Raw genomic sequence first — 113,236 nt, forward strand, 5'->3', positions numbered from 1 at the left:
AAACCCGGCTGGCGCGCAAGACGCGGCTGCTGCGCCTGCTGTACGAATACACCTACGGCGAGAAGGTCGGTTGCTCGGCATGCAGCAGATATTGCTGTCGCTGCTCGAACGCCGCTTCGGTCCATTGCCCCAGGCCGCCCGCGAGCGCGTGCAGACCGCGTCGGCCGACACCTTCCAGGCCTGGCTGCTGCGCGTGCTGGATGCGACGGTGCTGGACGACGTATTCGAGGACTGATCGAGCCGCCGCGGCACGAGCCGACCTGCCCGTGCTGCGGCTTCTTGCTCGGGCCCCCCGCCCCAGCACCTGCACCCTACAAGCCGGATCCGCTGAGCCCTGGATCGCATCGCCGCAGTGTCATCCGTCGGGATGGCGTGCAGCGCTGAAAAGAAGCCCCCCACGCCCACTGCGTTCGCGGCCCCCCAAGGAACTCCAACCTCCTTCGGGCGGCCGAGCAGAGCCTGAACCCGCGCCTGGCGTCCGGGCCGGCTAGCGTTCGAACTTCTGGGTGAACGCGCGATCGTCCTCGATGCGCCGCTTGGTCTCGGCGATCCGTGCATCGAGCACCGATTGCTCATGGAACTCATGGGTCGCCGCGCGCGCCTGCTGCAACTGGATCAGCGAAGCGGGCAAGGCGCCCACCAGGGCGTAGTACTCGGCCATGTAGCGCTTCTCGCGCACGGGGTCGCCCAGACGGGCCAGGCTCTCAGCCGCCATGCGGTACAGCACGGGCTCGTCGCTGCCCCACTGCTCCAGGCGCGGCTCGAGTTTCTGCACGGCCTCGGCGTCGCGCCCGGCGCGCTGCAGCATGCGCGCCTCGGTGATGGCGAGTGCGCGATCCTGCGGCCAGCGTGCGGCGCCAGCCTGGGCATGCTGGGTGGCGGCCGCGACGTTGTTCTCCGCCAGATCGAGCTCGGCACCGAGTTGATCCAGCATGGGATGCTGCACGCCTTCGGCGACAGCCTGCTGCCAGGCGGCGCGCGCGCCGGCCGGATCGCGCCGCTGTAACAGCCCGTAGGCCACGCCGTAATGGGCGGCGGCCGCCCGCGCCCCGCTGTGCGAGGATGCCTCGGCGCGCAGCATGCCGACCGGGTCGGCGGCGCGGCTGTAGCCCGACTGCAGCACTGCGAGCTTGGCGCGAACGAACCAGTACGTATCTGACTGGCGCGGCGCCTGCACGGCCGAGGCACGCGACAGGTTCTGCATGTCGGACATGCGCTCGATGCTCATGGGGTGCGTGCTGGCATAGCTCGGGCCGGCGCCGGTGTTGAAGCGCCCGCTTTGCGCCATGCGGCCGAACATGCTGCTCATGCCGGCCGGATCGAAACCGGCCGCGGTCATCATCTGCAGGCCGACCCGGTCGGCTTCGCGCTCGGCATCGCGCGAGAACGATAGCTGGGAATTGACCGCGGCCGCCTGGCCGAACACCGCCGCGCCCTGCGCCAGGTCGCCGGCCCCCGCCGCCGCCGCCGCCAGCGCCGCGGCCATCATGCCCAGCAGCAGCATCGAACTCTGGTTCTGCTGGGCCATGCGCCGCGCGACGTGGCGCTGGCCGACGTGGCCGATTTCGTGGGCCACCACGCCGGCCAGTTCCGACTCGTTCTGCGTGGAGAGCACGAGGCCGGAATGAATGCCGATGTAGCCGCCGGGCATGGCGAACGCGTTGATGCTGGGATCGCGAATGGCGAAGACCTCGACCGAGGCGACGCCGCTGCCGCGCGCCGCGAGATCGCGGCCCAGGGTGGTCAGGTACTGGCGGATGGCGGGGTCGTCGACATAGGTCGGATCGCGCCGGCCGTCGGCCATGATCGCCTCGCCCAGGCGCTGCTCCAGCCGCGGCGAAAGCTCCACGGCCGCCGTGTCGCCCAGATCGGGCAGGCCAGCCGGCTGGGCACGGGCCGGTGCGGCGCCAACCAGCAGCGCGGGAACGAGCAGCGCGACGACGCATCGACGCAGACGGGTGATGACAGGGGCACGCATGGGCATGGGACACATGATAGCCGCCCGACGTTCCCGCAAACAGAGCCGGCGCGGGGGGACGCCACCGCCCCCTGCTCGCCGATTGGTGTCCGGCCAGCGGGTGGCGAGCCGGCGGACGGCGGCGGGTGCCATCGACGACAAAGGGCGCCCCGCGGGGCGCCCTTTGTCGTTGGGCGACAGGCTGCGTCGCGCTCAGCGCGCGCGGCTCAGCGCGGCCGAGAGGTACTGGTCATAGGCGCCTTCGGCGGCACGGAACCAGGGCACCGAGGAGTCGCGGAAGGACATGTAGTTGTCGTACATGGCCTTGAACTTCGGATCGCGGTCGCTGAACTCCTTGTACACGGCGTTGGCTGCATCCCAGGATGCATCCATCACTTCGCGCGGGAAGGCGCGCAACTGGGCGCCGTTGGCGATCAAACGGCGCAGCGCGGGGGCGTTCCAGGCATCGTAGCGCGACAGCGTCTCGACCAGCGCCAGGCGCGAAGCCGTCTCGATGACCGCCTGGTAGCTCTTGGGCAGGGCTTCCCAGGACTTCTCGTTGACGTACAGCGAGATCTGCGGACCGCCTTCCCACCAGCCCGGATAGTAGTAGTTGCGCGCAACCTTGTTGAAGCCGAGCTTCTCATCGTCGTAGGGGCCGACGAACTCGACGGCATCCAGCGTGCCCTTCTCGAGCGCCGGATAGACGTCGCCGCCGGCCAGTTGCTGCGGCACCACGCCCATGCGCGAGAGCACCTCGCCGGCGAAGCCGGCGGTGCGCATCTTCAGGCCCTTGAGGTCTTCGACGGACTTGATCTCGTTGCGGAACCAGCCACCCATCTGCACCCCGGTGTTGCCCATCGGGAAGTTGACGATGTTGTAGGCCTTGAACATCTCGCGGGTGAGCTTCATGCCGTCACCCTGGAACATCCAGGCGTTCATCTGGCGGGCGTTGAGGCCGAACGGCACCGCGGCGTCGAAGCACAGCGTGGGGTCCTTGCCGTAGTAGTAGTACGACACGGTCTGGCCGCATTCGACGGTACCGTTCTGCACGGAATCGAGCACCTGCAGGGCGGGCACGATCTCGCCGCCCGGGAAGGGCCGGATGTTGAACTTGCCGCCGGTGGCCTCGCCGATGTAACGGCACATCAGTTCGCCCACCCCATACAGCGCCTCGAGGCTGCGCGGGAAGCTGGTCGGCATGCGCCAGTTGAGCGTGGGGGCGTCCTGCGCGAAGACGGGTGCCGCGACGGCCGCGGAACCCGCGACGGCGCCCAGACTCGCCTTCTTGAGGAAGGAACGACGTTGCATGATGGGAGTCTCCGGAACAAATTGGAACATATCGAAAGCGTGCGGCGCATACTAGCACCCGCGGCCGCTTTGGACCATTGGCACCGGCCCGTAGCAGGGCCCTCGCGCGGTCGATCCATCCCCCGCGCGGCTTGCCAAAGCGGTTCGAATGTGGGTAAATAGCGGCTATCGTTCCCATTGGCCCCGCCAACTCCACACCGTCAACCGGGCATCGTCCAAGCCGCACCATGAACCGCCTTTGCGTCCAACCCCATAATGCTGCCGCGCCCCATGCGCCCGGCCGGGTTGGCTCGTCGGTTCGCTGCGCCGCGCCCGGTCCTGCCTCCTCGCGGCTTTCCGCCCGCTTCCTGCTACACCTACCGATCGGCTGCTGAGCCTCGCGCTCGTGGCAGTTCGGCAGCCGCATTCCGTCGCCACATTCGCACGCACCCGCCAGCCGGTGCGCGATCGACCGTTTTCGAATGCCGCAACGCAGGAGTCACCCATGTTGAAGAACCCCGCAACCAAATACGTCCCGTTCGTCCCGTTCACGCGCGATTACGCCGAGCGCACCTGGCCGAGCCGCCGCATCACCCAGGCCCCGATCTGGATGAGCACCGACCTGCGCGACGGCAACCAGTCGCTGATCGAGCCGATGAGCGTCGAGCGCAAGCTCCGCTTCTTCGAGCAGCTCGTGAAGATCGGCTTCAAGGAAATCGAAGTCGGGTTCCCTTCCGCCTCGCAGACGGATTTCGATTTCGTGCGCAAGCTCATCGACGAGAAGCGCATCCCCGAGGACGTCACCATCGAGGTGCTGACCCAGTCGCGCGACGATCTCATCGAGCGCAGCGTCCTGTCGGCGGTGGGCGCCCGGCGCGTGATCGTGCATCTTTACAACGCGGTGGCGCCGGCGTTTCGCCGCATCGTGTTCGGCATGGCCAAGGACGAGATCAAGCAGATCGCGGTCGACGGCGCCAAGACGATCAAGCGCCTCACCGAGCAGCACCCCGAGACGGAGTGGGTCTACCAGTATTCGCCCGAGGTGTTCAGCACCACCGAGCCCGAGTTCGCCAAGGACGTTTCCGAGGCCGTGGCCAGCGTGTGGCAGCCCACGCCCGAGCGCAAGATGATCCTCAACCTGCCGGCCACCATCGAGGCGACCACGCCCAACATGTACGCCGACCAGGTCGAGTGGATGCATCGCAACCTCGCCAATCGCGAATCCATCATCCTCAGCGTGCACCCGCACAATGATCGCGGCACGGCCGTCGCCGCCGCGGAGTTCGCCGTGATGGCGGGCGCGGACCGCATCGAAGGCTGCCTGTTCGGCAGCGGCGAGCGTACCGGCAACGTCGATCTCGTCACCCTCGCACTGAACCTCTACACCCAGGGCGTGCATCCCGGCCTGGACTTCTCCGACATCGACGAAGTCCGCCGCTGTGCCGAATATTGCAACCAGTTGCCCGTCCATCCGCGCCATCCGTACGCCGGCGACCTCGTGTTCACCGCATTCTCCGGCTCGCACCAGGATGCCATCAAGAAAGGCTTTGCCCAGCAGAAGGCCGACGGCGTGTGGGAAGTCCCCTACCTCCCGATCGACCCGGCCGATCTCGGCCGCACCTACGACGCCGTCATCCGCGTCAACAGCCAGTCGGGCAAAGGCGGCGTCTCCTATCTGCTCCTCAGCGAGCACGGCCTGGATCTCCCGCGCCGCCTGCAGATCGAATTCAGCCGCGCCGTGCAGCGCGTCACCGACGAGACCGGCCGCGAAGTCACGGCCGAGGACGTGTACACGCTGTTCTCCAGCGAATATCTGGAGCAGCGGGCGCCATGGCGCCTCATCCGCCACCAGATCGCCGGTGACGAGGACGGCGGCGTCGCGGGCCATCAGTTCCGCGTCGAAGCCGAAATCGAGGTCGACGGCGAACGCCGCATCGTCAAGGGCGAAGGCGACGGCGCCATCTCGGCCTTCGTCGATGCGCTCGGCCTGCCGGTACGCATCATGGACTACCACGAACATGCCATCGGCACCGGGACCGACACCAAGGCCGCCAGCTACATCGAGCTGCGCCTGGGGGACTCGCCCACCGGCTTCGGCGTGGGCGTGCACCGCGACATCGTGACGGCGTCCTTTCACGCCGTCCTGACCGCCGTCAACCGCCATCTGAAATCGGACGTGACGGCGGACGAAGAGGCGCGCGAAGCCGCCTGACGCCCCCGCGGGGCCGCCTGCGCGGGGCCCCGCCCGCCTCAAGCGTTGTAATTCAGCCTCAGGCCCGGCCTCGGCCAGCGCGTCTTGTACAGCCTGCCGGTACCGGACGCGGTGATCCATGCATCCCGCATGTCGGGGCCGCCGAAGCACAGGTTGGTGCACAACATGTCGGGCACGGCCAGATGCTCGGTGCCGCCGGTATGCGGGTCGAAGATGGTGAGGCCGCCATTGACCAGCGTAGCCACGCACACGTTGCCTTCGGCCTCCACCGCGAGGCTGTCCAGGTACTGGACGCCCTGCAGGTTGGCCACCACACGGCCGGGCTCTACCGCCGACACCGGCCGTACGACGCCGGGCTCCACGATGTCGAACGCCCACAGCCTGCCCAGGTAGGTATCGGCCACATAGACCGTCTTCTCGTCGGGAGACAGACCCACGCCATTGGGCGCCAGCAGGTGCGGGGTGGCGGCGACGATGCGGCTGCCGTCGGGCAGCGCGTAATACAGCCGCCCGAACCTGCGCTCCGCGTGGCTGCCCGAGCCATGATCGGTAAACCAGAAACCGCCCTGCCTGTCGAACACCAGGTCGTTCGGGCCGATCAGGCGATGGCCGTCGCATTCGGTGTAGAGCGTACGCACCTTGCCGGTATCCAGGTCGAGGCGCTGGATGGCGCCGCCCTCATGGGTGGACGGGGCGGGCCCGGGAATGGTCAGCCCGTCCTGGTCGATCCAGTCGAACGAGCCGCCGTTGTTGGTCACGTAGAGTGCGCCGTCCGGGCCGATGGCCAGGCCATTGGGTCCGCCCCCCAGTTCCGCCACGACTTCCCGTTCCCGTCCGGGGCGCACGCGCGAGACCGTACCGCCGCGTATCTCGGTGAACAATACCGATCCATCGGCCATCGCAACCGGCCCTTCGGGAAACTGCAGGCCTTCGGCGACCAATTCCAACGTCAGTTCCACATGCCCCTCCTTGTCGTTATTGTCGGAACCCTCGGCAAGCGTCGTGGACGGCGCTCACCGATGGTTTCATTCTCTCACGCAAGGGGATTACGTACGCGCCCCGCCGATGCACGCACCGTCATCGTCCGGGCCACGATCCGCACGCAGGCGGACATATCCGGCGGTTCGACATACAAAAAGAAACCCCCGGGGCTGGCATGCCAACCTCGGGGGTTTTTCAGGTACGGGCGAAGGCAGAGCCGACGCCCGTCAACCTGGGTACATCGTCATGCAGCGTAGAGGCGCAGGCGCGTCGCGAAGTCTTCGAGCTGCTTGATCCCGCTTTGCTGGGCGCGCGCGCACCAGTCCTGAAGATCGTGCAGCAGCTTCTCGCTGGAAGCGCTCGAGCTTTCCCAGATGCGCGACAGCTCGTTGCGCATCTGCACCAGGGTGGCGAGCACGCCATGCTGGGCGACGATGCTGTCGATCTCGGCGCGGTGATCGTCGTCCTTCAGGACGCCGTCGCCGCGACGCAGACTCGACTGCAGCTTGCGCAGCGGATGCCAGCCCTTGTCGTGGGGCGCCGTCTTCTTGAGGCGGGAGATCTCCTCGCGGCAAGCCTGCTTGAGCATGTCGGCGTACCCGGCCATGATCTCGTAGCGGTGGGTGATCACCGCCTGCAGGGTCTGCAGGTCGGCCGCCGGCTTGGCGGCGTCGAGCTTCTGGGGACGCGGCGCAACGCGACGCACCTTGGCCAGCCCGACGGACTGCATCATGCGGATGTACATCCAGCCGATGTCGAACTCGTACCACTTGGCCGAGAAGCGCGCCGAGGTGGCATGGGCGTGGTGGTTGTTGTGCAGTTCCTCGCCGCCGATGATGATGCCCCAGGGCGACACGTTGGTGCTGGTGTCCGGGCTGGCGTAGTTGCGATAGCCCCAGAAGTGGCCGATGCCATTGACCACGCCGGCGGCCCAGAACGGGATCCACGCCATCTGCACGGCCCAGACCGTCAGGCCGAGCACGCCGAAGAGCGCGAGATCGATGGCGAGCATGCTGAAGATGCCCAGCGTGGTGTAGCGCGAATACACGTTGCGCTCCATCCAGTCGTCCGGCGTGCCGTGGCCGAACTTGGCCATGGTTTCGCGGTTCTGGGCTTCGATGCGGTAGAGCTCGGCGCCGGTGAACAGCACGCGGTTGATGCCGTACACCATGGGCGAGTGCGGATCGCCTTCGCGCTCGCAGCGCGCATGGTGCTTGCGGTGGATGGCTACCCACTGCTTGGTGACCATGCCGGTGGTCATCCACAGCCAGAAGCGGAAGAAATGGGACGCGATGGGATGCAGATCCAGCCCACGATGCGCCTGGCTGCGATGCAGGAACACGGTGACCGCCACGATCGTGATGTGCGTGACGACGAGCGTGAACAGCACGATCTGCCACCACGAAGCGCCGGTCAGGCCATCGGTGAGAAAGGAAAGCACAGATTCCATATAACCTCTCGAACGGTGCGGCAACTCCCATCCGGGTCGGACGGGGACGCACCGCGCTGCGACAATACCCTTTTTGTCACGGGGTATCAAGGAGCCAGATGGCCCCAACTTGACTTGGGTCACTGGCCGGTGTAGCTAGCCTAGCGCATACGGGGCGGCCCGGGTCGGGACTGTGGCGTGCACGCATCATGAGCCGGAAGAAAAATCCGTCGGCCCATGACTAAGACCGCGCCAGGCTCAGGAAGTTCGCTCGAACACTGCGGCGAAGAAGCCATCGGTGCCGTGGCGATCCGGGCGCAACTTCAAATGGGGCCCGTCGAGCGGAACACCAGTGCGCCCGGCCAGTATCTCGCCCGCCGGCACCGCCCGGAAGCCCGGATGCGCAGCGAGAAAGGCCTCTGCCTGCCGCTCGTTTTCTTCCGGCAACAGGCTGCAGGTGGCATAGACCAGCCGACCGCCCGGGGCGACGCAGCGCGCGGCCGAGGCCAGGATGCTCGCCTGCAGTGCATGGAGCGATTCGAGCGCGGCGGGGTTCTGCCGCCACTTGATGTCCGGATTGCGGCGCAGCGTGCCCGTTCCCGTGCACGGCGCGTCGACCAGTACGCGCTGCGCCTTGCCGGCCAGACGCTTGACGCGCGCGTCATTCTCGTTGGCAATGACCACCGGCTCCACGTTGGAGAGCCCCGAACGGGCCAGCCGCGGGGTCAGCCGCGCCAGGCGCGCCGCCGAGACATCGAAGGCATACAGGCGGCCGCTCGAGCGCATGAGAGCGCCCAGCAGCAGCGTCTTGCCGCCGGCGCCGGCACAGAAGTCGATGACCATCTCGCCCCGCTTGGGGCCGACCAGCAGGGCCAGCAACTGGCTGCCCTCGTCCTGCACTTCCACCGTGCCGTCGAGAAAGCGCTCCCAGCGCTGCAGGGGCGTGCCCGCCGGCAGGCGGATACCCCAGGGCGACCAGGGCATGGGCTCGCCGGCCGGAATGCGGCTGCCCGGCTGGCCCGCCTCGGCGCGCAGGGCCTCGAGCACGGCGTCGCGATCGGCCTTCAAGGGGTTCGCGCGGATGTCGAGCGCGGCCGGCTGGTTCAGCGCGGCCATCAGCGCCTCGGGCTCGTCCAGGCGGCCCAGCGCGTCGTCCAGCCAGTCGGGCAGGCTGTGGCGCACGGCGCGCGGCAAAGATTGCGCATCCAGACGGCCGACGTGCGCGAGCCACTCGGCCTCGGCCCCGGTCAGCGCGCTGCGCCAGGCGCCTTCGCCCAGGGTATCGGCCAGCCCGAGGACGGCCAGGCGCCGCGACGCCGGGCCGCTGCCGCTCTCGGCGTAGCGCCGATAGCGCCGCAGATGGCGCAGCGTCTGGTACACCGCTTCGGCGATCTCGCCGCGATCGCGCGCGCCGAGCTTGGGATGCGCGCGCAGCCAGCGCGACAGCACGCCGTCGGCCGGGCCGCTCCATTGCAGGATTTCGCCCAGCACCTGGGCGACCTGATCGACGCGCGTGGTCCGCGGCGCCGGCTTGCCGTTTGCGCTGCGGCCGGAGCGCGGCGGGTTGCCGCGGGCGGGGGGACGCTTAGCCGGCATGGCTGGCCTCCTGGATGAACAGGCGCGCCGGCGCGCCATCGACCTGCACCACACCCTGCGCGAGGCGCACGCGACCCTCGGCCAGCCAGCGCGCGGCCGCCGGATAGACCTTGTGCTCGACCTCGAGCACGCGCCGGGCGAGCGTATCGGCGGTATCGCCCGCCAGCACCGGCACGACGCCCTGGGCAATGATCGGCCCGTGATCCAGCACCGGCGTCACGTAGTGCACGGTGCAGCCGTGCGCCTGCACGCCGACGGCCAGCGCCTGGGCGTGCGTGTGCAGCCCCGGGAAGGCCGGCAGCAGCGAGGGGTGGATGTTGACCAGGCGCCCCTCGTAGCGCGCCACGAAGCCGGGCGTCAGCACGCGCATGAAGCCGGCGAGCAGCACCAGGTCGGGCCGGTGCGCGTCCACGCGCTCGGCCAGGGCCGCGTCGAAGGCCTCGCGGCTGGAAAATTCGCGATGCGCCACCACCTCGGTATGCAGGCCCTGCTCGGCGGCCCACGCGAGGCCGGCGGCGTCGGGCTTGTTGGCGATCACGGCGGCCACGCGCGCGGGCCAGCCTTCGGCCACGCAGGCCTCGACGATGGAGCGCATGTTGCTGCCGCGCCCGGAGATGAGGATGACGATGCGGCGCGCGGAATCGGCGCCGGGAGCGTTCTGGGATGACAAAATGGGCAGGATCGACAACGACCGGTGAATGGCCTGCGCGCAACCGCGTTTTTTTGCGGCCGGCGGGCACGGGATAACGCTAAATTGTAAACTCCTGGGCGTGAACTCTTCCGCAACCTCCCTGCGCGTCTTTCGCGGCATGCCGCCTGCGGGCGCCACCGCGCCGCGCGCACTCACCATCGGCAACTTCGACGGCGTCCATCTGGGCCATCAGGCCATGCTCGCGCGCGTGTGCACCGCCGCCGAGCAGCGCGGGCTGGTGCCGACGGTCATGACCTTCGAGCCGCACCCGCGCGAGTTCTTCGCCCACACCTTCGACAAGCCCGAGCTGGCGCCGGCGCGCATCAGCGGCTTGCGCGACAAGCTCGCCGCGCTCGCGGCCTGCGGCATCCAGCAGGTGGTGGTGGAGCGCTTCGACGCGCGGCTGGCCGCCATGCCGCCCGAGACCTTCATCGAGCGCCTGCTCGTGGCCGGGCTGGACGTGCGCTGGCTGCTGGTGGGCGACGACTTTCGCTTCGGCGCCAAGCGCACGGGCGACGTGCAGCTCTTGCGCGCGCATGGTGGCTTCGAGGTCGATTCGATGGATTCGATCACCGACCGCGACGGCGTGCGCATTTCCAGCACCGACGTGCGCGCCGCGCTGGCCGCGGGCGACCTCGAGCGCGTCGCCGACCTGCTGGGCCGCAACTACCACATGAGCGGGCACGTCGTGCACGGCCTGAAGCTCGGCCGCCAGTTGGGCTTTCCCACGCTCAACATCAACGTCGCGCCGCAGATCACCGGGCTGTCGGGCATCTTCGCGGTACGCGTGCACGGCATCGGTGCGCGGCCCAAGGCAGGCGTGGCGAGCCTGGGCGTGCGGCCCACGGTCACCAACAGCGGTCGCGTGCTGCTCGAAGTGCACCTGTTCGACTTCACCGGCGACGCCTACGGTAAACTGGCGCGCGTGGAATTCCTGAAGAAACTCCGCGAGGAGGCCAAGTTCGCCGACCTCGCCACCCTGACCGCGGCCATCGCGCAAGACGTACGTCAGGCGCGTGCGTATTTCGCCTCGGGGCACCCCGCGCTCTCCGATCTCGCCACCTCCGCCACCGACCGAATTTGACGCGGCACGCAGGCGTGTGCGCGGCGCCCGGCGCCGCCACGCCGCCGTCCGTCATGCGCCCAGCGGCCGGACTCCGTCGCGCCGCGCGCGCCCCTCTTTACGCGAAATCATCGACGCCATGGACTACAAGAAGACCCTCAATCTGCCCGACACGCCCTTTCCCATGCGGGGCGATCTGGCCAAGCGCGAGCCCGGCTGGGTCGCGCAGTGGCAGGAAACCGGCGTGTACCAGGCCATCCGCCAGGCCAGCGCCGGCCGTCCGCGCTTCGTGCTGCACGACGGCCCGCCCTACGCCAACGGCGACATCCACATCGGGCATGCGGTCAACAAGGTCCTGAAGGACATCATCGTCAAGAGCCGCAACATGGCGGGCTATGACGCGCCCTACGTGCCCGGCTGGGATTGCCACGGCATGCCGATCGAGATCCAGATCGAGAAGCAGTACGGCAAGCAGTTGTCGGTACAGGAAGTGCAGTCCAAGGCGCGCGCCTACGCCACCGAGCAGATCGGCCGCCAGCGGGAAGGCTTCAAGCGCCTGGGCGTGCTGGGCGACTGGGACAACCCCTACCTCACGATGAACTACGGCAACGAAGCCGACGAACTGCGCGTGCTCGGCCGCATCATGCAGGACGGCTTCGTGTACCGTGGCTTGAAGCCCGTGAACTGGTGTTTCGACTGCGGCTCGGCGCTGGCCGAGGCCGAGGTGGAATACGCCGACCGGGTCGACCCGGCGATCGACGTGGCCTTTCCGTTCGCCCAAAAGGATGCCCTGGCCCGGGCCTTCGGCCTGGACAGCCTGGAAGAGGACGGCGCCATCGTGATCTGGACCACGACGCCATGGACCATCCCCGCCAACCAGGCGCTCAACCTGCACCCGGAAATCGACTACGCCCTGGTGCGCGTGGCGCCGCCTCTGGCCACCGGGCCGCTGCTGATACTCGCGCGCGATCGCGTCGACGCCTGCCTGAAGCAATGGGGCCTGACCGGCGTCGTACTCGCCACCTGCCAGGGCGCCGCGCTCGAGCACATCGCCTTCCATCACCCGCTCGCCAAGCTGGACGCGGCCTACGACCGCCTCTCGCCCGTCTACCTGGGCGACTACGTCACTCTGGACACCGGCACCGGCGTGGTCCATTCCGCGCCCGCCTACGGCATCGAGGATTTCCAGTCGTGCAAGGCGCACGGCATGGCCGATGACGACATCATCAGCCCGGTGATGGGCGATGGCCGCTACGCGTCCAGCCTGCCGGCGTTCGGCGGGCTGTCGATCTGGGAGGCCAATCCGCAGATCGTCGATGCCCTGCGCGACATGGGCACGCTGCTGCGCATGGAGAAGCATCCGCACAGCTACATGCATTGCTGGCGCCACAAGACGCCCGTGATCTATCGCGCCACCACCCAGTGGTTCGCCGGCATGGACATCGCGCCCAACGAGGGCCTGCCGCTGCGCGACCGTGCCCTCGCCGGCATCGAAGCCACCCAGTTCTTCCCCGCCTGGGGCAAGGCGCGCCTGCACGCCATGATCGCCAACCGGCCCGACTGGACGCTGTCGCGCCAGCGCCAGTGGGGCGTGCCGATGGCCTTCTTCGTGCACAAGGAAACCGGCGCCCTGCATCCGCGCACGCCCGAGCTGATCGAGGAAGTCGCCCAGCGCATCGAGCGCGGCGGCATCGAAGCCTGGCAGAGCCTGGATGCGCGCGAGCTGCTCGGCGACGAGGCCGACCAGTACGAAAAGAACAAGGACACCCTGGACGTCTGGTTCGACTCGGGCTCCACGCACACCACCGTGCTGGGCGGCGCGCCGGGGCAAGGCGTGGGCGATGGCCACGGCTCGCACGGCGAGTCGCTCGCCTGGCCGGCCGACCTGTACCTGGAAGGCTCCGACCAGCACCGCGGCTGGTTCCATTCCTCGCTGCTCACGAGCTGCATGATGTACGGCCGCGCGCCCTACAAGGCGCTGCTCACGCACGGCTTCGTGGTCGATGGCCAGGGCCGCAAGATGAGCAAGTCGGTGGGCAACGTGATCGCGCCGCAGAAGGTGTCCGATACGCTGGGCGCCGAGATCCTGCGCCTGTGGGTGGCGAGCACCGACTACTCGGGCGAACTGTCGATCTCCGACGAGATCCTCAAACGCGTGGTCGAGAGCTATCGGCGCATCCGCAACACTCTGCGCTTTCTGCTGGCCAATGTCAGCGACTTCGATCTCGCCGCCAATGGCGTGGCCGTCGACGAGCTCCTGGAGATCGACCGCTACGCGCTGGCCATGACGGCGCAGATGCAAGCCGAGGTGCTGCCGCTCTACGAGCGCTACGAGTTCCACCCCGCGGTCGCCCGCCTGCAGACCTTCTGCTCGGAAGACCTGGGCTCGTTCTACCTCGACATCCTGAAGGATCGCCTCTACACGAGCGCGCCGGACAGCCACGCCCGCCGCTCGGCGCAGACCGCGCTGTGGCACGTCACGCAGACGCTGCTGCGCCTGATGGCGCCCATCCTCTCGTTCACGGCCGAGGAAGCCTGGGCCTTGCTGCCGCACGGCGACGACGCCCTCGCCGCGCGCAGCATCTTCACGCAGATCTATCACGACAACCCGCAGGCGGCCGACGCGGCCGTGCTCCACGCCAAGTGGACGCGCCTGCGCACACTGCGCGCCCAGGTGCTGCGCGAACTCGAGCAATCGCGCAGCGCGGGCGAGATCGGCGCGTCGCTGCAGGCCGAGCTGGACCTCTACGCCGGCGGCGACGACCTCGCCCTGCTGCGCAGCCTGGGCGACGATCTGCGCTTCGTGCTGATCGTCTCGCGCGCCACCGTGCATCCGGGCGAGAGCGAGGAGCTGGTGGTCCGCGTCACCCCGTCCGCCGACGAGAAGTGCGACCGCTGCTGGCACTATCGTGCCGACGTCGGCAAGGACGAGGCGCACGGCCACATCTGCGGGCGCTGCGTGGACAACCTCTTCGGCGCGGGCGAGTCGCGCACGGCGGCCTGATGCAGGCCCCCCCTTACGCGCTGACGCGCGCCCCCCAGGGGGCGGTGCTGGCGGACCGGCAAAGCCGGATCCGCGGCACCCCGGATGGCGCTGCGTGCTTTCACGCGTCGTGCAAGGCGCGCAGCGCCATGGAGCAACCGATATGACGGCCCCCGCCCCGGCTTCCGCTGCCCGCCGGCCCATCGCGGGCTGGCTGGCGATCGCGCTGGCGATCATCGTGCTCGACCAGATCACCAAGATCGTTTTCGACAACCTGCTCGGCTACGGCGAACGCCTGGCGATCCTGCCGTTCTTCGACTTCACCCTGCTGTACAACCGCGGCGCGGCGTTCAGCTTCCTCGCCCAGCACGACGGCTGGCAGCGCTGGTTCTTCACCGGGCTCGGGCTGCTCGCCTCGGCCTTCATCGTCTGGCTGATGCGCCGGCATGCCGAACAGCGCGGTTTCTGCATGGCGCTCACGCTGATCCTCGGCGGCGCGCTCGGCAACGTCATCGACCGCCTGGCCTACGGCCACGTGGTCGATTTCCTGCTCTTTCACTGGAACGAGCGGTACTTCCCGGCGTTCAACCTGGCCGACACCGCCATCACCTGCGGCGCCATCCTGCTCATCCTCGATGAGCTGAGGCGCGCCCGGGCCGAACGGCGTGCGCAGCCCACGGGGAGCGACTGACATGAGACGCCCCCCGACACTCACTACATTCACCGCGCCCCGCGAGGGCCTCGGGCGCCTTCGGGCGGCCGGGCGGAGGCTGACATGATGGATCTTGCCGACAAACGCATCGTCATCGTGATGACCGGCGGCGTGGCGGGCTACAAGGTGGCCGAACTGGTGCGCCGCATGCAGGACCACGGCGCGACCATCGACGTGGTCATGACCGAGGCCGCCACGCACTTCATGACGCCGGTGACCATGCAGGCCCTGTCCGGGCGGCACGTGTACGTCGACGCCTGGGACCCGCGCCCGGCGAACAACATGGCGCACATCAATCTCACGCGCGGCGCCGACGCGATCCTGGTCGCGCCGGCGAGCGCGGACTTCATGGCCAAGCTCGCGCACGGGCTGGCCGACGACCTGGCCAGCACACTGTGCCTGGCCCGCGAATGCCCGCTGCTGGTGGCGCCGGCGATGAACCGGCAGATGTGGCAGGCCGCCCCCACCCAGCGCAACGTGGCGCAGTTGCACGCGGACGGCGTGGCGGTTCTGGGCCCGGGCAGCGGCTCGCAGGCCTGTGGCGAGACGGGCGACGGGCGCATGCTCGAACCCGACGAGCTGCTTGCCGAGATGCTCGCCTTCTTCCAGCCCAAAGTGCTCGCCGGCCGCCGGGTGCTGATCACTGCCGGACCCACCTCCGAGCCCATCGACCCGGTGCGGGTACTGACCAACCTCTCGTCGGGCAAGATGGGCTACGCCATCGCCCGCGCCGCGGCCCAGGCCGGGGCCGACGTGTGCCTGGTGTCCGGGCCGACCGCCCTGCCCGCGCCCTACGGCGTGACGCGGGTGAACGTGCAGAGTGCGCGCGACATGCTGCGCGCGGTCGAGGCCGAAGTCGCGCGGGCGGATGTCTTCGTTGCCGTGGCCGCGGTGGCCGACTGGCGCGTGAAGACTACCAGCACGTCCAAGCTGAAGAAGGTCGAGGGCGGCGGCCTGCCCCGGCTCGAACTCGAGACCAACCCCGATATCCTCGCCACCGTGGCGGCCCTGCCCGATGCGCCCTATTGCGTGGGCTTCGCCGCCGAGTCGGAAAACCTGGACGAATACGCCGAGAACAAGCGCAGGCGCAAGAAGCTGCCGCTGCTGGTGGGCAACATCGCCCAGGACGCACTGGGCGCCGACGACACGGTGCTGGTGCTGTACGACGACGCCGGCAGGCAGCCCCTGCCGCGGCTGCCGAAGCAGGAGGCTGCGCGCCGGCTGGTGGGCGAGATTGCCCGGCGCCTGCCGCTGGGCTGAGCCGGCACGGGCGTCCTCCCCCCGATCACGACTGAACGGCCCTCTCCTTCAGATGCCGTTTCATCGATGTACTCGCGGAACTTCCCCGATGGTTGCGCGCAGGATTGCTGCGCACCTTCCGCGGCCGGTACGCTAGTCGATCTGGATGCGGGCGGCCTGCACGAGCTTTTCCCATCGCACGGTTTCGCTGTCGAGAAACGCCTGCGCCTGGTCGGGCCCGCCATTGATCAGGTTCACGCCGATGCCCTGCAGTCTGTCGCGCAGGTCGGGCTGGCGCAGAGCCTGGTCGAATTTCTCGGCCAGCGTCGCCATGACGTCCTGGGACAGCCCGGCCGGGCCGAGCAGCATGTACCAGGTGGTCGAGGCGTAGCCCTGGACGCCGGTCTCCTCAATCGTCGGGATGTCCGGCGCAATCGATGAGCGCTCGCGCCCGGTCTGCCCCAGCGCGACCAGACTGCCGTTGCGGATGAAAGGCAGGCTTTCGGAAATGGGCTGTACCGTGATGTCCAACTGCTGTCCCACGACGTCGGTCATGGCCGCCCCGCCGCCCCGGTAGGGCACGTGCAGGTACTGCAGCCCGGTCATCGTGCGCAGCACCTCGGCGGCCAGGTGCGAGGAACTGCCATTGCCCGAACTGGCGAAGCGGATCGCGTCCGGGCTCGCCTGGCTGCTCTTGACCAGCTCGTCCACCGACGTCACGCCCAGCGACGGGCGGGCCAGCAGCACCAGCGGCGCTTCGCCGACCAGGGAAATGGCCTTGAAATCGCCGATTTTGTAAGAGACTTTGCTGTAGAGGCTGGGGTTGATCGCGATGCCCGGCGTGCTGAACAGCACGGTGTAGCCATCGGGCGCCGCCGAGGCGACCGCGTCGAAGGCGAGGTTGCCACCCGCACCGGGACGGTTTTCGACGACGAAGTTGTAGCCCGACATCTCCGATACTTTCTGGGTGACGAGGCGCCCGACGATGTCGGCGCTGCCTCCCGCGGGGAATGCGACCACCACGCGGATCGGCCGGCGGGGATAGTCCGCGTCGGCCGACACGGCAGGGGGTGCGGCCGCGGCCAGCAGCAGCCCGGCGCACAGGAACTTGCTTACGGTGTTCATCATGGTCTCCTCTCTTGTATAGATGAGTCGCGCCCGCGCGACGTCCGGGACCCGGACGCGCTCAGGCGGCTCGCTCAGGTACCCGCGACGGCGCATGGAAGGGGTCCGGCTGATCCATGCAGAGCGCGGCCATCCATCCGTCGCGTATCGCGGCCAGGAAATCCCCGGGCACACTGCAGTCGCCCACCCGGGTATGGGGAATGCCGCTCGCCTGGACGGCGTCCAACACGTCCAGCGCGGGGCGCGGGCCGGTGGCGAACACCAGCCACTCGCCGATGGGCAGGCGCATCGCGGGCTGCTCCCCCTGCCCGACCTCGATCTCGCCGCCCTGCACCCGCTCGATCCGGCAGTTCGTCAGCAGGGCTACGCCGTCGGCGGCCAGGCGCTCGACCAGCTCGAAGCGGTTGTTGCGCGCCATGCCCGTGGCGATGGCCGGCAGGCGCTCCAGCACCGTCACGCGCACGCCCCGCACCCGCAGCGCGTCGGCCGTCTCGGCGCCCACCATGCCGCCGCCCACGATGGTCACGCGCAGGCCGGGATGCGCCTCGTCCAGCGCGGCCAGCACGTCCCAGGCATGCAGCACCCGGATGCCGGCATCGAGCCCGGTCAGATCGAGCGGCGGCGGCGCCGGCCGGGAACCCGTGGCGACGATGACGTGATCGGGCGCGTAGGCGCGGATGCGCGCGGCATCGGCCTGCACGCCCAGGCGCACCGGCACGCCCAGGGCGCGCACGGTCTGCCAGCGGTAGTCCCAGACCGGTTCGACCTCGGTTTTGTCGGGCGAGGCGACGGCCAGGGGCACCTGGCCGCCGGGACGGTCGCGCTTTTCCCAGACCTCGACCTCGTGGCCGCGCCCTTTCAGCACGCGGGCCGCCTCGATGCCGGCCACGCCCGCACCCAGCACCAGCACGCGCCGGCGGCCTTCGCGGGGCGGCGCGAAGAGCTGCGGTTCGGCGTGCTCCAATGCCTCGAACTCGGTGCCTATCATCGGGTTCTGCACACAGGAGACGTCCTTCTCCTGGGTCAGGCGCTCGAAGCAGACGTTGCACGCGATGCACTGCCGGATGGGCGCCCGCACCTTGCCGAAGGCCTTCAGGCACCAGTGCGGGTCGGCGTACAGGGCGCGGCCGATCGACACGAAGTCGGCGCTGCCGGAGGCCAGCATGTGTTCGGCATCCGCCGGTTCGACCATCCGGCCGGCCGCGAACACGGGGATGCCCAGTGCCTGCTTGAACGGCCTGGCGTGCTCGGCCAGGCAGGCGCGCGCAAACGACGGCGGCTGGATGCAGAACTTGGAGAGCTGCGGACTTTCGTTGCTGCCGCCCGAAAGATCGATGGCATCGGCGCCGGCGCGTTCCACCGCCTGGGCCAGCGCGATGATTTCCTCCCGGCTGTAGCCGCCTTCGGCGAACTCGCTGGCGCTCAGGCGCACCACCAGGCACAACTGCGGCAGGGCATCGCGCATGCGCTCGACGGTTTCGCGCAGAAAGCGCATGCGGTTCTCCAGCGTCCCGCCATAGGCGTCGGTGCGCTGGTTGATGCGCGGGCTGAAGAATTGTTGGAACAAATAACCGTTGGCGGCGTGGATCTCCACCCCGTCGTAGCCTGCCAGCAGGAGCCGGCGGGCGCTGGCGACGAAGAGCTTCTGTATCTGCGTGATCTCGTCGGCCGCCAGCGCCCGCACCTGGTCGCCGGTGTTCGGATTGACCCAGGGCGAAGGCCCCACCGGCTCCATGTCGAGCACCGAGCGGCGCAGCAGCGCGCCGCGGTGGTTGAGCTGGCCGAAGACGTGGCAGTCGTGCCGCTTGATCGCTTCGACGATGCTGGCCAGGCCGGGAATGAAGCGGTCGTGATAACAGCACAGCGAATTGTGGTGCGGCCGGGCATGCTCGGTGACGACCATGGCCTCGGTCATGATCATGCCCACGCCGCCCTTGGCGCGCTCTTCGTAATAGCGCTTGTCGCGCTCGGTGGAAAGGCCGTCGGTCGTGCTGTAGTTGGTGCCCATCGGCGCCATCACGACACGGTTCTTCAGGCGCACACGGCCCAGGGTACCCGGTTGTTCAAGCAGCATTGGCGTCTTCCACGTCAGTTGTCGGCCGTCGCGCCCGACGCCTTGGCCACCGCGCCCCAGCGCACCGACTCGGCGCGCATGAACGCATCGAAGGCTTCGGGCGAAGACTGGGTGAAGGGCTCGATGCCCAGTTGGCCCAGCCTGGCCTTGACCTCGGGCACGTTGACCGCCTTCACCAGTGCGGCGTGCAGCGTGTCGATGATGGGCTTGGGCGTGCCGGCCGGCGCCATCACGGCGAACCAATTGAGCGCCAGCACCGACGGCAGGCCGCCCTCTGCCGACGTCGGCACGTCGGGCAGCATGGCCGCGCGGTGATCGTTGGTCACGGCAATGGCGCGCAGCTTGCCCTGGGTAATCATGGAGTGCAGCACGGGCAGGTCCATGATGATGCCGTCGACGTGGCCGCCCACGGCATCGGTCATGCCGGGGCCACCGCCTTTGTACGGAATATGGACGATCCGGCCGCCGGACTCCGACTTCAGCAGTTCGATTGCCAGGTGCGGCAGCCCGCCGTTGCCGGCCGAGGCCAGCGTAATGTCGCGGGTCTTGGCCAGGGCCACCAGCTCGGGCAGTGTCCTGGCCGGCACGCCGGGGTTGATCGCCAGCACCTCCGGCGTGGCCGCCACGGTGGTGATGCCGGCAAGATCCTTCAGCGGGTCGTAGGGCAGGCGGGGATAGGTATGCGGGCTGATGGCGAGCGGGCTGGCGCTGCCCAGCGTGATGGTGTAGCCGTCCGGCGCCGCACGCGCCGTGTATTCCGTGCCGATCGTCGCATTGGCGCCGGCGCGGTTCTCGACCACCACGGATACGCCCAGGATCTCGCCCAGGGCAGGCGCCACGACGCGCGCCACGATATCGTTCGAGCCTCCCGGAGGAAAGCCCACCACCAGGTGTATCGGCTTGGACGGATAGCGCTCTTCGGCCCCCGCGGGGCCGGCCCAGGCGGCGACCAGCGCCACCGCCAGCGCCCCGAGCGCACGGCGGCGTGCGCGGGACAGGGTGGAACGCGATGACGGACTCTTGCGCAGCAACATGTTCTTCCTCCTGTATTTCGTTATGTGGCGCCGGCGCGCACGGACACCGGCGCGGGGATGCTGCGCGCGGCTCAGCCGGCCGGCGAGAGCAGCCGCATCAGTTGTCCGACGTCGCGGCACTGTTCGATGTCGGCCACCAGCGCGGCCGCTTCGGCGGCACGGGACGCGCCGATCACCGGCACGGCCAGACTGTCGAACTTGGCGCGCAGCTCGGCGTCCGACATCGGGTTCTGGATCGAGCCCTTCGGATAATCGACCTGCGACACGTACTGCGCCCCGTCGTCCATCTCCAGCGTCATGCGGCACGACACGCCGCGCGGCAGGCTCTCGTCCACGCTGATCTCCACCAGCTCGGACAGGCGGCGCAGCAGCGGCTCCTGAAGCCGCGCGTCGTTGTACTGCGCAAATAGCGCCTGGCCGTCGGTGAGCGCCACCGCCACCGAATACGGCAGGCTGACCTGCGCTTCGTGGTAGGTGGCGGGGCGGGCGTTCTGGTGGTACAGCACCCAGTCCGGGTGCCGTGCCATGCCGATGCGCCGCACGCGCGCCGGGTCGGGCGCGTGTTCGCGGCGGATTTCCAGCGCGCAGTCGATGGCGTTGTGGATCGGCCGCGCGCACGAGTAGGGTTTGAACTCGATGTCCAGGCGGTAGGGCTGCCCCAGATCGGCCACCAGCCTGCCCGGGTCGTTCTCGTCGGTGAACGCCGCGAGAAAGCCGCGCTCGCCCTCGAAGATGGTTGCCGCGCCGGTAAAGCCCAGTTGGGCCATGCCCGCCGCGGTCACGCCGTTGCGCGACGCCGGGCCGGGGTTGAAACGCTTCTGCATCGATGGGCCGTACATTTCCATCAGCCCGCCGGCCTGCGCGCCGGCCAGCCCCAGCGACGATACGATCTGCTCCTGCGACAGGCCCAGCAGACGGCCGGCGGCGATGGTGGCGCCGAAGGTGCCGCAGGTGGGCGTGGTGTGGTAGCCGCGATTGCGCAGGGAGTTGTTGGCGGCCTTGCTCAGGCGCTCCATCATCTCGCAGCCCGCGGCCAGCGCGGCCAGCAGCGCGCGGCCGTCGGCGCCGACCTGCTCGGCCGTGGCGAGCGCGGCCGAATACACCGGCGGGCTGAAATGGAACAACGCCAGCACGTCGATGTCGTCCAGTTCCACGCTGTGCGAGGAGATGGCGTTGGCGAAGGCGGCCTGCACGGCCGGCACGCGCGCGCCGTCGCCGATCAGCGTGGCCTGCCCGTGCCCGCCGGTGGATGCGGCGTAGGCGCGTGCCACCTTGCCGCTGCCGGTCTGGCTGCCGGCCACCGCCACGCCCAGGTAGTCGAGCAGCAGCCGCTTGACGGCGGCGCGGTTCCCGGCGGTCAGCGCGTCGTCATCGTATGCGCCGAAATGCGCGGCCAGTTGTTCGGCGAGGGTTCTTGCCATCATGGAATCAGTCCGGAAAAAGGGGAAAAAGTCAGGTGCGCGGCGCACCCAGGATGCAAATCAGTTCGCCCAGATCGTCGAGCCGCTCGAGCTGCGCGGACAGCCGGACCACCCGCTCGACGTCGGCTGCGCCCAGGCAGGAGTCCACCACGTTGCGGAACTTGTATTGCACGTCCGCGGCCGAGATCGGGTTCTCCGGGCTGCCGCGACGCTCCAGGACCCGATGCGTGAAACGGCGGCCGTCGCCGGTGTGCACGGTGACGACGGCGGCGTGGCGGAACGCCGGCCCCATGGCCTCGATCTCCGGGTCCACGCGCGCCTCGATGCGGCCGATGAAATCCAGCAGCGCCGGGTCGGCCAGCCGGTCCGGGCGGTATTGCTCGACGAACGCCACGCCGTCGTGCGCGATGACCGCCAGGCCGTAGTACAGGTTCATCTGTGCGGCGGTCACGCCCTGCGCCTTGTATTCCCAGGCGCAATGCACGTGCGTCATGCGGCTGACGCCCACCGCCAGGCGGGCCACGTCGCCGGGGCGCAGCGCGTGCTCGCGCATCAGGTGGGCGAGCGCGTCCAGCGCGGCATGGATGCTGGTCACGCTCGCATGCGGCTTGTAGCCGACCTTGGCGGTCTCCCACTCGCTGCCCAATCCGTCGGTCAGGCGCGCGGCGTCGGGCGCATCGGAATAGGCGCTCAGATAGCCCCCGTAGCCCGCTTCCAGCACGTCGACGATGCCGGTGAAATCCCGCCGCGCCAGTTCGGCGGAATACACCCCGCTCTGCGCCGCCCGGCCCGCGTGAAAGCGCTTGACCATCGCGCCCTCCTGCGCGGCCATCAGCCCGCCGGCCTGCGAACCGGCGATGCCCAGCGCATGCTGCATGCGGGCGGCGTCCAGCCCCAGGCATTTGCCCGCCGATGCCGCCGCGACGAACACGCCGGAAGTGCCTTGCGGATGAAAGCCGCGATAGAACAGGCTCATGGTCGCGGCGTTGCCCACCCGGGTGCCGATCTCGTAGCCCGCCACCATCGCTGTGATCAGGTCGCGGCCCGACCAGCCGGCATCCCGTTCGGCGTAGGCCAGGGCCACCGGCACAGCCAGGGAGCCGGCGTGCACGATGGACTCTTTGTGGATGTCATCCAGTTCGAAGGCATGGCCGGCCGTGCCGTTGACCAGCGCGGCATTGGCCACCGAGGTCTTGAGCCCGGCGCCGAACAGCGAGGCTGCGGGAGCCGCCTGCTCGGCCTCGACCATGGCCTGCACGTGGCGGGTCCAGGGCAGCGTGGCGCCGTACAGGCAGCAGCCGATGCTGTCGAGCAGGCTGGTCTTCATGCGTTCGACGACGTCGGCCGGAATATCCTCGTAGCGCATCTGCGCGGCGAAGCGGGCCAAGTCCCGGGTGGCATCGGCCAGCAAGGGGGGGTTGGAACTGCTCACGAAAACCTCTGCATATGAGTGAATGGGGTGGGATTGCGATCAGGCAGTCGGTTCGGCGTCCAGGCGCGCGACGATGCCCTCCAGTTCGGGCGCAGCGGGCGGATAGCGCCGCATGACCAGCGGATCGTGGCCGGGCACGATGTGCCCGGGACTGTCGGCCAGGCGCTGCAGCGTGGCGTAGCCCTCGACGGCCTCGCCGACGTGGAACATGGTGGTGAAGACGCGGCGCTGCTCGAAATGCTCGTAGAAGTGGCTAGTATCCGAAGCCAGCACGACCCAGCCGCGCCGCGTGTGCACGCGCACGCACTGCAGGCCATGGGTGTGGCCGCCGATGCGATGCACCGACAGGCCCGGCGCCAGCCCGGCCTCGCCGCGGTGGAACACCACGCGGTCCTTGTAGACCATGCGCACCATGCCCACGACTTCGTCGACCTCGTAGCCGTGGTTGAACTGCCGGTGGCGCATGTGCCTGCCGGTGGCATAGGCCATCTCGTCGTCCTGCAGGTGAAAGCGCGCGGCAGCGAAATCCTCGAATGTGCCGACATGGTCGTAGTGCAGATGGGTGACGATCACCTCGCGCACCTGCGCCGCATCCACGCCCATCAGCGCCAGGCCTTCGGCCGGGGTGCGCAGCAGCGTGCGGCCGCGCTTTTGCGCGACCTGCGCGCCAAACCCGGTGTCCACCACGAATTCACGCCCCGCACCGCGCACCAGCCACAGGTAATAGTCCATGGGCATGGGCCCGTCGTGCGGGTCCCCGCCGATGAAGTGGTTGCGGCGCATGCCATCCCGGGTGGCGTAGCGGATGGCATAGACCTCGTAGGTCGGCAGGGTGTCGGTCATGGCTGTGGGAGCTGATGAATGGAAATTCGCGAAAAGGCGTTCCGGCCGGACGTCCGTCGCGGCCGAACCGCGCGCCGTGCGGGCAAGACCGGTGCAATGGCCTCGATGCTGGTCTCCGGCCGACGCGCCTCGATAGGGGCGCGCCGTGTTCTGGTTGATGTAGGCAGTCTAATTACGGTATAAAAAACGATCAATTAGCAGAAATTCAAAATACTGCTGACTTGAATTCATCAAATAAAGACGACGCAATGACGCCAGGCCGCGCCGTGCCGCGGCCTCGAAGGAAGCTCTGTGGAAAATCTCAATGCCTTGCGCGTGTTCGTGCGCGTGGCCGAAACGCGCAGCTTCACCGAAGCGGCCAAGCGCCTGGGCCTGACGTCCTCGGCCATCAGCAAGGCCATCACGCGGCTGGAGCACGAACTGGGCGTGCGCCTGCTGCAGCGGACCACCCGCTCCGTCGGGCTCACCAACGATGGCGCCAGTTTCTTCGAGCACTGTCAGCAGATCCTCGCGCAGATCGAGGATGCGGAGAACATGCTCAACCGCGCCACGTCCAGCCCGCACGGGCGGCTGCGCGTGCACATGCCGGTGGGTTTCGGCCGGCGCGTCATCGTCCCCGCGCTCAGCCGCTTCATCGAGCAGCACCCCCACCTGGTGCTCGACGCCGAGCTGAGCGACCGCAACGTCGATCTGGCCTACGAGGGCATCGATGCCGCCGTGCACATCGGCGAGCCCGCCGACGCGCGGCTGATTGCGCGCAAGCTGTGCAACCTGCGCTTCGTGGCCTGCGCCTCGCCGGAATACCTGGCACGCCACGGCGAGCCGACAACCCCGGACGAACTGGACCGGCACCACTGCCTGGCCTACGTGCTGATGCACACCGGCCGCTATCGCGACTGGCAGTTCGTGAAGGACGGCAAGGCCTACCCCAAGACAGTGTCGGGCCGGCTCAACATGAACAACGCCGAATCGCTGCTGGAGGCCGCCTGCTCCGGCCTGGGCATCGCGATGATCAGCAACTTCATCGCGGGCGACGCCATCCGCGACGGCCGGCTGCGCTGCATCCTGACCGACTACGTCGGCATCGGCCCGGCCGTCTCGGTGGTGTACCTGCCCAGCCGAAACCTCTCGCCCAAAGTGCGCGCCTTCGTCAACTTCCTGGCCGAGTTGATCCCCGGCGATCCCGACTGGGACAAGATCACGCCGCAGTAGCGCAATCGGCGACGCAGGACGCGGCGCCGGCCACGCGGGCCCCGGCCAGCAGGTCGGCCAGAGGCAGCGCCGAATCCGCATCGAACAGACGCCTGGCGGCCGCGAGCACCTCGGCGGCCCGCTCGGCGCCGACGGCGGCCGACGCCAGCGACATGAACTTGCGGTCGATCTCCTCGCCCGACATGGGGTTCTCCGGCATGCCGCGCGAATAATCGACCTTGCGCGTCAGCGTGCGGCCCTGCCGCGTCACCAGCGTCACCCGGCCGCCATAGATCTCCGGATAGGCGCGGTCGATCTCGGTATCGATCTCGACTTCCACCCGGCGCGCCAGCGCCACCACCGCCGGCTCGACGATGCGCTGCGGCGTGAACTGCTCGAGATAGGCCTGGCCATCGAACATGGCGACGGCGATGTTGTAGCGCAGGCTCATCTGCGCGTTCAGCACGGAGTCGGCCCGGTACTCGAAACCCGTCTGGGTATCGACCACGCCGGCCACACCCGCCACGATGCGCGCCACGTCCCCGGGCGACAGGCGATGCTCGCGCATCAGGTCCAGTACCGCATCGATGCAGGCATGGTTGCTGCCGCAGCACGCATGCGGCTTGAAGCAGGTTTCGTCCGCGTGCCAGCGGCGTCCCAATCCTTCGACCAGCAGGGCCGGACGCGGCGCATCGGACATGCCGAACAGCAGCCCGCCGTCTTCGGCTTCGAGGATGTAGCGCGGCCCGGCGAAGCCGCGCTGCGCCAGCAGCGCGGCCATCACCCCCGCCTGCGCCGAGCGGCCGGGATGCATGCGCTTGCTCATGCCGCCGTCGGCCGTGAAGGCCCAGGTGCCGGCCGACTGCGTGCCGGCCAGCCCCAGCGCACTGGCCGTGGTGTCGGCGTCCAGCCCCAGCATTACGCTGGCCGCGGCCGCCGCGGCGAACGTCCCCGCGGTACCCGTCAAGTGCCAGCCGCGCATGCGCGCGCGGCCGGGATTGGCGGCCTGGCTGACCCGGTTCATGGCCTCGTAGCCGGCCGCCATCGCCGCCAGCATGACGGCGCCGTCCGCACGCTGGCGCTCGCCCAGCGCCAGCACCACCGGCACGACCAGGGCGCCGGGATGGATCTTGGCGCGGCTGTGGTCGTCGAAATCGAAGCTGTGGATCGCCGTGCCGCCCGCGAGCACGCTGTTGAGCACACTGATGCGCTCGCCGCCGCCCCACAGAGCGGCCTCCGCCGGCCCTTGCTGCGCCTGCGCGAACTCGGCCATGATCCGCCCCCAGGGTGTCGTGAGCCCGTACAGGCCGCAGCCCAGCGCATCGACCACGGCATCGGCCAGGATGCGCCGCGTCCTGTCGGGCACCTGGTCCGCGCTCAGGTCCGCGACGAACGCCGCGAGCTGCCCCGTCATGCCGCGATGCTCGCGAGCCAACGCCTTCCATGCCTGCAGATCGTCCACGCTTGCCGCTCCTTTTCGTCGTCCGGTATTGCCGCGGGCCGCCCGGACAAGGGGCCGCGCGGATACTGCCGATGATAGGAAGGGCTTGCCCACCGATCTACCGGCCTGGGCTCAGAACAGAAGTGAATGCGAGTCAACAGCGATGCCAACGACCGCAAGGGAGGGCGCAACGGGACCATCCGCACCGGCTCTGGGGGACGAGGCTGCCCGGCGCCCGAACACGCCTCAGAAGCGGTAGCCCACCGCGGCGGTGAACACCCACGGGTCCACGCGCGCCTTGCCGATGTCTTCGCCGTTGAGCCTGACCTTGGACGAGATGTCGATGTAGCGCACGTCGGCGCTCAGCATCCAGCGCTCGTCCAGTTTCACGTCGACGCCCACCTGCCCGGCCACGCCCCAGGAGTCGCGCAGGCTGAGATCCTGGCCGGCGAGCGCGCCGCTGGCCCGGGTGCTGAAGAAGGTGGTGTAGTTCAAGCCGACGCCCACGTAGGGCTGGATGCGGCTGTCGGGCAGGAAATGCCACTGCAGGCTCAAGGTCGGCGGCAGGTGCCGGGTGCTGCCGATGGTGCCCAGCCCGCTGCCGCGGATGTCGTGGCGGAACGGCATGGCGGCGAGCAGCTCGACGCCGACATGGTGCGTGGCCATGTAGGTGAGCGTCACGGAAGGACGGGCATTGTTGTTCACGTCGAGGCCGACCGTACCGTCCAGCACGCTGCCGTTGCCCGACTTGGGCTTGACCAGGCTCACGCCGCCCTTGACGATCCAGTCGCCGGCTTCATGGGCCTGCGCCGCCGGTGTGCCCAGCACTCCGGCAAACACCAGGGCGGCAGCCCCGACGGCAGCGGCCCGGCCGCGTCCCGCAATACACGAAATCATGATGCACTCCAGACATAGGGTCTTGTGCCTACATGTTGCGGACGCAACTTCTTTCTGGCCTTGACCCACGTCAAGCGAGACGTCCCCGGGGTTTGACGTGCATCAAGGCGGCGGTTGCCCGGCTTGCCGGGCAACCATGGCGGTCTTACTGCAGGCGGATGTCGGCGTCCTCGGCGGTTTGCGCCCACTGCAGGCGATCGGCCTCGAGGTAGTCCTCGAACTGGGCCGGCGTCATGCCCGTGACGGGCTGCGAGCCCAGCGTGGCCATGCGCTCGATCACGTCCTCGCGCACCAGCACGTCCTGCAGCGCGGCGTAGTACGCGTCGCGGATCTCGGGCGCCAACCCGGCCGGCGCGAACACGCCCTGCCAGGTCGGCATGTCGAAGCCGGTCAGGCCCTGCTCGGCCAGCGTGGGCACTTCGGGCAGTTGGGGAGCGCGTTCCGCGCTGGTGACCGCCAGCGCCTTGACCTTGCCCTCGCGCGCCAGCGCGGCGGCAGTCGAGATGTTGTCCACCGTCATGGCGATGTGGCCGCCCAGCAGGTCGACGATGACCGGGGAGGCGCCGCGATAGGCGGCATGCTCGACCTTGACGCCCATGCGATGCAGCATGGTCTCGGCGATCAGGTGGTTCGAGATGCCGATGCCGGCCGTGCCATAGGTTGCCTGGGGATTCTGTTCGAAATAGGTCTTCAGTTCGGCGATGTTGCTTGCCGGCACGTCGTTGTTGACGATGACCACGTTGGGCTGCACCGCGGCCAGCGTGATCGGCGTGAAATCGGCCGCCTTGTAGGGCGTGCCTTCGGCGTTGAGCACATGGGTGATCGCCATCGAGCCGGCGGCGGCGATGCCCAGGGTGTAGCCGTCGGGCGCGGCGTTGGCCAGGCGCGAGGCCATGATGTTGCCGCCCGCGCCGGCGATGTTCTCGACCACGATGGGCACGCCGAAATGCTGGCCCAGAGGCTCGGAGAGCAGGCGTGCCAGCGTGTCGGCCGAGCCACCGGGAGCGAAGCCCACGAGCAGGCGGACCGGCTTTTCAGGCTTCCAGGATTCGGCAGCGTGGACGGTGGGCGCGGCCAGCGCCGCGATGGAAACGAGGGCGGCCAGGGCACGCCGGCTGAATTGACTGAACATGATGTGTGTGTTCCTTGGTGGTGAACGGGACTGTCTCTCTCCCCCTGCTCCCCCGTTCGGTATCACGCACGCGCGAGCAACTGCGCGAGCGCGTCGGCCACGATACGGTTCGACAGCAGCGTCGGCCGGCCCGACGCACGCTGCACCTCGGCATGCATCCAGGCTGCATAGCCCATGCAATGCATGACGACGACATCGCAGTCGGCCAGCGCGGCGCCTGCCTGTCGGAAGGCCTCGCGGGCACGCGCCCGATCGCTCTCGTAGGGCGAGGCATGGGCGAGGCTGACCTCGCAGGCGAGCGGCACCGCCAGGTGAAAGCCCTCGAGCTGCTCGCGCAGGGGCAGCATCAGACCGATGCGTCGCGCATGGACCGACAGCGCGGCGAGCAGGTGATCGACCACCTGCTGCGGCTCGAGCACCAGCGTGGCGAGGCGCGGAATGGCGGTGCCGGTGCACAGGGGCACCAGCACGTCGTAGCCGCGCCCGTCGATGCGTTGCATCAAGGCGGCCAGGCGCGCTTCGGTCGCCACCTTGTCCAGTTCGATCTGGCGGCCGTCGCGCAGGCGGGTCGCAAAGCGATAGGCGCCGTCGGTGCGCGGCGCCAGGGCGGCCAGTTCGGCGTCGGTCGCCTCGTCCAGCACGCCGAACTCGTCCACCGTCACGTCCGCGCCCAGCACCTCGGCCATTTCCGGCACCACGTCGCTGCGCGGGGCCTGGCCTATGGTGAGGAAGGCAACGCGCGGCGGGGCGGACGGCCGAACGCTGGTCGAGGCTGCCTGCAGCGGATCGCCGGCGGGAGGAATCGCGCCGCCTTCGGGCGGCCGGGCGGTGGCAGTCATGCACCCTCCCCTTCCCGACCCACGGTCTGCAGGTGCCGCATCGAGCCGTAGCGGCGCTGCAGTGCAGCCCACTCCGTCGCGTCGACGAAGGAGAACGCGCGCTGGCCGAAGAGCTTGGCGGTCTCGATGCAGAAACGCGTGGCGACATCGGCGTCCACGGCGTTGGTGACGCCGGTGGCGCAGCCCGGCACGGTGCTCTGCGCGGTGAGCGCCACGCCCACCACCGGTGCATCGGTGGCGATGGCCGGCTGCATCAGCGAATTCACGTGCCACAGCCCGTTCTCGTAGGGCGTGATGTCCTGCGTGGTGAGCGGCAGCGTGACCGGCAGCTCGCCGCTCACCCAGCCTATGATGTCGAGCAGGGTCTCGGGGATGCGCAGCAGCCAGCCCTGGCAGGCGACCGGGGTCAGCGCCACGCCCTTGCGGTTGACCAGGCGGTTGCCGCGCGTGGTGTCGACCGACAGAATCGCCTGCATCGCCGGATCGACCTCGTGCGCCATCATCTCGCGCATGGGAAAGGGCGAGCGCATCATCGGCACGGGATGATGCGGGCGCGTGCCGGCGCGCGGGCAGATGTGCGTGCGGATGCGCACCGTGCCGGCGAGCACGTCGCCCTGGCGCTGCATGGCCAGCAACTGGAACGCGCTGGCCAGGGCCACGACCGCGCCGTCCGAATCCGACACCAGGCCGGTGACGGCCGGGCGCGCGCCGATGCCGCCCAGGCGGCCGACGATGCCGAGCTGCGGCGCATCGGCGTCCAGGCCGGGGATCACGATGGAGAGGAACTCCGTCGCCGCGCCGTCGCGGGCCAGCGCAGTGACGGTAACGTCGCAGTCGCCGGCGGCGCGCAGGGCTTGCGCCACCGTCTCGCCCGTGACGTGGGCGGACGACAGCATCTCGATGACATCGATGACGTGTTTCATACGGGCAACTCCAGACGCCCTGGCGGCAGGGCTTGCGGCGCGGACTGGCCGCGGAACAGGTAGGCGTCGGCATGGCCCAGCAGGCTCGCGGCCGCGCCCTCGATGCGCAGGCCGGTGCCTTCGGGCAGGCCGAGCACGGGGGTATCGGGATTCACCTGGCAGAACTCGGCCAGCCGCTGCCGGCGCGTCTCGCCCCGATGCCCGGGTGGATGGGCATCGGTGTAGTGCGCGTTGATCTGCCAGGGCACGAGGCCGAGGGCATCGAACCCGGCCGGGTCGATGATCGGCATGTCGTTGGTCGTGCGGATCGTCGGGCAGGCGAGGTTGGCCCCGGCGCTCCAGCCCAGGTAGGGCAGCCCGTGGTCGCGCACGCGCGCGCGCAGCGGTTCGAGCAGGCCCAGGCGCCGCACGTGATGAAGGAGGTTGAAGGTATTGCCGCCGCCCACGATCACCAGCGCGGCCCGCGCGAGTTCCGCGCGCGCATCTGCCGCGCGATGCAGCGAACGCAGCTCGCAGCCGAGCGGCGCCATGGCCTGCGCGACCAGCGCCTCATAGGCGTCCCAGGTCCGCGTCACACCGGCGAACGGAACGAACACCGCCGGACCGGCGGCGGGCGCCGGCACCAGCGGGCGGATCCAGTCGAGCGCGTGCACGAGATAGCCGGCATCGCTGCTGGAGTTGCTCAACAACAAGAGATTCATGGTCTGGAAGAGAAAAGAAACCGCAGGGCCCTGCCTCGATGTGCGCCGCCCGTAAGGCGGCGCAAACTAGCCGGCGCCCAGCCAGAAGGGATCGTTGAGCCGACGGCCCAGCGCACCCACCTCGTCGGCGACCAGGCTGCGCCAGGTGGCCAGTTGCGCGGGCCGCACGCCATACGACATGAAGGAGATGCACAGGCCGCGCAGCTCCTGCGTCTGCGGATCGCGCACCGCGGCGGCAATCGCGCCGATACCGGGCATCGCCTCGTGGATGGCGACGGCCAGCCGGTCTGCACGCGCCTGCTCGGCGCGCGCGCGCAGTTCGCCGACGGTGGCCGGCCCGCCCTGCCCTTCGGGCGGCAAGACCTGGGCCGGATCGCTGCCATACAGCAACTCGAACTCGGCGCCGGACAGGCGTGAGAGCAGCGCGCGCCCCATGGCCGTACCGGATGCCGCACGCCGCGAGCCCGGCGAGGACAGCACCTGCACCGGATGCAAACCGTTCAAGCGCTGCAGCACCACGGTTTCCCGATCGTTCAGGGTGGACAGGTAGGCCGTGAGGCCGCTGCGCTCGGACAGCGCCGCCAGCACCGCACGGCACGCGTCGTCCAGCGGCGTCGCGGCCGCCCCGACCTGCACCGCCTGCTGCAGGAGCAGCCCCGGTCGGTAGCGGCGCGTGACGAGATCCTGCTCGAGCAAGCCGTAGAGCTGCATCTGGTTAAGCAGGCGCGAGGCCGAACTGCGCGGCATGTCGAGCCGCGCGGCGACTTCGGTGAAGCTCAACTCGCTGCTGCCGCCTGCATACAGGCCCAGGACCTTCTGCACGCCATCGAGAATACTCATAAGATAGTTCCGAAATATAGAACTTAAGTTCACTAATTCGGAACCAATGTAGACGGACGCAAGAGATCCGTCAAGGCCGTCGCCCGGCGCCGCCCCGCCGGTTAACATGCGGCCCAAGCCAACAGCGCCCTTTCCCCATCGTCAAAAGTACCGTCATGAAATCCATCGCCTTGAAAGTCCTCGACGCACGCATGCGCGAGCACGTCCCTGCCTATGCCACCTCGGGCTCGGCCGGCCTGGACCTGCGCGCCTGCCTGGATGCACCGATCACCCTCGCGCCGGGCGATACCGCCCTGGTTCCGACCGGCCTTGCCATCCACATCGGCGACCCGGGCTACGCGGCGCTGATCCTGCCCCGCTCGGGCCTGGGCCACAAGCACGGCATCGTGCTGGGCAACCTGGTCGGGCTGATCGATTCGGATTACCAGGGGCAGTTGATGGTCTCGACCTGGAATCGCGGCCAGACCACGTTCACGCTGGAGCCGTTCGAGCGGCTGGCGCAACTGGTCATCGTGCCCGTCGCCCAGGTGGGTTTCGAACGGGTCGAGGACTTCGCCGCCAGCGAGCGCGGCGCGGGGGGATTCGGCAGCACGGGACGGGGATAGGCGGCGGGAGCCGGCCGCGAGCCGCGGCCAGCCCCCGGGGCGTGGCGTCAATCCGCCTCGTACAGCCAGCGCACCTGTTCCCGGTCCCACGTCGGCCCGAACTTGCGCCGGTCGCGCAGTTCCGTCTTGCGGACCTTGCCGGTGTTGGTGCGCGGCAGGTCCGCCATGGTCTCGAAGAAGCGCGGCAGATAGCTCTTGGGCAGCCGTTCAGCCAGAAATGCGGCCAGTGCGTCGAAGGCCTCGCGTTCGTCGGGAGGGGCGCTGTTCCACAGGATGCAGGCATGGATCTCCTGCTCGCCGGTGTGCGCCGGCACGGCGATGACGCCGCAGTCCTGTACAGCCGGGTGCTTGCGCAGCTCGGCTTCGATCTGCTCGGACGAGATGTTGACGCCCCGGCGCCGGATGGTGTCGCCCAGCCGCCCGGCGAAACAAAGCTCTCCCGTTTCGTTGAAATAGCCGCCGTCGCCGGTGTGGAACCAGAGGTTGCGAAAGGCGCGCATGGTCGCGGGCAGGTCGTTGTGGTAGGCCAGCATGACGCGATGAGGCTGCCGCGGCCGGATGACGATTTCTCCCACGACACCCTGAGTCACTGGCTGGTCCAGCGGGTCCACAATGCGCACTTCCATCTCCGGCAGCGGCCTGCCGGCCCCTGCACCACCCTGCTCGCCGCCGCGCTTGTATGAAACCACCCCGACTTCGCCCAGGGCGTATATCTGCACGTAGCGCGTGTTGAAGCGCTCCTCGAACGCCTGGTCGGGACGACCCGCCCAGACGTAGCGAACCTTGTGGTTGCGATCGTCGTTCGAGGGCGGTTGTGCGCTGACCAGCGGGGCAATGGACTGCAGCAGGTGGGCCAGCGTCGCGCCGCATTCGCGCGCCTCGCGCCAGAAACCGCTGGCCGAGAACTTGGCGACCGACACCATGGTTCCGCCCGCCTGCAGTGTGCCGATCAGGCCATTGATGCTGGCCAGATTGTGGTGCAACGGAAACGGCGTGTACAGCACGTCGTCGGGTCCGAATTCGAAGACGGTGTTGTGCACCGCGGATTTGGCCAGCACGTGCAGATGGCTCTGCAGAATGCCCTTGGCGGGGCCGGTGGTGCCGGAGGTGAAGCGGATCAGGGCGGGTGCCGTGGACTCCAGGCGGGTCCAGATTTCGTCCTGCGGGCCTTCGGCCGTCAGCGCACGCAGTTCGACGACCGGAGGGCATGCGGGCACGTTGGCCAACAGCCGGTCGACCGTTGTACGGTCGTAGTCTCCGGACAGGACCAGCACCTTGAGTTGCGCCAGATAGGAGCGGACCTCCGGGTCGACCAGGCGTTCGACGCCGGCCCCGTCCGTGAACACGGCGCGCGCTTGCGTGGTGGTCAGGCCGAACAGCAGGCTGGTCTTGCGGAACTCGTGATTGATCGGCGCGTCGACCACGCCGGCGAACAGGCACGAGAACCAGGCCTTGACGTAGTCCGCGCTGTTAGCGAGATGGATGGCAGCCATGTCGCCCGGGCGCAGACCGTGCTCGTGATGCAGGCGCGCGGCGCCGGCCCTGGCGTAAACCAGCAGGCCCTCGTAGCTCAGGGATTCGCGCTCGCGCGGAAACTGGATCAAGGGCTTGGCGCCATAGCGCTGCGCCTGGCGCACCAATACGCTCGGAACCGTATTGTGAATGTCGATCTCGGTTGCCGGCGCCGCTTGGGTACTGGGCAAGGCCGCGAGGACTGCCCGGCTCATCGTGCCACCTCGTTGGCAAGGCGGCCGGTGATGAGCTGGCCGGCGGCGGCGAGCTGGCCCGCGCCCGCCAACGAAGACAGTTTCAGCGCGCCGATCTGCTGGTAGACCAACTGGTTCATCTGGTACTTGTTCTGCGCCATCGTTCCTGCCTTGCGATCGGAGAATTCCGCGGCGAGTTGTTCGAGCTGTGCTTCCCACTGGTCGGCAGAGATGACTTCGTTGCAGAAACCCAATTCCTCGGCCCGCCGGGCCGACACCTTGCCGCCGCGCAGCACCAAGGCCTTCGCCCGCTTCAGGCCGATCATCATGGGCAGCACCAGCGCCCCCATCTGTAGGCTCGGGATGCCCTTGGTCGCACCGGTGAAGTGGAAATTGGCGTCCTCCCGGGCAAGGCACAGGTCGCTGCAGATAGCGATGTGATTGCCGAGCCCGGCCGTCGCGCCGTTCACCGCGGCGACGACGATCTTGGGCATCGAGACGATGCGCAGCATCAGTTCGGTGGCCGCTTCGCCACCTTCCGAGCGCTGCTCCGGCGTGCGCTGGTTCATCTGCTTGAGGTCGGCACCCGCGCAGAAGGCATCGCCCGTGCCGGTGAGCAGAACGACCTTGACTGCCGGATCGTGGTGGCAGTCGAACAGGTGCTTGCTCAACAGCAAGATATCGCGCGGCCCGAGCGCATTCTTCACTTCCGGCCGGTTGATGCGCAGCATGACTGCGCCGGGTATGCCGGGCAGGTCCGTGCGCACCACGGTGTCTTCGGGTGGGGATTCGGTCATCATGGCTTTAAGTCTCTGAATCGGTATCGGCCCTGGTCGCCAGACCCGCGGGGCCCTACAGGAACGCGTCTCCGTCGGAAATGTAATTATATTATGATGTCATGTCAATGCAGCCACAGGCCTCCTACCGACGGCCTCCCTCGCGGGCATAGCGCGGGCGCCATGTGTCTTCTGTCCGATCAATTTGACGTAATATAGTAATGTAATTACAATTCGATCATGACCTCTACCGCACTCTCACGTGGCCCCATCCCCCTGCATCACCAACTCTCCGCACTCCTGCGCGAGAGGATCGTGTCGGGCGAGCTGGAGGCCGGCGCGCTGATGCCGACAGAGCTGGCGCTGACGCAGACGTATGGCGTCAGCCGGACTGTCGTGCGTCAAGCCATGCAGCTTCTGGAAACGCAGGGACTCATCACGCGCATAGCCGGAAAGGGAACGTTCGTTCGGGATACTCGCGAGCAACCCTTCGAAGGCTGGTCGATCAACTCCACCGAGGATCTTCAGCAGTACGGCAAGGCGACCCGACTCGACATCCTTGAGCGGCTCGAAGTGCCTGCCCCTGACGACGTGGCCCGCGCGCTGGAGATTCCCCTCGGAACCGTGGTGTCCGAGATTCGCTCCCTGCGCTCGGCCAGCGCAGGCCCCTTTGCCTATCAGCGCAACTTCGCCCTGCTCGACATAGGGCGGAAGGTGGCAGCCCAGCAGAGCATTTCGTCGATGCTTCTGGCTTTGCAGGAGCACGCGAACATCAAGCCGCTGCACATGATGCAGGCAATCAGCGCCGTCGCCGCAGAGGACGACGTGGCGCGGGCGCTGCAAATCGCCCCTGCCTCACCGGTACTGCAATTCGAATGGCAGTTGGTCGCCACCGACGGACGCAAGGTCACGTTCTCTCGCACGCGATATCGATCGGACAGGTACAAGCACGTCACCCGTCTGCTGCCGGGGGGAGGCTGATGGTCTACCCGCTGATCGGCGCGCTCGCATCGTTGGCGAGCGCGGGCCACCTCGCATTGCCTGGAAACCTCGTCACGAGGGGTGTGTCGCCGGAGATGGCAAGATGAACGGCATGGTTCATGGAACGGGGCCTGATGCGCTGCCCGCGCCGGTCACGGCGATAGAGATCGGAAACACCATTCCCCGGGTGCTGGTTCGCCAAGCGCAACGATTCGGCGCAAAGCCGTTGATAGCGTTTCCCCGGCAGCGGCAGTCGCTGAGTTACGACGGTTTGCTCGCCTTTTCCAAAGCCGGCGCGTATCGCCTGCAGCGGGTTCATGGCCTCGCGCCAGGAACGATTGCGGCGATATATCTGCAAAACAGCGCCGACTATGTGAAGTCGTGGTTTTCGTGCCTTTTTGCCGGGGTCGTCGATGCGCCCATCAACCGCGAGTTTCGCAAGTCGAGCCTGTTCTTCGGCTTGACGACCGCGGCGGCCGAGGCCGTCTTCACGGACGGCCAGGGAGTCGAGCACCTGGTGGATCCGGAAGTTCGCGGATACCTCGGAAATCTCAGGGTTCTGGTTCTGGCCGGAGACTACGACCGTGCAACGGTCGACCGGTTATTGTCTGCCCTTCCCACGCCGGTTCCCGTGGTCGAGCTTGACGCACTGACAGCGCCCGGGCCCGACGAAGACCTCTGGGCAACGCTGAAGTCGAACGAACCCGCGTTGATTCGCTTCACCTCCGGCACCACCGGCCCCGCCAAGGGCATTCTCCAAAGCCATCTGCACGTGCTGGCCAAGTCGGCCGTGCACAACGAGGTATTGGAATATGGGCCGGACGACGTGCTGTACACGCCGTTTCCGCTGCACCACAACCTGGCCAGCATCAATGGCCTGATCGGCACGCTGCAGGCGGGTGGAACCATGGTGTCGGTCGCCAAGTTCTCGGCCAGCGGTTTCTGGCGCGAGGCGCGCGAATGCGGCGCAACGCTGGCCCACCTGCTGCAGTCCATTGCCCCGCTGGTCAGCGCACAACCACCGTCTCCCGACGACCGGAACCATAGGGTTCGATACCTATGGTCCGGCCGTCCCGACCCAGTGTTCGAGGAACGCTTCAACGTACGCCGCGTCCAGTTGTACGCGCTGGGAGAAGTCGGTGTGGTTTCGTACAAGCGCGGTGGAGAGGAGGCCGGGGCGGGCATGGGCAGGCCACTGCCGCAGATGGAGGTCCGTATCATCGACCCGCTCGATCGGCCGGTCCCGTCCGGCACGGTGGGCGAGATTACGGTCCGGCCCCGGCAGCCCCACCGCGTCATGCTGGCCTACCACAACAACCTGCCAGCAACCATGCGCGCCTTTCGCAACCTCTGGTTCCACACCGGCGACGGCGGCTATTTCAACGAAACGGGAGAACTGTGCTTTGCCGGCCGCATGGGCGACACCATCCGGCGCCGCGGCGTGAACATTTCTTCCGAGCAGATCGATGCGGAGATCCGTCGCTACGCGGCGATAGAAGACTGCGGCGTCATCGCCGTGCCATCGGAAACCGGCGAGCAGGAGATCCATGCCTGCCTGGTCTGGAAAGCCGATCCTGGCGATGGGGAAAAAGCCTTCGATTTGCTCTCGGCGTTTTTGGCGGAACGGCTGCCCAAAAGCTATTTGCCGCGCTTCTACGAAAGCATGCAGGAACTGCCGCGAACGAATACGGGGAAGGTCCGGAAAGCCGCACTGCGCGAGAGGCCGCGTTACGGCCCTACGTGGGACAGAGAAAAATCATGCTGGATACAGCGATCAAGTTGACAGCTTGTGCACGGATACCACATCCGGCTGCAAAGATTTTCCATGGGAGACACCAAATGAGCGCGTTATTCAAGCGCATTGCACTGAGCGTCGCAATGCTTTTCATGCCATTCGCGGCCACCCCGGGGCACGCGGCCACGTACCCCGACAGGGCGGTAAAGATCATCGTGCCGTTCGCGCCGGGCGGCGCCACCGACTACATCGCGCGAGTGATCGCCGAAAAACTCGGGGCGCGTCTGGGGCAGCCGTTCGTCGTGGAGAATCGCGCGGGCGCCGGCGGCGTCGTCGGGACGGAGGCGGCCCTGCGCTCGCCTGCCGATGGCTACACCCTGCTCATAGCCTCCAGAAGCTATACGGCCAATCCCGCCATCATCAAGGTCAAGTTCGATCCCGTGCGCGACGTCGTGCCGATCGTCAATATGGTCATCGCCCCGAGTGTCTTTCTCGTGAGCAAGGACACGCCGGCCAACTCGCTGGGGGAACTCGTGGCATATGCCAAGGGGAACCCTGGCAAGCTGTTCTACGCCAGCCAGGGCACCGGCAGCATTACCCACATCAGTACGGAGGCGTTTCTCGCCAGCACGGGCATCAAAATGGAACACGTTCCCTACAAGGGCGTCGGTCCGGCTCTGACCGCACTGGCGGCAGGCGAGGCCCAGGTGCTCGTCACCGACCCAGGTGCTTCGCAGCCGCTGGTCACCGCAGGCAAAGTGAAGCTTCTTGCGGTCTCGGGTGACCAGCGCCTTGCTCAGTATCCCGAAGTGCCGACCGCGGTGGAGCAAGGTTTTCCTCAATTCGGCTCCTACGGTTCCTGGCAAGGCCTGTTCGCGCCGGCTGGAACCCCGGCGGAAGCCGTCGACATCCTCAACAAGACGGTGAACGAGATCCTGCAGACCCCGGAAATGTCGGAACTTCTGGCCGACAGGTTCGCCATGCCGATCGGTGGCAGCTCGGCTGACTTCGCGGCAAGCGTGAAAGCCGATATTCGGTACTACGGCGACATTGCCCGCAAGCTGGGGATCGAGGCTCAATAGCCGCAGCGCAGGCGCGTCGACGCGCCGCGGCCATGACGGGCTCGCACGCCCGCGTCAGGCCCTACGTCCCCTCGATCACCGCCTGCAGGAACTGTTGCGTGCGTTCGTGCGCGGGCGCGCGGAACAACTGCTCGGAGGGCGCGTCCTCGACGATGTTGCCCTGGTCGAAGAACAGCGTGCGGTCGGAGCTGCGCTCGGCGAACGACATCTGGTGGGTCACGATGAGCATGGTCATGGTGCGCTGCGCCGCCAGGTCGCGCATGATCTGCAGGATGCCGCCGACCAGCTCGGGGTCCAGGGCGGAGGTCACCTCGTCGAACAGCATGATGTCCGGGCGCATCGCCAGCGCGCGCGCGATGCCCACGCGCTGCTTCTGCCCGCCCGACAAGTGGCCGGGATGGGCGTCGAGCTTCTCGCCCAGGCCGACCATCTCCAGGTAGTCGCGCGCCCGCTCGCGCGCCTCGTCCCTGCCGAGCTTGAGCACATGGCGCGGCGCTTCCATCACGTTCTCCAGCGCCGTCATGTGCGGAAACAGGTTGAAGTGCTGGAACACCATGCCGATGCGTCCACGCACGCGGCTCAGGTGGGCCGCGTCGGCCGGCTTGTCGGCGCCGTTGCGCTGTACGGTCCACATCGACTCGCCGTCGATCTCGATGCTGCCTTCGTCCGGCTCGTCCAGCGTCATGAGCAGACGCAGCAGCGTGGACTTGCCCGAACCGGAAGGGCCGATGATGCTGACGGTCTGGCCGGCCTCGACGTCCAGGTCGATGCCGCGCAGCACGTGCAGCTTGCCGTAGCGCTTGTGGACGTTGCGTAGGCGGATGCTGGCGCTCATGGTCGGTTTCCGGGAAGTTGCAGACGGCGTTCGGTGTAGCGCACCAGGGCGGCGGCGGCCAGGCTCAGGACCAGGAACATGACCCCCGCCAGGGTGATCGGCTCGGTGTAGCGAAAGCTCGCCGAGCCGATGATCTTGGCCTGCTGCAGCACCTCGACCACCGTGATCGCCGAGAGCAGCGGGGTGTCCTTGAACATGGCCACGAGGTAGTTGCCGAGCGCCGGCACCACGGGTGGGATGGCCTGCGGCAGCACGATGCCGGTGGCCGTGCGCCAGGGGCTGAGATTGAGCGCGCGCGCGGCTTCCCATTGGCCCTTGGGCACGCCTTCGATGCCCGCGCGATACACCTCGGCGCAGTACGCCGCATAGTGCAGCCCCAGCGCCAGGATGCCGGTGAGCAGGGGCGAGAACTTCAGCCCCAGGCCGGGCATCACATAGAAGAAGAAATAGAGCTGCACCAGCAAGGGCGTGCTGCGCACGAACTCGATCACGAGCGCCGCGGGCCATGAGAGCAGGCGCAGCCGCGCGCGCCGGGCCAGCGCCAGCACCAGCCCCAGCGGCATGGCGAGTGCCATGCCGAGCACCGTGGCCTGGATGGTGACGATGAGCGCGCGGCCCAGCAGCGGCAGGATCTCCAGCGCATAGGCCCAGTCGAAGATCATGCGCGTTCTCCGCGGCGCCGGGCCAGGCGGCGCTCCATCAGACGCATCCCGCCCGTGATGCACAGCGCGACCAGGAAGTAGAGCGCGAGCACCAGGCCGAAGATCTCGACCGTGCGCAGGGTGTCGGCGCGCAGCAACTGCGCCCGGAAGGTGAGGTCGGCGATGGTGATGAGCGACACCAGGGCCGTGTTCTTGAGCAGTTCGATGGCCAGGTTGCCGGCGGGCGGCAGCATGGCGGCCACGGCCTGCGGCAGCACGATGCGGCGCAGCGTGTGCGCCGGCGTGAAGTTCAGGGCCTTGGCGGCTTCGCGCTGACCGCGCGGCACGCCCTGGACGGCGCCGCGCACCACTTCCGCGGCATAGGCGCCGGCGTTCAGTCCGAGCACCACGATGCCGGCCGTCATCGCGCTCAGCGAGAGCCCGAACAGCGGCAGCACGTAGTACGCCCAGAAGAGCTGCACCAGCGCCGAGGTGCCGCGAAAAAGCTCGACATAGCAGGCCGCCGGCCAGGACAGCGCACGCCACGGGGCGAGCCGGCCCAGGCCGGCCAGCAGGGCCAGCGGGATGGCAAGCAGCGCCGCGCCCGCCGTCACCTTCAGCGTGACCTGTAGGCCTTGCAGCAGGGGCGGCAGCAGATCGAGCATCACGCGCTCCCGGCCGGCCGCCCGTCAGCCCTCGCCGCAGAGCATGGCCGCGGTCGTGTCGCCGGGCAGCTCGGCCTCGGTGAAGCCGAACGGGGAGACGGCCTCCAGGTGCGCCGGCGAGCCGATGAACGCGGCAAGCTTCTCGTTGACGGCGTCGCGCAGCGCGGTGTCGTCGTTGCGGAACGCGAACGCCCCGTAGCCGCGCACATCCTTGCCGTCGATCACCGGATCGGTGAAGGGCTCGGCCCGCTCCACGCCGGTGGCCTTGCCCTTGCCGAGCAGGTCGTTCACGGTGAGCGAGGTCGCGGCGTAGGCGTCGACCCGGCCGGCCTGCACGCCCGCGAGCGCGCTCGCGGCATCCGGGAACACCACGACGCGGGCGGCGGGCACGCCGGACTTGTCGGCATACTCGGCCTCGATCGCCCCCACCACCACGCCCAGGCGCGCGCTGTCGTCCTGGGCCACGGCGGCGAAGCTGTCGAGCGCCTTCGGATTGCCTTCGCGCACGACGAAGGCCGAGCCGATGCCATAGGTGGGATTCGAGAAAATCGCCTGCTTGCAGCGCTCGGGGGTGACGTACATGCCCGCGGCAATGATGTCGAAGCGATTGGCCTGCAGGCCAGGGATGAGCGAGCCGAACTCCGTCAGCACGCCCTCGACCTCCTTGATGCCCAGCTCGTCCAGTACATGGCGCAGGACTTCCGGCGCCTCGCCGGTGAGCTGCCCGGCGCTGCTGTCCATATAGGCAAACGGCGCCTCGTTGGCGTAGCCGATGCGGATGCGGCCGGCTTCCTGCGCCTTGGCCAGCGTGCTCGTGTCAGCTTCGGACTGCCCATCGGCGCCCGCGGCCGGCTTGTCGGCGTCGGAGCATGCGGCAAGCGTCACGGACAGGGTGCAGCCCAGAGCGAGGGCAAAGCGGGCGGAACGCATCATGGACAGGACTCCGTGGGGCAAAGAAAAGATTCATAGCATAGAAATAATTACGCATGCAATGATTTCTAGTGCAACAATCCCGGGCTTCGCAGTCCATGCTGCCTCGCACGGCGCGGCCGGCGCCGCGAGCGCACGACATGCCGCAGCTTGACGAAGGCCAGCCGCATGCAACAATACGCGTCATGTTGCGCGCCGTCCTCATCACAGGCATTTCCGGTTCCGGCAAGTCGGTGGCCCTCCGCATGCTGGAGGACGCCGGCTACACTTGCGTGGACAACCTGCCCGTCCGCTTTCTCCACGAGTTCGTGGCCAATGCGCATACCGACGGCCTGTCGCGCGTGGCGGTGGCCGTCGATGCGCGCTCGCCCGGGGCCATCGCCGACATCCCGCGCATCGTTCTGGCGCTCAAGCGGCTGGGCGTGCAACTGCGCGTGGTGTTCCTGGACGCCAATACCACCACCATCGTCCAGCGCTATTCCGAGACGCGGCGTCGCCATCCCCTCACCGAACGCCTGGATACCGAAGGCCGACCGGCGTCGCTGCACGACTGCATTCTGGCCGAACGGCAGTTGCTGGGCCCGCTGCGCGAGCAGGAACACGTCATCGACACCTCGGGCCTCACCGCCGGCCAGTTGCGCCAATGGGTGCGCGACCTGGTCGACGCCGAGCCGCATCCGCTGGTGCTCACCTTTGAGTCGTTCGCCTACAAGTCGGGCGTGCCGCTGGGCGCGGACCTGGTGTTCGATGCGCGCTGCCTGCCCAACCCGTTTTACGACCCGGTGCTGCGCCCGCTCACCGGGCGCGACGAGGCGGTCGCCAACTGGCTCGCCAAATCGCCGCTGGTGCACGAGTTCCTCGCCGACATCGAAGGCTTCGTGGCCCGCTGGCTGCCGCGCTACGCCCAGGACACGCGCGCCTACCTGACAGTGGCGATCGGCTGCACCGGCGGCCAGCATCGCTCGGTCTATCTGGTCGAACGCCTGGCCGAAGCCTTCGGCAAGCACCGCGGCGCGGTGCTGATACGCCACCGCGCCCAGGTCGGCGCGGCCTTCCTGCGAGCCGTGGAAGCATGACCGCCACAGCACCCGCCCTGCACGCCGCCGCCCGGCGCCCGCGCGCGCGCCAGCTCTGCCTGATTGGCGCGCTGGTCATCACGGCAATCCTGGCGGGCTGCGCCTCGCGCCAGGACGGGCGATCGGGCACCGGCGGCGGCTATGCGGTCGGCGGCGGCGACTACCGCAAGGACGGCCCGCACGCCAAACCGCCCGCCAATCTGGACAAGGTGCCCGACGCGGTACCGCGCATCGAGCCCTACGCCAGCGGCGCCAACCGGCCCTACGTCATCAACGGGCGGCAGTACGTGCCCGACCTCAGCGATCGCGCCTATCGCACGCGCGGCATGGCCTCCTGGTACGGCGCCCAGTTCCACGGCCGCCCCACCTCGAACGGCGAAACCTACGACATGTACGCGATGACTGCGGCCCACCCCACCCTGCCGATTCCGAGCTATGCCCGGGTCACGCGGGCGGATACGGGCAAGAGCGTGATCGTGCGCATCAACGACCGCGGCCCTTTTCACAGCGACCGCGTGATCGACCTGTCCTACGTGGCCGCCCACCGGCTGGGCACGCTGGCCGCGGGCACGGGCGAAGTCGTCGTCGAGCGCATCACCCCGGACGAGATCCGGCGCGGCAAGTGGCAGCAGGCACCGGCCATGATCGCCTCCGCACCCGAGCCCGTGGCGAGCGCCGCGCCGGTGTCGATGGCGGCGGCCTCGCGCAACACCTCGGTGTGGTCGGATGCGGGCACGCAGCCCGCGTCCGGCTTCAACGTGGTCGCCGATGGGCCAGCACCCACCGAGGTCGCCGCCGCCAACCCGCTCAGCGTCCTGGCCGGCATCCCCGTGCCCGAGGCGCCGGCGGCCGCACCGTCCCAGACGCTCCCCCCCGCGCCGAGCCCCGTCGTGCCGGCGGCCGCCACGCCTGCGCAGGCGCCCTCGCCCGCCGCAACGGCGCGCACCCCCGGGCCGCCCGCCACGGACGGCGGCGCCTTCCTGCAGCTTGGCGCCTTCGGCGAGGCGCACAACGCGCAGTTGCTGGCCGACCGCCTGCGCGCCAACGTGTCGCAGCTCGGGCATCTCGAGGTCGTCAATCAGGGCGACGACGTGTATCGGGTGCGCCTCGGCCCGTTCGCCGACCGCAACAGCGCGGTGGCCCACGTCGATGCGGTCTGGGGACAGACCGGCATCCGCCCGCACGTGGTCGTGCAATAGCCCCCGGGGGTGCGCGTCAGCGCGTAGGGGGGCCTCCTCTCACCCCGGCCGGTTGCGCATCCAGTCGGCGGTCTTGTAGAACGATGCCAGCAGGCGGTCGGCCAGCGCCGGCTCCACGCCGATGTCCTGCATGGCGCGGCCCATGCACACCACCCACTGGTCGCGCTCCTTTTCGCCGATGGCGAAAGGCATGTGGCGCATGCGCAGGCGCGGATGGCCGAAGCGCTCCACGTAGTGATCTGGCCCGCCCATCCAGCCGCACAGGAACCAGAACAGCTTCTGGCGCGCGCTGTCGAGCGAGGGGCCGTGCGCCGCGCGCAGATCGGCCAGGTCCGCGTCCAGGTCCATGAGGTCGTAGAAGCGATCCACCAGCTCGCGTATGCGCGGCTCGCCGCCGATCGCGGTGAAGATCGAGACGGCCGGCCCACGGCCGATTTCCTCGGGCGCGACGGTGGAGGACGATGAAGAAGACACGGCGAGTTCCTAGAGAAAATAATGCCCCCACGCTTGGCCGCTGTGCGGCCGGCGCTGCCCCCCGAGGGGGCGCTTTTTTGCCTTGGGACGGCCCGGCGGCAAAAAAAAATGCCCCCACGCTTGGCCGCTACGCGGCCGGCGCTGCCCCCCCCCCGAGGGGGCGCTTTTTTGCCTTGGGACGGGCTCAGACCTCGCGCAGCGTGACCAGCGGTGGTGTGTGCAGCACTCCGCGCAGCCCGGCCTGCCCGCCCATCAGCGCGGCAAGCATGCCGGCCCCGATGCCCAGGAGGAACACCCACCAGGACGGCACGAAGGGGAATTCGAAAGCATACCGTGCCAGGGCCCAGGCCAGCGCGCTCGCGGCGATCGCGGCCAGCGCGCCGGCGGCCGCGCCGATCAGCGCCAGCTCCAGCCACTGGGCCCGCGCCAGTTGCCGGCGCGTCGCGCCCAGGGCGCGCAGCAGCGCGGCCTCGCGCATGCGTTCGTCGCGCGTGGCCGACAGGGCCGCATAGAGCACCAGCACACCGGCGGCCAGCGTGAACACGAAGAGCCCCTGCACAGCGACGATCACCTGGTCCAGCACCCGCTGCACCTGATCCAGGATCGCCGTCACGTCGAACACCGAAAGGTTCGGGAAGCGGGCCAGCAGGCCGGGCAGCGGGTCCGGCATGCCCGGCCCGATGTGAAACGAGGTGATCCAGCTCTGCGGCGCGTTGCGCAGCACCTCCGGAGACGTCAGCACGAAGAAGTTGACCGCCATCGAATCCCACTGGGGCGAGCGCAGGTTGACCAGTTGCGCCGTCACGGGCCGGCCGGCCACGTCGTAGGTGAGCGTGTCGCCGACCACCACTCCCAGCGTCTGGGCAAGCTCCTGGTCCATCGAGATGGCCCGTTCGTCCGGCTCGAACCAGCGCCCCTGCACCAGGGCATTGTGCTCCGGCAAGCGGGCCGAATAGGACAGGTTGGCCTCGCGCTCGATCATGCGGCGCGCGCGGCGGTCGGCAAAGGCCGCCGCCTCGACGGGCTGGCCATTGATCTCGATCAGACGGCCGCGCACGACGGGATGCAGCGGGGCGTGGATGCCCGCGTGCATGAGCGTGGCCTCGATCGGCTCGCGCTGGTTGGACTGGATATTGATGAGAAAGCGGTTCGGCGCGTCGGGCGGCGCCGCCTGGCGCCAGCCGTCGATGAGGTCGGTGCGCGTAATGGTGAGCAGCAGCATGGCCATCAGCCCGACCGCCAGCGCGCAGATCTGCGCCACCGTGGCGGCGCGCCGCCGCACCACGCCGGCCAGCGCGAAGCGCACGGCCACCGAGCGAAAGTGCAGCCGGCGCCACGGCGCGAGAAACACCAGCCCGGCCCAGGCGGCAAGCGCAAACATCGCGAACGCCAGCAGGAAGCCGCCCGCCGTGAGCAGCCCCAGGCGCAGCTCGCCCGCGACCCACCACAGCAGGACCACAAAGCCCGTGAGCCCGACACCGTACCAGAGCGCGGCACGGCCACCGGCCAGCGCATCGAGGTCGCTGCGCAGCACCCGTCCGGGCGGTACCCGGTGCAACTGCGCGAGCGAGGGCAGCGCAAAGCCCAGCAGGAGCCAGACGCCGGTCACCAGCCCCTGCGCGGCCGGATGCAGCGTGGGCGCAGGCAGTTGCGTCGTGATGAGATCGCCCAGGGCCGCGAGCAGGCCCGCATGACCCGCGTAGCCCAGCACGCAGCCCAGCGCGGCGCCGATCACCGCCACGATGAGAAACTCGATGGCCACCAGCCGGCTCACTTCGCCTTGGGTTGCGCCCAGGCAGCGCATCACCGCGACGCTGGCCAGGTGCCGCAGCATGTAGCGGCGCGCCGCCATGGCCACCGCCACGGTGGCGATGAGCACGGCGAGCATCGCCACCAGGGAAAGAAAGCGCTGCGCGCGGTCCAGTGTCTGGCGCACCTCGGGCCGCCCGGTGGCCAGGGTGTCGATGCGCCCGGCCTCGCCCAGGTTGGCGCGCAGCCAGCGCGTGAAGTCGGCCACGGGCGCGGGCTCGCCGGCGAACAGGCTGCGATATGACAGGCGGCTGCCGAACGCCGCCAGCCCCGTGGCGGCCAGCTCATCGGCGCGCATCATCAGGCGCGGCGCCAGATTGACGAAGCTCATCCCGCGGTCGGGCTCGAGGGTGATGACGTTGCCGACACGAAACACCGAATCGCCCAGTTGGATGCGGTCGCCGACCTCGGCATGCAGCAGCGGCAGCACCGAGGCGTCGAGCCAGACCGTACCCGGCTCGGGCACACCTTGCGCCGGGTAATCGACGCTACCGGCCTGGCGCGCCTGCGTGGCGCCGGGTTCGCGCACCCGGACCGCGCCGCGCAAAGGATAGTTGGGGCTCACCGCCTTGACCGACACGAGCTGGGCATGCTCGCCGTCCAGGCTCAAGGCCATCGAGGGAAAGACGATGGTCTCGGCGGCTTCCAGGCCGCGCGCCTGGGCCTGTGCGCGTATGCCATCGGTGAGCGGCACGTCGCTGTTGAGGACCACGTCCGCGCCCATGAGCTGCGCGCCGTCGCGCTCGAGCGCGAGGCGCAGCCGGTCGGCGAGAAAGCCGACACTGGTCACTGCGGCGACGGCGACGATCAGGGCCGCCAGAATGAGGCGCAGCTCGCCCGCACGCCAATCGCGACGCGTCATGCGCCAAGCCTGCTTGAATTGCCTCATGCCCTTCTCCGAGATTGCCCTTGCGCCAGCCGCGCGGCGACAACTTGTGCTCAGCAAGCCGCCCGCCCGAGCGCTTGGGCAGTGCGGCGGATCGAAGGTTCACGGCGATGGAGGCGCATCGCCCGGCGAGGGGCCCGTCCGTGCCGGGCCGTCGCGATCGCCGAGCCCGGCCGCTGCGGTCGTTGTCGCAGCGAGGCGGCACGATGGGCAGCGCACGCACGAAGGCCCGGTGCGGGCGATCGTGCACGTGCGGCGCCGCTCAGGCCGCCGCGAGCGCCGAGGTATCCAGCGGCGCGCCGGTCTTCTGCTGCACTTCCTCTAGCGTCACGCCAGGGGCGAGCTCGACCAGCGAGAAGCCCTTGTCGGTGATGTCGATCACGCACAGATCCGTGATGATGCGGTCCACCACGCCCACGCCCGTGAGCGGCAGCGTGCACTCGGCGAGCAGCTTGAGGTCGGCGGTGCCGTCCTTCTTGGTGGCCACGTGCTCCATCAGCACCACCACGCGGCCCACACCCGCCACCAGGTCCATCGCGCCGCCCATGCCCTTGACCATCTTGCCGGGGATCATCCAGTTGGCCAGATCGCCATTGGCGGCGACCTGCATCGCGCCGAGGATCGCCAGGTTGATCTTGCCGCCGCGGATCATCGCGAACGAATCCGCCGACGAGAAGATCGACGAGCCCGGCAGCGTGGTCACGGTCTGCTTGCCGGCGTTGATGAGATCGGCGTCGACCTCGTCCTCGCGCGGGAACGGACCGATGCCGAGCAGCCCGTTCTCGGACTGCAGCCAGACCTCGACGCCCGTCGGCACGTGGTTGGCGACCAGGGTGGGCATACCGATGCCCAGGTTGACGTAGAAACCGTCCTGCAGCTCGCGCGCGGCGCGCGCGGCCATTTCGTCTCGTGTCCAGGCCATGTCTTGTTCCTCTCAGGCTCGCGTGGTGCGCTGCTCGATGCGCTTCTCGGGTTGGGCGTTGACCACGATGCGGTGCACGTAGATGCCCGGCAGGTGGATCGCGTCGGGATCGAGCGTGCCGGTCTCGACGAGGTTCTCGACTTCGACCACAGTGACCTTGCCGGCCATGGCGACATTCGGGTTGAAGTTGCGCGCGGTGCGCCGGAACACCAGGTTGCCGCTCTTGTCGGCCGTGTGCGCGTGCACCAGCGACACGTCGGGCACCAGGCTGCGCTCCATCAGATAGGGAACGCCGTCGAACTCGCGCACTTCCTTGCCCTCAGCGACCAGCGTGCCCACGCCGGTGCGCGTGAAGAAAGCCGGAATGCCCGCGCCGCCCGCGCGCAGGCGCTCGGCCAGCGTGCCCTGCGGATTGAACTCGAGCTCGAGTTCGCCGGCGAGGTACTGGCGCGCGAACTCCTTGTTCTCGCCCACGTACGAGGCGATCATCTTGCGGATCTGGCGTGTCTGCAGCAACTGGCCCAGGCCGAAGTCGTCCACGCCCGCGTTGTTGCTGATGCAGGTGAGCTCCCTGGCGCCGGAGTCGCGCAAAGCGGCGATCAGGGCTTCGGGAATCCCACACAGGCCGAAGCCCCCCACGGCGATCGTCTGCCCGTCGGCGACGATCCCCTCCAGCGCCTCGCGGGCACTGCCAAACACCTTTTTCATGCGCGTCTACCCTCCAGTGAATGAGCCTGCGCCGCGGACACAGCATGCCGCCGGGCAGTGCCGCGGCGGTGTCATGCCCGCGCGGCCGGGCGCCCGGCGCCGCATCGACGGGCCGAGCTGCCGATTGTAGATCAGCCGCCCTCGGAACAAGGCCCGCTCTTGCGCAGCGCATCATCGCGTTCCGCTGGATCGGCACACGAAATTGCGCGCAGAAGTTCCGCGGTACGGAACAGATTCCCTATTTTCGGAATGGTTCGGCGCCGTGGCAGGGCACAGTTGTTGCGCCGTTGCAATACAATGAGCGCCATTTTCGGAAATCCACCCGGCGTCCTCCGTCGGGCACGCAATCACTAGAGAACTCAAGGAGTCCCCATGGCGCATGCCGAACGCGAGGCAATGGAGTACGACGTCGTCGTGGTGGGGGGCGGGCCGGCCGGGCTTGCCACCGCCATCCGCCTCAAGCAGCTCGCAGCCGAACGCAATCAGGAAGTCAGCGTCTGTGTCCTCGAGAAGGGTGGCGAGGTTGGCGCACACATCTTGTCCGGCGCCGTCATGGACCCGCGCGGCCTGAACGAGCTGATCCCCGACTGGAAGGAAAAGGGCGCGCCGCTCGACACCCCGGTGACGGAAGACAAGTTCCTCTTTCTCAGCAAGACCGGCGCGCGCGCCACGCCCAACTGGGCGCTGCCGCCGAACTTCCATAACGTCGGCAACTATATCGTCGGCCTGGGCAACGTCGTCAAATGGCTGGGCGAACAGGCCGAGGCCGCCGGCGTGGAAGTGTTCCCGGGCTTTGCCGCCGCCGAAATCCTCTACACGGACGACGGCAAGGTGCGCGGCGTGGCCACCGGCGACATGGGCCTGAACAAGCAGGGCGAACCCGGTCCCAACTACCAGCCCGGCATGGAACTGCACGCCAAGTACACCGTGTTCGCCGAAGGCTCGCGCGGCCAGCTCGGCCGCCAGCTCATCGAGCGCTTCAAGCTCGACGCCGGCAAGGACCCGCAAAGCTACGGGATCGGCATCAAGGAACTCTGGCAGATCGACCCGGCCCTGCACAAACCCGGCCTGGTGATCCACACCGCCGGCTGGCCGCTCGATGCCGACACCTACGGCGGCTCCTTCCTGTACCACTACGGCGAGAACCTCGTGACGGTCGGCATGGTGGTGGGCCTGGACTATGCCAACCCGTGGCTCTCGCCGTTCGAGGAGTTCCAGCGCTACAAGACCCACCCCGAGATCCGCAAGTATTTCGAGGGCGCCAAGCGCATCGGCTACGGCGCGCGCGCCATCACCGCCGGCGGCCTGCTGTCGCTGCCCAAGCTCGCCTTCCCGGGCGGCGTCCTGGTCGGCTGTGAAGCGGGCTTCCTGAACGCTTCGCGCATCAAGGGCAGCCACGCCGCGATCAAGTCGGGGATGATGGCCGCCGAGGCCGCGTTCGACGCCCTGACGGCCGGCCGCGAGCAGGACGAGCTGAGCGCCTATCCGCAGGCCTTCGAGAAATCCTGGCTGCACGAAGAACTGAACAAGGCGCGCAACTTCAAGCAGTGGTTCAAGAAGGGCCAGACCGTCGCCGTGCTGATGACCGGGATCGAGCAGCTCGTCTTGCGCGGCAAGATGCCCTGGACCATCCACCGCACCAAGCCGGACTACGCCTGTCTGCAACCGGCCGCCGAGTGCGCGCGCATCGACTACCCCAAGCCCGACGGCAAGCTCACCTTCGATCGCCTGAGTTCCGTGTTCCTGTCGAGCACCAACCATGACGAGGATGAACCGGTCCACCTCACGCTCAAGGACCCGAGCATACCGGTGCAGGTGAACCTCGCGAAGTACGGCGGCCCCGAAGCGCGCTACTGCCCGGCGGCGGTGTATGAGTTCGTGAAGGACGACAACGGCAACGACAAGCTGCAGATCAACGCGCAGAACTGCGTGCACTGCAAGACCTGCGACATCAAGGACCCGACGCAGAACATCGTCTGGGTAGCGCCGCAGGGCGGCGAAGGGCCGGTGTATTCGGGCATGTGATGCCGCGCGGGGCCGTCAGGCCCCGCTGTCCGGGCGGTTCCGCAACCCCGCGCAGCCTCGCGTTGCGCGGGGTTGCGCATTTCCGGGGGCGGCGCCGCGCCTTGAACCTCGGGCTCAGTGGCCGGGCGCCGTGACTGCGAGCGGCGTACCGTCGGCGGCCAGCGTCTCGCCCTTGCGCTCGACGATGAGCCCGTACGCATGCGGCTGGCGGTGCTTGTCGAAGTCGAACGTGGTGCGCTTGTAGATCGCGCACCAGTCGAGGCTGCAGCGCGCCACCATCACCTCGTCATCCTTGGTGAGGCAGCGCGACACCACTTCGCCCGAGGGCGCGACGATGCAGCTACCACCGATGCTGTCCACCCCCTCCTCGACCCCGGCCTTGGCCACCCCGACCACCCACATGCCGTTCTGGTAGGCTCCCGCCTGCAGGGCGAGCTGGTTGTGGAACAGCGACAAATCGTCGTGCGCGGGCGCGGGTGCGTTGTGCACCGGCGTGTTGTAGCCGATGAAGGTCATCTCGCAGCCCTGCAGGCCGAGTACGCGATAGGTCTCGGCCCAGCGCCGGTCGTTGCACAAGGCCATGCCCACGACACCGCCGAAGGCGCGCGTGACGCCGAACCCCGGGCCGGGCTCGAAGTAGCGTTTCTCCAGATGCTGAAAGCGGCGCCATGGCTCGTGCTCGGCGTGTCCCGGCAGGTGCACCTTGCGGTACTTGGCGATGATACGGCCCTGCCCGCTCACGAGGATCGCGGTATTGAAGCGACGCTTGCGGCCCGCCTCGATCGCGAGCTCCGCATAGCCGAGATAAAAGCCCACGCCCAGCTCGCGGGCGAGCGCGAACAGCGGCAGCGTTTCGGCATTGGGCATCTCAGTCTCGTAGAACGCGTCCAGCTCGTGTTCGTCCTCGATGTACCAGCGCGGAAAGAAGGTCGTCAGCGCGAGCTCGGGGTAGACGATGACGTGGGCGCCCAGGGCCTTGGCTTCGCGCATCATCTCGCACATCCGGCGCACCACCGAGGCGCGGTCATCGGCACGCTGGATCGGGCCCAACTGGCCCATGGCGACGTTCAGGTATCGGTTCATTTTCGACTTCGGTTCTTGCATGGGAAAACCCGGTTCAGCGCTCGGCGCGCTCCAGCATGGCGCGCAGCAGGATCTGCGCGCCATAGCCGATGTCCTCGGCGGGGGTGTATTCGTCGACGTTGTGGCTGAGCCCGTCCAGGCTGGGCACGAAGATCATGGCGCTCGGGCAGATGCGGGCCAGCATCTGCGCGTCGTGGCCGGCGCCGCTGGGCAGACGCAGCGTGCTCAGTCCGAGCGCGCGGGCATGGCGCTCGATGCCGTCCACCAGCGCCGTGTCGAAGGCCACGGGGTCGAAGTCCGCGAGCGTCTCCACGCGCATGGCGACACCGTGCTGTTCGGCGCAGGCCTGCGCATGCGCCAGCAACTCGGTGCGCGCGCGCGCCAGCATGGCCGCGTCGGTGTTGCGCAAATCCACCGTCATGCTGGCCTGCGCGGCGATGACGTTCACCAGATCGGGCTGCAGGCGCAGGCTGCCGACGGTAGCGAGCTGCCGCCCACCCAGGCGCGCGGCCAGCTCGTGCGCGAACGCTGCCGTACGCATCGCGCTCATGCCGGCGTCGCGGCGCAGGGCCATCGGCGTCGTTCCCGCGTGATTGGACTTGCCCTCGAAAGTCAGGCGCAGCCAGCAAATGCCCTGCACACCCTCCACCACGCCGATCTGCACCCCCTGCCGGTGCAGCACGGGACCCTGCTCGATGTGCAGCTCGAAGAAGCTGTCCGGACGCGGCGCGGCCGGCGCGTGCTCGCCGGCATAGCCGATCCGCGCCAGCTCGTCGCCCAGGCGCGCGCCGTCGGCATCCCTGGCCTCCAGGGCCGTCTCCAGCGGCATCCCGCCCACGTAGACCAGGCTGCCGAGCATGTCCGGCTGAAAGCGCGCGCCCTCCTCGTTGGTGAAGAAGGCCACGGCAATCGGCCGGCGCGGCCGCACGCCGTTCTCGCTGAGCGTGCGCACCACTTCCAATCCGGCCAGCACCCCCAGGTTGCCGTCATACAGGCCGCCGGTACGCACTGTGTCGATGTGCGACCCCGTCATCACGGCCGGCAGGTCTTCGCGGCCGGCGTAGGTGGCCACGACATTGCCGATGCCGTCGATCCGCACCTGCATGCCCAGCTCGCGCATCTGCGCGAGCGTCCAGTCCCGGCCCGCCTTGTCGGCGTCGGTCAGGGCCAGCCGGTGGACGCCCTTGCCGGGCAAGGCGCCCATGCGCCCCAGATCCATCAGACTTTGCACCAGGCGCGCGGTGTCGATGCGCAACATGCCGTCCTCCTTCAGGCACCGGCCTGCGCGGCGCGTGCGCCGCGCAGCGAGTCCGCGCTTGCGCCGACCAGGCGGGTGTACAACTCGGGATCGGTGTCGCCTTCGCTGCCGATGAAGAAGAAGCGGCTGTGCGCGTCGATGCCGAGTTGCGCGCGCTGCTGCGGATCGGCGGCGATGGCCATCGCCGCGGCCAGCCCCGCCACGGCCGATTCGCCCGCGACGATGCAAGGATCTCCCGGCAACGGGCAGGCCATCAGGCGCATTGTCGCGATGGCCGCGTCGTCGTCGATGACGGCGAAGGCATCGACCGCTTGCCGCAGGATCATCCAGGCCAGATGCGAGACTTCGCCGCAGGCCAAGCCCGCCATCAGCGTCTCCAGCCCGCCCGTCACCGCCGTCAGCTCCTGGCGCGCGGCACTCCGGTACAGGCAGTCCGCGGCGTCGGGTTCGACGACGATGAAGCGCGGGCGCGACGCGGCGCCCGCGCGCTCCCAGAACCAGCCGCACACGGCCGCCGCGAAACCGCCGACCCCGGCCTGGATGAAGACATGCGTCGGGCTGCCGCCGGCTGCGTCCCACTGGTTGCCGGCCTCGTCCATCATCACCTGATAGCCCTGCATGACATCGCGCGGCACGTCCATGTAGCCGGGATAGGACGTGTCCGAAATCACATGCCAGCCCTGCGCGGCCGCCTGGGCATCGGCCTCGCGCACGGACTCGTCGTAGTTGCCTTCGGTGCGCACGACCCGCGCACCCAGCGCCTCGATCGCACGCTTGCGGCCGTCGCTGACCGTGGCGTGAATGAAGATCACGCAGCGGCAGCCGAACATGCGCGCGCCCCAGGCGACCGAGCGGCCGTGGTTGCCGTCCGTGGCGCAGGCGACCGTCACGGTTTCGCTGACGGCCCGCACCTCGGGCATGCCGAGTTCGTGCAGGCCGACCTCACGCCCCAGCACCGACCCGGTGAGCCGGCAAAGCAGCCGGGCAACGGCGTACGCGCCACCCAGCGCCTTGAAGCTCCCGAGCCCGAAGCGTCCGCCCTCGTCCTTGTAGAGCACCTCGGCCACGTCCAGGCGCCGCGCCAGCGCGGGCAGACGATGCAGCGGTGTCGGCGCGTAGCCGGGCCAGTCACGGATCGCCGCACTGGCCTGCGCCAGCGCCCGGGCGCTGAGGATCTGCGCCTGATCCTGCCCATACGGCAGATTGGCGTGGTGAGCGGGATTCATCAGTAGCCGGGCACGCAGACGCGGCAAGCGGGTCGACGCAGGGTCCGGGACAGGGGTGGCAACGCTGTTCATGAGCAGGCTCGTTCAAGAGGAAGATGGTGTGAGTCACTCCCGCCTGCAGGCGGGAGTTTCCTTGCGAAAAGAAATGCCCCACGCTTGCCGCTACCCTAGAGAGGGCTTTTTGCCTGGGGGCAGCCCGACGGCAAGACAACGGGAGCGCCTTCGGCGCCAGGATGGGCTGGTCTCGCCAGACCTCGCCATAACGGTGAAGCTCGCGCTTGGCCCTGTGGTCAGGTGCGTGTCGAGGCCGCGCCGCGCGGCCCTTCGATGTCGGCCAGTTGATTGTGCAAGTCCTCGATGTCGGCAAGACGGCGACGCACCTGCTGCGGATAGCGCGCGGCGATCTGCGTCGACACGAAGTGGATGAGAGAGAACGCCGCGATGTGCGAGTCGAAGAGGTAATGCCGGGGGTTGGGGCAGCACAGCGAGGCATCGGCGAGCTTGACCGCGTCGGAGATCGCCGTGTCGCTCACCAACAACTGCCGGGCCTCGCGGCGCGCGGCCGCACGCATCAGCGGCAGCAACTGGCTCGAGCGGCGGCGAAAATCGAAAGCCACGAGCAGATCGCCCGGGCGCACCTGGCTGAGCAGCTCGCTCGGACGCGCCGCGGCATCACCCAGCAAATGGACGTCATGCCGCAATTGCAGCCACAACGCCTGGGCGTAGGTGGCCAGTACGTGGCTCGCGCGCAGGCCGAGCACGTACACGCGGGGCGCCTTGAACAGCAGGCCGACGGCGGCGTCGATCTGCGTGGCGCCAACCGCGCCGTGCAGGTCATCGAGCTGCTCCTTCTGGGCGCGGGTGTGCTCCTGCCAGGCTTGCGCGCCGCGCGGCGCGTCTGCGGCACGGCGCCGGCCTTTGGCGGGCGGCTTTCCGGCCGCCGGCGTGCGCTCCAGCGGCGAATTGCCCGAGAGATCGCGTTCGAGCCGCCTGGCCTGGTGAAAGCCCTCGTAGCCGATTTTCTGGAAGAACCGCGCCGTGCACGCGCGCGAGACCTCGGCCAGCGCCGCCAGTTCGGCCGCCTGAAAACCCGTCAGCGAGAAGCCCGGCTGCATCAGCAGATGCGCGAGCTTGCGTTCCGACGCGGACAGGCCGTCCCAATGCGCGGGGATGCGCTGTTGCAGCGGAGTTGCATCATCCATGTTCATACATTGCCCTGGTTTCATTCGCCGACAAGGTCTGCGGCATCGTCTCATGCTGGATCGCCCGCGCACCGGGAAAGTGCGCAACGCCTGCAATCCGCACCGTTTCGATGCGGCGCCGCAAGACCGTTCAAGCCTTCCGGCGTCGGATTTCAGCACATCGCCGACTGGAATATTAATTCCAATTCTATCTATGTTTGGAACCCTTATTCCACTACCAAGCACATTGGATGCCAACTTGGCGGCAAAACTGGCATAGGCCTTGCACAAGGAGAACGGCAGGCTGAGTCTTCAACCCTCTTCTGAACACGTGCAAACCATGACATCCCGAATCGCCTTCCTCACCGCCAAGTTCGCCGCCGCCGTTGCCACCGCTTGCGCTTTCGCCCTGCCGCTGGGCGCGGCCCATGCCGATGACTCGCTGGAGCGCGTGAAGGCCAAGGGCAGCATCGCCATCGGCATCGCCGGCGACTTCCCGCCTTACGCCTTCGTGGGGCCGGACTTCAAGCCGAGCGGGTTGGAAATCGATCTGGCGAACCATGTCGCCGGGAAACTGGGCGTGCAGCCTCGACTGGTCACCGTGACCAACCCCAACCGCATCCCCTATCTGCAGACGGGCAAGATCGACGTCATCATCTCCACCCTGGGCAAGAACCCCGAGCGCGAGCAGGTGATCGACTTCGGCTCGTCCTATGCGCCGTTCTTCCAGGCGGTGTACGGCCCCAAGAGCCTGAGCATCGAGACGGTCGAGGACCTGGCCGGCAAGACGGCGGCCGTCACCCGCGGCACCATCCAGGACGACCTCATCACGCAGATCGCCCCCAAGACGCTGCGCATCCATCGCTTCGAGGACGACGCGTCCACGATGCAGGCCTTCGCCTCCGGGCAGACCCAGTTGCTCGTGACCGCCGCGTCGGTGGCCGACACTGTCATCACCAAGCATCCCAAGCTGAACGCCGAGTACAAGCTGCCCCTGAAGGACTCGCCCAATTTCATCGGCGTACGCAAGGGCGAGCACGCCCTGCGCGAGCGGCTGAACGCCATCATCCTCGAGGCCAAGGAAGACGGCACCCTCGAAGCCCTGTCGCAAAAGTGGCTGGGCCGCGGCACCGGCGATCTTCCGCTCTGATCTTTCTCCGCCATCGCCTGGCATCCGCTGCTCGCATTGCGCTGGACGGTCGCCCTCCCCACCTTCGCTTTCGTCGGCGGGAGGCTGGCCGCCCTCGCCCTGCTTTTTCTTTTTCTATGCCTGCGCACCCGCCCGTGACTCGACCGCTTCATGGCCGCAGACTCGGGGCTAGGCGCCTCGAGCGTCAATCGCCATCGAGCAGATCGTCGGCGCCGGCGACCACGCGACGAATGACGTCGTGACCAAAACCGCGCGCCGCGAGAAAGCGCATCTGCTTGGCGCGCCCGGCGGGGTCGTCGGCCGGGCGTCCGAACCGCTTGCGCCAGACCTCGTGCGCACGGGCCAGCTCGGTGGCCGCCAATTCGGCGCGCACCTGGGCGACGGACTCTGCCTTCACGCCATGCTGGCGCAGCTCCTGGACAATGCGTGAAGTACCCAGCCGCCCCGCTTTGCGATTGACCAGGCTTTCGGCAAAACGCGCCTCGGACAACAACCCTTGCGCGGCAAGCTCGTCGAGCACGGACTCGACCTCGCCAGGCTCTTCGGCATGGCGGGCCAGTTTGCGGGAAAGCTCGAAGCGGCTGTGCTCGCGACGAGAGAGGTAGTCGACGGCGCGCATCTTGAGGCTACGGCCGGCGCCGCGAGCGGGATGCGGCGCTTCGTCGCCGCCGGCGCGGGCGCTGGCCGCTCGGCCCGACTGGCCCCAGCCGCGCCGGCGGACTGCCTCGCGGCGCCCTGGGGCATCGTCGCCAGGCGCCGCCGCTTCCGGCGACCGCGGTTGGGTCGCCGGCAGACCGGGCCAAGGGGAAGGGGAGGAAGAGGAAGGAGAAGAAGGGGCGCCCGCCCCCCTATCCGTCAGCGGCTCGAACGCAGCGGCCGGCAAGCCCTCCAGCTCGGGGGGAAGCTCGTCCGCGCGAGTAACGTCAGAAGAGACGGAGCCAGGGGGAGAGCTGCCAGGGTGCGGGCCGGTTGCCGGCCCGCACCCTGGCTCCGTGCGATCAGGCTTCGTCGTCATCGCCGCCAGCGGCCGCCGCCGGCGCGCCGGTACGCGCGACGACACCCAGGGACTCGCGCACCCGGTTCTCGATCTCGAAAGCGAGCTCCGGCCGGGCCTTGAGAAACTCGCGAACGTTGTCCTTGCCCTGCCCGATGCGTTCGCCGCTATAGCTGTACCAGGCGCCCGCCTTGTCGACCACGCCAGCCTGCACGCCGAGGTCGATGATTTCGCCCTCGCGCGAGATGCCCATGCCGTACATGATGTCGAACTCGGCCTGCTTGAACGGCGGCGCCACCTTGTTCTTGACGACCTTGACGCGGGTCTCGTTGCCGATGACCTCGTCGCCCTTCTTGATCGAACCCGTGCGGCGGATGTCCAGGCGCACGGAGGCGTAGAACTTGAGCGCGTTGCCGCCGGTGGTGGTTTCGGGATTGCCGAACATGACGCCGATCTTCATCCGGATCTGGTTGATGAAGATCACCATGCAGTTGGTGCGCTTGATGGTGGCGGTGAGCTTGCGCAGGGCCTGGCTCATGAGGCGCGCCTGCAGGCCGGGCAGCGAATCGCCCATCTCGCCTTCGATTTCGGCCTTGGGCACCAGGGCCGCGACCGAGTCGATGACGATGAGATCGACCGAACCCGAACGCACCAGGGCATCGGCGATTTCCAGCGCCTGCTCGCCGGTGTCGGGCTGCGAAATGAGGAGATCGCCCAGATTGATGCCCAGGCGCTGGGCATACTGCACGTCGAGCGCGTGTTCGGCGTCGATGAAGGCGCAGGTGCCGCCGATCTTCTGCATCTCGGCGATGGCCTGCAGCGTGAGCGTGGTCTTGCCGGAGGATTCCGGGCCGTAGATCTCGACGACGCGGCCACGCGGCAGGCCGCCCACTCCCAGGGCGATGTCCAGGCCGAGCGAGCCCGTGGACACGACCTGGATGTCGTGCTCGACCTCGTTGTCGCCATAGCGCATCACCGAGCCCTTGCCGAACTGCTTTTCGATCTGGGACAGGGCGGCGGCCAGCGCACGCGCCTTGTCGGACTGGGACTTGGCGTTTTTGGTGTCTTCCATGCGGAAACTGATTCCTTGAAGATGAGGGCCCGGCGAACCCCGCAAGGCCGGTGAGGCGATTATGGCATCCGATTGTACTGGATATAGATACAGTGTCGCAAGCTTTGCCATAGTGCGACCCGCCACGCCCGGCCATGCGGCCGTTGTTCGCCGCAGGCGCCCGGTGCCGCGGCGAAATCGCTAAAATGCCCGCCATGCGTATCCTCATCGTCGAAGACGACAGCATCCTCGCCGACGGCCTGTCGCGCTCCCTGCGCCAGGGCGGCTACGCCGTCGACGCCGTACACGACGGCTTGGCGGCCGACGCGGCCCTGGGCGCACAGCAGTTCGATCTCCTCATCCTCGATCTCGGCCTGCCCGGCCTGAGCGGGCAGGAAGTGCTGCGCCGCCTGCGCGCACGCGACTCGCGCATGCCCGTGCTCATCCTCACCGCCGCCGACAGCGTCGAGCAACGCGTGCAGGGCCTGGATCTCGGCGCCGACGACTACATGGCCAAGCCGTTCTCGCTCTCCGAACTCGAGGCCCGGGTGCGCGCGCTCACGCGCCGCGGGGCCGGGGGCGGCGCGGCGGTGCTGCGCCACGGCCGCCTCGCCTTCGATCAGGTCGGCCGGGTCGTGTCGATCGACAACCAGATGCTCGACCTCTCCGCGCGCGAGATCAGCCTGCTCGAGGTGCTGCTCGCGCGCAACGGGCGCATGGTCAGCAAGAACCAACTGGTCGATCACCTGTGCGAGTGGGGCGAGGAAGTCAGCACCAACGCCATCGAAGTCTACATCCACCGGCTGCGCAAGAAGCTCGAGCCGGGCGGTGTGCGCATCATGACCGTGCGCGGCCTGGGCTATTGCCTCGCCCCGCCGCCCGGCAGCGCGACCGAAGCCCAGTCATGACGCCGGCGGCGCGCGGCTGGCGACGCCTGTTGCGATGGCGCCGCCAACCGGAGGCCGCCGGCGAGCATGCCGCGCCCCGGCTGGGCCGGCGCTCCCTCTTCGGCCACATCCTGTTCTGGATGCTGATGCCGCTGCTGCTGCTCTGGCCGCTCGCGATCTCGCTCACCTACTTCGGCGCCGCGGATGCGGCGGACGCGCCCTATGACCGCGCACTGGCCAGCACGCTGCTGCTGCTCACCCAGCAGGTGCGCATCGTGGACGGCGCACCCGCCGTCGCCGCGAGCGCCGCGGCCGAGGCGGTACTGCGCGGCGACGAAACCGACACCATGTTCTACCTGGTCCAGCTCGGCAGCGATCCACCGCTCGCCGGTGATCCGGACCTGCCGCTGCCCGCCTTCATGGACCGTCCGCTGCCGGGCGTGATCCAGTATCGCGACGCCGTCGTGCGTGGCTTTCCGGTGCGCGTGGCCTTCACCTGGGTCGATCTGCGGCTGGGCAACGCGCCGCCCGTGCTGGTCCAGGTGGCGGAAACGCTGGAGAAGCGCGCCCAACTCGCCAACCTGATCGTGCGCAGCGTCGTGGCGCCCCAGTTGGTCATCCTGCCGCTCGCCGTGCTCATGGTGTGGCTGGGCCTTGCACGCGGCATCGCACCGCTCAACGAACTGCAGGCACGCCTGCGCCAGCGCAAGCCCGACGACCTTTCGCCCATCGCCACCCGCCAGGTGCCGCAGGAGATCCTGCCGCTCGTGCACGGCATGAACGACCTCCTGGTGCGTCTGGCCGCCAACGTCGAGGCGCAGCGCCGCTTCGTCGCCGACGCCGCCCACCAGTTGAAGACGCCGCTGGCGGGCATCCGCACGCAGTCCGAACTGGCCCAGCGCACCGACAACCCGGTCGAGCTGCATGCCAGCCTCACCCGCCTCGTCGAAGGCTCCGAACGCGCCACCCGGCTGGTCAACCAGTTGCTCGCCCTCGCCCGGGCCGAAGGCGGCCCCGTGCCCGAGCTCGCCGACGCCCCGGTCGACCTCGCCGAACTCGCCCGCGAGCAGACCCTGGCGCGCGTGCCGCAGGCCATCGCCGCGGGCGTGGACCTGGGCTGGGAGGAGGACGACCAGGACGAACCGGCCTGGGTGGTAGGCAATGCCCTGCTCCTGGACGAACTGATCCTGAACCTGGTGGACAACGCGTTGCGCTACACCCCGGCGGGCGGCAGCGTGACCGTGCGCGCGTATCGCCGCGGCGACTGCTGCATCCTCGAAGTGGACGACTCGGGGCCCGGCATTCCCGCAGACGAGCGCGAACGCGTATTCGACCGCTTCTATCGCGTGCTCGGCCATACCGCCGAAGGCAGCGGCCTGGGCCTGGCGATCGTCAGGGAGATCGCGCAGCGCCATCGCGGCACGGTAAGCCTGTCGGACAACCCGCTGCGCCACGACGCCCCCACCCCGGGCACGCGCGTTGCCGTCGAGCTGCCCGCCGCGCCTTCGGCGCCGCCCGTCGCCGCCTATTGACTCCAGCCATCATGCCCGCCCTGCTTCGACTGTCCGGCCGCATCGCCCTCTACTGCTCGTTCGCCCTGCTCGCTGCCTGCGCCACCCGAGGGCCGGGCGGCTACATCATGGACGACAGCCTCACCGCGACCGGCCAAAGCAGCCGGGCGCAGTTCCTGGTGCTGCACTACACGGCGGCCGACACACCGCGCTCGCTGCACCTCTTGAGCCGCGAGGAAGTCAGTGCACACTACCTCATCACCGACGACGACCCGCCGCGCATCTTCCGGCTGGTGGACGAGGACCGTTCGGCATGGCATGCCGGCCACAGCCAATGGCGCGGCCGCACCTGGCTGAACGCGAGTTCGATCGGCATCGAGATCGTCAATCCGGGCTACACCACGCAGCCCGACGGCTCGCGCCTGTGGCATCCCTATTCGCCGCGGCAGATCGACGCGGCGCTCGCGCTGGCGGCGGACATCGTGCAGCGCCACCAGATCGATCCGCGCAACGTCGTCGGGCACAGCGACATCGCGCCGCAGCGCAAGCAGGACCCCGGGCCGCTCTTTCCGTGGCAGGAATTCGCCGCGCACGGGCTCATCGCCTGGCCCGACAACGCCGCGCTGCGGGCCCACCGCGTGCGCTTCGAGCGCGACGGCGTGCCGGACGTGGCGTGGTTCCAGGAGCAGCTCGCACGCGTGGGCTACGAAGTGCCGCGCCACGGCATGCTCGACGAGCCTACGCGCAACGTCGTCGCCGCGTTCCAGATGCGCTACCGGCCGCAGGACATCGCCGGCGAGCCGGACCGCGAGACCGCCGCACTGCTGGCCGCCCTGCCCTGATCGTTCCCAAGGCAGGCCCACGCGCCTGCCGCCATGGGACGACGCCCCCGCCAGGGGCGCTTTGACCCCTTGCGGCGGCTGGGCGATAAAAAATCTCGCGACAGCGCTTGCGTCATCAAAAAAACCTCTCTATAATTCAATTCTTCAGACGCGGGGTGGAGCAGTCTGGAAGCTCGTCGGGCTCATAACCCGAAGGTCACAGGTTCAAATCCTGTCCCCGCAACCAGTTAAAAAATCATCTCGCTTTTGCGGGATGGCCAGCAGAAAAGCCCGTCGGTACGCCGAGCGGGCTTTTTTGTTTTTCTCGCCACCGAGAGGAAAGTCTCGGCAGCGAGCGGTCATCCCTCGCCCGTGCGGCGAGGCGGGCCGGCTCATTTCGCGCTCGACATCCGGCTCCGCTTGCCTGCTTCGGTCCGCTGCCCGAACCGCGCAGATCAAGCGCGCGCGCCAACGCGCGCAGCCACCGTCCCCTCCACTCGACCATAGTAAAAACTACACACCTCGTTCCCAAAACGCCGTAACGACATTCCCGGATGTAACCGGTAACACTCGCGGGTCGGCACACCCTGCCGGCCTTTTCACTGCGAAAACGAGGGAAAAAAGGCAGGTTTCGCCTTGGCACGATTGTTGCGATATGGGAGATCAGACAAATCCTGCAACGCTCTGCCGTTGCGCCGCATTCAGGAGTTCCCCCATGCTGATCGCTTTCGAGACCGTGTTGGTGATCGTGTTCCTGTCCCTGGTCGCTCTGGGCATTGCCTTGCTGGGCGATCACGTCACGCAGGTGTTGTCGCGCAACGACCCGTGGCCGACGGTCAAGCGGGGGCGCCGCCTGGGCACCAGGCAGCAAGGGCATTGAATCCTCGCGACGGGACGCCGTGACGACCGACGCACCCTCGCACGCCAGCGCCACCCGCTCGCGTGCAGAAATGCCTTTATCGCGAAAGCGCGCTGTGTTACGATCCTTGCGTGGCTCACAGTGTGGTCATGCCGCTTGAAGGCATGCCGATCACCGGCTGGGCACACATGCAATAGGAATCGATACGTTCGCTGCGCCGCCAGGCGCCCCTGGAAGCGGACTGATTCACTTCTCGCGCGGCACCAACCTTCCATCTCCGGCGCCAACGCCGGTCGCTGCGCGAATCCACGATCTTAGCTTTGCCAGCGGGCACTCCCGCTTATTTCGACTCACGCTGAGCCTATGAACACCAGCGAGGCCAAGCTCGTCCTGGAGACCGCATTGCTATGCGCCCAGGCTCCGCTCGCGCTGTCCGACCTGCGCCGTCTGTTCGACAACGATCTGGATGCGGGCGAAGTCCGCGACCTGCTCGAGGAGCTGCGCGAGGATTGGGGGCAGCGCGGACTGGAACTGGTCACGCTTGCTTCGGGCTGGCGCTTTCAGAGCCGGGCTGCGATGCAGATCTATCTGGAGCGCCTGACGCCGGAGCGGCCGCCCAAGTATTCGCGCGCTGCGCTCGAGACGCTGGCGATCATCGCGTATCGACAGCCGGTGACGCGGGGCGACATCGAGGAAATCCGCGGCGTGACCGTCTCCACCAACGTGGTGCGCGCCCTGGAGGACCGTGGCTGGATCGAGGTCATCGGCCATCGCGAAGCGCCCGGGCGGCCCGCCCTGCTCGGCACGACGCGGCAGTTCCTGGACGATCTCGGCCTGGCGGCGCTGGACGAATTGCCGCCGATCGACGAGCCCCAGGCCGCCGAGGTGCTTGCCGGTCTGGACTTCGGCGACGCCACGGCGCTCGTGCAGCCCGCCGCCCAGGTGGCCCTGGAGGGTCAGGAGGCGGCCGACGCCGAACCCGCTCCGGCAGCGGGCGCCGAGACAGGCGGCGATGACGAGGGCAATGGCGGGGCGCACACCGTCGTGGCCGATGCCCATGAACCACCGCTGGCAGGCGAACCCTTGCCCGACGCGCCAGCTTCAGCCGCCGGGGCTGCGCACGAGGCGACAGCGCCAGCCGCACCTCCGACACCGGATACGGCCGGTGCCGATTTCCCGACGCGGGACGAACCGGCCTTGCTGCAGCCGGACGAATCCGCACCCACAGAACGACACGACCAAGAGACAGAACGTGCCGCCACCCAGTCCGACGGAGCTTCCATGGACGAGACTGGCGGCCCATCCCGACACGAGGCGAACGCCGCCGATGCCGAGGACGCAAACGCTGCCCCTGTCGCCGACGCTGCGTCGGCCATGGGGCTCCAGGCGGCCGACGGCCACCACGGCCCGGGCGACGACGAGAGCCGGGATGACACAACCGAAGAAGAATCCGACCATGACAGATAATTCGCGCGCCCTTCCGCCCGACGCTGCCCCTGAAGCCTCCGCCCCCGGCAACAGCCGTGGCCGCCGCGGCAACCTGCGCACGCCCTTTCGCCGCCGCCGTCCCAACGCCGCCGGCGACGCACCGGCCGCCGACGGTGTGGCCGGCCCTGCCGCCGCTGCGCCGGGCACCGCCGCAGCCGCAACCGAATCCACCGCGGTGGACCGCGGCTCGGATCGCGATGCCGACGAGGCCCTGGCCCTGATCGACACGGCCACGCCCTTCAAGCAGAAGCTCAGCAAATTCCTCTCGAGCGATGTGGTCGCCCCCAAGCTGCACAAGGTCCTGGCCGATGCCGGCATCGGCTCGCGCCGGGAAATGGAGGAGCTGATCGTGGCCGGCCGCGTGTCGGTGAACGGCGAGCCGGCCCATATCGGGCAGCGCGTGGCGCCGACCGATCAGGTCCGCGTCAACGGCAAGGTGCTCGAGCGCCGCATGCGCAACAAGGCGCCGCGCATCATCCTTTATCACAAGCCCGCCGGCGAGATCGTCACGCACGACGATCCGAACGGCCGCGCCACGGTGTTCAGCCGGCTGCCCAAGATCAAGAACGGCAAATGGCTCTCCGCCGGCCGCCTCGACCTCAACACCGAAGGCCTGTTGATCTTCACGACCTCCGGCGATCTCGCCAACCGCCTGATGCACCCGCGCTACGGTCTGGAGCGCGAATACGCGGTCCGGGTGCTGGCCGAGCTCACCCCCGAACAGCAGCGCATGCTGACCGAAGGCGTGCAACTGGATGACGGGCCGGCGGCCTTCGGCGCGCTGCAGTTCCTCGGCGGCGAGGGCAGCAACCGCTGGTACCGCGTCACCTTGAGCGAAGGCCGCAACCGCGAGGTGCGCCGGATGTTCGAAGCGGCCGGGGTGATGGTGAGCCGCCTGATCCGCGTGCGCTTCGGCGACATCGGCCTGCCCCGCAACCTGCGCCGCGGCCGCTGGGAAGAACTGGACCCGCAGACGGTCACCGCGCTCATGCTGCAGCTCGGCCTCATCCGCGACACCGAGGAAGGCGGCGGCAAGCGCAAGCACACGCAGCCGCTGTCCAACGACAACGCCCTGCCGCCGGGATTCGGCACACTCGAACAGAACGGCATGAACGGCGCGCGCGTCGGCCGCCGCGGTGTTGTGAAGGGTGGCCGCAAGGCCGGCATGAGCACGCCTTCCGACCCCTTCGGCGTAGGCGGGATGACCGCCACCGCCCCCGTCGGTCTGCTGGTGTCGGGCGGCTTCGCAAACGGCCATCCGCACGCCGGCGGCACGGCAGGCAACGCGGGTGGCAAGGGCGGTGCCCGCAAGAGCAGCGGCGGCCCGCGCTCGCGTACCGGCGCTGGCGGCCAGCAGACCAGGGTTGCCGGCCCCGGCGCCGGCAAAGCTGCCGGCAAGCCCCCCGGCAACGCCCCCAGTCGCGGCGCCCGCCGCGGTCGTCCGGCGGGCGCCGAGGGCGAACAGGCCGGCGCCAAGCCTGCCGCCGCCAAGGGTCCGCGCGGCAACGCGGCGCGCAAGACAGCCGCCCCACGCAAGCCGTCCGCCCCGCGCGAGGAACGCCAGCCGCGCAGCGCCCGCGCCCACGAATCGCACCTGCCCTTCGTCGCCAGCCGCGGCGCACGGCGCGGCTGAAAACACCAGCCCGGCACACCGGGCTCTGTACCTTTTCCGCTGCGATGCTACGTCATGGTTGGACGCTGGCTCGACAACTACCTTACAATCTGCAAGTTAGTTTGCCGCGCCGCACAGAGCGTCGCCTTTTCGTCAGCCACTCCAGCAACGAAGGTACAGAGCATACACATGAGACAAAGGAGACAAGGCATTCTGCGGACGGTTGCCCCCGTCCTGGCAGTGCTTGCCTGTACGGTGTCGGGCCCCACGCTTGCGGCCGATGCGCCCCAGGGCAGCATCGAAGACGGCAAGAACAAGATTTCCATGTGTATCGGGTGCCATGGCATCCCCGGCTATCGGGCGAGCTTCCCCGAGGTCTACACAGTGCCCAAGATCGCCGGGCAGAACGCCGCCTACGTCGCGGCCGCGCTCAACGAGTACAAGAGCGGTGCGCGCTCGCACCCCACCATGGACGGCATTGCCAAGAGTCTGTCGGATCAGGATATCGCCGATCTGGCCGCCTACTACGCCAGCCGCAAATGACTCCGGGGACCACCATGAAGCGCCAGCTCCTCGCCCTCGCGGGCATCGCCTTGTCGACCGCGGCCCTGACCGCGCAGGCGGCAGATCTTGCCGCCGGTCGCGCCGTCTTCGAGAAATTCAACTGCGCGTCCTGCCACGGGGCGGACGCCAAGACGTCGGTCGATCCGTCCTACCCCATCCTGGCCGGCCAGCACGCGGACTATCTCGCGCACGCCCTGCGCGCCTACCAGCGCGGCCAGGCGGGCCTGCCGGCCAGCGCCAACGTACGGCGCAACGCCGTGATGGGCGCCTTCGCCGTGCAGCTCTCGCCGCAGGACATCGACAACGTGGCGGCCTGGCTGGCGTCGCTGCCGAGCGACCTGGGCACGCGGCGCTGAAGATCGCGGGCCCGCCTGTCCGGGCGCGCCACGTCGTGTCCGCCACACGCCGGGACACCGGCCAGGCGGGCGGCACAGGGCGATCGGCTCACCCCGCCGCGCGGCGGATGAGTTCCAGATACTTCTCCGAATCCGGCGGGCTCCGGTCGCGCTGGGCTTCCCAGACGATCTGGCCCAGGGCCTCCATCAACTGGTGCGCGGCGTGGTGCGCATCGGTGCGCGACACCAGGCGCTGGTAGGCCGCGCGGATGCCCGGCGGCTGGTCGATCGACAGTTGTTCGGCGATCGCCAGATGCATGGACAAGTGCAGAAAGGGGTTGGTCCGCCCCCCTTCGGGTAGATAGTCCGCGTCGGTGGACGCCTCGTCCATCAGTACGGCGTGGTACTCCGGGTGTTCGATGATCCAGTCGAGCGCCATCGCCTCCAGCGGAGTCAGGAGCTCGTCCTGTCGGTGCTTGCGCCAGGTGTCCATGAAGAATTGGCGCACCTGTTCACGGGATGGATTGAACATGCCTGGCCTCGTATGCGGGATGCCGACATTCTAACGCCGCGGGCCGCCGCGAACCTGGGCCTCATTTGGCGATCCCCGGCGAAGCAGCTATCATTTTCTGTTTTGTGCGCCCTTGCGAGCGCGTCCCCAATCATTCATCGCAGGCACTGACCATGGCTTTATACGTACACAAATACGGCGGCACCTCGATGGGCTCGGTAGAGCGCATCAAGAATGTCGCGCGCCGCGTGGCCAAGTGGCATCGCGCCGGCCACCAGGTCATCGTGGTGCCCTCGGCCATGTCGGGAGAAACCAATCGCCTCATCGGCCTCGCCAAGGAAATCCAGAAGGATCCGGACCCGCGCGAGCTCGACATGCTGGCGTCCACGGGCGAGCAGGCCAGCGTCGCGCTGCTCAGCATGGCCCTGCTCGAGCAGGGCGTGGCCGCGCGCAGCTACACGGGCTGGCAGGTTCCCGTGCGCACCGATTCGTCCTATACCAAGGCCCGCATTCAGTCGATCGACGATGCGCGCGTGCGCGCCGACCTGGACGCCGGCAAGGTGGTCGTGATCACCGGGTTCCAGGGCATGGACGAGGACAACAACATCACTACCCTGGGCCGCGGCGGCTCGGACACCTCGGCGGTCGCGGTCGCGGCCGCCATGGGCGCGGTGGAGTGCCTAATCTACACCGACGTCGACGGCGTCTACACGACCGACCCGCGCGTGGTGCCCGAAGCGCGCCGCATGAACGTCATTTCCTTCGAGGAGATGCTCGAGATGGCATCGCTGGGCTCCAAGGTCCTGCAGATCCGCTCGGTGGAGTTCGCCGGCCGCTACCGCATGCCCACCCGGGTGCTGTCCTCGCTCACCGACCCGGACATCCCGCTCGACGCAGAAAGCCGCTCGGGCACCCTCATTACCTTCGAGGAAGACGAAAAAATGGAAACCGCAGCCGTCTCCGGCATCGCCTTCAGCCGCGACGAAGCCAAGCTGACCCTGGTGGCCGTGCCGGACAGGCCGGGCATCGCCCACAGCATCCTCGGCCCGATCGCCGCGGCCAACATCGACGTCGACGTGATCGTGCAGAACCAGTCGATCGACGGCCACACCGACTTCTCGTTCACCGTCAACCGCAACGAGTACGGCCGTGCGGTCGAGGTGCTGAACAAGCAGGTGCTGCCGGCCGTCGGCGCGCGCGAAGTGGTCACCGACGACAAGGTGTGCAAGGTCTCGATCGTGGGCATCGGCATGCGCTCGCACGTGGGCATCGCCAGCCTGATGTTCGAAACCCTGGCCCAGGAAGGCATCAACATCCAGATGATCAGCACCAGCGAGATCAAGACCTCGGTGATCATCGCCGACAAGTACATGGAACTCGCCGTGCGTGCGCTGCACAAGGCCTTCGGCCTGGACCAGGTCGGCACATCGAGCACCTGAACGCGCGATTCGGCGCCGCGGCCGTGGCCACAAGGCCACGGCCGTGCTAGAATGGCGCTCTTTCCTTCGGAGACGTGCCCGAGTGGCCGAAGGGGCTCCCCTGCTAAGGGAGTATGCGGCTAAAACTGCATCGTGGGTTCGAATCCCACCGTCTCCGCCAGATTGGAATGAAAAAAGCCCCTCCCTGCGAGGGGCTTTTTTCGTCGCCGGGCCGTCCCAAGATGGAAAGCGTCTCCCAGGGGGCAGCGCAGCGGTAAACGCGGAGGCCATTTTTCATGGTGCGCCACCAGCGGCACGGTGGCTGTCCAACACGCGAACGCACACGCCACCTACCGCGCCGGACACAGGCAGCGCGTCACCGCCGCGTCGACCCGGCACGGCCCGGCTTGCCCAGACGGCCTCCCGCATGAGGGCCGCGCAGGTCTTACGACCGGGCCTACAACCCGCTAAGATTCGCCCTGCCCGCCAACCTCAGGAGCCGGGGTCATCGCCATGGGTGGCGCCACATTCGCCCTGATCGTCAATATCAGCATAGCCGCCCTGTTCGCGGCCACCTTCGGCGTCCTGGGCGCGACCACCGCCAAGCACCGCCGCGTCCTGTGGTTCTCGGCCAGCTATGCGATCGGCATACTCACGCCCGTGAGCGAGCTGCTGATTTCACGGGTCCACTGGCCGGCTCCCTTCATCGCCCTGAGCTATGGAAGCTTCGCGCTGGCTTTCCTCGTCATGGCCTGCGGCCTGTCGGCGTTCCATGGCCGGCCGATTCCCTGGCGCCTGCTGCTGCCGCTGCTGATCGGGACCCTGGCGCTGCGCTGGGCCATCTGGGACGGCACCCGCGGCACGCTGACCTACGAGCTGTGCTACCAGTTGCCGTTCGCCGTTGCGATGAGCGTGTGCGCCGCCATCGTCCTGCGCGCGAGCGCGCGGCGCCCGCTCGATCTGGCCCTGGCGGGAATGTTCCTGCTCTCGGCCCTGCACTTCCTGGCCAAGCCTTTCGTCGCGGTGGCGGTCGGGTCGGGCTTGACGGCCCAGGCCTACGTACGCAGCACCTACGCCCTGTTCTCGCAGACCGGCACCGGCGCACTGCTCGTGACGACCGGCCTGCTGCTCATGCTCGTCGTGGTGCGCGACATGCTCGACGGTGAGCGCCACCAGGCGATGACCGACGCGCTCTCCGAGCTGCTCAACCGGCGCGGCTTCGAGGAACATGCCCCGCTCGCCATGGCGGCGGCCGCGCGCCACGGCCGATCGACAGCCCTGCTGATGTGCGATCTCGATCACTTCAAGAAGATCAACGACACGCTCGGCCACGCCGCCGGAGACGACGTGATCCGCGCCTTCTCATCGCTGCTGCGGCGGGTGGTGCCGCCGGACGCCCTGGCCTGCCGCCTGGGCGGCGAGGAGTTCGTCGTCCTGCTGCCGGATGCGGATGGCACGCGCGCACTGCAGGTGGCCGAATCGATCCGCCATGCCTTGCATCAGGACGACCTGCCGGGCACGCCCGGCCTGGCCCCGGTCACGACGAGCATCGGCGCGGCGCTGCTGCGCCCGGGCGTGAGTCTCGATGCCCTCATGCACGAGGCCGACACGGCGCTGTACTCGGCCAAGCAGGCCGGGCGCGATCGCGTCTGGCTCGCAGGCAGCGCGTGAGGAGGCCCGGCTCGCTCCCTGGCTCTCCAGGGGTCGCCGCGAGGCAGTCCGGCGATCGGGAAGGTACGCGCTAAACGCCGCAATAAGTGGCATACCTCCTAACGCACTGCGGCAGAGCGGCCCGCGGTGCAAACAGTCCAATTTGGTGCGCCGGCAACAGGTGCCATACCGCTGGAAATCCGCCACTTACGTGGTACACCACCGATATCGAATTCTTGCTTATCCTTTGTCTTTCAATAGCTTGAGCAACGCCCATCACAGGCCATCATGAAAATGGCATGCATATTGCCTTTGGCTGAAGCGTCTAAACGCACTTCACAGAGGGAAGGCAATGGCCATCACAGTGCTTCGCGGCGGGCGCATCATCGACCCCGCCAACGGTGTGGATCAGGTGGGCGATCTGGTCGTCCAGGACGACCGCATCCTTGGCATCGACGTCCCCATCGCCGGCGAGGCAGAGACCATCGATTGCCGCGGCAACCTCGTGCTGCCCGGCCTGATCGATACGCACGCGCACGTCTTTCGCTACGTGACCGGCCGCTTCGGCCTGGACGCCGACACCTGTGGCGTGCGTTCGGGCGTCACCACCCTGGTCGATCAGGGCGGGCCGAGCTGCATCACGATTCCGGCTTTTCGCCACTACGTCGCCGAACAGGCCACCAGCCGCGTGCTCGCCTTCATCTCGGCCTATCTGGTCGGCGGGCTGGAAGGCCACTACTACCCGGAACTCTATCGCCCGGGCTGCCTGGACCGCGACGCCACCGTCAAGGCGGCGCTCGCCAATGCCGACCTGGTGCGCGGGGTCAAGGCGCACGCCGAGATCGGCGGCTTCGAGCGCTGGGGGCTGGAGGTCATGCGCATCGCGGCAGAGATCGGCCGCGAGGCCAGCCTGCCGGTCTACATCCACTTCGGCCAGCTCTGGCCCTCGCCCACCGAGAACGTGCTGCCGATCGACCCCGACCGCATCTTCGAGCAGACACTGGAACTGGTGAAACCGGGCGACGTGCTGGCCCATCCCTTCAGCCGGCATCCGGGCGGCTTCGTCAACGCCCGCGGCCAGGTGCACCCGCTGGTGACCGAGGCGATCGCGCGCGGCGCGAAGATCGACGTCGGCCACGGCTCGCACTTCAGCTTCGCGGTGGCCCGCCATATCGTCGACGCCGGCATCCTGCCGCACACCCTGGGCGCGGACATGCACGGCTACAACACCAAGGTGCCGCACCCGCCCGCCACGCCGGAAATCCATCCGGAAGAGGGCGACCACATGTTCGCGGGCGCGGTGCGCTTCTCCCTGGCCTCGACCATGACCAGCATGCTGGCGCTGGGCATCCCGCTCGAGCAGGTGGTGCCGATGGCCACCAGCAACGCGGCGCGCATGCTGCAGATGGACCAGGAGATCGGCCACCTGTCGGCCGGCGGCGTCGCCGACGTCACCGTGCTGCACGACGAGCGCGGCCGCTGGACGATGCGCGACAACGAAGGCAACGAAGCCGTCACCGATCGCATGCTGCGCCCGCGGCTGTGCCTGCGCGCCGGCGTGCGCTTCGACGCCGACGCCGAGATCCTGCCGGTTCCCCTGGCTGCCTGAGGCCCGCATGAACACGGAAGCACCGCGCATCGCAGGCCAGGGCATCGGCGCCCGCCTGACCCGCAAGGAGGATCGCCGGTTCCTGACCGGACGCGGCCAGTACGTCGGCGACATGCGCATGCCGGACATGGTCGAAGTGGCCTTCGCCCGCTCGCCGCTCGCCCATGCGCGCATCCGCGGCGTGGAGAAGCCCGAAGGCTATGCGGCCCAGGTCTACGTCATGCAGGACATGGCCGGCGTCAAGCCCATCCTCGCCGCTTCCGGGCTGCCTGGCTTTCAGGTGTCGGTGCAGCATCCGCTGGCGCTCGACAAGGTCCGCTTCGTGGGCGAGATGGTGGCCATGTGCGTCGCGCCCACGCGCGCGCAGGCGGAGGATCTCGCCGAGCAGGTCTTCGTCGACTACGAGGAATTGCCGGTGGTGGCCGACATGCACGCGGCCGCCGACGGCCGCGGCGAAACTCTGCTGCACGATGCCTGGGAGCGCAACGTCTTCCTGGAGACGCACGTCGACAAGGGCGAGCGCACGGCAGCCGGCGATGGCGTCGAAGTCCGCCGCCGGCTGCGCACCTCGCGCCAGTGCATGATGCCGCTCGAAGGCCGCGGCGTGCTGTGCTGGTGGGACACGCGCCTGGACCAACTGGTGATGGTCAGCGCGGCCCAACTGCCGCACATCAACCGCACCGGGCTGGCCGAGTGCCTGGGCATCGACGAAGGCCGCATCCGCGTGGTCTCGCCCGACGTGGGCGGCGGCTTCGGCTACAAGGGCCTGCTGCTGCCCGAGGAGATCTGCTGCGCGTGGCTGGCCATGCGCCTGCGCCGGCCGGTGCGCTGGCTGGAGGATCGCCGCGAGCACCTGTCGGCCAACGCCAACTGCCGCGAGCACGCCTACGACATCGGCGTGCACGTGGCGCGCGACGGCCGGCTGGTCGGCATCGACTGCGACGCCATCGTGGATTCCGGCGCCTACTCCTCCTACCCGTTCTCGGCCTGTCTGGAAGCCGCGCAGGTGGGCTCGATCCTGCCCGGCCCCTACCGGATGGACAGCTTCGTCTGCCATACCCGCTCGGCCGCCACCAACAAGCCGCCGATCCTGCCCTACCGCGGCGTGGCGCGCACCGGCGTGTGTTTCGCCCTGGAAGTGATGCTCGACATGGCGGCGCGCGAGCTCGGCATCGAGCCCTACGCGCTGCGCGAGCGCAGCCTGGTGCGCAGCGCCGACATGCCCTACACCAACATCACGGGCAAGATCTTCGACTCCGGCGACTACGTCGCCTGCATGAAGACCGCCGTGGCCTCGCTGGACTGGGCCGGCTGGCGCGAGCGCCAGCGCCTCCGCCAGGGCGGCCAGCGGCCGCAGAAGCGGCTGGGCCTGGGCCTGGCGGTGTTCTGCGAACAGGGCGCGCACGGCACCTCGGTCTACCACGGCTGGGGCATTCCCATGGTGCCGGGCTTCGAGCAGTGCCATGTGCGCATGACGCCCGACGGCGTGCTCGAAGTACAGATCGGCGTGCACTCGCACGGCCAGAGCCTGGAGACCACCATGGCGCAGGTCGCCAACTCGGTCATCGGCATCGCGCCGGACCGCGTGCGCGTGCTGCACGGCGACACCGCCACCTCGCCCTACTCCACCGGCACCTGGGGCTCGCGCTGCGCCGTGATGGCGGGCGGCGCGGTCGGCACCGCCTGCGAACAGCTCGGCGAGCGCCTGAAGACCATCGCCGCCGGGCTGCTGGACGTCGAGCGCGATGCGCTGGTCTTCGTCGAGGGCGGGCTGGCCACGCAGGACGGCACCCGCACGCTCACGCATGCCGACATCGCGCACACCTGGTATCGCGCACCGCAGCGCCTGCCGGCCGGCGTGGACCCGGGCGGCCTCGCGCTGACCGCCGGCTATCGCATGCAGCCCGATGCCGGCACCTTCAGCTACGCCTGCCACGCCTGCGTGGTCGAAGTCGATACGCTCACCGGCCAGACCCGGCTGGTGAACTACGTGGTCTGCGAGGACGGCGGCGTGCTGCTCAACCCCATGGTGGTCGAAGGCCAGTTGCTGGGCGGCCTGGCCCAGGGCATCGGCACGGCGCTGTACGAGGAAATGCCCTTCGACGGCGAAGGCCAGCCGCTCGCCTCCACGCTGGCCGACTACATGATTCCGGGCGCCGGCGAAATGCCCCCGCTCACCCTCGAACACATGCAGACGCCCAGCCCCTTCAGCAAGTTCGGCCAGAAGGGCATCGGCGAAGGCGGCGCGATCGCGCCGCCCGCGGCCATCGTCAACGCGATCAACGACGCCCTGGCCGGCATCGGCGCGGAGGTGCTGGAAGTGCCCGCCAGCCCCGAGCGCGTGCTCGCGGCCATCGCCCGCGCCCCGGAGGCCGCATGAAGGCCGCCGCATACCGGCTGCACAGTGCCGCGAACCTCGCCGACGCGCGCGCCCTGCTCGCCGAGGACGAGTTCAACAAACCGATAGCGGGCGGCCAGTCGCTGGGCGCCATGCTCAATCTGCGCCTGGCGCGCCCGGGCAGCCTGGTCGATCTGGACCCGCTGGCCGAACTGCGCCGCGCCGCCATCGTGGGTGACGCCCTGGAACTCGGCGCCATGGTCACGCATGCCGCGATCGAGGACGGTGCGGTGCCCGATGCGACCGCCGGCATGCTGGCGCACGTGGCCCGCGGCATCGCCTACCGCGCCGTGCGCAATCGCGGCACGATCGGCGGCAGCCTGTGCCACGCGGACCCGGCCGCGGACTGGATCTGCAGCCTGCCGGCGCTCGGCGCGCAGGCCATCGTCGAGGGTCCGGACGGCCGGCGCGAGGTGCCGGTGGGGCAGTTCATCCGCTCGGCCTTCGATCCGGATCTCGCGCCCGGCGAGATCCTCGTCGCCGTGCGCGTGCCGGCGCTCTCCACGGACGCCGCCTGGGGCTATCGCAAGTTCTGCCGCAAGCGCGGCGAGTTCGCCTCGGCCATCGTGGCCGGCGTGCGCGACAGCGCGCGCGGCGTCGAGCGCCTGGTCTTCGGCGCGCTCGACGGCGCCCCGGTGGTACTCGAGATGCCCGGCCTCTACGAATGCGACCCGGCAGCCCTCGTCGGCACCGTCGCCGAGCAGTGCAGCGCCAGCCAGCGCGGCCTCTACGCCGACCTCACCGCCCAGGTGCTCGCCGACATCCAGGGCCGGCCCCGCCGGACCGATCGCCAGGAAACCGACGCATGACGATTCCGATTCTCTCCCTGCCCGTCGAGACCGTGCCGGTGGCGCTCACCGTCAACGGCCGCGAGTACACGCTGCAATGCGAGACCCGCACTCACCTGGCCGACGCGCTGCGTGAGCACTGCGGCCTCACCGGCACGCACATCGGCTGCGAGCACGGCGTGTGCGGCGCCTGCACGGTCGAGGTGGACGGCGCGCCGCAGCGCGCCTGTCTGCAGTCGGCCCAGCGCTTCGCCGGCAAGGCCGTCACCACTGTCGAAGGACTGGACGACGACCCGCTCGCCGAGCTGCTGCGCGCCGCCTTCTCGGCCCAACATGCCCTGCAGTGCGGCTATTGCACGCCCGGCATGCTCATGACTGCGCGCGACATCGTGCGCCGCCTGCCCGACGCCGACGAAGCCCGCATCCGCGAGGAACTCGCCGGCAACCTGTGCCGCTGCACCGGCTACCAGGGCATCGTGCGCGCCATCCAGCAGGTCCTCGCCATCCAACGCTCGCAGGAAACGCCACATGCAGCTTGAACAATCCTTCGTCGTCGACGCCGCCCCGGACACCGTCTGGGCCGCGTTCCACGACCCCGCCCTCCTGGTTGCCTGCCTGCCCGGCGCGTCCCTGCGCGGCGAGGTCGAAGGCGACCAGGTGCCGCTCACCTTCAAGGTGAAGCTCGGCCCGATCGCCGCGGCCTTCGCCGGCGAGGGCCGGCTCGCGCTGGACGAGGCCGCCAGATCCGGCAGCTTCACCGGCCAGGCCATCGATGCGCGCAGCAACAGCCGGGTCAAGGGCGAAGCGAGCTTCACCACCCGTGCGCAGGAGGGCGGCACCCAGGTCGGCGTGGCCGTGACGTTCACCATCACCGGCTCGCTCGCCCAGTTCAGCCGCGAGGGCATCGTGCGCGCGCTCGGGGACCAATTGACCCAGCAATTCGCGGCCAATCTGCAGGCGCGCCTGGCCGGGATGCCGACGGCCGCGCCGGCGCCCGCCGAGGCGGCGCAGCCCGAGCTACCGCTCGAGATGGATACGCCCGCCGAGACCGCCGGCACCGAGATCACGGCCGGGCCCGCGGCGCCGTCACCCTCTGCAAGCGCGACGACGCTGGACGCCGCAACGGCCAGCGGCCCGGCCACACCGCCGGCGTCCGCCGCACAACCTGCGCAACCCGGGCAATCAGCGCAGCCAGGACCATCGGCACAACGCCCCCAGCCCGCCGACGAGGCGCCTGCGCTCAATCTCTTCAGCCTGATCGGCGCCATGCTGCGCGACTACTGGCGCCGCCTGTTCAAGAAGGGGCGCGCCTCGTGAACGCCGGCCTGGCCCCCGCCGCCCTGCAGGGCGCCCGGCTGACGGGTGTGCGCCAGCGCGCCCAGGCCGTGCCGGCGGTGCCAGCGGACGTGCTGTTGCATGCCGGACCGCCCTACGCCGATGGCGCCGCCCCTGCCCCCGTGCGCAATGCGGCCGCGCAAGCACTGGTCTACGAGGGCGCGGCCAACGACCTCGCGCATGGCCTGCGCCTGCTCGCTGACGGCGCCTACCGGCTCGCCCCGGCGCAGGATCACGGCGTCGTCACGCCCCTGGCGCAGGTGGTGTCCGCCAGCATGCCGGTGTTCGCGGTCGGCGACGAGGCGCTCCTGATCCACGCGCCGGTGCTCGAGGGCGCGCCGCCGGCGCTGCGCTTCGGCGCCCCCGATCCGGCCTGCGTCGCCGCCCTGCATGCGGCGGCCGCGGACGCACTGGGCCCGCTCGCGGCCCATCTCGCCGGCAAACCGGTCCAGATCCACGACCTGGCAGTGCAGGCGCTGGCCCAGGGCGACGAGTGCCATGCCCGCACGGGTGCGGCCAACGCGGCCCTGGTGGCGGCACTGGCCGGCCTTGCCGGCGACTGCCGAGCGCGCATCGGCGCCAATCCTGGCTACGTACTGCCGATCCTGATGGCGGCCTGTGCCTGGGCGCTGCGCCGCCACGGCGAGATCGAGGCGGTCGGCGGCAACGGCGTCGCGTTCGGCCTGCGCCCGCGCGGCCAGGCCGCCTGGCGCACCGTGCCGGCCACAGCCCCGGTGGGCACCGTGATGCGCCCGGAATTGCCGGCGCTCGGTGCGATCGGCGACAGCGCCGTGATCGACTTCGCCGGGCTCGGCGGCCAGGCGCTGGCGGCTGCTCCCGCGCTGCGCGCCGAATGGGCGGCGTGCCTGCCCGCCGACTGGGCCGCACGCCGGGCGCTGTGCGACGCCGCGAGCGGCCTGGTCAGCCTCGCCCGCGTCGCGGACACCGCGCTCGTCCCGATCGTCCACCTGGCCATCGTCGGCGCCGACGCGCGCGGCGGGCTCGCCGGCCGCGGTTTCTACCTGCCGTCCCCCGAGCTATTCCGATTCCTGTCTGCGGAGCATCCAGCATGAGCGAGTCTGTCCTCCCATCCACCGCGCCGGTGCCGTCGGCCCGCGGCCTGGGCGGCGCGGTGGCCATCGTCACCGGCGGCGCCGGCGGCATCGGGCTGGCCATCGCCGGCCACCTCGCACGCGAAGGCGCGCACGTCGTGATTGCCGACCGCAGCGCAGCCCAGGCCAGCGCGGCGCAGTTGGCCGGCGAGGGCCTGAGCGTGAGCGGCATCGACGTGGACGTGGCCAGCGAGCGCGACGTCCAGGCCATGGTCGCGCATGCCGAGGCCAGCCACGGCCGGCTCGACATCCTGGTCAACAACGCCGGCATCTATTCATCGCTCACGCCCAAGCCTTTCAGCGAGCTCACCGCGGCCGAGTGGCGCCAGGTGTTCGACGTGAATGTGATCGGCCTGTTCCTGTGCTGCCAGCGCGCGGCGCCCGCCATGCGCCGTGCCGGCGGCGGACGCATCGTGAACATCTCCTCCGGCGTCGCCTTCAAGGGCAACCCGCTGATGGCGCACTACGTGGCCAGCAAGGGCGCGGTGATCTCGCTCACCCGGGCGCTGGCCACCGAAATGGGTCAGGACAACATCCTGGTCAACAGCGTCGCGCCGGGCTTCACGCTGAGCGACGGCGTGCTGAACAACGCCACCCTCGTCGACGGCGTGAAGGGCCCCTCGCTCAAGGGCCGCGTGCTCGGCCGCGCCATGTACCCCGACGATCTGGTCGGCGCGGTCGCCTTCTTCGCCGGCAGCGGCGCGGGCTTCATCACCGGCCAGACCCTGGTGGTCGACGGCGGCGCCTACTACCACTGAGGCCAGCATCATGTCGCTATCGATCCCGGTCATCGATCTGGAACCCGCCCTGCGGGGCAGCGCCGCCGAACGGCTGCGCACGGGCCGTCTGATCGACCAGACCTGCCGGCACATCGGCTTCTTCACGATCAAGGGCCACGGCGTCGACCCCGTCCTGATCCGCACGCTGCGCAAGCAGGCCTACGCCTTCTTCGAGCAGCCGCTCGCCGAGAAGCAGCGCGTGGCGCCCGCCGACGCCGGCACACCGCGCGGCTACCGTGGCCTGGGCTTCGACTCGCTCGCCCGCGGCAACGCGCTCGACGCGCCCGCCGACATCAAGGAGTACTACCACTTCGGCCGCGAGCGCTGGCCGCAGACGCCCTACTACACCGAGGGCGAAGGCCGGCGCTACTTCATCCCCAACCTGTGGCCGGCGTCGCCCGCGGGCTGGGCGGCCACCGCCGAGCGCTACTACCTCGCGCTGGAAAAGCTCACCGGGGAAATGATGCAGCTCGCCGCGCTGGGCCTCGATCTGCCGGAAGACTTCTTCCAGGACAAGATCGACCGGCACATCACCGCCATGCGCATCAATCACTATCCCGCGCAGGCGGTGGCGCCGGCGCCCGGACAGTTGCGCGCCGGCGCGCACACCGACTACGGGCTGCTCACCATCCTCAACGGCGAGAACAAGCCCGGCGGCCTGGAAGTGCTCACCCGCGGCGGCGACTGGATTCCGGTCGAGACCGAGCCCGACACCTTCGTGGTCAACATCGGCGACCTGCTCATGCGCTGGACCAACGACCGCTGGGTGTCGAACACGCACCGGGTCATCAACCCGCCCGAGGGCACGGCGCCGGATGCGCGGCTGTCCGTGGCCTTCTTCCACCACCCGAACTACGACGCTCTCGTCGAATGCATTGCCCCGCCGGGGCTCGCCAAGTATCCCCCCGTGCTGTCCGGCGAGTACCGCGACCTGAAGTACCGCCAGACGCGCGTCTGAGCGTCCGCCTGCTCACCCTCCTCTCCTGAATGGAGCGCCTTCATGAAGAAGACCCGCGTTTTCGCCGCCATCGCCAGCAGCTTCGTGCTCGGCGCCGCCGCCCAGGCAGACACCATCAAGATCGGCGTATCCCAGCCGCTGACGGGCCCGGTGGCCGCCTCGGGCACGTATGTGGCCAACGGCGCCCGCCTGGCCGCCGAGCATCTGAACGCCAACGGCGGTGTGCTCGGCAAGCAGATCGAGCTCGTCGTCGAAGACAACAAGTCCAACCCGCGCGAGGCGGTCAACACCGCCGAGAAGCTGATCCTGCGCGACAAGGTGCCGGTCATGATCGGCGCCTGGGGCTCGACCTTCACGCTGGCCACCATGCCCAAGCTCGAGGAATACGGCGTGCCGATGGTGGTCGAGACGGCCTCCTCCTCGAAGATCACCACCGCGGGCAACCCCTGGGTATTTCGCATCAGTCCGACCTCGAGGATGGAGGCGCAGGCCTTCGCCAAGCAGTTGAGCACCTTCGATCCGCCGATCAAGAAGGTCGACTTCCTGTCGGTGAACAACGACTGGGGGCTGGGCGCCGCCACCGAGTTCAAGGCCATGTTCGAAGCCAACGGCATCGACGTGGGCCGCACCGAGACCGTCTCGCAGGACGCCACCGACCTGTCGGCGCAATTGAATGCGCTGCGCAACACCGGCTCGGATACGCTGATCGTTACCTCCGGCGTGGAGCAGCTCACGCTGGCCATCCGCCAGGCTTCCGAGCAGCGCCTGCCCCAGCGCATCATCACCACCGGCGGCTCGTTTCCCGAGCAGTTGCTCGACAACCCGGGCCCGAAGGGTTACGTCAGCACGCACCTGCTGTTCTTCTCGCCCTGGACGGCGGACAAGGCGCTGCACCCCGAGATCGCCAAGGCCTACATGGAAGGCTGGAAGGCGAAGAACTATCCCTTCCCCGGCCTGACCGAGGGCTTTCGCGGCTATGACGCCGTGCTGACCGTGGCCAAGGCGATCGAGCTGGCCGGCGAGGCCGAGCCCAAGGCGATCCGCGACGCGCTCTGGAAGACCGAAGTCGCCGGCATCAACGGCGACATCGCCTTCGTCAAGGACGGCCCCGAAGGCAAGGAAAGCGGCCAGAACCAGCCGAACGTCTACGTCGTCCAACTGCAGGACGGCAAGGTCACCGCCCAGTAATACCCGCGCGCCGAGTCCGTGGCCGCCGCGCCGGCTGCGGCCCGGCGGCGCGTCCTCGCATTTTTTTTCCGCGAATGCGCGGCCGGCCAGCCCGCATCCCTCCGGAGACACACCCGTGGATCAGTTCCTGCAACACCTCGTCAACGGCATGGTGCTGGGCGGCACGTACGCGCTGCTCGGCATCGGCCTGACGCTGGTCTTCGGCATCATGCGCGTGGTGAACTTCGCTCACGGCGAGTTCTACGCGCTCGGCGCCTACATGGCCTATGCCGCCGTTTCCCTGCTCAACCTGCACTTCTTTGCCGCGCTCCTCTTTGCCGCCGCCATCGGCTTCGTGTTCGGCTGGGCGATCGAGTTCGTGCTGCTGCGCCGCTGCAAGCTCGAGAACATCGACGAAGTCATGCTGATCATGATCGGCGTGATGATCTTCATGCAGAACGCCGAGCTGCTGGTCTGGGGCGGCGTGGCCAAGATCGTCCCCTCGCCCTTCTCGCAGGAACCGCTGGTCCTGGGCAACGTCTCGCTGTCGCCCACGCGCCTGTTCGTGCTGGTCTGCGCCGCCCTGCTGCTGGTGGTGTTCTACCTGATCATCGAGCGCTCGCGCCTGGGCCTGGCGATGCGCGCCACGTTCCAGGACCGCGACGCGGCCAAGATCGTCGGCGTCAACGTCTCGCGCATCTACACCCTCACCTTCGCGCTGGGTTCGGCGCTGGCCGCCATCACCGGCGCGCTGCTGGGGCCCATCTTCGTCGTCAGCCCGACCATGGGCGACCTGGCGAGCCTGAAGGCATTCGCCATCGTGATCCTGGGCGGGCTGGGCAACATCGGCGGCGCCGCGCTCGGCGGCTTCGCCCTGGCGATGATCGAGGAGTTCGGCGCCGGCTACGTCTCGACCGCCTACCGCGACGCACTGGGCTTTCTCGTCATCCTCTTCGTCATGGTCGTGCGCCCGCAAGGGCTGTTCGCGGTCAAGGAACGGGTGGGCTGAACATGAACCGGACCGTCTTTCTGATCTGCGTGGCGGCCTTCGCGGCGCTGCCGCTGGTCTGGCCCGATCCCTACATGCTGTCGGTGGTGTCCGCCGCTGGGATCATGATCGTGGCCGCGATCAGCCTTAACTTGCTGCTCGGCTTCACCGGCCAGCTCAGTCTGGGCCATGCCGCGTTCTTCGGCATCGGCGCCTACACCAGCGCGCTGCTGGCGCTGGGTTTCGACGTCGGCCTGGGCTTCGGGCTGCGCGTCGAGGTCGAGCCCAAGCCCGTCTGGTTCGCCTTCGCCATGGGCATCGTGGTGGCGGGCTTCTTCGGCTGGCTCATCGGCAAGCTGGCGTTTCGCGTGCGCGGCGCCTATTTCGTGATCGTCACGATCAGCTTCGCACAGGTGATGCGCATGGTCGCGCTGAACTGGGTGGACCTCACGGAAGGCCCGATGGCCCTGGTGTCGATCCCGCCGCTCACGGTGTGGCTGCCGGGCGAAGGCGTGGTACCCATCGTCAGCAAGGCCGCGACCTACTGGCTGGTGCTGGCGGTGGGCGTGCTCGCCTATGTCCTGGTGGCGCGCCTGGTGCACAGCCGCATCGGGCGCGCGGTGATCGCGCTGCGCGAGAACGAGACGCTCGCCAAGTCGATCGGCATCCCGGTCACCTACTACCTGGTGATCGCCTCGGTGGTCTCGGCCGGCATCGCCGGCGCCGCCGGGGGCCTGTACGCCCACACGGTGCGCATCATCGACCCCGACGTGTTCCTCTTCATCTACACCATCACGATGGTCATCATGGTGATCTCCGGCGGCAAGGGCACGCTTGCCGGGCCGGTGGTCGGCGGCATCATCTTCGGGCTGCTGCCCGAGGTGCTGCGCGGCACCGTCGCGCCCGAGGTGCAGTGGATGCTGTATGGCGCGCTGATGGTGGCGCTGCTGCTGTTCCTGCCCAGGGGCATCGTGCCGGCATGCGCCGGTCTCGCGCGCCGCCTGCGCCCCCGCCGTCCGGGCCCCGGGCAGCCGGCAGCCGGACGCGCGGCCGGCGTCCCACCACCGGCCGGCAAGCCGGCCACCCGAGGAGCCGGATCGTGAGCGCACTGCCCAAGAACGCCGACGCCCCCGTCCTGGAGCTGTCCGGCATCACCATGCGCATCTCCGGGCTGGTCGCGCTGAACGACGTGAGCTTCAGCGTGCAGCCCGGGCACATCGTCAGCCTGATCGGCCCCAACGGCGCGGGCAAGACCACGGCCTTCAACGTGATCTCCGGCTACATGCGCCCCACCGCCGGCAGCGTGGCGCTGTTCGGCGAGAACATCGTGGGCCTGCCGCCGCACCGCATCGCCGCGCGCGGGCTGGTGCGCAGCTTCCAGCGCACCAGCGTGTTCAACCAGAGCACAGTGTTCGACAACGTGCTCACCGCCTTGCACATGCAGGGCAAGGCCGGCCTGTGGCAATCGATGCTGCGCCTGCCGGGATTCCTGCGCGAAGAACGTTCGCTGCGCGAGGAGGCCGCGCAGATGCTCGACTTTCTCGGCCTCGCGCACCGGGCGAACGACCTGGCCAGCAACCTCGCATATGGCGAACAGCGCCTGCTGGGGGTGGGCATCGCGCTCGCCGCCAAGCCCCGGCTGCTGCTGCTGGACGAACCGGCGGCCGGCCTGAATCCGTCCGAGACGCAGGCGTTCAAGGACATGATCCGGCGCATCGGCGACAGCGGCATCACGGTGCTGCTGGTCGAACACGACATGCACATGGTGATGTCGATCTCCGACGACATCGTCGTGCTCAACCAGGGCCTGCGGATCGCCGCCGGCAAGCCGCAGGACATCCAGCAGAACCCGGAAGTCATCCGCGCCTACCTCGGATCAGGATTGAAACGTGCTCAAGATTGAAGACATCGTCGTGCGCTACGGCACTACCGTGGCGGTGGATCGCGTTTGCCTGCACGTGGAGGAAGGCGAGTTCGTCACGCTGATCGGCTCGAACGGCGCCGGCAAGTCGAGTACCCTGCGCGCGATCAGCGGGCTCGAGCCGCTGGCCGGCGGCAGGATCAGCTTCGAGGGCCACCCCATCGGCGCGGCGCGGCCGCAGGACATCATCGATCTGGGGATCGCCCACTGCCCGGAGGGACGCCGCGTGTTCCCCCACCTCACGGTGCGCGAGAACCTGGAAATGGGCGCCTACCGGCGCACCGACCGCCAGCGCGTGAAGGACGACATCGAGCGCATGTTCGACCGGTTCCCGCGCCTGCGCGAGCGCATGCAGCAGCCGGCCGGCACGCTCTCGGGCGGCGAACAGCAGATGCTCGCCATCGCGCGCGCCCTGATGTCGCGTCCGCGCCTGGTCATGTTCGACGAACCCTCGCTGGGCCTGGCGCCCAACTTCGTCGAGCAGGTGTTCCAGTTGGTGGTCGATATCCGCGCCGGCGGCACCACGGTGCTCATGGTCGAACAGAACGCGTATGCGGCGCTGGAACTGTGCGATCGCTCCTATCTGCTGGAGACCGGCCGGGTGGTCTATGCCGGCACCGCCGAGCAGATGCTCGCCAACCCCGATATCCGCAAGGCGTATCTGGGCGGCTGAGCCGCGGGCCGTGCGGTGCGCTAGAGCCTGAACTGGACCGCGCCCGCGTCGTTGTTGGCCTCGACCAGGCGAATCAGCTTGAGCATGACCTCGTCGCGCTCGGCGGGCGGCAGCGGCTCCAGCGTGCGGTCGTGCGCGCGCTGCACCGCCGGCGCCATCTTCTTGACCAGGCTGCGGCCGGCGCGCGCCAGCTTGACCAGCCGCACGCGGCGGTCGTGGGGGTCGGCGCGCCGCGTGACCAGCCCGCGCGCGTGCAGCCGCGTCAGCACCTCGGCCACGGTCGTGCGCTCGAGCCCCACCTCGCGCGCGATCGAGATCTGGTCCATCTCGCCGCGGCGCGCCAGCGCGGTCATCAGACTGTACTGGACCGGCGTGATGCCGAACTCCTGGGTTTCCTCCAGGAACAGCGCGGTGTGGATCTGATGCAGACGGCGGATCAGAAAGCCCGGCCGCACCAGCAGGGGCGAGCGGCTGCGGGCCTGCTCCAGTTGCCCGGCCGATGCCGATGCGGCGCCGGGCTCGGCTTCAGGCAGGCTGGCCGGGGCGAGGGCAGAGGCAGGCGCACCTGCGTGAGACGGGAGAGCTTGGGGGGCGGGATCGGCAGGCAACATGGACGGCGAGCGCTTCGGATGTGGCGGGAAGGCGGTCTTGCCGCGCCAGCCCGGGGCTGGTGCGGACGTGGCGACGGCGCTCATGGCGCGTGTGCCGACGCCAATTATGAGGTATGCCACGCATCAAGGCAAAAACTGCATCCGCCCCCATGGCGGCAATGGACGCCGCGCACCAGCGCCGAATTATTGCAAAAAAAAGTTTCCCGGAGCGCGCCCGCCACATGCGCAGAAAATCGGGGTGAAATTAAGTCGTATTCTGACGCCAAACTGACAATCAGGTTACATAAGCAAGATATCACTTACGTATCGTCGTGATTTTCTCGAGGCGAAGAATAAAAATCCCGCAGCGCGCTCGCGGGCCATGCCCGGAGATCGGCGTGCCGTCCCTTTTCTGGAGAGTTTCCATGCAAGAGTTGACCCTGCAAGAAATCAATGAAGTGTCCGGCGGTGGCCTCGGCTGGGGCGCGGTGCCCGGCGCCGTGCCTCCCGGCAGCTTCGGCAACGGCATCACGTACTCCAATTCGTTCTCCAACGGCTGGAGTCTGAACGCCGGCTTCAACAAGACCAGCGGCGGTTTCACCCTGACCTACGCATGGTGAGCGCGGACAGCCCGATCGCGCCGGGGCTGACGCCGCTCACCCCGGAAGAAACGCAAGCCGTTGCCGGCGGGGTCACCGCCGGTCCCGACGGCCAGGGCTGCACCGAGCCGCGGCGCGCGCAGAACGCGCAATAGCGCCGGCGCCCGCTGCGGCCCGGCCGGCCGAGCGCCCCGCATCGCGGGGCGCTTTTCCTTTGCCCGCGCACCGCCCACCCGCATGACACTGTTCCGCAAAGAAGCGCTCGCCGGCAGGCAGAACCGGTGGCTGGGCGAAATCGTCCTGGTGCGGCCGCTGCCGTTGACGCTGCTCACCGGCGTGGCCGTCGCCTTCGCGCTCGCGCTGCTCGCCTTGCTGATCTGGGGCAGCTATACCAAGCGCACCACGGTGAGCGGCATGCTGGTGCCCCATGGCGGCCTGGTCAAGCTCTACGCGCCCGAGCCGGCCACCGTCCTGGAACGGCACGTCGCGGAAGGCCAAGCCGTCAGGCGGGGCGACACCCTGTTCGTGCTGTCCGGCGAGCGGCGCAGCGCCATGCTCGGCGAGACCCATGCCGCCATCGTGCGCCAGGTCGAGCAGCGCCAGGCCAGCCTGCGCAGCGAAATCGCGCAGACGCGGCGGTTGCACACGCAGGAAACCGCCGGGCTGCAGGCACGGCTGCGCACGATGGAACAGGAGGCCGCGCGCCTGGACGACCAGTTGGCCCTGCAGCGCGACCGCGTGGCGCTGGCTCGCACGACCGTCGCCCGCTACGAAGCGCTGATGCGCCAGGACTACATCGCGCGCGAGCAGTTGCAGCAGAAACAGGAAGAACTCCTCGACGTCCAGGCGGGGCAGCGAGCGTTGCAGCGCGAACGCCTGTCGCTGGGACGCGAAATCGACGCGCACCGCACCGAACTGGACGGCCTGGCCGCCCGGCACGACAACCAGATCGCTCAGCTCGATCGGTCCCTGGCGGCGCTGGACCAGGAACGCCTGGAGACCGAGGCGCGGCGCAGCCTGGTCCTGGCCGCGCCGCGCGATGGCCAAGCGACCGCGGTGCTGGCCGAGGCCGGACAGACCGTGGGCAGCGAGCGGCCTCTGCTGAGCATCGTGCCGCAGGACGCGCCGCTGCACGCCGAACTGTACGCGCCCAGCCGGGCGATCGGCTTCGTGCGCACGGGCGACCCGGTGCGCCTGCGCTTTGCCGCCTACCCCTACCAGAAATTCGGCCACCAGACGGGCGTGGTGCAGTCCGTGGCGCTCACCGCCCTGCCCCGGGACGAATGGGACGCCGTGCGCAGCAGCACCGGCGCGGCCGGCAACGAGCCGCTGTATCGCATCATCGTCAGTCTCGCACGGCAGAGCATGCCGGCCTACGGCGCCGAGCATGCGCTGCAGGCCGGCATGACGCTCGAAGCCGACATCCTGCACGAGAACCTCAAGCTGTACGAATGGGTGCTCGAGCCGCTGCGCACACTCTCCGGGAAGCTCTGACCGATGGATCACCGCCTTTCGTTCGGCCTGGGCCGCAAGCTGCCGCTGGTCCTGCAGGCCGAGGCCGCCGAATGCGGCCTGGCCTGCCTGGCCATGATCGCCGGATATCACGGCCATCACACCGACCTCATGACCCTGCGCCGGCGCTTCGCGCTGTCGCTCAAGGGGGCCACGCTGGCGCACCTGATCCAGGTCGCAGGCGGCCTGGGGCTGGCCAGCCGGCCGCTCAAGCTCGATCTGGAGCACCTGGACCAGTTGCGCCTGCCCTGCCTCCTGCACTGGGACTTCAATCACTTCGTGGTGCTCAAGGAAGTCGGGCCGCGCTCAGTGGTCATACACGATCCCGCCTCGGGCATCCGCACCTGCTCCCTGGCCGAAGTCTCCCGCTCTTTCACCGGCGTCGCGCTGGAACTGTGGCCCGGCCCGGAGTTCAGGCGCGAAGAGAACCGGCAGCGCATGCGGCTGCGCCAGTTGATGGGGCGCGCGCACGGCCTGCTGCGTTCGCTCGGCCAGGTCCTGCTGCTCGCGCTGGCGCTGGAAATCTTCACGATCGTCAGCCCGTTCTTCCTGCAGTGGGTCATCGACAATGTGCTGGTATCGGGCGACCGCGACCTGCTCACCACGCTGGCCATCGGCTTCGGCCTGCTCATGCTGATGCAGCAGGCGGTGAGCTTCGTGCGCGGCTGGGCGCTCATGTATCTGGGCACCAGCCTGAGCATGCAGTGGCGCATCAACGTGTTCTCGCACCTGCTGCGCCTGCCGGTCGCCTACTTCGAAAAGCGCCACCTGGGCGACGTCGTCTCGCGCTTCGGCTCGGTCGACACCATCCAGCGCACGCTGACCACCTCCTTCCTGGAGGCCCTGCTGGACGGCGTGATGGTGCTCGCCACGCTGCTGCTGATGTTCCTCTACAGCAGCCTGCTGGCCTGGATCGCGGTGGCCGCCATGGCGCTCTACGCGCTGGCGCGCTGGGTCTGGTACGCGCCCATGCGTCATGCCACCGAGGAACACATCGTGCACGCGGCCAGGCAACAGACGCACTTTCTGGAGACCGTGCGCGGAATCAAGACGGTCAAGCTCTTCATGCGCCAGGAGGAGCGGCGCGCGAGCTGGATCGCCCTGCTGGTCGATCAGCTCAACGCCGATCTGCGCACGCAGAAGATGACGCTGCTCTATCGCGCCGTGAACGGGCTCGCAGTCGGTATCGAGAACATCCTGATCATCTGGCTGGGCGCTCGCCTGGTCCTCGAAGGCAACTTCACGGTAGGCATGCTGATGGCCTTCGTGGCCTACAAGACCCAGTTCTCGACGCGCACCGCGGCCCTCGTCGACAAGCTCGTCGAAGTCAAGATGCTGCAACTGCAGGGCGAGCGTCTGGCCGACATCGTCTTTACCGCCCCCGAGGAAACCGCCGCCGCCGAGCCGCCGGCCGAGCACGGGCCGCCGCCCAGCCTGGAAGTGCGCAACCTGCGCTTTCGCTACAGCGAACAGGAACCGTGGATCCTCGACGGCGTGTCCTTCAGGATAGAGCCGGGCCAGTCCGTGGCCATCGCCGGCCCCTCGGGGGGCGGCAAGACGACGCTGCTCAACGTGCTGCTGGGCGTCCTGCCGCCGACGGAGGGCGAAGTGCTGCTGGACGGACACGACGTGCGGCGCCTGGGCCTGGACGCCCTGCGCCGGATCACCGGCACCGTGCTGCAGGACGACGTCCTTTTCGCCGGCTCGATCGGCGAGAACATCAGCTTCTTCGACGCCGCCCCCGACCGCGCACGCATCGAGACCTGCGCGCGGCTGGCCGCGGTCCACGCGGACATCGCAGCGATGCCGATGGGCTACAACACCCTGGTCGGCGACATGGGCACGGTGCTCTCGGGCGGCCAGAAGCAGCGCATCCTGCTTGCCCGGGCGCTGTACAAGCAGCCGCGCCTGCTCTTCCTGGACGAGGCCACCAGCCACCTGGACCTGGCCCGCGAGGCCCAGGTCAACGCCGCCGTCGGCGGGCTGGACATGACCTGCATCATCGTCGCGCACCGGCCCGAGACCATCCGTTCGGCGCAGCGCGTGCTGGTCCTGGTCGACGGCCGCATCCGGCACGAGCAAGACGGCGCCGGCATGACTCCGGCGCCTGCCGCGAAGGCCGTGCCGTGAACCCGGCGCGCGTGGCCCGCGCCGGCACACCCGCGTCCGCCCGCGCGCGCGCGGCGCTCCTGCGAGCCGCGGGCACGGCGCTGCTCGGTCTGGCCCTGCCGGGCGCGGCGCTCGCTGGCTGGCTCGACGACCCATTGGACGCGATGCCGCCGGTACTCGCCGAGGCGCGCATGGAGCCGGCGGCCGCCGGCAGCCCGGCATGCGATGACGCGGCCGCCCTGCCCCGGCCGCTCACGCTCGCCGATGCCGTGCAGAGGGCCCTCTGCCAGCACCCCCGCACCCGCCAGGCGTGGGCCTGGATCGCCCGCGAAGCCGCAGCGGTGGGCGTGGCGCGCAGCGCCTACCTGCCCACCCTGGACGCCACCGCCTCGGTCGCCCACGCGGAACAGACCGTGCGCTATCCGGACCTGCCGGGCCTGAGTTCGGAACTGCGCGCGCGCAGCACCCAGGCCGGACTGCAGCTCAACTGGGTCCTCTACGACTTCGGACTGCGCGCGGCCCATCTCGAACGCGCGCGACAAATACTCAATGCAGCGAGCGCCGCACGCAGCCGCGACGTCCAGGCGGTGTTCCTGGAGACCGCCGAGGCCTACCGCGAGCTGCAGGCCGCGCGGGCCCTGGCGCAGGCCCGCCGCGACGCGCTCGCTATTGCGCAGCAGAGTCTGGACGCCGCCGAGGGACGGCACGCCGGCGGCGTGGGCTCGCTGTCCGACCGCCTGCTGGCCGAGACCTCTTACGGCGAAACCCGGCTGCGGCTGGCCGAGGCCGAAGGCGAAGAACGCCGGCTGTCGGGCCGGCTCGCCAGCCTGCTCGCGCTGGCCGCCTGGCAGCCGCTGGAACTCAGCCCGCTGCAGCAGGAGGCGCCGCCGGGCTCCGGCTTCGATCAGGCCGTCGATAGCCTGATCGGGGAGGCGATGCGCACGCATCCCGAGGTGCGCGAGGCGCAGGCGCAACTGCTCGCCGCGCAGGCCGAGGCCCGGGCCGCGCGCGCCGAAGGCCGTCCGCGCATCTCGCTGTTCGCCACCGCCGATCGCCAGGACACGCCCATAGAGCGGGTCTCCAGCCGCCAGGTCATTCGTAACCAGGTCGTCGGGCTGCAGGTGAGCATCCCGCTGTTCGAAGGCTTCGCCGGCGGATACCGGGCGCGCGGCGCGCAGGCCGAGATCGAGGCGCGCGAAGCCGCGCTGGCCCAGGCCGAGCAGGACGTGGCCATGAACGTGTGGGACAGCTACCAGGCGATGCGCATGGAAACCGACCGCCTGGAAGCCAGCCAAATGCTGGCAGAAATCGCCGGGCGCTCCCACGAGGTCGCGGAGGGCCGGTACAAGGCCGGTGTCGGCAGCATGCTGGAACTGCTCGCCGCGCAGAACAGCCTGCTCGAAGCGCGCCAGGCGCAGGTATCGGCGCTGGCACGCTGGCACACCGCGCGGCTGCGGCTGGGCGCGCACCTGGCCAGGCTCGGCACGACGCCGCCCTGAGCGCAGAGGGTCGCCGGGCTTGCGCCCGGCGCGGGTTCAGAAACGCATGGTGAGCCCGGCCTGCCAGGAGTTCAGACCCGGGTTGGGATGCTTGATGCCGGCGTTGGAGAAGTGCGAAAGGCGCACACCCAAGCGCATCTGGTCGGTGAGCTGGTAGCCCACGCCGAGGTGGTCGCCGAACTGGAAGGCCGTGCTCAGGTTGTCGTCGCCCAGAGTGGTGTGGTTGAAGGCCGTGGCGCCGACGCCCGCTTCCACGAACAAGCGCGGCGTGAGCCACCACTGGAACATCGGGATGGCGCTGAACTGCCAGAGCTTGTCGCGGCCCGGCCCATCGTAGTTGCGCACGTGCCAGTACGACACGCCGAACTCGCCGACCAGATCGATGCGCGTGCCGCCGATCGGATAGGACCAGACCGGCGCCGTCTCGTAGTTGACCGTGGCGCGGTGCAACGATCCGTCCATGCCGTACTGCAGGCTCCAGGCACCGGTGCTGGCGGGCCCGGAGGCGGGTTGGGCGAGCGCAGGGGCGCACGCGGACAGCGTGGCCACGATGATGGAGGCACGAAACATCGATAACATGTAAAGACTCCGAAAGGGCGCTGATGATGAAACCGATCGCTGCCCACGCCCAGACCGCGACCTTGGTCCACAATAGCCGACACCGTCACGGCGCCGGGCCGCACAATGGCAATCCCCTCTCACGAGCGCGGCGCCGTCCGCCTGCCTACAATGTGCAGCATGAAACCGATTCCTCGACCCCTGCGCACACTGGCTTTGTGGGCATGTAGTTTAGCCGTAACGCTGCTGCCGGCGCCGCCCGGCGTCCAGGCGGCCGACGTGATCCACGTCGAACCTTCGGCGTTCTCGCCCATCGTGGTCTATGAAGAGAACGGCGAACGCTGCATGACCTTCGGCAGCGTGCGCGCCGCCGGACGCCAGACCTGCGTGGACATCGACGCTCCCTCGCGCATGGTGTTCGCCTACACGCGCATGATGATGAGCGCGCTCTTCATCGAACCCGCCCCCGCGCGCGTGCTCATCGTCGGCCTGGGCGGCGGCACCCTGCCCCGCGCCCTGGCCGAGACGCTGCCCGACGCCGCCATCGACACCGTGGAGATCGACCCGGCCGTGTTGAACGTGGCCCGGGCGCAGTTCGGCTATGCCACCGACGAGCGCCAGCGCGTGTTCATCGAGGATGGGCGCAAGTACGTGCAGGACGCCGCACGGCGCGGCGAACGCTACGATCTGGTCGTGCTCGACGCCTTCGACGTGAACTACATCCCGCCGCACCTGCTCACCCGCGAATTCCTCGAAGAAGTGCGCGGGCTGCTCACGCCGGGCGGCGTGCTCGCCGCCAACACGTTCACCGCCAGCCGGCTCTACCAGCAGGAATCGGCCACCTATGCCGCCGTGTTCGGCGGCTTCTTCAACCTGCGCAGCAACAACCGGGTGATCCTGGCGGTGAACGGCGAGCTGCCCGACGACGCCACCCTGCGCGCGAACGCCGAACGTCTGGCGCCGCGGCTGGCCCGGTACGGCGTGGACATCGAGGCGCAACTGCGCATGTTCTCGCGCGCGCAGGACTGGCCCACCGGGGCGCGCGTGCTCACGGACTCCGCCCCGATCGCGCAGCCTTAGGGGCGTGCGCATCCCGCGCCGTGGCCGGCGGCCCCGGCAGCGCGGTGGCGTGGGATGGAGGCGGTAGCCGGAACGCGTCGGCGCCCCGGGGCAAGTGGGCAGGTGTCCGCTCAGGCCGTCATGGCAGGACCTTGAGATCCTTCACGAACTCGGTGGTGTAGGTCTGCTCCAGCTTCACCTTGGCCGGGTCCAGCAGCTTGGCGTCGACGAGGAAGTCGTAGCTGGCCTTGGCCCGCGCATCGGTGATCACGCCGATGCCGAGCTCGGCCGCGTCGCCGCCCGTGACCACGCCCATCTCCTTGAGCTTGGCGATGCCGTAGGCGAGCTGCTCGTCGCTCATGTTGGGGTTGTCTTTCTTGATCAGGGCGTTGCCGGGCGCGGGGTCGGCGAAGTAGCTTTTCCAGCCTTCGGCGGTGGCCCTGACGAAGGCCGCCACCTGCCCGGGCCGCGCCTTCAGGGTCTTGTCCAGGCACGTGACGGTGGTCGAGTACGCCGGGAAGCCCTGGTCGGCCAGCAGCATTACCGTGCTCTTGACGCCGACCTTCTGGATGGCGAAGGGCTCCGAGGTCAGGTAGCCTTGCTGCGCGGCGTTGCGGTCGCTCAGGAAGGGCTGGATGTTGAAGGTGTAGGGCCGCACTTGCTCGTCGCCCAGGCCGTACTTGAGCTTGAGCCAGGGCCAGAAGCTGCGGCTGGACTGGGCCGCCAGCAGCAGGGTCTTGCCCTTGAGGTCTTCCAGCCGCTTGACGTCCTCGTGCGCGATGATCACGGACGGGTCCTTCTGAAAGAAGGCCGCGACGTTGACCACCGGCAGCCCGCCTTCGCGCATCTGCATCATCTGGATGTCGCTGGAGCCCATGATGCAGTCGGCCTGGCCGGCCGCCATGATCTGGGCCGCGTTGACCTGGGGGCCGCCCATGCGCATGGTGACGTCCAGCCCGTGCTTCTCGTAGAGTCCCTGGGCCAGGGCTTGATAGAAGCCGCCTTGCTCGGCCTGCGCATACCAGTTGGTCATGAAGACGAAGCTGTCGTTGGCCAGGGCGGGGGCCGAGAGGGCCAGGCCCAGCATCAGGGCGCTGAATCTTGCTTTCATGGCGAGGTTTTCCCTTTTTCTCAAACAGCCTTGGCGGCCGTGCCATACGTGGTCCGGTACATCTGGAGCAAGTGTTCGCCGGCGGTGCAGGGCGCGAAGCGCGGCTGCTCGCCGGGCGGCACGGTGCCGGGCACGGCCTCGATGCGCGCGAGGTAGTCCAGGTCGTAGAAGAAGGGGATGGAATAGCGCGGCATGCCCCGCGAGTGCACGTTGCGCACGCGGTGCGGGTTGGAGTGGTACAGCCCGTTGGTCCAGCGCGGGATCATGTCGCCCAGATTGACGACGAAGCAGCCCTCGATGGGCGTGGCGGGCACCCAGTCGCCCTCAGGCGTCTGCACCTCCAGGCCACCATACGCGTCCTGCGCCAGCACGGTGATGGCGCCCCAGTCGGTGTGCGCGCCGGCGCCGAAGGTGCGCTCGTCGGCGCCCTCGGGGTGAGCAGGGTAGCGGATCATGCGCAGCGTGACCATCGGGCTGTGGCCGGTGTGCTCGAAGTAGTTCTCGGGCAGGCCCAGGGACAGCGCCATCAGCTCCATCAAGCGGCGCGTCAGGCCCAGCATGCGCTGGATGTAGGCGTTGCACTGCGCCGGCAGCTCCGGCATTTCGGCGGGCCACTGGTTGTGGCCGTAGAAGTGGTAGCCGGCCCGTACGTAGGGGTGGTCGTCCGGGTAGTCCATGCCGCACTGGAAGCTTTCCTTCACGTCGGGCCGGGCGCTGGCATCCAGCGTCTGGGAGCCCTCGATCTCGAAGCCGCGCATGCCGGGCGAGGCGTACACGTTCAGAGCCTGTCTGGTGGACAAGGGCAAGGCCATGACCTGGCGGGCCAGATCGAACTGCCGGGCGACGACTTCCGGCGGCACGCCGTGGTTGCGCACGTAAAAGAAGCCTGAAGCCATGCTGGCCGCGCGGATGGCCTGCGCCACCTCCACGCTGCAGGGCGCGCCTGGCTGCAGCGCATCGGCCAGGTTGATGATCGGTATCGGATTGGACATGAATGCACCTCGTGGACGGTCAACCAACATTGCCGGTCGCGGAGGTGCCTGAGGCCACCCGCGCCAACGCGTCGATGCGCGACAGAGGTGTGCCGGAGAGTACAAGCGAGGTGCCGGTGAGGCATGGCGAACTCTCATGGCGCACCAAATGCGCACATCAGAGCAATTTCCGAACGCCGGGATGCACGATGCTTGGGCTAACGCGGGCCACGGCGGTGAACGCTTCTACTCTGCTGAGCCAGATGCACGATCTGTGCCAAAAACAGGACGGGTGGGTGGCCCAGCAGCGTGAACACAAATCCCCACTCAGCGTACCGCTTCGTGGGGATCGGGCTGCCCCTCTCATTAAAGCCCGCGGCGAGGCCGCAGGGCGCTTCGGGGCTTCGGCGCGACGTGCCTGGCGGGCAACGTCCGCACGGCAGGGCGAGGCATGCCCCTCGCCCGCGCCGCCTCAGGCGGCCAGACGCTGGGCCAGGCGCTCGCGCACCTCGCGCAGCTCGACCGGAAGCCGCTCGTGCAGCTTCTCGAACAGTTCGTCGTGCAGTGCAAGCTCCTGCGCCCACAGCGCCGCTTCGACGCGCGTGATGCGCTCGAACAGCGGCTGCGGAAAGTCCAGGCCGTTCCAGGCCAGGTCCTCGTAGCCCGGCGTGATGCCGAAGGCGTGCTCGACGCCGTCGGCCTTGCCGTCCAGGCGCTCGAACATCCACTTCAGCACACGCATGTTCTCGCCGAAGCCCGGCCAGACGAACTTGCCGTTCTCGTCGACCTGGAACCAGTTCACGCAATAGATGCGCGGCAGCCTGGCGCCCAGCGACTGCAGGCGCGCGCCCAGCTCGAGCCAGTGCGCGAAGTAGTCGCTCATGTTGTAGCCGCAGAAGGGCAGCATGGCGAAGGGGTCGCGGCGCACCACGCCCTGGGCGCCGACGGCCGCGGCGGTGGTCTCCGAGCCCATGGTGGCGGCCATGTAGACGCCCTCGACCCAGTCGCGGGCCTCGGTGACGAGCGGCACGGTGTTGGAACGGCGCCCGCCGAAGATGAAGGCGTCGATGGGCACGCCGGCGGGATCGTCCCAGGCATCGTCGATGGCCGGGTTCTGCACGGCCGCGACGGTGAAGCGCGCATTCGGGTGCGCCGCCTTGCGACCGCTGTCCGGGGTCCAGTCCTTGCCTTGCCAATCCAGGCAGTGCGCCGGCGCGGGGCCCATGCCTTCCCACCACACGTCGCCGTCGTCGGTGAGCGCAACGTTGGTGAAGATCACGTTCTCGCGCAGCGAGGCCATGCAGTTGTAGTTGGTCTTTTCGCTGGTGCCCGGGGCGACGCCGAAGTAGCCGGCTTCCGGGTTGATCGCGTAGAGGCGGCCATCCTTGCCCGGCTTGATCCAGGCGATGTCGTCGCCCACGGTGGTGATCTTCCAGCCCGGCAGCGAGGCCGGCGGGATCAGCATGGCGAAGTTGGTCTTGCCGCAGGCCGAGGGGAAGGCGGCGGCGACGTGCTTCTTCTCGCCCTCGGGCGAGGTGACGCCCAGGATGAGCATGTGCTCGGCGAGCCAGCCTTCGTCGTGGCCCATGCTGGAGGCGATGCGCAGCGCCAGGCACTTCTTGCCGAGCAGCGCGTTGCCGCCGTAGCCCGAACCGAACGACCAGATCTCGCGCGTCTCGGGGTAGTGCACGATGTACTTGGTGTCGTTGCAGGGCCAGGCCACGTCGGCCTCGCCGGGCGCGAGCGGCTTGCCCACGGAATGCACGCAGGGCACGAAGGCGCCGTCGGCGCCCAGCACGTCGTACACCTTGCGGCCCATGCGGGTCATGATCCGCATGTTGGTGACCACGTAGGGAGAGTCGGTGAGCTCCACGCCGATGTGCGCGATGGGCGAGCCGAGCGGGCCCATCGAGAACGGCACCACGTAGAGCGTGCGTCCGCGCATGCAGCCGGCGAACAGGCCTTGCAGCGTGCGCCGCATCTCGGCGGGCGCCATCCAGTTGTTGGTCGGGCCGGCGTCCTCGGCGGACTCGCTGCAGATGAAGGTGCGGTCTTCGACGCGCGCGACATCCGAGGGGTCGGACCAGGCGAGGTAGGAGTGCGGGCGCTTCTCCGGGCTCAGGCGGCGCAGCGTGCCGGCCTTCACCATCATGTCGCACAGGCGGTCGTATTCTGCCTGGCTACCGTCGCACCATTCGATGCGCTCGGGCTGGGCCAGGGCGGCGATTTCGGCCACCCAGGCCTTGATGCCCGAGTGCTTGACCCAATCCGGCGCATTGAGCGGAATCGAGGTCTCTGCGCTGACTGCAGCATTCATGAACGAAAGCTCTCCGTGTTGTGCGCGGGGTCGCGGCGCCGAAGAGGCCCGCACCGGGCGGCGCGGCGGGCCAAGCATGGCCCGGAGCAGTCGCCCCGCTGTCGTGACGATGTGGGGCGCCCATTGTAAGCGTCTTGTCATGAAGGACGACAACGGGGAATCCCGCAGACCGGGGGTTTTGCCCGGGATGCAGGCGGCTGGCCGGGCGCTTTTTCTCTCCGCCAGCCCCCCTGCCTGACGGCATCCACTGCATTTGGTATACCAAATTGCGATATTTTCGTCGTTTGAGAGAGGGCAGATCCGGACGCCACAGTGCACGCTCGGTGTGCATTGCGGATTGACGCAGGCACTGCATCGGTGCAGACTTTGCCCCATTCTCCCACTGACGGCCGGTACAGAGTGGTGTCGGTCCTTCGATCGCCTGGACCGGACAGCGCGGGAGCAAATTGGCACATTTCTCGCATAACACTCCGCATACATCGGAATACTGTATACGACAAAAGTTGTAAAACTCGAGGAGTCTTCCATGCCTGGCTTGTCCGCCCGTTGGCCCGCGCTCTGCGCGTCGCTGCTCTGTTGCGCGTCCCTCGCCCTCGCCCCGGCCGCCCAGGCCGCCGAGCCCACCAAGGTGCGCTATGAGGAAGTCGTGCGCTCGGTGCTGTACGTGCCGATGTACGTCGCCCTGAATCAGGGCTACTTCAAGGAGGCAGGGCTGGACGTCGGCATGAAGACCTCCCAGGGCACCGACAAGGGCATGGCCGCGCTGCTCTCGAACAGCGCCGACATCGTGCTGATCGGCCCCGAAGCCTCGATCTACGTGGCCAACAGCGAATCGCCGGTCAAGCCCAAGATGTTCGCCGGGCTGACCGCCACCGACGGCTTTCTGCTGATGTCGCGCCAGCCGGTCGACACCTTCGACTGGTCCGCCCTCAAGGGCAAGCGCGTGATGTCGTTCCGGCCGGGCTCCAACCCCGACGTCTTTCTCGAGGCCGCGCTGCGCAAGCACGGGCTGGACCCCAAGGCCGACCTCACCCTGGTCAGCAACATCGGGCCGGCGGCGCGCGCCGGCGCCTGGATGGCGGGCCAGGCCGACTACGCCATCTTCCTCGAACCCGAGGCCGGCACGCTGGAGAAAGCCGGCAACGGGCGGGTGGTCGCCTCGATCGGCCAGGAAGTCGGCCCGGTGGACTTCACGGTCTTCACCGCGACCGACGCCTTCCTCACGAAGAACCCCGACGTCGCGCAGAAATGGACCAACGCCATCGTGCGCGCGCAGGAACACGTGCAGAAGGCCACGCCGGCGGAACTGGCCCAGCAGGTGAGCGAGTTCTTCCCCGCGGTCGGCCAGCCCGAGCTCGCCGCCGCCATCGAACGCTACCGCGGCTATGGGCTGTGGAAGCAGAGCCCGCTCATCGAAGCCCAGGCGATCGAGCAACTGCAGGACATGCTGATCACCAGCGGCGTACTCGAACCCGCCAAGCGGGTGGCCTACGAACAGGTCGTGATCGCCGATTTCGCCAACGCGGCCAAGCCCTGATCGACCCCGGGGCCGGACGGCCCCTGCCGCGCCGCGCGCCGAGCGAAGCGCGGTTTTGCCCGATGGAGGCTCCATGAGCACCGTTCTCGCGCCACAGACGACCGGCGCCCCCGCTCTCTCACCCGCGCGCATCGAGATCGACAACGTCTCGCTGCGCTACTTCACGCCCCAGGGCGAGACGCTGGCCCTGGGCGGCATCTCGCTGTCGGTCGCCGCCGGCGAGTTCGTCAGCATCATCGGCCAGTCCGGCTGCGGCAAGAGCACGCTGCTCTCGATCATCGCCGGCATCCTCGAACCCTCGGGCGGCAACGTGCGGGTGGACGGCAAGCCGGTCACCGCGCCTTCGCACCGCATCGGCTACATGCTGCAGCAGGACTACCTCTACGAGTGGCGCACGATCCTCGACAACGCGCTGCTCGGCGCGCAGATCCAGAAGCGCGACCTGAAGCGCGCGCGCGAGCGCGCCGTGCACCTGCTCGAGAAATGCGGCATGGGCGCGTTCCTGGACCATTATCCGCGCTCGCTGTCGGGCGGCATGCGCCAGCGCGTGGCGCTCGCGCGCACCCTGGTGACGGAACCCGACGTCGTCCTGCTCGACGAGCCGTTCTCGGCGCTCGACTCGCAAACCCGGCTCGCCATCGCCGACGAAGTGGTCGACGTGCTGCGCAGCGAAGGCAAGTCGGTGATCCTCGTCACCCACGACATCGGCGAGGCGATCGCCATGACCGACCGCGTGATCGTGCTCTCGCGCCGCCCCGGGCGCATCAAGTCGCAGCACCCGATGCGCTTTCCCAGCCACGCGGCGGGCCGTCCCACGCCGTTCGAGGCGCGCTCGCTGCCCGAGTTCAACGCCTATTTCAGCACCCTGTGGGACGAACTCGACGTCCACGTCGAGGGCTGACCGGAGATCGCACCATGGCCATCACCTCCTCCCATCCGCAGGCCACGTCCACGGCCAGCCCGGCGGCGCCGGCGGGCCAGCCTGCCCCCAGCGCCGCCTACCTCGCCTATCTCAGGCGCGAAAGCCGCCGTCAGACCCTGGTACAGGTTTCGCGCGCAGGCCTGCTGCTCGCCTTCCTGGTGCTCTGGGAGGTGCTCGCCAAGACCCAGGTGGTCAATCCCATGCTCACCAGCTATCCGAGCGCGATCTGGCCCACCTTCCTCGATCTGGCGCGCAACGGCAACCTCGCCACGCACACCTGGGCCACCTTCGAGGCCACGCTGGTCGGCTTCGTCGTCAGCATGGTGGCGGGCGTGGCGATCGCGGCCGGGCTGTGGTGGTCCGATTTCGCGCACAAGGTGCTCGACCCCTTCCTGGTGGTGGCCAACGCCATGCCCAAGATCGCCTTCGTGCCGATCTTCTACATCTGGCTGGGTTCCGAATACTCGGTCTACGGCATGGCGGTGGCGATCTCGATCTTCATCACCATCATGGTGGCCTACGAAGGCTTTCGCGGTATCGACCCCAACAAGATCAAGCTCGCGCGCACGCTGGGCGCCTCGCGCTGGCAGGTGCTGCGCCTGGTCGTGCTGCCGGGCAGCGTCCCCACCCTGCTCGCCGCGCTCAAGATGAACATCGGCCTGGCCCTGGTGGGCGTCATCGTGGGCGAATTCCAGTCGGCCAGCGAGGGGCTGGGCTTTCTCATCATCAACGGCAGCCAGGTCTTCAAACTCAACATCGTCATGACCGCCATCGTCGTGCTGGGCCTGCTCTCCGGGCTCATGTACCTGGCCATCGCCTGGCTCGAGAGATCCATGGCCAAGCGCTACGGTTGATCCCCGCAGATTGCAGCATCGTCCCGCGCCCGGCCGGGCGCGGGGCCACCAGGAGCCTCACCATGCAGTTTCCCGATTGGGTCGTCGAGCGCGTCATCGCCCGCCAGGGCCGCCTGCATCCCTACCCGGAGCTGGACGCGCGCCATACCGCCTTCGTCGTCGTCGACCTGCAGAACTACTACACCCAGCCGGGCTTCCAGGCCGAATGCGCCGCCGCCCGGGCCACCCTGCCTGCCGTGAACCGTCTCGCCGCGGCCCTGCGCGCGGCCGGCGGCCACGTCGTCTGGGTGCAGACCTGCGCCGATGGCGCCGACGACTTCTGGTCGCATCACCACGGCGTCATGCTCACCCCCGAGCGCAGCCGGCGCCGCCTGCGCGAGCTGGCTGCCAGTCACGCCGGCTTCCAGTTGCATCCGGGCCTGGATGTGCAGCCGCAAGACGCGCGGGTGGTCAAGCGCTGCTACAGCGCGCTCGCGCCCGGCTCGTCCAACCTGCACGAGGTGCTGCGCGCCAAGGGCGTCACCAGCGTGCTGGTCGGCGGCACCTGCACCAACGTGTGCTGCGAATCCACCGCGCGCGACGCGATGATGATGGACTACGCCACCATCATGGTCGACGACTGCCTCTCGGCGCTGACGCCGTTCGAGCACGAACACGCGCTCAACAACTGGATGCTTTTCTTCGGCGACGTGCTGGACAGCGGCGAGGTGATGGGCCGATTGCGCGCCCATGCGGCGCCGCCGAGCGCCGCCCGTGCGCTCTGAACGCCGCGCTTGCATCCTGCGGCTGCGCCGAGGGCGCGGCCGCGGATGCGTTCAGGCCACCGCCTTGACCTGCGACTCCAGATTGGCCTTGAAGCCGGCGTCGAGCCGGAGCTGGCGCGCCAGCTCGTCGAGGTAGGCGCGCTCCATGTAGCCCTCTTCGTCCACGATGAGCAGGCTGGCCAGGTACATCTCGGCGGCGATCTCCGGGGTCTGCGCCACCGCGGCCACCTGGGCCGGGTCCAGCGGTTTCTGCAGTTCCGCATGCAGCCAGTCGCGATCCCCGGGTTCACCGAGCTTGGCGAACTCCCCCTCGAGCAGCCGGCGCTCGTCGTCGCCGATGTGCCCGTCGGCCTTGGCCGCCGCAATCATCGCGACAAGCACGGCCCGGCTGTGCTGCTCCGCTTCCGGGGCCGGCACGCGGTCCAGCGTGCGCGGTGCGGGCAAGGCAGGCGCCGAGGCCGGCGTGGCCGCAGCGCCCGCCGCCTGTTGCTGCTGCCACTGCTGGTAGGCCTTGAACGCGAGCGCGCCCAGCGCCGCCATGCCGCCGTACTTGACCGCCTTGCCGCCGAACTTGCGCATCCCCTTGCCGCCCAGCAGCATGCCGAGCGCACCGCCGCCCAGCGCGCCGCTCAGAAAAGGGGGCAGACCGCCCGGCTGGGAGACGCGATCCGCGCTGGCGCGGGCCTGGTCGGTGGCGTTCCGGGCCAGGCCCTGGCCGGCCTGCAGAAGTTGTTCGAGCAGTTGGCGTGCACTCATGGCAGACACTCCGTCATGGAAGGATCGAACATCCTATCCTGTCCGTGCGCGAACGCCAGCGCCGAGTGCAACAGCGTGCGTCGGGAGCCTGCGCTTTGGCCCGTGGTCAGGTCACGGCCATGGCCAAGGCCGGGCCACGCAGCCCGGCGGGCGCTCAATCCAGCGTGGCGCCCGACACCCGCACGATCTCCTCGTAGCGGTCGATTTCCGCCGCCATGAAGGCGCCGAATCCGGCCGGCGTGCCCGGCTCGGCGACGATGGCGCCCATCTTGCCCAGCGCTTCGCGAACCTGCGGCTCCTGGAGCACTGCGTTCAGCTCCTGGTTCAGCCGCTCGATCACGGACGCCGGCGTGCCGGCCGCCGCGACGATGCCATACCAGGCCGAGGCATGCATGCCCTCGACGCCCAACTCGTCGAAGGTCGGCACGTCGGGCAAGGCCGGCACGCGCTCGCGCGAGGCCACTGCCAGCGCCTTCAGGGCGCCGGCCTGGACGTGCGCCATCGAACCGGTATCCAGCATCATGTCGACCTGGCCCGCCATCAGGTCCGACACCGCCGGCCCGCTGCCCTTGTAGGGAATGTGCACGATGTCGATCCCGGCGCGGTGGCGCAGCATCGAACCGGCCAGGTGCTGCGACGAGCCGATGCCGCCCGATCCGTAGTTGAGCTTGCCGGGATTCGCGCGCGCGTCCTCGAGCAGCGCGTGCAGGCTGTCGTAGGGCGAGGCCTGGGGCACTTCCAGCACGTTGGGAATCTCGGCGATGAAGGCCACGGGCGCAAAGTCCTGGCGCGCGTCGAAACCCGGCGTGCGATACAGATGCGGGTTGGCGGCGTTCGTCGAGCTGGTGGCCATGAGCAGCGCATAGCCGTCGGCGGGCTCGCGCAGGAAGGCCGTGGTACCGATGTTGCCGCCGGCGCCGGCGCGGTTGTCGACCACGACGGGTTGGCCGAGCCGCTGTCCGAGGTGCTGGGCCATGATGCGCCCCAACGCGTCGGTGGCCCCGCCGGGCGGCCAGGGCACGACGAGCTTGATCGCCCGTTCAGGATAGTTGTCGGACGCGGCCGAGGCGCTAGCCAGCGGCAGGCAGGCGAGCGCGCACAGCGCCAGACGCTGCGCGATGGTGCGATGGAACATGATGGGTCTCCTCCTAACGTGTTTCTCGGGGTGGCGCCAGTTGCAGGCCGACCGGACGCCGGGCCACCGACGGCGGCAGCCGCGGGGCGCTCCGATGCGGGTGCGGGTGCGGGTGCGGGTGGATCGGGCGCGGTCAGCCGCGCATGAGCGCGGCCGCGATCCAGGTCTCGTCGTAGGTGCCGGCGTCGATCTGCGCGAGGATCTCGGCCTCGGCGGCGAGCTTGGCGCGGGCGGCGGCGGCCACCTGCCCGGCGCGCTCGCGGGGGACGAACACCACGCCGTCCTCGTCGCCGACGACGACATCGCCGTGACTTACCGGTACGCCGTCGATCACGACCGCCGTGGCCGAGCCGCCGGGGCCGTGCTTGTAGGGGCCGCGATGCGTCACGCCACGCGCATAGCAGGGAAATGCAGCGGCGCGAAACGCCGCGACGTCGCGCACGGCGCCGTCGATCACGAAGCCGGCCGCACCCCGTGACATGGCCACGCGCATCAGGATCTCGCCGACCAGGGCGCGCTCCTCGCAGCCGCCACCGTCGACGACCAGAACGTCGCCAGGGCGCACGCGCTGCAAGGCGTCATGGATGTGCAGGTTGTCGCCGGCACGCACGCGCACGGTGTGGGCGTAGCCCAGCATCGGCGTCGCGCCATGCCGCGGCGCCAGCCGGTAGGTGCCTGCCAGGCGATCCATGCAATCGCTGATGGCCGAGGTCGGCAGCCCCTCGAATGCCGCCAGCAACCGCGTGTCGTCGTCGGACATCGTCGTCTCCTGCATCGTGGTTCGATGGCCGGCACTGTATCTCGGCGGCATGGTCGAAAATAGCGATAATTTCCTATGGACCTTCATCGAAAATACGCATGATCTCGCTCAAACAGCTCGAAGCGTTCTACTGGACCGCACGCCTGGGCGGCTTCGCCACCGCTGCCGAGCGGCTGCACATCACGCAGTCCACGCTGTCCAAGCGCATGGCGGATCTGGAAGCGCAGCTAGGCGCGCCTCTGTTCGATCGCACGCCGTACCGGCCCGCCCTCACCGAGCTCGGTCGCGCCCTGGTCGAGCCCGTCGGTGAGGTCCTCAGCCGCTGCGCGGACATCCTGCAGATGGCGGGGGCGGACCGCCCGAACGGGCGCGTGGTCTTCGGCGTCACCGAACTCGTCGCCGGCCTGTGGCTCGCCCCGTGGGTGACCGCCATGCGCAGGGAACACCCCGATGTGGTACTGGAACCCATCGTGGACACCACCGCCCAGCTCACCGCGCGCATGCGCAGCGGCGAGCTCGAGTTCGTGGTCGCACCCATACCGCTGCCGGGCCCGGCCCATACCTCGACGCGGCTGGCAGAAGTCGCGTTCGCCTTGATGGCGCGTCCCGACCACGGGCTCGACGCTCCCCTGGACGCCGAACGGCTGGCGACGCTGCCGGTGCTGGCGCAATCCGGGGATTCAGGGCTGACCGCCATGTTCGACGCCTGGGCGCTGGCGCAAGGCCTGGTGCTGCGGCACACCGTTGCCAGCAACAGCCTGGTCGCCATCAGCGAGCTCGTGCTCGCAGGCGTCGGCGTGGCCTTCCTGCCCCTGGCGTACTATCGCGAGCACCTCGCCGCCGAACGACTGGTTGCGCTGCAGGGCCCGGTGCCATGGCCGCGGCTGACCTACTACCTCATCACGCCGGCCGGGCCCGGCTCTCCGGCCGCGGCTGCCATGCGCCGCGTGGCGCTGGCCCGAAGCCCGGATGCGCTGGGTTGACGGAACACCACTGGACGGGCGTCGCGGCCAAGAGCGCGACGTTTCAGGACGTCAGGCGCGCCAGCCGGAACGGCCGCAGCGCATCGCCGAGGTCGCCGCCGGTAACGAGCTTTGCGAGTGCCTCACCGACGGCCGGCCCGATGCCGAAGCCATGTCCGGAAAAGCCCGAGGCCAGGATCAGACCCGGCAGCGCGGCCACCTCGTCGATCACCGGAATCGCATCCGGCGTGACGTCGATATAGCCCGCCCAGACCTGCGCGATCCGCGCTTGGTGGAATATCGGGAACGCCTCGCAAAGACGTGCGTAGGCTTGCTCGATGCCACGCCGATAGGGCTGCGGATCGAGCACTCGGTGGCGCTCGAAGGGCGTGGGCGCGTCCAGCGCGAACCGGGTCGGCATGGCCAGTTCAGTGAAGAAACGCCGGTTCAGGCGCAGCTTGACCAACCCGTTGTTGCGCAGCCAGGTGGAGAAGAATCTGCCGAAGAGCCGAAAACTGTCGGGTACCAGCTCGGCCAGCGATGCGTTGAACTGCGCGACGCTATAGCCTCCGTCTCGTCGCTTGCGGCAGGTGAAGCCCCCCCCGTTCACGGCCAGCGAGAAACCGGCGTCCAACGCGGAAGTGCTCAGTACCGAGCCCAACACCTTCAGTTGCGGGAAGTCGACACCGTGGTTAAGGCAGAACATCCGCGACCACGCCCCGCCCGCCAGAATGACGTGCCCGGCGCGCACGGTGCCGTGTTCGGTCACCACCCCGCGCACCCGCCCACCCGCCATGTCCAGGCCGCGAACGGCACAGCGCTCATGAATGCGAGCGCCATGCCGGGCCGCGAGGCCGGCCACAGCCGGCGCCGCCAGCGCCGGCTCGGCAACGCCGTCCTCGCCGGCATGCAAACCGCCCAGCCAGGGCCCCTCGGGCGCGCCGACCAGATTCGCCGCCTCGGCGCGCGAGACCTCGCGCACATCGGCCGGTAACGCCGCCTCGCCCATCCAGCGGCGATATGCCGCCAGCTCGGCTTCCGAACGGGCCAGGTAGACCATGCCGCTGGGCCGGTAGCCGACGTCAACCTCGCGCTGGATCTCTTGCCACAGTGGGCGGGCACGCAGCGCGAGCGGGATCTCGCTGCGGTCGCGCAACAGCGTGCGCACCCAGCCCCAATTGCGCGAGGACTGCTCGCCACCGACGCGGCCCTTCTCGAACACGGCAACGTCCACGCCGCGCCGAGCGAGGAAATAGGCAGCACATACGCCCACGATACCGCCGCCGATGATGGCGACATCGCACTGGCTCGGTAGGGTCAATTCGTCTCCTTCGCGGGCAGCGTCCGGCGCTCACGCGCGGCGCCGCTCCGGCGTTCAGTGCGAGGCCAGGCCGAGCTGCTTCACGATGTCCGCCTCGAGCGCATACTGGGCCCGGGCGTACTCGGTGTAGTCCTCGCTGTTCATGTAAACCGGCTCCTGCCCGAACTGCACCAGGATTTGCTGGAATTCGTCCGATTCGATGATCTCGCGAAAGACCTCGTCCAGGCCGCTGGTGATCTCGGGCGGCAGCCCCCTGGGACCGGCGATGCCGAACGGCGCATACATGGGCTCGATGTCCGGCTCCAGTTCATGCAACGTGGGCGTGTCAGGAAATATCCGGCTGCGTGTCTCGCCCCAGGTCACCAGCATGCGCATGCGCCCATCCTCCACGAACGGACGAACGGTCGAGGATCCGGCGTAGACCTCGAGCAGGCCACCCATCACGTTCTGCAGCACGTCGTTCTCTCCCTTGTAGGGAATGTGCTCCCATTCGATCCCGTAGTGACGGGCGATCTGTTCCATCATCACGTTCGACGCACTGCCCACGCTGGCGGTGCCGTAGGAGATCGCACCGGGCTTGGCGCGTGCGGCCTCGAGCAGCGCTTCCCACGATTCATAGGGCGCTGCCTCCGGAACTGCCACACCCAGCGTATAGCCGCTGATCATCGAGATATAGGTCAGATCGCGGTTGGGGTCGTAGCCGGCATCCTGCACGTGCGGCAGGCGAAACACCGGGCTCGGAATGATCGCCAGCGTGTAGCCGTCCGGCTTGGCGCGCGCCATCTCTCGCGCGCCCAGCGTGGCCCCGGCGCCGCCCTTGTTCTCGATGATGATCTGCTGGCCGAGACGCTTGCCCGCGAGGTCGGCGAACCGCCGCGCCACGGTGTCGGTCGAGCCGCCGGCCTGGTACGGAACGATCACGGTGATCGCGCGCTCCGGGTACGCAGCGATCGCCGGCATACCGCTCGTGAGGGTAGCGGCGACCAGGGCCAGCGTCGACAGCCAGGTAGATGCATTCGTGATCACGGGACTCTCCTGAAAAGGATGAAAGAAGGCGCGGGCGGTCAGGCAAGCCAGCACTCTCCGAACGCGCGCGCGAAGTTTTCGCCGGCGACGCCTGCGATCTGTCCGCTGGACAAGCCGGCCCGCTCGAGCGCCTCCATCAACCGCGGAAACTCCCGCGGCGTCGGCGTCTCTACCGGATAGCGGGTCTCCATGACGTCGCCGAAGGCGTCCGAGACGTCGCCGCCGGAGGCCGCGTACTTGGTGCGCGACATGACCATCACATGGCGTACGGCCTCGTAGGTGTCGACGGCGGGGAAATCGGTGCCGATGCCTACGTGCTCGTAGCCCACCAGATCGCCGATGTACTTGACGTTGGCCGCAAAGTCCTCGAGCAGGGGCTGCTGGCCCGCGACGCCCCGCCAGGCGAGGTAGGCGTGGATGCTGCATCCGATCACCCCGCCGGTGTCGGCGACGGCCTTGATGACCGCGTCGCTCTTGTTGCGCGGCCGGGCGATCACGCCGTTCGCGTTGGCGTGAGTCAACAGCACCGGCCGGCTCGAGGCGCGGCACGCATCCAGGCAGGTTGGCTCGGCACAATGGCTCACGTCGATCGCGATGCCGCAGCGGTTCATCTCCCGCACCACGTCCACGCCATAGTTGGTCAGTCCGGCCTGTCGCTTCTCGAGGCAGCCATCGCCGACGAGATTGGCCTCGTTGTAGGTGAGTTGCACAACGCGCATGCCTAGCCGCGCGAAGAGCTCGATCCTCTCCAGCCTGTCGCCAAACGGCCGGGCGTTCTGCCAGCCCATGATCAGACCCAGACGCCCCCGGCGCTGGGCTTCGCGCAGGTCGCCGACGCGCTCGACCAGATGCCAGCCGGAAGCCGCGTCCGCGCAGCGGGCGCGCCAGGCCGCGATGTCCTGCACCGCCTGCTCGAAGTCCGAACCCATGTCGGTGATCGTCAGGTTGATCGCGCTGACGCCCCCGGCCAGCATGTCGCGCGTGCTGCCGTCGCTGAAGAAGACCAGCCCATCGATGACCAAGGGGGTTTCGCTCTTCGCCATTGCTTGCTCCTCGATTCGAATCCGGATAATCTATCGTATAACGATAACTACCTACCGTTATTCGATATCATTGGCTGATTGCCATGCCGTGTCAATCCGGAAAACGCAGGAGGACCCATGTCGCCGTCAACCGGGCTGTTCATCCAATCCGTCGAAAAAGCCTTGTCCGTGCTGGAAGCGTTCCGAACGATGCCGACCATGAACCTGCAGGAGATGTCGCAGGCCTGCGACATCTCCACCAGCTCGGCGCAGCGCATCGCGCACACGCTGGCCAGCCTCGGCTACCTGCGCAAGCATCCGCAATCGCGGCGCTACAGCACCGGGCCCGCCGCACTCAAGCTCGGCCTGCCCTATCTTGCCAACGAGCCCCTGCTTCACCAGGCGCACAGTGTTCTGCACCGGCTGCATCAGGAGTGCGGCGAAACGGTCAACTTCTCGATTCCGGACGGCGACGACATGGTGTTCGTCATGCGTCTGCATTCGCACAAGCACATCCCCGTCTACATGCCCATCGGCATGCGCATCCCGGCCCTGTCCTCATCCTCGGGCCGCGCCTGGCTGGCCGGGCTGCCGCCGGCACAGGCCGAGCGCCGCATCGATGCCATGCAAGTCGCGCAGCACACGCCGAACACGACCCGCGACAAGAAGGTGCTGGGCGCCCTGGTCGAGGAGGCGCGGCGTGACGGCTACGCCTACGCGGACGAAGAGTTCTTCAAGACCGATCTGAATGTGGCTGCCGCCGTGTTCGATCAGACGGGCGAGCCGGTGGCGGCGGTCAACATCTCGGTGCCTTCGCCACGATGGACCCTGGCCGATGCGCGTCGCGAGCTGGCGCCGCTGGCCATCCGCGCGGCACGGGCGATCAGCCGGGCCGCTCCCCTCCCGTGATGGATAGCGCCACGGTGGCCGAGCAAGCCTGGGCGCGCTCGGGCCGGGCCTGGGTATGATTTGTACTCGCCGGCCCCTCGAACGCCGGCGCACACCAAGGAGAACCCATGAAGCTCTATTTCGCCCCCGGTACCTGCGCACTGTCGCCGCACATCGTGCTGGCCGAACTGGGCCTGCCCTACGAAACCGCGCGTGTCGATCTGAAAACCCATCAGACCGCCGACGGCCAGGATTACTACACCATCAATCCCAAAGGCTACGTGCCGGCGCTGGAGGTGGATGGCGAGATCCTCACCGAAGGGCCCGCCATCGTGCAGTACCTCGCCGACCAGAAGCCCGAGGCTGGGTTGGTCCCGCCGGTGGGCACGCTCGGCCGCGCTCGCGTGCACGAGTGGCTCACTTACATCGGCACCGAGATCCACAAGAACTTCAAGCCATTCTTCGCCAATGGCTCGGACGAGGCCAAGGCCGCCGCCAAGGAGGTGCTCACCAAGCGCTTCGCCTATGCCGACGAGCGCTTGAAGGGCCGTGATTTCCTGACGGGCGACAAGCTCAGCGCGGCCGACCCTTACCTTTTCGTGGTCGGGACCTGGGCCGAGAAGGTCGGCCTGCCGCTGGGCGATGATCTGAAGTCCTTCATCGAGCGCATGAAAGCGCGCGCGGGCGTGCAGAAGGCGATGAAGGAGCAGGGGCTGCTGGGCTGAGGAGGCTTGCGGGCTCGCCTTGCGCGAGCCCAACGCCCCGGCCCGTGTTCAAGCCGCGTCGAGCACGCCGGCCGCGTGGGCGATGAAGGCCTCCAGCGGGGGCGTCACGTGCTCGGTATTCCATGCGAAGAAACCGCCGCTGCGCAACGTCGTCTCGGCCAAGGGAATGAAGCGCGCCCCGGCGATCCCGCTCTGCGCGATGCACGCCGGCACCAGGGCGACACCCAGCCCGTTGGCGACCAGGGCCACGACGGTGAACCACAGACGCGCCGTGTAGCGGGTGCGAGGCTCGAAGCCGGCCTGGGTGCACGCGGAGATGATGTTGTCGTAGCTCGCCGGCGCGGCCTCGCGCGAGAAGATGACGAAGGGTTCGTCCGCCAGCGCCGAGACCAGCACCTGCGTCTCGCACGCCAGCGGATGCGTGGACGGCACGCAGGCGACCAGTTGATCGTCCGGCAAGGCCAGGCTGGCAAGGCCGTCGGGCGCGGAAGGCTGGCTGAAGAATCCCCCGTGCAGATGGCCGCGCCGTATCGCGTCGGCCTGCTCGAACGAGGAGAGTTCGCTGACCTTCAGCCGCACGCCGGGGGATTCGGCGAGAAAGGCGGTCACGATGCGCGGCATCGAGCGATACACCATCGAGCCCGTGAACCCGACATGGAGAAAGCCGGTATGGCCCTGCGCCATGGCACGCGCCGCGGCGCTCGCCAACCCGACCTGCTTGAGCACAGGCAAGGTCTCCTGGTAGAAGGCCGCGCCCGCCGGCGTCAACGTCACCTGCTTGCTGTCCCGCTCGAACAGCCGCACGCCGAGCTCTTCCTCCAGGGCACGGATCGACGCGCTCAACGGCGGCTGGGTGATGGACAGGCGCCGCGCCGCGCGGCCGAAGTGCAACTCCTCGGCAAGCGCGGCGAAATAGCGCAGGTGACGCAGTTCCATGGCGAGGCTCCTCGAAATCCGTGCCGGGCCGCGCGGCGCCTGGCCGCCCTGTCGCAAGTTGCGACGGGCTGCGCAGCACCATGGCGGGCGGAGCCGTAGGGTACACCGGGAGGCCGGCCGCAATGCGGGCCGCAAGCCGAGGAGGCTTGCGCTTTGGCCCGTGGCCAGGGAATGGCCTCGTCGACGACGAGCACGTGCCGGTTCGCCCAGGAGGCGGCGGGCAGGGCTACGCTCAGCGTGACCGGTATTCACCCGAACATTGAACCGACATTCTCCGGGCGCCCGAGCCTCTCCCGCCAAGCAGGATCGCGAATACCTGCTACTGGAAACACCGGATGCCGGGCGCGCCCCGCTCGCGGAGCCCCGGCATTCGGCTGGAGCAAGACGGCATGGGCGGCGAGACATGCCTCGCGGCCGTCCGCCCCGCCGCTGCGCTTACTGCGTCACCTGATATCCGCTGTCCTGCACGATCCGGCGCCAGCGCGCCTCGTCGTCGGCGATCACCTTGCCCAGCGCCTCGGGGGTGCTGGCGACCACGTCGTAGTCGATCGCGGCAAGCTGCTTGCGCACGCCCTCATCGGCCAGGATCTTGATGAGCTCCTGGTTCAGGCGCTGGACGATCTCGGGCGAGGTGCCGGCCGGGGCCAACAGGGCCGCCCAGGAGTTGAAGGTCATGTCGTTGAAGCCGGCCTCCTCCATGGTCGGCACATCCGGCAGCGAAGCGGTGCGCTTGCTCGACAGCACGGCGAGCGGGCGGACACGGCCCGCCTGGATCATGGGCAGCCCGTTGAACGGGTCGAACGTGAAATCGACCTCGCCCGCGACCACGGCCGTGAGCTGCGGGCCGGTGCCCTTGTAGGGCACGTTGATGGTGCCGGGCGAGCCGATCGACGCCTTGAACTGCTCTCCGATCAGGGCGATCATGCTGCTGCCCGCCGAGAAGCTCATCCTGTCGCCTTCCTTCTTCACCAGGTCGACGAGCTGCTGCACGTTCTCGACCGGGCGCGAGGGGTGCACCACGATCACGAAGGGGATGTTCGCGATCAGGCTGATCGGTGCGAAGCTCTTGAGCGCGTCGTACTCCGTCTTGTAGAGCACGGGGCTCAGGGTCTGCGCGCCGGCGGTGTTGAGCAGCAGCGTGTACCCGTCGGGCTCGGCGCGCGCCACCGCGTCGGTGCCGATGATGCCGTTGGCGCCAGGGCGGTTCTCGATCACCAGCGGCTGGCCCAGCGCCTCGCCCAGCTTCTGCGACAGCAGGCGCGCCACCACATCGGTGGCGCCGCCGGGCGAGAACGGCACGACGAGGCGGATGGGCTTGTCGGGATAGGCGCCCCAGGCAAGGCCGGCGGTGCCGAGCAGGGCGGCCGCGATGAACGGCCGCAAACGGGAAAGCATGCGCATGATGGTGTCTCCTATGCTCTTAAAAGTATGGCGCCGCCCGGTGCAGGGCGGCGCATGGATATAGTGTGGCCGCGCTCGTCGATTCGGGTCTAATCCGAAATTCGGCTCGGTCGATTCAATGGCCGTATGGTCGGCATGCGTTGCTCCCGCCTGAAAGCGGGCGTTTCCCCGCCGCCAGGCGGGTACGCCCAGGCCCTCACTCGAGCGTCACGCCCACCGACTTGATCATCTCGCCCCACGACTTGCCTTCGCTCGCCATGATGTCCCGTGTTTCCTGGGGTGTAGTGCCGCCCGGCTGCAGGCTCAGGCTGGCGAAGGCCTCGCTCATTTCCGGCGAACGGATGATGCGGTTCAGCTCGGCCGACAGCTTCTGCACGATGGGCTCGGGCGTACCCGCCGGCGCCAGGAAGCCGAACCAGCCGTGCGCGCCCAAACCCTTGTGCCCGAGTTCCTCCAGCGTCGGCGCATCGGGCGCCGTCGTCACGCGCCGGGTGCCGTCCACGGCCAGCACGCGCAGCGTGCCGGCCTTGACGTGGACGGCCGACGTCGTCACGTCGACCACGCCCACATCGAGATGGCCGCCCAGCGCATCGTTGACGAGCGGTGCCGCGCCCTTGTAGGGCACGTGCGTGCCCTTCATGCCGGTCTCGCGCATGAGCTGTTCCATGTGCAGGTGGGCCGACGTACCCGCGCCGTAGCTGCCGTAGTTCAGGCCCTTGCCGGACTTGCCCTGCTCCAGCATGTCGTCGAACGTCTTGATCGGGGAGTTCTCGGGCACCGTCCACAGGTTGGACGAGCGCGCGAGCACGGTGATCGGCTCGAAATCCTTGTAGATGTCGTACGGAATGTTCTTGTACAAGTAAGGCGCCTGCAGGAAGGACGAAATACCGAGCACGATGGTGTAGCCATCGGGCTTGGCGCGGGCGACGGCGTTCATGCCGAGCTGGCCCAGCGCACCCGCCATGTTCTCGACGACGACGGTCTGGCCCCAGGCTTTCTGGAGCTGGTTGCCGACCATGCGGGCGAGCATGTCGGTGCCGCCGCCCGCCGGATAGGGCACGATGATGCGGATCGGCTGGCTGGGAAAGCCGGCAGCGGCATCGGCGGCGCGTGCAAGCCAGGGTGCGGCCGCCAGGGCCGCCGTAGCGCATGCGAGCAAGGCGCGGCGCGCCCGGTTGCGGGTGTGGGTCATGGAGTCTCCTGCCTGGATGTTGTATGTGTCCTGCCCCGGGCAGCGGCGGCCCGGCGGCGCTGGCCGTTCGGGCTGCATGCCGCAGGCGGTCGCGGCGCAAGCCTTGCTCGCGGCGCCCCGCCCGGCGTTCCCTGCCTGGCACGACGATTCTGGGAGGCGACCCCACCCGGGATCAATGGCCGATCTGCTTGGCAAACTTGGCTGGAACGGTCAGACGGCGGCAAGCGTCCCATGAGCCGGCGGCGGCAGCCTGGGCAACGACCATATCCAAATCGATATGGA

101 protein-coding genes and 2 tRNA genes (1 of these 103 cut by a window edge) are annotated in these 113,236 nt (G+C 68.7%); 52 read left to right on the top strand and 51 right to left on the bottom strand.

Going from position 1 to position 113,236, the window contains the following annotated elements:
- Positions 1-70: 70 nt before the first annotated feature.
- Positions 71-235, top strand: coding sequence for a hypothetical protein (locus tag FOZ76_RS26430; protein WP_281283054.1), 165 nt, complete (start codon positions 71-73; stop codon positions 233-235).
- A 252-nt stretch (positions 236-487) separates the two neighbouring features.
- Here the strand turns inward: FOZ76_RS26430 and FOZ76_RS26435 are convergent, their stop codons facing one another.
- Together FOZ76_RS26435 and FOZ76_RS26440 are read right to left on the bottom strand one after the other, a co-directional pair.
- Positions 488-1,978, bottom strand: a complete 1,491-nt coding sequence (locus FOZ76_RS26435) for a M48 family metalloprotease (protein ID WP_170235644.1) — start codon at positions 1,976-1,978, stop codon at positions 488-490.
- Positions 1,979-2,170: 192 nt separating this feature from the next.
- Positions 2,171-3,268: a TRAP transporter substrate-binding protein gene (locus FOZ76_RS26440; protein ID WP_143951299.1), complete on the bottom strand. Its 1,098-nt coding sequence runs from the start codon at positions 3,266-3,268 to the stop codon at positions 2,171-2,173.
- Between the two features lie 484 nt (positions 3,269-3,752).
- Here FOZ76_RS26440 and leuA point away from each other — a divergent pair, with 484 nt between their 5' ends.
- Entirely contained in the window at positions 3,753-5,459 is a 1,707-nt protein-coding gene (leuA, locus tag FOZ76_RS26445; RefSeq protein WP_143951300.1) for a 2-isopropylmalate synthase, read from the top strand.
- Between the two features lie 38 nt (positions 5,460-5,497).
- On the opposite strand, the gene FOZ76_RS26450 is transcribed toward leuA, so the two are convergent.
- The 4 genes from FOZ76_RS26450 to purN all read right to left on the bottom strand — a co-directional run bounded on the left by FOZ76_RS26450 (position 5,498) and on the right by purN (position 10,060).
- Positions 5,498-6,418, bottom strand: coding sequence for an SMP-30/gluconolactonase/LRE family protein (locus FOZ76_RS26450; RefSeq protein ID WP_211366549.1), 921 nt, complete (start codon positions 6,416-6,418; stop codon positions 5,498-5,500).
- Positions 6,419-6,684: 266 nt separating this feature from the next.
- Positions 6,685-7,890: a DesA family fatty acid desaturase gene (locus FOZ76_RS26455; RefSeq protein ID WP_143951301.1), complete on the bottom strand. Its 1,206-nt coding sequence runs from the start codon at positions 7,888-7,890 to the stop codon at positions 6,685-6,687.
- 237 nt (positions 7,891-8,127) lie between these two features.
- Entirely contained in the window at positions 8,128-9,360 is a 1,233-nt protein-coding gene (locus FOZ76_RS26460; RefSeq protein ID WP_211366566.1) for an RsmB/NOP family class I SAM-dependent RNA methyltransferase, read from the bottom strand.
- A 94-nt stretch (positions 9,361-9,454) separates the two neighbouring features.
- Positions 9,455-10,060: a phosphoribosylglycinamide formyltransferase gene (purN, locus tag FOZ76_RS26465; RefSeq protein ID WP_246129797.1), complete on the bottom strand. Its 606-nt coding sequence runs from the start codon at positions 10,058-10,060 to the stop codon at positions 9,455-9,457.
- A 214-nt stretch (positions 10,061-10,274) separates the two neighbouring features.
- Between purN and FOZ76_RS26470 the strand changes: the two genes are divergently transcribed.
- The 4 genes from FOZ76_RS26470 to coaBC all read left to right on the top strand — a co-directional run bounded on the left by FOZ76_RS26470 (position 10,275) and on the right by coaBC (position 16,174).
- Entirely contained in the window at positions 10,275-11,240 is a 966-nt protein-coding gene (locus FOZ76_RS26470; protein WP_246129798.1) for a bifunctional riboflavin kinase/FAD synthetase, read from the top strand.
- Positions 11,241-11,358: 118 nt separating this feature from the next.
- On the top strand, positions 11,359-14,223 hold the full coding sequence (ileS, locus tag FOZ76_RS26475) for an isoleucine--tRNA ligase (protein WP_143951305.1): 2,865 nt from the start codon (positions 11,359-11,361) through the stop codon (positions 14,221-14,223).
- Between the two features lie 142 nt (positions 14,224-14,365).
- Entirely contained in the window at positions 14,366-14,893 is a 528-nt protein-coding gene (gene lspA / locus FOZ76_RS26480; protein ID WP_143951306.1) for a signal peptidase II, read from the top strand.
- Between the two features lie 84 nt (positions 14,894-14,977).
- A complete protein-coding gene (coaBC, locus tag FOZ76_RS26485; protein ID WP_143951307.1) occupies positions 14,978-16,174 on the top strand; it encodes a bifunctional phosphopantothenoylcysteine decarboxylase/phosphopantothenate--cysteine ligase CoaBC in 1,197 nt (398 codons plus the stop codon).
- A 132-nt stretch (positions 16,175-16,306) separates the two neighbouring features.
- On the opposite strand, the gene FOZ76_RS26490 is transcribed toward coaBC, so the two are convergent.
- The 6 genes from FOZ76_RS26490 to FOZ76_RS26515 form a co-directional block, all read right to left on the bottom strand.
- The gene (locus FOZ76_RS26490) at positions 16,307-17,281 is read right to left on the bottom strand and encodes a Bug family tripartite tricarboxylate transporter substrate binding protein (protein ID WP_170235645.1); all 975 of its coding nucleotides are present in this window, start codon (positions 17,279-17,281) and stop codon (positions 16,307-16,309) included.
- 58 nt (positions 17,282-17,339) lie between these two features.
- Positions 17,340-19,352 (bottom strand): NAD(P)/FAD-dependent oxidoreductase, encoded by a 2,013-nt coding sequence (locus FOZ76_RS26495; RefSeq protein WP_143951309.1) that lies wholly within the window; start codon positions 19,350-19,352, stop codon positions 17,340-17,342.
- Positions 19,353-19,366: 14 nt separating this feature from the next.
- Positions 19,367-20,386: a Bug family tripartite tricarboxylate transporter substrate binding protein gene (locus FOZ76_RS26500; protein ID WP_143951310.1), complete on the bottom strand. Its 1,020-nt coding sequence runs from the start codon at positions 20,384-20,386 to the stop codon at positions 19,367-19,369.
- Positions 20,387-20,457: 71 nt separating this feature from the next.
- Entirely contained in the window at positions 20,458-21,810 is a 1,353-nt protein-coding gene (locus FOZ76_RS26505) for an MmgE/PrpD family protein (protein ID WP_143951311.1), read from the bottom strand.
- A 28-nt stretch (positions 21,811-21,838) separates the two neighbouring features.
- The gene (locus FOZ76_RS26510; RefSeq protein WP_143951312.1) at positions 21,839-23,239 is read right to left on the bottom strand and encodes an MmgE/PrpD family protein; all 1,401 of its coding nucleotides are present in this window, start codon (positions 23,237-23,239) and stop codon (positions 21,839-21,841) included.
- A gap of 39 nt (positions 23,240-23,278) precedes the next feature.
- Positions 23,279-24,082 (bottom strand): N-acyl homoserine lactonase family protein, encoded by an 804-nt coding sequence (locus FOZ76_RS26515; protein WP_143951313.1) that lies wholly within the window; start codon positions 24,080-24,082, stop codon positions 23,279-23,281.
- A 291-nt stretch (positions 24,083-24,373) separates the two neighbouring features.
- Between FOZ76_RS26515 and FOZ76_RS26520 the strand changes: the two genes are divergently transcribed.
- Positions 24,374-25,294, top strand: coding sequence for a LysR family transcriptional regulator (locus FOZ76_RS26520; protein ID WP_143951314.1), 921 nt, complete (start codon positions 24,374-24,376; stop codon positions 25,292-25,294).
- On the opposite strand, the gene FOZ76_RS26525 is transcribed toward FOZ76_RS26520, so the two are convergent.
- The 7 genes from FOZ76_RS26525 to FOZ76_RS26555 form a co-directional block, all read right to left on the bottom strand.
- Positions 25,281-26,735: an MmgE/PrpD family protein gene (locus FOZ76_RS26525; RefSeq protein ID WP_143951315.1), complete on the bottom strand. Its 1,455-nt coding sequence runs from the start codon at positions 26,733-26,735 to the stop codon at positions 25,281-25,283. The genes FOZ76_RS26520 and FOZ76_RS26525 overlap by 14 nt on opposite strands.
- A 225-nt stretch (positions 26,736-26,960) precedes the next feature.
- Positions 26,961-27,611 (bottom strand): OmpW/AlkL family protein, encoded by a 651-nt coding sequence (locus tag FOZ76_RS26530; protein ID WP_143951316.1) that lies wholly within the window; start codon positions 27,609-27,611, stop codon positions 26,961-26,963.
- 145 nt (positions 27,612-27,756) lie between these two features.
- Positions 27,757-28,743: a Bug family tripartite tricarboxylate transporter substrate binding protein gene (locus FOZ76_RS26535; RefSeq protein WP_143951317.1), complete on the bottom strand. Its 987-nt coding sequence runs from the start codon at positions 28,741-28,743 to the stop codon at positions 27,757-27,759.
- A gap of 62 nt (positions 28,744-28,805) precedes the next feature.
- Positions 28,806-29,582 carry an AroM family protein gene (locus FOZ76_RS26540; protein WP_143951318.1) on the bottom strand — a complete coding sequence of 259 codons (777 nt, stop codon included), beginning with the start codon at positions 29,580-29,582 and terminating at the stop codon, positions 28,806-28,808.
- A complete protein-coding gene (locus FOZ76_RS26545) occupies positions 29,579-30,505 on the bottom strand; it encodes a DUF1177 domain-containing protein (RefSeq protein ID WP_143951319.1) in 927 nt (308 codons plus the stop codon). Before FOZ76_RS26545 ends, FOZ76_RS26540 begins: the two co-directional genes overlap by 4 nt.
- Complete coding sequence (pepE, locus tag FOZ76_RS26550; RefSeq protein WP_143951320.1) at positions 30,502-31,206, bottom strand: dipeptidase PepE; 705 nt, start codon at positions 31,204-31,206, stop codon at positions 30,502-30,504. The genes FOZ76_RS26545 and pepE overlap by 4 nt, the downstream gene beginning before the upstream one ends.
- Before the next feature lie 66 nt (positions 31,207-31,272).
- On the bottom strand, positions 31,273-32,046 hold the full coding sequence (locus FOZ76_RS26555) for an IclR family transcriptional regulator (protein WP_143951321.1): 774 nt from the start codon (positions 32,044-32,046) through the stop codon (positions 31,273-31,275).
- Positions 32,047-32,201: 155 nt separating this feature from the next.
- Here FOZ76_RS26555 and dut point away from each other — a divergent pair, with 155 nt between their 5' ends.
- The gene (gene dut, locus FOZ76_RS26560; protein ID WP_143951322.1) at positions 32,202-32,651 is read left to right on the top strand and encodes a dUTP diphosphatase; all 450 of its coding nucleotides are present in this window, start codon (positions 32,202-32,204) and stop codon (positions 32,649-32,651) included.
- Between the two features lie 47 nt (positions 32,652-32,698).
- Here dut and FOZ76_RS26565 read toward each other — a convergent pair whose 3' ends face one another.
- The gene (locus FOZ76_RS26565; RefSeq protein ID WP_143951323.1) at positions 32,699-34,378 is read right to left on the bottom strand and encodes an AMP-binding protein; all 1,680 of its coding nucleotides are present in this window, start codon (positions 34,376-34,378) and stop codon (positions 32,699-32,701) included.
- Positions 34,375-35,088 (bottom strand): enoyl-CoA hydratase/isomerase family protein, encoded by a 714-nt coding sequence (locus FOZ76_RS26570; RefSeq protein WP_170235646.1) that lies wholly within the window; start codon positions 35,086-35,088, stop codon positions 34,375-34,377. The genes FOZ76_RS26565 and FOZ76_RS26570 overlap by 4 nt, the downstream gene beginning before the upstream one ends.
- Positions 35,089-35,373: 285 nt before the next feature.
- Here FOZ76_RS26570 and FOZ76_RS26575 point away from each other — a divergent pair, with 285 nt between their 5' ends.
- From FOZ76_RS26575 to FOZ76_RS26585, 3 genes are all read left to right on the top strand, one after another.
- Positions 35,374-36,114: a GntR family transcriptional regulator gene (locus FOZ76_RS26575; protein ID WP_143951325.1), complete on the top strand. Its 741-nt coding sequence runs from the start codon at positions 35,374-35,376 to the stop codon at positions 36,112-36,114.
- A 103-nt stretch (positions 36,115-36,217) separates the two neighbouring features.
- On the top strand, positions 36,218-37,897 hold the full coding sequence (locus FOZ76_RS26580; RefSeq protein WP_143951326.1) for an AMP-binding protein: 1,680 nt from the start codon (positions 36,218-36,220) through the stop codon (positions 37,895-37,897).
- Between the two features lie 56 nt (positions 37,898-37,953).
- Complete coding sequence (locus FOZ76_RS26585) at positions 37,954-38,931, top strand: Bug family tripartite tricarboxylate transporter substrate binding protein (protein ID WP_170235647.1); 978 nt, start codon at positions 37,954-37,956, stop codon at positions 38,929-38,931.
- Between the two features lie 61 nt (positions 38,932-38,992).
- On the opposite strand, the gene ehuA is transcribed toward FOZ76_RS26585, so the two are convergent.
- Genes ehuA through ehuB form a run of 4 tightly spaced genes read right to left on the bottom strand, consistent with a single transcriptional unit; the run spans position 38,993 to position 42,005 of the window.
- Entirely contained in the window at positions 38,993-39,766 is a 774-nt protein-coding gene (ehuA, locus tag FOZ76_RS26590; protein WP_143951328.1) for an ectoine/hydroxyectoine ABC transporter ATP-binding protein EhuA, read from the bottom strand.
- A complete protein-coding gene (gene ehuD, locus FOZ76_RS26595; RefSeq protein ID WP_143951329.1) occupies positions 39,763-40,428 on the bottom strand; it encodes an ectoine/hydroxyectoine ABC transporter permease subunit EhuD in 666 nt (221 codons plus the stop codon). The genes ehuA and ehuD overlap by 4 nt, the downstream gene beginning before the upstream one ends.
- The gene (ehuC, locus tag FOZ76_RS26600) at positions 40,425-41,072 is read right to left on the bottom strand and encodes an ectoine/hydroxyectoine ABC transporter permease subunit EhuC (protein WP_143951330.1); all 648 of its coding nucleotides are present in this window, start codon (positions 41,070-41,072) and stop codon (positions 40,425-40,427) included. Before ehuC ends, ehuD begins: the two co-directional genes overlap by 4 nt.
- Before the next feature lie 24 nt (positions 41,073-41,096).
- Positions 41,097-42,005 (bottom strand): ectoine/hydroxyectoine ABC transporter substrate-binding protein EhuB, encoded by a 909-nt coding sequence (gene ehuB, locus FOZ76_RS26605; RefSeq protein ID WP_211366552.1) that lies wholly within the window; start codon positions 42,003-42,005, stop codon positions 41,097-41,099.
- Between the two features lie 182 nt (positions 42,006-42,187).
- On the opposite strand from ehuB, the gene rapZ reads away from it, so the two are divergent.
- Entirely contained in the window at positions 42,188-43,078 is an 891-nt protein-coding gene (rapZ, locus tag FOZ76_RS26610; protein WP_143951331.1) for an RNase adapter RapZ, read from the top strand.
- A complete protein-coding gene (locus FOZ76_RS26615) occupies positions 43,075-44,277 on the top strand; it encodes a septal ring lytic transglycosylase RlpA family protein (RefSeq protein ID WP_143951332.1) in 1,203 nt (400 codons plus the stop codon). The genes rapZ and FOZ76_RS26615 overlap by 4 nt, the downstream gene beginning before the upstream one ends.
- 39 nt (positions 44,278-44,316) lie before the next feature.
- Here the strand turns inward: FOZ76_RS26615 and FOZ76_RS26620 are convergent, their stop codons facing one another.
- The 4 genes from FOZ76_RS26620 to FOZ76_RS26635 all read right to left on the bottom strand — a co-directional run bounded on the left by FOZ76_RS26620 (position 44,317) and on the right by FOZ76_RS26635 (position 49,076).
- On the bottom strand, positions 44,317-44,712 hold the full coding sequence (locus FOZ76_RS26620; RefSeq protein ID WP_143951401.1) for a group II truncated hemoglobin: 396 nt from the start codon (positions 44,710-44,712) through the stop codon (positions 44,317-44,319).
- 223 nt (positions 44,713-44,935) lie between these two features.
- Entirely contained in the window at positions 44,936-47,449 is a 2,514-nt protein-coding gene (locus FOZ76_RS26625) for an ABC transporter permease (RefSeq protein ID WP_246129789.1), read from the bottom strand.
- Between the two features lie 259 nt (positions 47,450-47,708).
- A complete protein-coding gene (locus FOZ76_RS26630; RefSeq protein ID WP_143951333.1) occupies positions 47,709-48,368 on the bottom strand; it encodes a CoA transferase subunit B in 660 nt (219 codons plus the stop codon).
- Positions 48,369-48,380: 12 nt separating this feature from the next.
- Entirely contained in the window at positions 48,381-49,076 is a 696-nt protein-coding gene (locus FOZ76_RS26635) for a CoA transferase subunit A (protein ID WP_143951334.1), read from the bottom strand.
- Between the two features lie 396 nt (positions 49,077-49,472).
- Here FOZ76_RS26635 and FOZ76_RS26640 point away from each other — a divergent pair, with 396 nt between their 5' ends.
- Positions 49,473-51,101: an electron transfer flavoprotein-ubiquinone oxidoreductase gene (locus FOZ76_RS26640; RefSeq protein WP_143951403.1), complete on the top strand. Its 1,629-nt coding sequence runs from the start codon at positions 49,473-49,475 to the stop codon at positions 51,099-51,101.
- Positions 51,102-51,215: 114 nt separating this feature from the next.
- Here FOZ76_RS26640 and FOZ76_RS26645 read toward each other — a convergent pair whose 3' ends face one another.
- The 4 genes from FOZ76_RS26645 to FOZ76_RS26660 form a co-directional block, all read right to left on the bottom strand.
- Positions 51,216-52,184: an N-carbamoyl-D-amino-acid hydrolase gene (locus tag FOZ76_RS26645; protein WP_143951335.1), complete on the bottom strand. Its 969-nt coding sequence runs from the start codon at positions 52,182-52,184 to the stop codon at positions 51,216-51,218.
- Positions 52,185-52,218: 34 nt separating this feature from the next.
- Positions 52,219-53,442, bottom strand: coding sequence for a Zn-dependent hydrolase (locus FOZ76_RS26650; RefSeq protein WP_143951336.1), 1,224 nt, complete (start codon positions 53,440-53,442; stop codon positions 52,219-52,221).
- An 11-nt stretch (positions 53,443-53,453) separates the two neighbouring features.
- Positions 53,454-54,668 carry a diaminopropionate ammonia-lyase gene (locus FOZ76_RS26655; protein WP_143951337.1) on the bottom strand — a complete coding sequence of 405 codons (1,215 nt, stop codon included), beginning with the start codon at positions 54,666-54,668 and terminating at the stop codon, positions 53,454-53,456.
- Between the two features lie 290 nt (positions 54,669-54,958).
- Positions 54,959-55,870, bottom strand: coding sequence for a MurR/RpiR family transcriptional regulator (locus tag FOZ76_RS26660; protein ID WP_170235648.1), 912 nt, complete (start codon positions 55,868-55,870; stop codon positions 54,959-54,961).
- Between the two features lie 319 nt (positions 55,871-56,189).
- On the opposite strand from FOZ76_RS26660, the gene FOZ76_RS26665 reads away from it, so the two are divergent.
- Positions 56,190-56,999 (top strand): transporter substrate-binding domain-containing protein, encoded by an 810-nt coding sequence (locus FOZ76_RS26665; protein WP_143951339.1) that lies wholly within the window; start codon positions 56,190-56,192, stop codon positions 56,997-56,999.
- 184 nt (positions 57,000-57,183) lie between these two features.
- Here the strand turns inward: FOZ76_RS26665 and recX are convergent, their stop codons facing one another.
- Together recX and recA are read right to left on the bottom strand one after the other, a co-directional pair.
- Positions 57,184-58,014, bottom strand: a complete 831-nt coding sequence (gene recX, locus FOZ76_RS28255; RefSeq protein ID WP_143951340.1) for a recombination regulator RecX — start codon at positions 58,012-58,014, stop codon at positions 57,184-57,186.
- On the bottom strand, positions 57,998-59,065 hold the full coding sequence (gene recA, locus FOZ76_RS26675; RefSeq protein WP_143951341.1) for a recombinase RecA: 1,068 nt from the start codon (positions 59,063-59,065) through the stop codon (positions 57,998-58,000). The genes recX and recA overlap by 17 nt, the downstream gene beginning before the upstream one ends.
- A 194-nt stretch (positions 59,066-59,259) precedes the next feature.
- Between recA and FOZ76_RS26680 the strand changes: the two genes are divergently transcribed.
- From FOZ76_RS26680 to FOZ76_RS26715, 9 genes are all read left to right on the top strand, one after another.
- Positions 59,260-59,952, top strand: coding sequence for a response regulator (locus FOZ76_RS26680; protein WP_143951404.1), 693 nt, complete (start codon positions 59,260-59,262; stop codon positions 59,950-59,952).
- A gap of 119 nt (positions 59,953-60,071) precedes the next feature.
- A complete protein-coding gene (locus FOZ76_RS26685; RefSeq protein ID WP_143951405.1) occupies positions 60,072-61,463 on the top strand; it encodes a sensor histidine kinase in 1,392 nt (463 codons plus the stop codon).
- 11 nt (positions 61,464-61,474) lie between these two features.
- The gene (locus tag FOZ76_RS26690) at positions 61,475-62,284 is read left to right on the top strand and encodes an N-acetylmuramoyl-L-alanine amidase (RefSeq protein ID WP_143951342.1); all 810 of its coding nucleotides are present in this window, start codon (positions 61,475-61,477) and stop codon (positions 62,282-62,284) included.
- 149 nt (positions 62,285-62,433) lie between these two features.
- Positions 62,434-62,510: transfer RNA gene (locus tag FOZ76_RS26695), tRNA-Met, on the top strand.
- Between the two features lie 468 nt (positions 62,511-62,978).
- Positions 62,979-63,143, top strand: coding sequence for a hypothetical protein (locus FOZ76_RS27655; RefSeq protein WP_170235649.1), 165 nt, complete (start codon positions 62,979-62,981; stop codon positions 63,141-63,143).
- A 342-nt stretch (positions 63,144-63,485) separates the two neighbouring features.
- The gene (scpB, locus tag FOZ76_RS26700) at positions 63,486-64,589 is read left to right on the top strand and encodes an SMC-Scp complex subunit ScpB (RefSeq protein WP_143951343.1); all 1,104 of its coding nucleotides are present in this window, start codon (positions 63,486-63,488) and stop codon (positions 64,587-64,589) included.
- A complete protein-coding gene (rluB, locus tag FOZ76_RS26705) occupies positions 64,579-66,243 on the top strand; it encodes a 23S rRNA pseudouridine(2605) synthase RluB (RefSeq protein ID WP_246129792.1) in 1,665 nt (554 codons plus the stop codon). The genes scpB and rluB overlap by 11 nt, the downstream gene beginning before the upstream one ends.
- A gap of 168 nt (positions 66,244-66,411) precedes the next feature.
- Positions 66,412-66,765, top strand: a complete 354-nt coding sequence (locus FOZ76_RS26710; protein ID WP_143951345.1) for a c-type cytochrome — start codon at positions 66,412-66,414, stop codon at positions 66,763-66,765.
- Positions 66,766-66,779: 14 nt separating this feature from the next.
- Positions 66,780-67,142 (top strand): c-type cytochrome, encoded by a 363-nt coding sequence (locus FOZ76_RS26715; protein WP_143951346.1) that lies wholly within the window; start codon positions 66,780-66,782, stop codon positions 67,140-67,142.
- A gap of 88 nt (positions 67,143-67,230) precedes the next feature.
- On the opposite strand, the gene FOZ76_RS26720 is transcribed toward FOZ76_RS26715, so the two are convergent.
- Positions 67,231-67,653 (bottom strand): DUF1841 family protein, encoded by a 423-nt coding sequence (locus FOZ76_RS26720; protein ID WP_143951347.1) that lies wholly within the window; start codon positions 67,651-67,653, stop codon positions 67,231-67,233.
- Between the two features lie 152 nt (positions 67,654-67,805).
- Between FOZ76_RS26720 and FOZ76_RS26725 the strand changes: the two genes are divergently transcribed.
- The 16 genes from FOZ76_RS26725 to FOZ76_RS26800 all read left to right on the top strand — a co-directional run bounded on the left by FOZ76_RS26725 (position 67,806) and on the right by FOZ76_RS26800 (position 84,428).
- Complete coding sequence (locus tag FOZ76_RS26725; protein WP_143951348.1) at positions 67,806-69,071, top strand: aspartate kinase; 1,266 nt, start codon at positions 67,806-67,808, stop codon at positions 69,069-69,071.
- Positions 69,072-69,139: 68 nt separating this feature from the next.
- Positions 69,140-69,231: transfer RNA gene (locus tag FOZ76_RS26730), tRNA-Ser, on the top strand.
- Positions 69,232-69,563: 332 nt separating this feature from the next.
- Positions 69,564-70,721 (top strand): GGDEF domain-containing protein, encoded by a 1,158-nt coding sequence (locus tag FOZ76_RS26735; protein ID WP_143951349.1) that lies wholly within the window; start codon positions 69,564-69,566, stop codon positions 70,719-70,721.
- 331 nt (positions 70,722-71,052) lie between these two features.
- Positions 71,053-72,309: an amidohydrolase/deacetylase family metallohydrolase gene (locus FOZ76_RS26740; protein ID WP_143951350.1), complete on the top strand. Its 1,257-nt coding sequence runs from the start codon at positions 71,053-71,055 to the stop codon at positions 72,307-72,309.
- 7 nt (positions 72,310-72,316) lie between these two features.
- On the top strand, positions 72,317-74,689 hold the full coding sequence (locus tag FOZ76_RS26745; RefSeq protein ID WP_143951351.1) for a xanthine dehydrogenase family protein molybdopterin-binding subunit: 2,373 nt from the start codon (positions 72,317-72,319) through the stop codon (positions 74,687-74,689).
- Positions 74,686-75,516 (top strand): FAD binding domain-containing protein, encoded by an 831-nt coding sequence (locus tag FOZ76_RS26750; RefSeq protein WP_143951352.1) that lies wholly within the window; start codon positions 74,686-74,688, stop codon positions 75,514-75,516. The genes FOZ76_RS26745 and FOZ76_RS26750 overlap by 4 nt, the downstream gene beginning before the upstream one ends.
- A complete protein-coding gene (locus tag FOZ76_RS26755; protein WP_143951353.1) occupies positions 75,513-76,034 on the top strand; it encodes a (2Fe-2S)-binding protein in 522 nt (173 codons plus the stop codon). The genes FOZ76_RS26750 and FOZ76_RS26755 overlap by 4 nt, the downstream gene beginning before the upstream one ends.
- Positions 76,024-76,812, top strand: coding sequence for an SRPBCC family protein (locus FOZ76_RS27775; RefSeq protein WP_211366555.1), 789 nt, complete (start codon positions 76,024-76,026; stop codon positions 76,810-76,812). The genes FOZ76_RS26755 and FOZ76_RS27775 overlap by 11 nt, the downstream gene beginning before the upstream one ends.
- A complete protein-coding gene (locus FOZ76_RS26765) occupies positions 76,809-77,903 on the top strand; it encodes an oxamate carbamoyltransferase subunit AllG family protein (protein ID WP_143951354.1) in 1,095 nt (364 codons plus the stop codon). The genes FOZ76_RS27775 and FOZ76_RS26765 overlap by 4 nt, the downstream gene beginning before the upstream one ends.
- Positions 77,900-78,700 carry an SDR family NAD(P)-dependent oxidoreductase gene (locus FOZ76_RS26770; RefSeq protein WP_143951355.1) on the top strand — a complete coding sequence of 267 codons (801 nt, stop codon included), beginning with the start codon at positions 77,900-77,902 and terminating at the stop codon, positions 78,698-78,700. The genes FOZ76_RS26765 and FOZ76_RS26770 overlap by 4 nt, the downstream gene beginning before the upstream one ends.
- 10 nt (positions 78,701-78,710) lie before the next feature.
- Complete coding sequence (locus FOZ76_RS26775; protein ID WP_143951356.1) at positions 78,711-79,679, top strand: isopenicillin N synthase family dioxygenase; 969 nt, start codon at positions 78,711-78,713, stop codon at positions 79,677-79,679.
- 42 nt (positions 79,680-79,721) lie between these two features.
- The gene (locus FOZ76_RS26780; RefSeq protein ID WP_143951357.1) at positions 79,722-80,867 is read left to right on the top strand and encodes an ABC transporter substrate-binding protein; all 1,146 of its coding nucleotides are present in this window, start codon (positions 79,722-79,724) and stop codon (positions 80,865-80,867) included.
- Between the two features lie 115 nt (positions 80,868-80,982).
- On the top strand, positions 80,983-81,855 hold the full coding sequence (locus FOZ76_RS26785) for a branched-chain amino acid ABC transporter permease (protein WP_143951358.1): 873 nt from the start codon (positions 80,983-80,985) through the stop codon (positions 81,853-81,855).
- 2 nt (positions 81,856-81,857) lie between these two features.
- Complete coding sequence (locus tag FOZ76_RS26790) at positions 81,858-82,937, top strand: branched-chain amino acid ABC transporter permease (RefSeq protein ID WP_143951359.1); 1,080 nt, start codon at positions 81,858-81,860, stop codon at positions 82,935-82,937.
- Positions 82,934-83,737 carry an ABC transporter ATP-binding protein gene (locus tag FOZ76_RS26795; protein ID WP_246129793.1) on the top strand — a complete coding sequence of 268 codons (804 nt, stop codon included), beginning with the start codon at positions 82,934-82,936 and terminating at the stop codon, positions 83,735-83,737. Before FOZ76_RS26790 ends, FOZ76_RS26795 begins: the two co-directional genes overlap by 4 nt.
- On the top strand, positions 83,724-84,428 hold the full coding sequence (locus tag FOZ76_RS26800; protein WP_143951360.1) for an ABC transporter ATP-binding protein: 705 nt from the start codon (positions 83,724-83,726) through the stop codon (positions 84,426-84,428). The genes FOZ76_RS26795 and FOZ76_RS26800 overlap by 14 nt, the downstream gene beginning before the upstream one ends.
- Positions 84,429-84,448: 20 nt before the next feature.
- Here the strand turns inward: FOZ76_RS26800 and FOZ76_RS26805 are convergent, their stop codons facing one another.
- Positions 84,449-85,123 carry a MarR family winged helix-turn-helix transcriptional regulator gene (locus tag FOZ76_RS26805; protein WP_342781893.1) on the bottom strand — a complete coding sequence of 225 codons (675 nt, stop codon included), beginning with the start codon at positions 85,121-85,123 and terminating at the stop codon, positions 84,449-84,451.
- Positions 85,124-85,443: 320 nt separating this feature from the next.
- On the opposite strand from FOZ76_RS26805, the gene FOZ76_RS26810 reads away from it, so the two are divergent.
- From FOZ76_RS26810 to FOZ76_RS26825, 4 genes are all read left to right on the top strand, one after another.
- Positions 85,444-85,638: a hypothetical protein gene (locus FOZ76_RS26810; RefSeq protein WP_143951361.1), complete on the top strand. Its 195-nt coding sequence runs from the start codon at positions 85,444-85,446 to the stop codon at positions 85,636-85,638.
- A 216-nt stretch (positions 85,639-85,854) separates the two neighbouring features.
- Positions 85,855-87,111 carry an HlyD family secretion protein gene (locus FOZ76_RS26815; RefSeq protein ID WP_143951362.1) on the top strand — a complete coding sequence of 419 codons (1,257 nt, stop codon included), beginning with the start codon at positions 85,855-85,857 and terminating at the stop codon, positions 87,109-87,111.
- Between the two features lie 3 nt (positions 87,112-87,114).
- A complete protein-coding gene (locus FOZ76_RS26820) occupies positions 87,115-89,259 on the top strand; it encodes a peptidase domain-containing ABC transporter (protein WP_143951363.1) in 2,145 nt (714 codons plus the stop codon).
- Positions 89,256-90,737, top strand: a complete 1,482-nt coding sequence (locus tag FOZ76_RS26825; RefSeq protein WP_143951364.1) for a TolC family protein — start codon at positions 89,256-89,258, stop codon at positions 90,735-90,737. Before FOZ76_RS26820 ends, FOZ76_RS26825 begins: the two co-directional genes overlap by 4 nt.
- A gap of 36 nt (positions 90,738-90,773) precedes the next feature.
- On the opposite strand, the gene FOZ76_RS26830 is transcribed toward FOZ76_RS26825, so the two are convergent.
- Entirely contained in the window at positions 90,774-91,316 is a 543-nt protein-coding gene (locus tag FOZ76_RS26830; RefSeq protein WP_143951365.1) for an acyloxyacyl hydrolase, read from the bottom strand.
- Between the two features lie 258 nt (positions 91,317-91,574).
- On the opposite strand from FOZ76_RS26830, the gene FOZ76_RS26835 reads away from it, so the two are divergent.
- Entirely contained in the window at positions 91,575-92,375 is an 801-nt protein-coding gene (locus FOZ76_RS26835) for a spermidine synthase (RefSeq protein ID WP_246129794.1), read from the top strand.
- 118 nt (positions 92,376-92,493) lie between these two features.
- Here the strand turns inward: FOZ76_RS26835 and FOZ76_RS26840 are convergent, their stop codons facing one another.
- The 3 genes from FOZ76_RS26840 to FOZ76_RS26850 all read right to left on the bottom strand — a co-directional run bounded on the left by FOZ76_RS26840 (position 92,494) and on the right by FOZ76_RS26850 (position 96,753).
- Complete coding sequence (locus FOZ76_RS26840; protein WP_143951366.1) at positions 92,494-93,465, bottom strand: ABC transporter substrate-binding protein; 972 nt, start codon at positions 93,463-93,465, stop codon at positions 92,494-92,496.
- A gap of 20 nt (positions 93,466-93,485) precedes the next feature.
- The gene (locus tag FOZ76_RS26845; RefSeq protein WP_143951367.1) at positions 93,486-94,457 is read right to left on the bottom strand and encodes an isopenicillin N synthase family dioxygenase; all 972 of its coding nucleotides are present in this window, start codon (positions 94,455-94,457) and stop codon (positions 93,486-93,488) included.
- Positions 94,458-94,908: 451 nt separating this feature from the next.
- Complete coding sequence (locus tag FOZ76_RS26850; protein WP_143951368.1) at positions 94,909-96,753, bottom strand: phosphoenolpyruvate carboxykinase (GTP); 1,845 nt, start codon at positions 96,751-96,753, stop codon at positions 94,909-94,911.
- A 526-nt stretch (positions 96,754-97,279) separates the two neighbouring features.
- On the opposite strand from FOZ76_RS26850, the gene FOZ76_RS26855 reads away from it, so the two are divergent.
- The 4 genes from FOZ76_RS26855 to FOZ76_RS26870 all read left to right on the top strand — a co-directional run bounded on the left by FOZ76_RS26855 (position 97,280) and on the right by FOZ76_RS26870 (position 100,830).
- Entirely contained in the window at positions 97,280-98,290 is a 1,011-nt protein-coding gene (locus FOZ76_RS26855) for an ABC transporter substrate-binding protein (RefSeq protein WP_143951369.1), read from the top strand.
- A 73-nt stretch (positions 98,291-98,363) separates the two neighbouring features.
- Positions 98,364-99,191, top strand: a complete 828-nt coding sequence (locus FOZ76_RS26860) for an ABC transporter ATP-binding protein (protein ID WP_143951370.1) — start codon at positions 98,364-98,366, stop codon at positions 99,189-99,191.
- Positions 99,192-99,205: 14 nt separating this feature from the next.
- A complete protein-coding gene (locus FOZ76_RS26865; protein ID WP_143951371.1) occupies positions 99,206-100,066 on the top strand; it encodes an ABC transporter permease in 861 nt (286 codons plus the stop codon).
- Positions 100,067-100,128: 62 nt separating this feature from the next.
- Positions 100,129-100,830 (top strand): cysteine hydrolase family protein, encoded by a 702-nt coding sequence (locus FOZ76_RS26870; protein WP_143951372.1) that lies wholly within the window; start codon positions 100,129-100,131, stop codon positions 100,828-100,830.
- A gap of 51 nt (positions 100,831-100,881) precedes the next feature.
- Here the strand turns inward: FOZ76_RS26870 and FOZ76_RS26875 are convergent, their stop codons facing one another.
- From FOZ76_RS26875 to FOZ76_RS26885, 3 genes are all read right to left on the bottom strand, one after another.
- Entirely contained in the window at positions 100,882-101,586 is a 705-nt protein-coding gene (locus FOZ76_RS26875) for a tellurite resistance TerB family protein (protein WP_143951373.1), read from the bottom strand.
- Between the two features lie 154 nt (positions 101,587-101,740).
- Entirely contained in the window at positions 101,741-102,721 is a 981-nt protein-coding gene (locus FOZ76_RS26880) for a Bug family tripartite tricarboxylate transporter substrate binding protein (RefSeq protein ID WP_143951374.1), read from the bottom strand.
- A gap of 133 nt (positions 102,722-102,854) precedes the next feature.
- Positions 102,855-103,481, bottom strand: a complete 627-nt coding sequence (locus FOZ76_RS26885; protein ID WP_211366558.1) for an RraA family protein — start codon at positions 103,479-103,481, stop codon at positions 102,855-102,857.
- Between the two features lie 98 nt (positions 103,482-103,579).
- On the opposite strand from FOZ76_RS26885, the gene FOZ76_RS26890 reads away from it, so the two are divergent.
- A complete protein-coding gene (locus tag FOZ76_RS26890; protein WP_170235650.1) occupies positions 103,580-104,464 on the top strand; it encodes a LysR family transcriptional regulator in 885 nt (294 codons plus the stop codon).
- Between the two features lie 43 nt (positions 104,465-104,507).
- Here the strand turns inward: FOZ76_RS26890 and FOZ76_RS26895 are convergent, their stop codons facing one another.
- Genes FOZ76_RS26895 through FOZ76_RS26905 form a run of 3 tightly spaced genes read right to left on the bottom strand, consistent with a single transcriptional unit; the run spans position 104,508 to position 107,833 of the window.
- On the bottom strand, positions 104,508-105,764 hold the full coding sequence (locus tag FOZ76_RS26895) for an NAD(P)/FAD-dependent oxidoreductase (protein ID WP_143951377.1): 1,257 nt from the start codon (positions 105,762-105,764) through the stop codon (positions 104,508-104,510).
- Between the two features lie 54 nt (positions 105,765-105,818).
- Positions 105,819-106,790: a Bug family tripartite tricarboxylate transporter substrate binding protein gene (locus FOZ76_RS26900; RefSeq protein WP_246129795.1), complete on the bottom strand. Its 972-nt coding sequence runs from the start codon at positions 106,788-106,790 to the stop codon at positions 105,819-105,821.
- A gap of 38 nt (positions 106,791-106,828) precedes the next feature.
- Entirely contained in the window at positions 106,829-107,833 is a 1,005-nt protein-coding gene (locus FOZ76_RS26905; protein ID WP_143951378.1) for a membrane dipeptidase, read from the bottom strand.
- A gap of 117 nt (positions 107,834-107,950) precedes the next feature.
- On the opposite strand from FOZ76_RS26905, the gene FOZ76_RS26910 reads away from it, so the two are divergent.
- Both FOZ76_RS26910 and gstA read left to right on the top strand, forming a co-directional pair.
- Positions 107,951-108,721, top strand: a complete 771-nt coding sequence (locus FOZ76_RS26910; protein ID WP_143951379.1) for an IclR family transcriptional regulator — start codon at positions 107,951-107,953, stop codon at positions 108,719-108,721.
- Positions 108,722-108,828: 107 nt separating this feature from the next.
- Positions 108,829-109,425 carry a glutathione transferase GstA gene (gene gstA / locus FOZ76_RS26915; protein WP_143951380.1) on the top strand — a complete coding sequence of 199 codons (597 nt, stop codon included), beginning with the start codon at positions 108,829-108,831 and terminating at the stop codon, positions 109,423-109,425.
- 48 nt (positions 109,426-109,473) lie between these two features.
- On the opposite strand, the gene FOZ76_RS26920 is transcribed toward gstA, so the two are convergent.
- The 4 genes from FOZ76_RS26920 to FOZ76_RS27660 all read right to left on the bottom strand — a co-directional run.
- Positions 109,474-110,361, bottom strand: coding sequence for a LysR family transcriptional regulator (locus FOZ76_RS26920; protein WP_143951381.1), 888 nt, complete (start codon positions 110,359-110,361; stop codon positions 109,474-109,476).
- Between the two features lie 435 nt (positions 110,362-110,796).
- Positions 110,797-111,762 (bottom strand): Bug family tripartite tricarboxylate transporter substrate binding protein, encoded by a 966-nt coding sequence (locus FOZ76_RS26925; RefSeq protein ID WP_143951382.1) that lies wholly within the window; start codon positions 111,760-111,762, stop codon positions 110,797-110,799.
- Between the two features lie 196 nt (positions 111,763-111,958).
- Entirely contained in the window at positions 111,959-112,954 is a 996-nt protein-coding gene (locus tag FOZ76_RS26930; protein WP_170235651.1) for a Bug family tripartite tricarboxylate transporter substrate binding protein, read from the bottom strand.
- Between the two features lie 172 nt (positions 112,955-113,126).
- A protein-coding gene (locus tag FOZ76_RS27660; protein ID WP_170235652.1) for a hypothetical protein crosses the window boundary here: on the bottom strand, positions 113,127-113,236 show its 3' portion. It continues 55 nt past the right edge of the window; 110 of the gene's 165 nt are visible here — the last part of the coding sequence; the start codon falls outside the window, past its right edge; its stop codon occupies positions 113,127-113,129.

Origin of the sequence: Verticiella sediminum (assembly GCF_007558815.1) — a bacterium.
GTDB lineage: Bacteria > Pseudomonadota > Gammaproteobacteria > Burkholderiales > Burkholderiaceae_B > Verticiella > Verticiella sediminum.

Bases quoted from the DNA above. Each gene is read 5' to 3' on its own strand.
- FOZ76_RS26725 (WP_143951348.1), top strand. From the start codon at position 67,806: ATGGCTTTATACGTACACAAATACGGCGGCACCTCGATGGGCTCGGTA.
- FOZ76_RS26850 (WP_143951368.1), bottom strand. From the start codon at position 96,753: ATGAATGCTGCAGTCAGCGCAGAGACCTCGATTCCGCTCAATGCGCCG.
- lspA (WP_143951306.1), top strand. From the start codon at position 14,366: ATGACGGCCCCCGCCCCGGCTTCCGCTGCCCGCCGGCCCATCGCGGGC.
- FOZ76_RS26885 (WP_211366558.1), bottom strand. From the start codon at position 103,481: ATGTCCGACGACGACACGCGGTTGCTGGCGGCATTCGAGGGGCTGCCG.
- FOZ76_RS26490 (WP_170235645.1), bottom strand. From the start codon at position 17,281: ATGATGAACACCGTAAGCAAGTTCCTGTGCGCCGGGCTGCTGCTGGCC.
- FOZ76_RS26930 (WP_170235651.1), bottom strand. From the start codon at position 112,954: ATGACCCACACCCGCAACCGGGCGCGCCGCGCCTTGCTCGCATGCGCT.
- FOZ76_RS26435 (WP_170235644.1), bottom strand. From the start codon at position 1,978: ATGCGTGCCCCTGTCATCACCCGTCTGCGTCGATGCGTCGTCGCGCTG.
- FOZ76_RS26555 (WP_143951321.1), bottom strand. From the start codon at position 32,046: ATGAGTATTCTCGATGGCGTGCAGAAGGTCCTGGGCCTGTATGCAGGC.
- FOZ76_RS26440 (WP_143951299.1), bottom strand. From the start codon at position 3,268: ATGCAACGTCGTTCCTTCCTCAAGAAGGCGAGTCTGGGCGCCGTCGCG.
- FOZ76_RS26615 (WP_143951332.1), top strand. From the start codon at position 43,075: ATGACCGCCACAGCACCCGCCCTGCACGCCGCCGCCCGGCGCCCGCGC.
- FOZ76_RS26905 (WP_143951378.1), bottom strand. From the start codon at position 107,833: ATGGCGAAGAGCGAAACCCCCTTGGTCATCGATGGGCTGGTCTTCTTC.
- FOZ76_RS26755 (WP_143951353.1), top strand. From the start codon at position 75,513: ATGACGATTCCGATTCTCTCCCTGCCCGTCGAGACCGTGCCGGTGGCG.
- FOZ76_RS26855 (WP_143951369.1), top strand. From the start codon at position 97,280: ATGCCTGGCTTGTCCGCCCGTTGGCCCGCGCTCTGCGCGTCGCTGCTC.
- FOZ76_RS26780 (WP_143951357.1), top strand. From the start codon at position 79,722: ATGAAGAAGACCCGCGTTTTCGCCGCCATCGCCAGCAGCTTCGTGCTC.
- FOZ76_RS26505 (WP_143951311.1), bottom strand. From the start codon at position 21,810: ATGATGGCAAGAACCCTCGCCGAACAACTGGCCGCGCATTTCGGCGCA.
- FOZ76_RS26645 (WP_143951335.1), bottom strand. From the start codon at position 52,184: ATGAACCGATACCTGAACGTCGCCATGGGCCAGTTGGGCCCGATCCAG.
- FOZ76_RS26805 (WP_342781893.1), bottom strand. From the start codon at position 85,123: ATGAGCGCCGTCGCCACGTCCGCACCAGCCCCGGGCTGGCGCGGCAAG.
- pepE (WP_143951320.1), bottom strand. From the start codon at position 31,206: ATGAATCTCTTGTTGTTGAGCAACTCCAGCAGCGATGCCGGCTATCTC.
- FOZ76_RS26710 (WP_143951345.1), top strand. From the start codon at position 66,412: ATGAGACAAAGGAGACAAGGCATTCTGCGGACGGTTGCCCCCGTCCTG.
- recA (WP_143951341.1), bottom strand. From the start codon at position 59,065: ATGGAAGACACCAAAAACGCCAAGTCCCAGTCCGACAAGGCGCGTGCG.
- FOZ76_RS27775 (WP_211366555.1), top strand. From the start codon at position 76,024: ATGCAGCTTGAACAATCCTTCGTCGTCGACGCCGCCCCGGACACCGTC.
- FOZ76_RS26680 (WP_143951404.1), top strand. From the start codon at position 59,260: ATGCGTATCCTCATCGTCGAAGACGACAGCATCCTCGCCGACGGCCTG.
- FOZ76_RS26575 (WP_143951325.1), top strand. From the start codon at position 35,374: ATGACCTCTACCGCACTCTCACGTGGCCCCATCCCCCTGCATCACCAA.
- FOZ76_RS26830 (WP_143951365.1), bottom strand. From the start codon at position 91,316: ATGTTATCGATGTTTCGTGCCTCCATCATCGTGGCCACGCTGTCCGCG.
- ehuA (WP_143951328.1), bottom strand. From the start codon at position 39,766: ATGAGCGCCAGCATCCGCCTACGCAACGTCCACAAGCGCTACGGCAAG.
- FOZ76_RS26470 (WP_246129798.1), top strand. From the start codon at position 10,275: ATGCCGCCTGCGGGCGCCACCGCGCCGCGCGCACTCACCATCGGCAAC.
- FOZ76_RS26870 (WP_143951372.1), top strand. From the start codon at position 100,129: ATGCAGTTTCCCGATTGGGTCGTCGAGCGCGTCATCGCCCGCCAGGGC.
- FOZ76_RS26655 (WP_143951337.1), bottom strand. From the start codon at position 54,668: ATGAATCCCGCTCACCACGCCAATCTGCCGTATGGGCAGGATCAGGCG.
- FOZ76_RS26495 (WP_143951309.1), bottom strand. From the start codon at position 19,352: ATGCTGCTTGAACAACCGGGTACCCTGGGCCGTGTGCGCCTGAAGAAC.
- FOZ76_RS26630 (WP_143951333.1), bottom strand. From the start codon at position 48,368: ATGGCCTGGACACGAGACGAAATGGCCGCGCGCGCCGCGCGCGAGCTG.
- FOZ76_RS27655 (WP_170235649.1), top strand. From the start codon at position 62,979: ATGCTGATCGCTTTCGAGACCGTGTTGGTGATCGTGTTCCTGTCCCTG.
- FOZ76_RS26810 (WP_143951361.1), top strand. From the start codon at position 85,444: ATGCAAGAGTTGACCCTGCAAGAAATCAATGAAGTGTCCGGCGGTGGC.
- purN (WP_246129797.1), bottom strand. From the start codon at position 10,060: ATGCGCTCCATCGTCGAGGCCTGCGTGGCCGAAGGCTGGCCCGCGCGC.
- FOZ76_RS26865 (WP_143951371.1), top strand. From the start codon at position 99,206: ATGGCCATCACCTCCTCCCATCCGCAGGCCACGTCCACGGCCAGCCCG.
- FOZ76_RS26640 (WP_143951403.1), top strand. From the start codon at position 49,473: ATGGAGTACGACGTCGTCGTGGTGGGGGGCGGGCCGGCCGGGCTTGCC.
- FOZ76_RS26540 (WP_143951318.1), bottom strand. From the start codon at position 29,582: ATGACTGCCACCGCCCGGCCGCCCGAAGGCGGCGCGATTCCTCCCGCC.
- FOZ76_RS26910 (WP_143951379.1), top strand. From the start codon at position 107,951: ATGTCGCCGTCAACCGGGCTGTTCATCCAATCCGTCGAAAAAGCCTTG.
- ehuB (WP_211366552.1), bottom strand. From the start codon at position 42,005: ATGATGCGTTCCGCCCGCTTTGCCCTCGCTCTGGGCTGCACCCTGTCC.
- FOZ76_RS26535 (WP_143951317.1), bottom strand. From the start codon at position 28,743: ATGTTCAGTCAATTCAGCCGGCGTGCCCTGGCCGCCCTCGTTTCCATC.
- ehuD (WP_143951329.1), bottom strand. From the start codon at position 40,428: ATGATCTTCGACTGGGCCTATGCGCTGGAGATCCTGCCGCTGCTGGGC.
- FOZ76_RS26860 (WP_143951370.1), top strand. From the start codon at position 98,364: ATGAGCACCGTTCTCGCGCCACAGACGACCGGCGCCCCCGCTCTCTCA.
- FOZ76_RS26650 (WP_143951336.1), bottom strand. From the start codon at position 53,442: ATGTTGCGCATCGACACCGCGCGCCTGGTGCAAAGTCTGATGGATCTG.
- FOZ76_RS26925 (WP_143951382.1), bottom strand. From the start codon at position 111,762: ATGCGCATGCTTTCCCGTTTGCGGCCGTTCATCGCGGCCGCCCTGCTC.
- gstA (WP_143951380.1), top strand. From the start codon at position 108,829: ATGAAGCTCTATTTCGCCCCCGGTACCTGCGCACTGTCGCCGCACATC.
- FOZ76_RS26500 (WP_143951310.1), bottom strand. From the start codon at position 20,386: ATGTTGCTGCGCAAGAGTCCGTCATCGCGTTCCACCCTGTCCCGCGCA.
- FOZ76_RS26515 (WP_143951313.1), bottom strand. From the start codon at position 24,082: ATGACCGACACCCTGCCGACCTACGAGGTCTATGCCATCCGCTACGCC.
- FOZ76_RS26735 (WP_143951349.1), top strand. From the start codon at position 69,564: ATGGGTGGCGCCACATTCGCCCTGATCGTCAATATCAGCATAGCCGCC.
- FOZ76_RS26625 (WP_246129789.1), bottom strand. From the start codon at position 47,449: ATGAGGCAATTCAAGCAGGCTTGGCGCATGACGCGTCGCGATTGGCGT.
- FOZ76_RS26875 (WP_143951373.1), bottom strand. From the start codon at position 101,586: ATGAGTGCACGCCAACTGCTCGAACAACTTCTGCAGGCCGGCCAGGGC.
- FOZ76_RS26815 (WP_143951362.1), top strand. From the start codon at position 85,855: ATGACACTGTTCCGCAAAGAAGCGCTCGCCGGCAGGCAGAACCGGTGG.
- FOZ76_RS26890 (WP_170235650.1), top strand. From the start codon at position 103,580: ATGATCTCGCTCAAACAGCTCGAAGCGTTCTACTGGACCGCACGCCTG.
- FOZ76_RS26845 (WP_143951367.1), bottom strand. From the start codon at position 94,457: ATGTCCAATCCGATACCGATCATCAACCTGGCCGATGCGCTGCAGCCA.
- FOZ76_RS26545 (WP_143951319.1), bottom strand. From the start codon at position 30,505: ATGAAACACGTCATCGATGTCATCGAGATGCTGTCGTCCGCCCACGTC.
- FOZ76_RS26565 (WP_143951323.1), bottom strand. From the start codon at position 34,378: ATGAGCCGGGCAGTCCTCGCGGCCTTGCCCAGTACCCAAGCGGCGCCG.
- FOZ76_RS26920 (WP_143951381.1), bottom strand. From the start codon at position 110,361: ATGGAACTGCGTCACCTGCGCTATTTCGCCGCGCTTGCCGAGGAGTTG.
- rluB (WP_246129792.1), top strand. From the start codon at position 64,579: ATGACAGATAATTCGCGCGCCCTTCCGCCCGACGCTGCCCCTGAAGCC.
- FOZ76_RS26660 (WP_170235648.1), bottom strand. From the start codon at position 55,870: ATGGATGATGCAACTCCGCTGCAACAGCGCATCCCCGCGCATTGGGAC.
- scpB (WP_143951343.1), top strand. From the start codon at position 63,486: ATGAACACCAGCGAGGCCAAGCTCGTCCTGGAGACCGCATTGCTATGC.
- FOZ76_RS26685 (WP_143951405.1), top strand. From the start codon at position 60,072: ATGCTGATGCCGCTGCTGCTGCTCTGGCCGCTCGCGATCTCGCTCACC.
- FOZ76_RS26740 (WP_143951350.1), top strand. From the start codon at position 71,053: ATGGCCATCACAGTGCTTCGCGGCGGGCGCATCATCGACCCCGCCAAC.
- FOZ76_RS26690 (WP_143951342.1), top strand. From the start codon at position 61,475: ATGCCCGCCCTGCTTCGACTGTCCGGCCGCATCGCCCTCTACTGCTCG.
- FOZ76_RS26530 (WP_143951316.1), bottom strand. From the start codon at position 27,611: ATGATTTCGTGTATTGCGGGACGCGGCCGGGCCGCTGCCGTCGGGGCT.
- FOZ76_RS26580 (WP_143951326.1), top strand. From the start codon at position 36,218: ATGAACGGCATGGTTCATGGAACGGGGCCTGATGCGCTGCCCGCGCCG.
- ehuC (WP_143951330.1), bottom strand. From the start codon at position 41,072: ATGCTCGATCTGCTGCCGCCCCTGCTGCAAGGCCTACAGGTCACGCTG.
- FOZ76_RS26775 (WP_143951356.1), top strand. From the start codon at position 78,711: ATGTCGCTATCGATCCCGGTCATCGATCTGGAACCCGCCCTGCGGGGC.
- FOZ76_RS26665 (WP_143951339.1), top strand. From the start codon at position 56,190: ATGACATCCCGAATCGCCTTCCTCACCGCCAAGTTCGCCGCCGCCGTT.
- FOZ76_RS26635 (WP_143951334.1), bottom strand. From the start codon at position 49,076: ATGAAAAAGGTGTTTGGCAGTGCCCGCGAGGCGCTGGAGGGGATCGTC.
- FOZ76_RS26790 (WP_143951359.1), top strand. From the start codon at position 81,858: ATGAACCGGACCGTCTTTCTGATCTGCGTGGCGGCCTTCGCGGCGCTG.
- FOZ76_RS26745 (WP_143951351.1), top strand. From the start codon at position 72,317: ATGAACACGGAAGCACCGCGCATCGCAGGCCAGGGCATCGGCGCCCGC.
- leuA (WP_143951300.1), top strand. From the start codon at position 3,753: ATGTTGAAGAACCCCGCAACCAAATACGTCCCGTTCGTCCCGTTCACG.
- FOZ76_RS26750 (WP_143951352.1), top strand. From the start codon at position 74,686: ATGAAGGCCGCCGCATACCGGCTGCACAGTGCCGCGAACCTCGCCGAC.
- rapZ (WP_143951331.1), top strand. From the start codon at position 42,188: ATGTTGCGCGCCGTCCTCATCACAGGCATTTCCGGTTCCGGCAAGTCG.
- FOZ76_RS26880 (WP_143951374.1), bottom strand. From the start codon at position 102,721: ATGTTCCATCGCACCATCGCGCAGCGTCTGGCGCTGTGCGCGCTCGCC.
- FOZ76_RS26715 (WP_143951346.1), top strand. From the start codon at position 66,780: ATGAAGCGCCAGCTCCTCGCCCTCGCGGGCATCGCCTTGTCGACCGCG.
- ileS (WP_143951305.1), top strand. From the start codon at position 11,359: ATGGACTACAAGAAGACCCTCAATCTGCCCGACACGCCCTTTCCCATG.
- FOZ76_RS26585 (WP_170235647.1), top strand. From the start codon at position 37,954: ATGAGCGCGTTATTCAAGCGCATTGCACTGAGCGTCGCAATGCTTTTC.
- FOZ76_RS26840 (WP_143951366.1), bottom strand. From the start codon at position 93,465: ATGAAAGCAAGATTCAGCGCCCTGATGCTGGGCCTGGCCCTCTCGGCC.
- coaBC (WP_143951307.1), top strand. From the start codon at position 14,978: ATGATGGATCTTGCCGACAAACGCATCGTCATCGTGATGACCGGCGGC.
- FOZ76_RS26455 (WP_143951301.1), bottom strand. From the start codon at position 7,890: ATGGAATCTGTGCTTTCCTTTCTCACCGATGGCCTGACCGGCGCTTCG.
- FOZ76_RS26720 (WP_143951347.1), bottom strand. From the start codon at position 67,653: ATGTTCAATCCATCCCGTGAACAGGTGCGCCAATTCTTCATGGACACC.
- FOZ76_RS26770 (WP_143951355.1), top strand. From the start codon at position 77,900: ATGAGCGAGTCTGTCCTCCCATCCACCGCGCCGGTGCCGTCGGCCCGC.
- FOZ76_RS26820 (WP_143951363.1), top strand. From the start codon at position 87,115: ATGGATCACCGCCTTTCGTTCGGCCTGGGCCGCAAGCTGCCGCTGGTC.
- recX (WP_143951340.1), bottom strand. From the start codon at position 58,014: ATGACGACGAAGCCTGATCGCACGGAGCCAGGGTGCGGGCCGGCAACC.
- FOZ76_RS26570 (WP_170235646.1), bottom strand. From the start codon at position 35,088: ATGCTGCGCATCAACCGGCCGGAAGTGAAGAATGCGCTCGGGCCGCGC.
- dut (WP_143951322.1), top strand. From the start codon at position 32,202: ATGAAATCCATCGCCTTGAAAGTCCTCGACGCACGCATGCGCGAGCAC.